This window comes from Enterobacter cloacae complex sp. P38RS, assembly GCF_014930775.1.
In the GTDB taxonomy this organism is placed as follows: Bacteria; Pseudomonadota; Gammaproteobacteria; order Enterobacterales; family Enterobacteriaceae; genus Enterobacter; species Enterobacter bugandensis.
The window spans coordinates 49825-165167 of the sequence record NZ_JADBRS010000009.1 but is presented as its reverse complement, the minus strand read 5'-3'; the positions used below and the strand labels follow the sequence as shown (position 1 = coordinate 165167).

Here is a 115343-nt window from a genome sequence, read left to right as displayed (position 1 = left end):
TGCAGGTCGCCACCAGTTTGCAGAACAGATCCAGCTGAAGTCGGAACCACGGAGCGGTGATTTCCGCGCTCATCTCCAGCGCGTCCCGCGCCACGTCAGGCAGGTGGTGGCCTTCGTCGAGCACCAGCAACAGGTTTTTCGGCTCCGGCAGCACCGCTTCGCTCTCCAGCGCCGCCATCACCAGCGCGTGGTTGGCGACAACCACCTCCGCCTCCTGGATCTCGCGCCGGGCGACGAAGAACGGGCATTCCCGGTAGTAGTGACAGTTGCGGTTCAGGCAGCTTGCTTTATCGGTACTGAGCCTGCGCCACAGGTCGTCGCTAATCGCCAGGCTGGTGTGATCCCGCAGGCCGTCCCACTTATAGCCGTCGAGCTCGGCTTTCAGCTTTGCGCACTGCTCCTGCTCGGCTTTGTTGTTTGGCGTCAGCTCGTCATCCAGAAAGGCGAGCAGGTCCTGCTGATTCGGTTCGCTGCTGGCCAGTGCCGCCAGGTTACGCGGGCAGACATACCGCCCGCGGCCAAAGGCGGCGGTAAACCGCAGGTCGGGGATAATTTTGCGCAGCAGCGGCAAATCTTTGCTGAAGATCTGATCCTGCAAGGCCACGTTCGCAGTGCTGACCACCAGCGTTTTGTCCTCTTCCCGCGCGATGGCGATGCCGGGAATGAGATACGACAGGGTTTTCCCAACGCCGGTCGGGGCTTCAATCGCCAGATGTCGCCCGTCGTCCCCGGCGAGCGTTTTTGCCACGTCGGCAATCATCTGCCGCTGCGGCGCTCGGGGGATAAAATCGGGGATCTGCTGCTGAAGCGCCTTATACCAGGCGCCTATTTGCGCTTTCAGCGCCGCGGTTAAAGCCATTGGAAAACCTGAAATACTGTATAAACAGCCACTATTGTGGCACTTTCTCTTCGCCGTCGCAAAAAGAAAAGCCCGGCTTTACGACCGGGCTTCCAGATTACTGCGGGTTAGCAGGCTTGCGCGGGCGGCGTCGGCGCTGCCCCTCGCCTGCCGGTTTCCCTTCGCCGCTGCGCCACGGGCTTTCACCGGCCGGCTTGCCGTCGTTATTACGACGAGGCGGTTTGCCGGATGACTTCGGCGCGCCACCTTCAGCACGACGCGGCTGCTGGCCGCGACCACCGCCGCCCTGACCGCGACCACCACCCTGACGACCGTTCTGAATCGGCTCGGCTTTGATGGACGGGTCCACTTCATAGCCCGGGGTTTCGATGCGCGGGATCTCTTTCTTCAGCAGGCGTTCGATGTCGCGCAGCAGCTTGTGCTCGTCCACGCAGACCAGAGAGAGCGCCTCACCTGTTGCTGTCGCACGGCCGGTACGACCGATACGGTGAACGTAATCTTCCGGCACGTTTGGCAGCTCGTAGTTCACCACGTGCGGCAGCTCTTCAATATCGAGGCCACGGGCAGCGATGTCGGTCGCCACCAGCACGCGGATGTCGCCGGACTTGAAGTCCGCCAGCGCGCGGGTACGCGCGCCCTGGCTCTTGTTACCGTGGATCGCCGCGCTGCGGATGCCGTCTTTATTCAGCTGTTCCGCCAGGTGGTTGGCACCGTGCTTGGTGCGGGTAAAGACCAGCACCTGCTGCCAGTTGCCCTGACCGATCATCTGGGAGAGCAGCTCCCGCTTGCGCTTTTTATCCACAAAGTGAACGTGCTGCGTCACCTGCTCGGAAGCGGTGTTGCGGCGCGCCACTTCCACTTCCAGCGGGTTATGCAGCAGCTTTTCCGCCAGCGCCTTGATCTCATCGGAGAAGGTCGCGGAGAAGAGCAGGTTCTGGCGACGCGGCGGCAGCTTCGCCAGCACCCGACGAATATCATGAATGAAGCCCATATCGAGCATGCGGTCGGCTTCGTCCAGCACCAGAATTTCAATGCTGTCGAGCTTCACCGCGTTCTGGTGTTCCAGATCCAGCAGACGGCCCGGCGTTGCCACCAGCACGTCCACGCCGCCGCGCAGCTTCATCATCTGCGGGTTAATGCTCACGCCACCGAAAACCACCAGCGAGCGAATGTTGAGATAGCGGCTGTACTCACGCACGTTCTCGCCAATCTGGGCTGCCAGCTCGCGGGTTGGGGTGAGGATCAGCGCGCGCACCGGACGACGGCCTTTGGCGTGCGGCTGGTTTTTTACCAGCAGCTCTAACAGCGGCAGGGTAAAGCCCGCGGTTTTACCGGTGCCGGTCTGGGCGCTGGCCATCAGGTCACGGCCCTGAAGCACGGCCGGAATAGCCTGCTGCTGGATAGGGGTTGGCTCAACGTAGCCCAGCTCTGCGATCGCGCGCAGAATTTCCGGGTTCAGGCCAAGGGAATCAAAAGACATAAAAACTCCGAACCGCCCCGACCATCACAGGTGTAGTTTTCAGGGAGATATCACGAATAGAAGGACAAAAACCACAATGTCGCGAAGGTGCGGAGTGTAGCAGCTTTTGTGACGTGGCGCATAAAATATCCCTGTCGTATCCCTCGACGATTTAGCGATTTAGGTATAATTTTAATCAATCGATTGATTAATTTTTAATGCCAACATGAATACGACACCGACGACAACCAAAGGTGAACAGGCCAAAAGCCAGCTTATCGCCGCCGCGCTGGCGCAGTTTGGCGAGTATGGCCTGCATGCCACCACGCGGGATATCGCCGCCCAGGCCGGGCAAAACATTGCGGCCATTACCTACTATTTTGGCTCAAAAGAGGATTTATACCTCGCCTGCGCCCAGTGGATTGCCGATTTTATCGGCAACAATTTTCGCCCACACGTTGAGGAGGCCTGCGCGCTGCTGAGCCAGCCGACGCCGGATCGTACCGCTATCAGGCAACTTATTCTCAATGCCTGCCACAATATGATCCGCCTGCTGACGCACGACGATACGCTCAACCTGAGCAAATTTATCTCCCGCGAGCAGCTCTCCCCCACTGCCGCTTATCAGCTGGTACACGATCAGGTGATTGCCCCGATGCACACCCATCTGACCCGGCTGATTGCCGCCTACACCGGGCGGGACGCCAGCGATACCGACACCATTTTGCATACCCACGCCCTGCTGGGCGAAATTCTCGCCTTCCGTCTGGGGCGTGAAACCATCCTGTTACGCACGGGCTGGGCACAATTCGATGAGGATAAAGCCGCGCAGATTAGCCAGGTCATCACCTGTCATCTCGATCTGATCCTGCAAGGCTTAACGCAAAGGAGCCTGAAGTGATGAAAAAACCTGTCACCATCGTTCTGGTGGTTGTTGTTTTGCTTGCCGCGGGAATCGGTGGCTGGCTGTGGTATCAGAGCCAGCAGGATCGGGGCCTGACGCTGTACGGTAACGTGGATATTCGCACGGTGAATATGAGCTTCCGCGTCGGCGGACGTCTCGCCTCGCTGAGCGTTGACGAAGGCGATGCCATCAAAGCCGGGCAGACGCTGGGCGTGCTGGACAAAGCCCCCTTTGAGAACGCGCTGATGCAGGCAAAAGCCGGCGTCTCCGTCGCCCAGGCGCAGTATGACCTGATGCTGGCGGGCTATCGCGATGAGGAGATTGCCCAGGCCGCTGCCGCCGTTAAGCAGGCCAAAGCCGCCTACGACTACGCGCAGAACTTCTATAACCGCCAGCAGGGGCTGTGGAAAAGCCGCACCATTTCCGCCAACGATCTGGAAAACGCGCGGTCATCCCGCGACCAGGCGCAGGCGACGCTGAAATCCGCGCAGGATAAATTAAGCCAGTACCGCTCCGGTAACCGCGAGCAGGACATCGCCCAGGCGAAGGCTAGCCTCGAGCAGGCGCAGGCGCAGCTGGCTCAGGCGGAGCTGGATCTGCACGACACTATCTTAACCGCCCCGTCTGACGGCACGCTGATGACCCGCGCGGTAGAGCCGGGCAGCATGCTCAGCGCGGGCAGCACCGTCTTGACGCTGTCCTTAACCCGTCCGGTATGGGTGCGGGCCTACATTGATGAGCCGAATCTCGGCCAGATGCAGCCGGGCCGCGAGCTGCTGCTCTATACCGACGGTCGCCCGGACAAGCCGTATCACGGCAAAGTGGGCTTTGTCTCCCCTACCGCCGAATTCACGCCGAAAACGGTAGAAACGCCGGATCTGCGTACCGACCTCGTGTACCGCCTGCGCATCATCGTCACCGACGCGGACGACGCGCTGCGTCAGGGCATGCCTGTTACCGTGACCTTAAACGACGGGGAACGACATGAATGATGCGGTTATCCAGCTCAATAATCTGGTCAAACGCTTCCCCGGAATGGATAAACCGGCGGTCGCGCCGCTGAACTGCACCATTCAGAAAGGCTACGTGACCGGACTGGTGGGCCCGGACGGCGCGGGCAAAACCACGCTGATGCGGATGCTGGCGGGGCTGCTGAAGCCGGATGAAGGCTCGGCCAGCGTGCTTGGCCTTGACCCGATAAAGGACGACGGCGCGCTCCACGCCATGCTCGGCTATATGCCGCAGAAGTTTGGCCTGTACGAAGATCTGACGGTGATGGAGAACCTCAATCTGTACGCTGACCTGCGCAGCGTCACCGGTGAAACCCGGCAGAAAACCTTCGCCCGACTGCTCGAATTTACCTCCCTCGGCCCGTTCACCGACCGGCTGGCGGGCAAGCTTTCCGGCGGGATGAAGCAGAAACTGGGGCTGGCCTGTACGCTGGTGGGCGAACCAAATGTGCTGTTGCTCGATGAACCCGGCGTCGGTGTAGACCCGATTTCCCGCCGCGAGCTGTGGCAGATGGTGCACGAGCTGGCGGGCGACGGAATGCTGATCCTCTGGAGCACCTCCTACCTCGACGAGGCCGAGCAGTGCCGGGACGTGCTGCTGATGAACGAAGGCGAACTGCTCTATCAGGGCGAACCGACCGAGCTGACGCACACCATGGCCGGGCGCAGTTTTCTGCTGCACAGCCCGCAGGAGTCCAACCGCAGGCTGCTGCAGCGGGTGCTGAAGCTGCCGCAGGTGAGTGACGGGATGATTCAGGGCCGCTCGGTACGCGTGATCCTCAAAAAAGAGGCCACCGTCGACGATATTCGCCGTGCGCCGGGCATGCCTGAGATTGAAATGGACGAGACCGCCCCGCGCTTTGAAGATGCGTTTATCGATCTTCTGGGCGGTGCAGGCACATCGGAATCGCCCCTTGGCGCAATCCTGCACACGGTGGAAGGCACGCCGGGCGAAACGGTTATTGAAGCGAAATCGCTCACCAAAAAATTCGGCGATTTCGCCGCCACCGACAACGTCAACTTTGCGGTGAAGCGCGGCGAGATATTTGGCCTGCTCGGGCCGAACGGCGCGGGAAAATCGACCACCTTTAAGATGATGTGCGGCCTGCTGGTCCCGACGTCCGGCAAGGCGCTGGTGCTGGACATGGATCTCAAGGTCAGTTCCGGCAAAGCGCGCCAGCATCTCGGCTATATGGCGCAGAAGTTCTCCCTGTACGGCAACCTGACGGTCGAGCAGAATCTGCGCTTTTTCTCCGGCGTGTACGGCCTGCGCGGGCGGGCGCAGAATGAAAAAATCCGCCGCATGAGCGACGCCTTCGGGTTAACGAATATTGCGTCCCACGCCACCGACGAGCTGCCGCTCGGCTTTAAGCAGCGGCTGGCGCTGGCCTGCTCGCTGATGCACGAGCCGGATATCCTGTTTCTTGATGAACCCACGTCAGGCGTGGATCCCCTCACCCGCCGCGAGTTCTGGCTGCATATCAACAGCATGGTGGAAAAAGGCGTGACCGTGATGGTCACCACCCACTTTATGGATGAGGCGGAATACTGTGACCGCATCGGGCTGGTCTATCGCGGCAAGCTGATTGCCCACGGCACGCCGGACGACCTGAAAGCGCAGGCCGCCGACGACGCACAGCCAGACCCGACCATGGAGCAGGCGTTTATCACCCTCATCCACGACTGGGATAAGGAGAATGCTCATGCGCAGTAACGTCCTTTCCTGGCGCCGGGTGCGCGCCCTGTGCATCAAAGAGACGCGGCAGATCGTGCGCGATCCCAGCAGTTGGCTGATTGCGGTGGTGATCCCCCTGCTGCTGCTGTTTATCTTTGGCTACGGCATTAACCTCGACTCCAGCAAGCTGCGGGTCGGGATTTTGCTGGAGCAGCAGAGCGAAGAGGCGCTGGACTTCACCCATGCCATGACCGGCTCACCCTACATTGACGCTACCGTCAGCGACAACCGGCAGGAACTGATCCAGAAAATGCAGGCCGGGAAAATTCGCGGCCTGATCGTCATCCCGGTGGATTTCGCTGCCAACATGGCGCGCCCGGGTGCCGATGCGCCGATTCAGGTGATTACCGACGGCAGCGAGCCGAACACCGCCAACTTCGTGCAGGGCTATGCGGAGGGGATCTGGCAGCTCTGGCAGATGCAGCGCGCCGAAGACCGGGGCGAGACGTTTGAACCGCTCATCGATGTGCAGACGCGCTACTGGTTTAACCCCGCCGCCATCAGCCAGCACTTTATTATTCCGGGGGCGGTGACCATCATTATGACGGTGATTGGCGCGATCCTCACCTCGCTGGTCATCGCCCGCGAGTGGGAGCGCGGCACTATGGAGGCGCTGCTCTCCACCGAGGTGACGCGGGTTGAGCTGCTGCTGTGCAAGCTCATCCCCTACTACTTCCTCGGCATGCTGGCGATGCTGCTCTGCATGCTGGTCGCGGTCTTTATTCTTGGCGTGCCGTATCGCGGCTCGCTGGTGGTGCTGTTCTTTATCACCAGCCTGTTTTTACTCAGCACGCTGGGGATGGGGCTGCTCATCTCCACCGTCACCCGCAACCAGTTTAACGCCGCGCAGGTGGCGCTCAACGCCGCCTTCCTGCCATCGATTATGCTCTCCGGTTTTATCTTCCAGATAGACAGCATGCCGGCGGTGATCCGCGCTGTGACCTACATCATTCCGGCGCGCTACTTCGTGAGCACGCTGCAGAGCCTGTTCCTGGCTGGGAATATTCCGGTGGTGCTGATTATCAATACCCTGTTTTTGCTGGCGTCGGCGGTGATGTTTATCGGGTTGACGTGGCTGAAAACCAAACGGCGACTGGATTAAGGAGCGCACATGTTTCACCGCTTATGGACATTGATCCGCAAAGAGCTGCAGTCCCTGCTGCGCGAGCCGCAAACCCGCGCCATTCTGGTGCTGCCGGTGCTGCTTCAGGTTTTATTGTTCCCGTTTGCCGCCACCCTTGAGGTAACTAACGCCACCATTGCCATTTATAATGAAGACAACGGCAAACACGCCGTCGAGCTGACGCAGCGTTTTGCCCGGGCGAAGGCCTTTACCCACATCCTGCTGCTGAAAAGCCCGCAGGAGATCCAGCCCACTATCGACACGCAAAAAGCGCTGCTGCTGGTGCGTTTCCCGGCGGATTTCTCTCGCAATCTGGATACCTTCCAGACCGCGCCGATGCAGCTGATCCTCGACGGGCGCAACTCCAACAGCGCCCAGATAGCGGCCAACTACCTGCAGCAGATAGTGAAGGAGTATCAGCAGGAGCTGATGGAGGGCAAACCGAAGCCCAATAACAGCGAACTGGTGGTGCGCAACTGGTACAACCCGAATCTGGACTACAAGTGGTTTGTGGTGCCGTCGCTGATCGCCATGATCACCACCATCGGGGTGATGATCGTGACCTCTCTGTCCGTGGCCCGCGAGCGCGAACAGGGCACGCTGGATCAGCTGCTGGTTTCCCCGCTCGCCACCTGGCAGATTTTCGTCGGCAAAGCGGTGCCGGCGCTGATCGTCGCCACCTTCCAGGCCACCATCGTGCTGGGAGTGGGAATTTGGGCCTACGAGATCCCGTTCGCCGGATCGCTGGCGCTGTTTTACTTCACGATGGTGATTTACGGGCTGTCGCTGGTGGGGTTTGGGCTGCTGATTTCAGCGCTCTGCTCCACGCAGCAGCAGGCGTTTATCGGGGTATTCGTCTTTATGATGCCGGCGATTCTGCTCTCCGGGTACGTGTCGCCCGTCGAGAACATGCCGGTGTGGCTGCAGGATTTAACGTGGATAAACCCGATTCGACACTTTACGGATATCACCAAGCAGATCTATCTGAAGGATGCGAGTCTGGACATTGTGTGGGGAAGTTTGTGGCCGCTACTGGTCATAGCGGCCACGACGGGGTCAGTGGCCTATGCGATGTTTAGACGCAACATTGCGTAGCTTTTTCTCTTTAGTGAGCAGCGACACTACCGCTGGCCCTGCAAGGATTGCCAGACCCGCGAGGGCCAGCAGCAGGTTGTTTTGCAGCACGCGTGAAAGCAGCCACAGCACGATCATCGCGGCACCAAAGTACCAGGTGGTGGTGAGCTCTTCGAGCACATCACCCACCTCGCGCCAGCGCGCGTCATGGTGGCGCTGTAAGAACAGCATCGACAGCACGGTGACGCCATAGAGGACGCATAGCCCTAAGCCAACACGCACCAGCGTGCCGCTCATTAAGCCCATCACCAGTACGGCCACGACCAGTAAATGCAACATTATCTGCCAGCAACTCAAACCCGTTGCGACACGAACACGTTGTTGCCACTTCATGGCTTCTCTCCTGAAGGATTTTTCTCTGCTTAATCAGACTACCGCACTTTACGGAAAATTCCGTAACGCCGCATCTTTTTGTGACGCCGACTACACTTTATTTTCATCGGGATAGTCACCCAGGAAGGTGTTTATGAGCAAAAAAACGCAGCATTTCTCGCTTAAGGTGCTGACGATAAACATTCATAAGGGCTTCACAGCATTTAACCGCCGCTTCATTTTACCGGAGCTGCGCGACGCGGTACGCACCGTCAGCGCGGACATTGTCTGCCTGCAGGAGGTGATGGGCGCGCACGAGGTACACCCCATGCATTTCGAAAACTGGCCCGATACGCCGCACTATGAATTCCTGGCCGACACCATGTGGAGCGATTACGCTTACGGCCGCAACGCGGTCTATCCGGAAGGCCATCACGGTAATGCGGTGCTGTCGCGTTTTCCTATAGAACATTATGAGAACCGGGACGTTTCCGTCGGGGAGAGCGAAAAGCGCGGGCTGCTTTACTGCCGCATCACGCCGCCAGAACTTGACGTTCCGGTTCACGTGGGCTGCGTTCACCTCGGACTGCGTGAAGCCCACCGCCAGGCGCAGCTGCAGATGCTGGCGGACTGGACCAATGCGCTGCCGGAAGGCGAACCCGTGGTGGTCGCCGGGGATTTTAACGACTGGCGGCAGCGCGCCAACCATCCGCTGAAGGTCAAAGCGGGACTGGAGGAAATTTTCACCAGGGCACATGGTCGTCCCGCACGGACGTTTCCGGTGCGCTTCCCCCTGCTGCGCCTGGACCGCATCTACGTGAAAAATGCGCATGCCAGCAGCCCGACGGCGCTGGCGTTACTGAACTGGCGACATCTTTCCGACCATGCCCCGCTGAGCGCGGAGATCCACTTATGAAATGCACCTGGCAGGAAGGTAACCGTATTACGCTGCTGGAAAACGGCGATAACTTCTATCCGGCGGTTTTTGAGGCGATTAGCCACGCACAGCAGAAAGTCTACCTTGAAACGTTTATCTGGTTTGAAGACGACGTTGGCAGGCAGCTGCACAGCGTACTGCTGCATGCCGCCCGGCGCGGGATAAAAATCGAGGTGCTGCTCGATGGATATGGCTCGCCGGATCTTAGCGATGAATTTGTTAACGAGCTCACCGCCGCCGGCGTGGTGTTCCGCTACTACGATCCCGGTCCGCGTCTGTTCGGCATGCGCACCAACCTGTTCCGCCGCATGCACCGCAAAATCGTCGTAGTGGACGAAACGGTGGCGTTCGTGGGCGGCATTAACTACTCCGCCGAGCATATGTCGGATTACGGCCCGGAGGCCAAGCAGGACTACGCGATCCGCATTGAGGGACCGGTGGTTCAGGACATCCAGCTGTTCGTGCTGGAAAACTTGCCCGGTAAAGAGGCCGCTCGCCGCTGGTGGCGACGCCGTCATCGCCCGGAAGAGAACCGCAAGCCCGGCGAAGCGCAGGCGCTGTTTGTCTGGCGGGACAACGAGGAGCATCGGGACGATATTGAACGTCATTACCTGAAGATGCTGGCCAATGCGAAGCGCGAAGTGATTATCGCCAACGCCTATTTCTTCCCCGGCTACCGTATTCTGCACGCCATGCGCAACGCGGCCCGACGCGGCGTGAGCGTTAAACTGATTGTGCAGGGCGAGCCGGATATGCCGATTGTGAAGGTGGGCGCGCGCCTGCTCTACCGCTACCTGGTGAAAAGCGGCGTGCAGATATATGAATACCGCCGCCGCCCGCTGCACGGCAAAGTGGCCGTCATGGATGACCACTGGGCAACCGTCGGCTCCAGTAACCTCGATCCGCTGAGCCTGTCGCTTAACCTGGAAGCGAACCTGATCATCCACGACCGTCAGTTTAACCAGACCCTGCGGGATAACCTTCAGGGACTTATCCATAAGGACTGCGTACGGGTGGATGAGTCCATGGTGCCGAAACGGAGCTGGTGGAACGTTGGCATCGGCGTGGTGGTGTTCCACTTCCTGCGCCACTTCCCGGCGATGGTCGGCTGGCTGCCGGCGCATACGCCAAAGCTGGCGCAGGTTGACCCGCCGGTACAGCCTGAAATGGAAACCCAGGACCGCGTTGAAGCGGAAGATGGAGGCAAACCCTGATGTCAAAATCTCATCCTCGCTGGCGGCTGGCGAAAAAAATCCTCACCTGGGTATTTTTTATTGCGGTCGCGGTACTGCTGGTGGTCTACGCGCAGAAAGTGGACTGGGAAGAGGTGTGGAAGGTTATCCGCAACTATAACCGGCTGGTGTTGCTCGGTGCCGTAGGGCTGGTTATCGTCAGCTACCTGATGTACGGCTGCTATGATCTGCTCGGTCGTGCCTACTGCGGCCACAAGCTGGCTAAACGTCAGGTGATGCTGGTGTCGTTTATCTGCTACGCCTTCAACCTGACGCTGAGCACCTGGGTGGGCGGCATCGGCATGCGCTATCGCCTGTACTCGCGTCTCGGATTGCCGGGTGGCACCATCACCCGCATTTTCTCGCTGAGTATCACCACCAACTGGCTGGGGTACATTCTGCTGGGCGGGGTGATTTTCACCATCGGCGTGGTGCAGCTGCCCGCGCACTGGTATATCGATGAAGCGACGCTGCGCATTCTCGGCATCGTGCTACTGCTGATCATCGCCGTGTATCTGTGGGCCTGCGCCTTTGCCAGACGCCGCCATATGACCATTAAAGGGCAGAAACTGGTACTGCCGTCGTGGAAGTTCGCGGTGCTGCAGATGGCGGTATCCAGCGCCAACTGGATGGCGATGGGGGCGATCATCTGGCTGTTGATTGGCGAGGACGTGAACTACTTCTTCGTGCTGGGCGTGCTGCTGGTGAGCAGTATCGCCGGGGTTATCGTGCATATTCCGGCGGGAATTGGTGTGCTGGAGGCGGTGTTTATCGCGCTGCTGGCCGGAGAACATGTTTCACAGGGGACGATTATTGCCGCCCTGCTCGCCTACCGCATGCTCTATTACTTCCTGCCGCTGGCGCTGGCAACGGTCTGTTATCTGGTGCTGGAGAGCCGGGCGAAAAAGTTACGGGCGAAAAATGAGAAGGCAATGGCGAAATAAAAGCAAAACGGCAACTTTGTTGCCGTTTTAAGCGTTTGTTCCCTCTCCCGTGGGAGAGGGTCAGGGTGAGGGCACCAGACCGCACCGCCACCCGGCAAAACAACCTCAGCGACGGTTGCCGAAAATCCGCAGCAGCATCAGGAACAGGTTGATGAAGTCCAGATACAGCGTCAGCGCGCCCAGAATCGAGTATTTGCGCAGGTTTGAACTGTCGCGCACGTCGATCTGCTCGCCGATGTTTTTCAGCTTCTGAGTGTCATAGGCCGTCAGCCCGACAAAGACTACTACACCGATATAGGTCACGGCCCACATCAGCGCGTCGCTCTTCAGCCACAGGTTCACCAGCGATGCCAGCACAATCCCGATCAGCCCCATAAACAGCATATTACCTAAGCCGCTAAGGTCACGTTTGGTGGTGTAACCGTAAAGGCTCATCACGCCGAACATCCCGCCGGTCACCACGAAGGTGCTGGCGATGGAGGAGTAGGTGTAGACGATGAAAATGCTGGAGAGCGTCAGCCCGGTCAGCGCCGAATAGAGCATAAACAGCGTGGTCGCCATTCCGGCACTGAGTTTCTGCACCAGGCCGGAAAGCACAAACACCAGCGCCAGCTGTGCGATAATCAGCCCAAAGAAGGTGATTTTGCTGGAGAAGATAAACATCATCAGCTCAGGCGTGTTCGCCGCATACCACGCGATAAACGCGGTAAGCAGCAGGCCGACCGTCATCCAGCCGTACACCTGCGCCATATACGTCTGCAGCCCGCTACGGGTCTGCTGTACTATTGAATCGGAACGCGGAAATCGGTCCATGATTCACTCCTGATTAAGGTTAAGAAGAGACACACACATTAAGAGTAACACATCCACGTAAACCGACTACCAACGGCTGGCGGCCTGTTTATCGCTGTCGCGAGATTCCACCCAGCGGTCGCCTTCCGGCGTGGCTTCGCGCTTCCAGAACGGCGCTTTGGTTTTGAGGTAATCCATAATGAACTCCCCTGCCGCAAAGGCGCTGCCGCGGTGCGCGCTGGTCACGCCGACAAAGACAATCTCTTCGCCGGGCCACATCTCGCCGATGCGGTGGATCACCGTGACCCGCCCGAGCGGCCAGCGGCCTCGCGCTTCATCCACAATTGCCGCCAGCGATTTTTCCGTCATGCCCGGATAGTGCTCCAGCGTCAGCGCTTTTACGCTGTCGCCGAGATTGTGGTTACGCACTTTACCGGTGAACGTAACGACCGCGCCGTCTTCATCGCGCTCCGCCAGCCAGTCATATTCTGTACCGACGTTAAAGCGCTCGGGACCGACCAGAATTCGGGTTTCAGCCATCTTAGCCCCCTGTGACCGGCGGGAAGAAGGCCACTTCATCCCCTTCAGTCAGCGGGTGGGTGAACTCCACCAGCGTCTGGTTAACGGCCGCCAGCAGCTTGCCTTCGTCGAGCGCCAGCGCCCAGCGGTCGCTTTGTGCCGCCAGGTGCGCGCGCAGGGCGGCGACGTTTTCAAAAGAGGCGTCCAGCGTCAGGCTGTCGGTATTGACCAGCTCACGCACCTGGGCGAAAAAGAGCACCTTAATCATGGCTGTCCACCTTAAAATCACCGGATTTGCCGCCGCTTTTCGCCAGCAGACGAACCGGGCCAATCACCATATCTTTCTGCACCGCTTTGCACATGTCGTAGATGGTCAGCGCGGCGACGGAGGCCGCCGTCAGGGCTTCCATCTCCACGCCGGTTTTGCCGGTTAAGCGGCAGAGGGACTCAATACGCACGCGGTTGTGCTCCGGCTGCGCCTGCAGGTTCACTTCCACCTTGCTTAGCATCAACGGATGGCAGAGCGGGATGAGGTCCCAGGTCCGTTTTGCAGCCTGAATACCGGCGATGCGGGCGGTGGCAAAGACGTCGCCCTTATGGTGACTGCCGTCGATAATCATCGCCAGCGTCTCCGGCAGCATGGTGACGAATGCCTCAGCACGCGCCTCGCGCACCGTTTCGGCCTTGGCGGAGACATCCACCATATGCGCTTCGCCAGCGGCGTTAATGTGGGTCAGTTGTGACATAGTTTACTTCTTCAAATGGGGATGAAAATTACACGGACGGGTACGGGCATCCAGCTGCGGGGCAATAATATTTTCCCATGCGGTGCGGCAGGCTTTGGTCGAGCCCGGCATGGCGAAAATCAGCGTGTTGTTTGCCACGCCGGCCACCGCGCGCGACTGCAGCGTGGAGGTGCCAATCTCTTCAAAGGAGAGCATGCGGAACACTTCGCCGAAGCCTTCTACCTCGCGGTCAAACAGCGGGATCAGCGCCTCGGGGGCCTGATCGCCCGCGGTAAAGCCGGTGCCGCCGGTGATCAGCACCACCTGCACCTCAGCACTGGCGATCCACTGAGAGACCTGCGCGCGAATGGCGTAGCGGTTCTCTTTCACAATCGCTTTATCGACGATGGTATGCCCCGCGTCATGGGCCGCCTCACGCAGCCAGTGGCCGGAGGTATCATCCTCTTCTCCACGGCGGTCAGAAACGGTAAGAATAGCAATGCGTGTCGGGATAAATTCTGCGCTGACCTGACTCATCTTCTGGTTCCTTCTAAAGACTGATTACCCGCCGATGTAGGACAGGTTCTGAGTAATGCCGGTATTGCCCTGATGCAGGAAGTGGGTCTGTTTTTTGTGCGTCAGCGCCTCGGAAATGCGTGCTTGAAGTGCGCCCTGCTGCGCATCGTCTTCCAGCAGATCGCGAAGATCCACGCCACCGTCGCCAAACAGGCAGAGATGGAGTTTGCCGACCGACGATACGCGCAGGCGGTTACAGCTGGCGCAGAAGTCTTTTTCATAGGGCATGATAAGCCCAATCTCGCCTTCGTAATCCGGGTGACAGAAGACCTGTGCCGGGCCGTCGCTGCGCTGGCGGATCTGGTGGATCCAGCCGCGTTTCAGCAACTCGTCGCGCAACACCATGCCGGAGATGTGATGGCGGCGGAATAGCTCGCTGCCCTCGCCCGTTTCCATCAGCTCGATAAAACGCAGTTGAATGGGACGGGATTTAATCCACGCCAGGAAGGTGTCCAGCTGATGGTGGTTTACGTCGCGCATCAGCACCGTGTTGACTTTGACCTTTTCGAACCCGGCGGTAAACGCCGCATCGATGCCGTCCATCACCTGGCGGAACTTGTCCTGACCGGTAATGGCGTGAAACTGCCGGGCATCAAGGCTGTCCACGCTGACGTTGATCGCGGTTAGGCCAGCGTCGCGCCAGTTGGCCACGTCACGCGCCATGCGATAACCGTTGGTGGTCACCGCGATCTGGCGGATGCGTTCGTTTTCGCGAACGGCGGCAATGATGTCGGGGAAATCGCGGCGCAGGGAGGGTTCGCCACCGGTCAGACGGACTTTTTCGGTACCGAGCTCAGAGAACGCACGCGTGACGCGGCGCACTTCATCCACGGAGAGAAAGCCATTATTGGTGACGCTGCCCGGCTTGTAGCCAGCGGGCAGGCAGTAGGTGCAACGGAAGTTGCACACATCGGTAATCGACAGACGCAAGTAGTAAAACTTACGCGCGAAAGCATCAGTAAGTTGTGAAGCCATGTACACCTTTCCAGATCGGGAGGCACAGTCATTTCTTTCTGTACCCTGGTGGCAAATCCGCCACGGCCAGGGCGCCATATCATTCGACACAGGCGCCAGGGCTAGAGTGTATGTTTTCAGTTTTGAAAACGTGGTTATGGCGATAGTAGCGTGGAAATCGACACTCCGCCATTGTCGCTTTTCGCTATATAATTACGTATATAGCGATTCAGTCCTGCATTTTCGCTACAGAATACCTAAAAACCGCATTTTCGCATTGATATACGTCATTTTGCATTGGGTGAGGCATCGTCTTTTGGGGGTAGTTAGGTTACTGTTACGCGATCGAACGTGATAAGGAATACGTATGCGCAATCGCACTTTTGCGGATCTTGACCGAGTGGTCGCTCTTGGCGGAGGCCACGGCCTGGGCCGCGTCATGTCCTCTTTGTCGTCACTGGGCTCACGGCTGACAGGGATAGTGACAACCACCGACAACGGCGGCTCAACCGGGCGGATCAGGCGGGCTGAAGGCGGCATTGCCTGGGGAGATATGCGCAACTGCCTGAACCAGTTAATTACCGAGCCGAGCGTCGCGTCGGCGATGTTTGAGTACCGTTTTGGCGGCAATGGCGAACTTTCCGGGCATAACCTCGGAAATCTGATGTTAAAGGCGCTGGATCACCTGAGCGTACGGCCTCTGGAAGCCATCAACTTAATCCGTAATCTGCTCAAGGTGGACGCATTCCTGATCCCCATGTCTGAACAACCGGTTGACTTGATGGCAATCGATGCCGAAGGGCATGAAGTTTACGGCGAGGTGAATATTGACCAGCTCCTCCTGCCGCCAACGGAGTTAATGACCTATCCGAGCGTACCCGCCACGCGGGAAGCGGTGGAGGCCATTGGTGAAGCGGATCTTATCCTGATCGGTCCAGGCAGTTTTTATACCAGCCTGATGCCCATTCTGCTGGTAAAAGAGCTGGCGCAGGCGCTGCGTCGCACTCCTGCCCCGATGGTCTATATCGGTAACCTGGGCCGTGAGCTGAGTCCGGCAGCGGCGAGCCTGTCGCTGGCGGACAAGCTGGACCTGATGGAGCAGTACGTCGGTAAGAAAATTATCGACGGTGTCGTGGTTGGGCCAAAAGTGGATGTGACAGGGATTGGCGATCGCGTGGTGGTGCAGGAGCCGCTGGAAGCCAGCGATATTAAATATCGTCACGACCGCCACCTGCTGCGCGAGGCGCTGGAGAAAGCGATTCAGGCGTTGGGTTAGGTTCGCTTTGTGCGGCCTGATGCCCTCACCCCAGCCCTCTCCCACGGGGAGAGGGGGATTACACGCCGCTTTACCTATGATGCCGCGATAAACAGATCCCGCAGCTGATGCAGCTGGTCGCGGATCTGTGCCGCCTCTTCGAACTCCAGGTTCTGGGCGTGCTGCATCATCTGCCCTTCCAGCTCGTGGATTTTCTGCTGCAGTGCCTTCGGCGTCAGTACGACGGTATCTTCTTCCACCACTGAACGCCCCTTGCCGCGGCCTTTCGCTTTGGTCTTCGCAATGTTCTGACCCAGTGCCAGAATATCCACCACCTTCTTGTTCAACCCCTGCGGCGTAATGCCGTGCTCTTCGTTGTAGCGCTGCTGCTTCTCGCGTCGGCGTTCCGTTTCGCCAATCGCTTTCGCCATCGACGGGGTGATTTTGTCGCCGTACAGAATCGCTTTCCCGTTGACGTTACGCGCGGCGCGGCCAATGGTCTGGATCAGGGAGCGTTCAGAGCGCAGGAAGCCCTCTTTATCGGCGTCCAGAATCGCCACCAGCGAAACTTCCGGCATATCCAGACCTTCTCGCAACAGGTTGATCCCCACCAGCACGTCAAACTCGCCCAGACGCAGATCGCGGATAATCTCCATGCGCTCCACGGTGTCGATATCCGAGTGCAGATAGCGCACCTTCTCACCGTGTTCTTCAAGATACTCGGTCAGGTCTTCCGCCATGCGCTTGGTGAGCGTCGTCACCAGCACGCGCTCGTTGATGGCGGAACGGGCGCGGATCTCAGAGAGCAGATCGTCCACCTGGGTCGCCACCGGGCGCACTTCGATAATCGGGTCCAGCAGCCCTGTCGGACGGACCACCTGATCGATCACCTCATCGCCGGATTTTTCCAGCTCGTAGTTGCCCGGCGTGGCCGACACGTAGATGGTCTGCGGCGCCAGCGCCTCAAACTCTTCAAACTTCATCGGACGGTTATCCAGCGCTGACGGCAGGCGGAAGCCGTACTCCACCAGCGTCTCTTTACGCGCGCGGTCACCGCGGTACATCCCGCCGATCTGCGGGATCGTGACGTGGGATTCGTCGATCACCAGCAGACCGTCGGCCGGAAGGTAGTCAAACAGCGTCGGCGGTGGCTCGCCCGGCCCGCGCCCGGAGAGGAAGCGTGAGTAGTTTTCGATACCCGAGCAGTAGCCCAGCTCGTTCATCATCTCCAGATCGAACTGGGTGCGCTGGCTCAGGCGCTGCTCTTCCAGCAGCTTATTGTTAGCCAGAAGCACCTTACGGCGCTCTGCAAGCTCCTCTTTGATCTCTTCCATCGCCTGCACGATACGCTCTCGTGGCGTCACGTAGTGCGTTTTAGGGTAGATGGTAAAACGCTGTATCACCGACTCAACGTGGCCGGTCAGCGGGTCGAACAGTGACAAACGCTCGACCTCTTCGTCAAACAGCTCGACGCGCAGCGCCATATCGTCCGATTCCGCCGGGAAGATGTCGATCACCTCACCACGTACGCGGAACGTCCCGCGCTGGAAGGCCTGGTCATTACGGGTGTACTGCAGTTCGGCCAGACGGCGCAAAATTGCGCGCTGATCGATGATCATCCCCTGCGTCAGGTGCAGCATCATCTTCAGATAGAGATCCGGATCGCCCAGGCCGTAAATCGCCGAAACAGACGCGACCACAACCACATCGCGACGCTCAAGCAGCGCCTTGGTCGCCGAAAGTCGCATCTGTTCGATGTGTTCGTTCACCGAAGCATCTTTCTCGATGAAGGTATCAGAGCTCGGCACATAGGCTTCCGGCTGGTAGTAATCGTAGTAGGAGACAAAATACTCCACCGCGTTTTCTGGGAAGAACTCTTTCATCTCGCCGTAAAGCTGTGCCGCGAGGGTTTTATTGGGTGCAAGCACCATCGTGGGGCGCTGCAGGTCAGCGATCACGTTGGCGACAGTAAACGTTTTGCCCGAGCCGGTTACCCCCAGCAGCGTCTGGTGCGCCAGCCCGTCTTCCAGCCCCTCTTTAAGACGACGGATCGCCTCAGGCTGATCGCCAGAGGGGCGGAAAGCAGAATTCAGTTTGAACGGTTTACTCATGGGCGACGACCTGATGACGTTATAAGCGGCAGGTGAGTAATTTTACTCGTTGTTGCCAGGAATGCCAGTAAAAAACACTGGATGAAAAACCAGTAGCGTGTCAGGATATTTAGCGTAGCGGCGGAGTCATTAGCGCGTTAGCGGACAAAATTTAGGCTCTGACGAGATAAAAAACCAGCCAGGTTGGGTTATCCCCAGAACTTTTTCTTTTTTAACATTTGTCAAGCCAGGTAATGATAGTTTTATGGCAACGAGTGACACTTTCATTACGGTAATTGCTTTTATCTAAGCAATTAAATTTTAAACGATATTTTCTAAAGCCGCGTTTCGCGTCAATTTGGGCGAAAGCCGCGTCTTCTCTCGCTTATCGCGTGTTTTCTAACTCTAATGCACATGGTTATCCACAGGAATAGTGGATAACTGCTTCCAGCCCGTGTAGACCGCCGCTCAGCAAATTCCCGGATTTTCCCACGAGGCGGCAACAAAAAATTTTTATAGCTCTTTTTTGACGATAAACAGTTGAGTCATTCATAACCAACAGATGCGATCCTGCTCACATTTCAGCCATTTTTCGTCCTGCACCACAACTCATCATTCCCGGCACCGTCGATGTGCAAGCCACGCGTTTTTACCCTGCTCTCCTGTGGCTTATTCCTAAAAAAGTCGTTTTTTTAATCGATTTCAGGTTTCTGGCAAGCGTTTTGCAGCTTCACGTCAGGCCTATCCCTACGCATTTTTAAGGAGAGAAAGATGTTGAGTCTGCGTGCAGTGAATCAGTTTTACGGAAGCCAACATACGCTATGGAACGTGGATTTGGATTTTCCGCAAGGGATGTGTACAGGCGTCATAGGCCTGCCGGGGATGGGCAAAACCACCCTGATGAACTGCATTACCGGAAACATCCCCGTCGAAAGCGGCACGATTATCTGGCATGAAGCGGGCGCACCGCCGCGTGATTTGCTCAGCCCGGCACCGAAACAACGTTCAGAGCCGGGAATAGGCTATGTGCCGCAGGACAGGCGTATTTTCTCTCAACTGACGATTGAGGAGAATCTGCATATTGCCATGCGGGCGATGGGGAAACCCGACCCGGCGGCGAAAAGCGACGTATACGATCTGTTCCCGGAACTCTACGCGCGACGTCAGACGCGGGGCAATGCCCTTTCGCCAGAGGATCAGTATCAGCTTGCCCTGGCGAATGCACTGGTCAACCGTCCGCGGATGCTGATTCTGGATGAGCCTACGCATGGGGCAGGACACGGATTTGCCCAGAAGCTGGCGCAGCTGCTGGTGCGCTTAAACCGGGAGTTAGGCATGACGGTGCTGTTGGCGGAGCAGCAGCTGTCGTTTATCCGCCGGGTGGCGGATCGGTTTTGCATGCTTTATCGCGGGCGTAACGTGGCTCAGGGCCACGTTAGCGAGCTGAACGATGAGCTTATCGCCCACTGGATGTCGCGGGAAGCAAGACGCTGAGGTCGAGATAACGCCCGGTTTCGGCCTGCTCAGCATCGCCAGCAATCCAGGGGATTTCCCCGAGGAACGGTGCCGGGAGCACGCGCTTGAGGGTCGCCAGATACTCCTCATGCCGCCTGCCCGGCGCAACCACGTCGTTGGCTATCCAGCCTGCCAGCGTCAGCCCTGCCTGCTGAACGGCCTGCGCCGTCAGCATGGCGTGATTGATGCAGCCCAGCTTCACGCCGACGACCAGAATGACCGGAAGCCGCTCGGCCTGCACCCAGTCAGCAAAGGTCTGCGTGTCCGAAAGTGGCGTAAACCAGCCTCCCGCGCCTTCCACCAGCACCCAGTCGGCCTGGCTTTCCAGCGTCCGTAATCCGGCAGACAGCACGGCGAAATCAATCGGACGGCCTTCGTCAGCGCTGATAATGTGCGGCGACGTCGGCTCGGCAAAGGTATAGGGATTCACCGCCGAATAGGCAAGCTCAAGGCTACTGTTACGCTGGAGCGCCAGCGCGTCGGTGTTGCGTAACCCTTCCGCCGTCATCTCGCTGCCGGAAGCCACGGGCTTATATCCGGCGGTGTTTTTTCCGAGCAGTCGTGCCGCCTGCAGCAGCGCAGCGCTGGCAACCGTTTTGCCCACTTCCGTATCCGTGCCGGTAACAAAATAACGTTCAGTCACGTTCGATAATCCCATGAAAAAGTTGATAAGAGAGCGGGAAAAGGCCCCGCTGCTGCGGCCAGGCCAGCTCCAGGCGTTGCAGCTGCCCCCGGGTCAGCGGTTTTTTCTCCCGCCCGGCGTGCAGGTGCGTGGCGCCGATACCCTTCAGAGAGCGCATGGCGCTGAACGCGTCGCTAAAATTAAGCGTGATGGTTTGCACCGTGCTGCGACAGCGCCAGCCTGCCAGCGCCTGCGTCACCTGCTCATACGATAAAAAGCGGTTCGCGTGCGGCTGCTCATCCACCGCTTTCCACGCCTGATTCAGCTCCGGCAGCGAACTTTCCAGCAAGGTGGTAAAGGCCACCTTTCCGCCCGGTCGTGCGACGCGATAAAGCTCGCGTAACGCCTGCGGCAGGCTGCTGCACCACTGCACCGCCAGATGGCTCCAGACCAGATCGAACTGCGCGTCCGCCAGCGGGATCGCCTCGATATCCGCCACTACATAGTGGTGCGCCGCCTGCTGCTGGCGCGCCTCGTCCAGCATGGCGGGCGACAGGTCGATGGCCGTCACCTCGCTCCCCGCCTCGCGCCAGTAGCGGCTGTTGCTGCCGGGACCACAGCCGGCGTCCAGCACCTGCGGGAAGCGGTTCTCGCCAAGCGCGGCCAGAAGCCCCTGCGCGCTCTGGCGCTGGAGTTCATCGTGCTGCGAATAGCTCCGCGCGGCCCGGCCAAATGCCGCCGCAACGGCCTGCTTATTCACCGGCATCATGAAGCGCCTCCAGCAGCGTCTGGATATCCTGCGCCTCATGCGCCGCCGTCAGGGTTAAGCGCAGACGCGCGGTGCCCGGCGGAACGGTTGGCGGACGAATGGCCGTTACCCACATCCCCCGCTCGCGCAGCGCCTGGGCCAGCGCCAGCGCGCGGCCGTTTTCGCCGACAATCACGGGCTGGATGGCGCTCTGCGAATCGGGACTCTGGAAGGGAAGCGCCGCCAGTCCCTGACGGAAGCAGGAGATGTGCTCTGCCAGTTGCTGACGGCGTTCATCCCCTTCTGCGCTACGGATCACCGCCAGCGACGCCGACAGCGCCACGGCCTGCGCCGGGGGCATGCTGGTGCTGTAGATGAGGTGACGGGCAAACTGCAGCAGATAGTCGGCGACAGATTCGCTGCACAGCACGGCGGCGCCGCTGACGCCAAAGCCTTTGCCGAAGGTAACCACCAGCAGTTCCGGCTTCACGTTTTGTTGATGGGCGCTGCCGCGTCCTTCATCGCCCATCACCCCAGTACCGTGAGCATCATCGATCAGCAGCCAGGCCTTTTGCCGCTTTGCGGCCTCGTGAAGCGCGGCAAGCGGCGCACTGTCGCCGTCCATGCTGAACACCCCTTCCGTGACTGCCAGCTGTTGCCCGTCGCAGGGTTTGTCCAGCAGCGAGGCGAGCTGTGACGCATCGTTATGGGCAAAACGCCGCAGCTGGGCGGGACTTAAGTTTGCCGCTTCCAGCAGGGAGGCGTGGCTTAAACGGTCGGCGACAATGCGGTCCTCTTTCCCCATCATGGCCGTGATGACCGCCTGATTGGCGGCAAAGCCGGAGATAAACAGCAGCGCGCGCGGATAGCCCAGCCAGTCGGCCAGCTCTTCCTCCAGCGCCTGATGCGCCGTGGTGTATCCGCTGACGTGCCCCGAGCCACCGCTGCCCACGCCAAACCGCTCCGCGCCCTGCTGCCAGGCGCGGACGATGGCCGGATGCTGGCTCAGCCCGAGATAGTCATTGCTGGAAAAATTACAAAACTGCCGTCCCTCGCGGGTCAGAAAACGGCCCGCGCCGTTTTCCACCACTCTGCGAACGCGAAACGCCTCTGCCGCCCGGCGTTCTTCCAGCGCGGCATTAATCCGTGCCTGCCAGGTCATACGGCTGCCGCGTTGTAGAACTGGTCGGTATCGGCGTTGAGAATCTGCTGCTCCAGCTGCTGCTGTTGCTCGTTATCGCCCGTCAGCACCTCGGTCTGGTGCGGGTTCAGCCCCAGCTTGCGGAACAGCTGGACGTCTTTGTCCTCTTCCGGGTTCGGCGTGGTCAGCAGCTTGCAGCCGTAGAAGATGGAGTTGGCGCCGGCCATAAAGCACATCGCCTGAGTCTGCTCGTTCATCTGCTCGCGGCCCGCAGAGAGGCGAACGTAAGACGTTGGCATCATGATGCGCGCCACCGCGATGGTGCGAATAAAATCAAACGCATCCACATCCTCGTTATCCGCCAGCGGCGTGCCCTTGACCTTCACCAGCATGTTGATGGGCACGCTTTCCGGCGGGGTGGGCAGGTTCGCCAGCTGCAGCAGCAGGCCCGCGCGGTCTTTCACCGTTTCGCCTAAGCCCACGATGCCGCCGGAGCAGACCTTGATCCCTGCACCACGCACTTTGTCCAGCGTGTCCAGGCGCTCCTGATAGGTGCGCGTGGTGATGATGTTGCCGTAAAACTCCGGCGAGGTATCAAGGTTGTGGTTGTAGTAGTCCAGCCCCGCGGCAGAGAGGCGCTGCGCCTGCTCCTCGTTCAGCGTACCGAGCGTCATACAGGCTTCGAGGCCCATCTCCTTCACGCCCTTCACCATCTGCTCCAGATAGGGCATATCGCGATCGTGCGGGTTCTTCCACGCCGCGCCCATGCAGAAGCGGGTTGAGCCCGCGTTTTTGGCCTTGCGCGCGGAGTCGAGCACCTGCTCCACTTCCATCAGACGCTCGGATTCGAGACCGGTTTTGTAGCGCGCGCTCTGCGGGCAATATTTGCAGTCTTCGGGGCAGGCGCCGGTCTTGATCGACAGTAGCGTGCTGACCTGAACATGACGCGGATCGAAGTGCTGACGATGCACCTGTTGCGCTTCAAACATCAGCTCAAGGAAAGGTTTGTTGAATAATTCAGTAACTTGCGACATCGTCCAGCGTGCGTGGTGAGCCATTGGGCTTCTCCAAAGGGTTTTGTTAATTTTCGGTTCGGTTTATACTCGTAAACCTAAAACTTTTCAAAATGGTTTACAAGTCGATTATGACCCAGGACGATCTCGCCTTCGACAAGCAGCATATCTGGCACCCTTACACCTCCACTACCCGCCCCCTTCCCGTCTATCCGGTGGCCTCTGCCCACGGCTGCGAGCTGCATCTCGCCAGCGGCGAGCGGCTGGTTGACGGAATGTCCTCCTGGTGGGCGGCCATTCACGGATACAACCATCCGCGCCTGAACGCGGCGATGAAGGCCCAGATTGACCAGATGTCGCACGTGATGTTTGGCGGGATCACCCATCAGCCCGCGGTGGATTTATGCCGTCGCCTGGTGGCGATGACGCCTGAATCGCTGGAGTGCGTTTTCCTGGCCGATTCCGGCTCGGTGGCGGTGGAAGTGGCGATGAAGATGGCGCTGCAGTACTGGCATGCGAAGGGCGAAACGCGCCAGCGGTTCCTCACCTTCCGCAACGGCTATCACGGGGATACCTTCGGGGCGATGTCGGTCTGCGATCCGGATAACTCCATGCACAGCCTGTGGAAGGGGTATCTGCCGGAAAACCTGTTTGCCCCTGCGCCGCAAAGCCGCTTCGACGGCGAATGGAACGAGATGGACATGGTGGGCTTCGCGCGGCTGATGGCGGCACATCGCCATGAAATCGCCGCCGTTATTCTCGAACCGATCGTGCAGGGCGCGGGCGGAATGCGGATGTACCATCCGGAATGGCTGAGGCGCATCCGCAAGATGTGCGACCGCGAGGGCATTCTGCTGATTGCCGACGAAATTGCCACCGGCTTTGGCCGCACCGGCAAGCTGTTTGCCTGCGAACACGCGGGTATCGCCCCGGATATTCTGTGCCTCGGCAAAGCGCTGACCGGCGGCACCATGACGCTCTCCGCCACCCTCACCACTCGTCAGGTTGCCGACACCATCAGCGACGGCGAGGCGGGCTGCTTTATGCACGGCCCGACGTTTATGGGCAACCCACTGGCCTGCGCCGTGGCAAGCGAAAGCCTCGCCATTCTGGAGAGCGGCGAGTGGCAGACGCAGGTCGCGGCGATTGAGGCACAGCTGAAAGGAGAGCTGAGCGCCGCCTCGGGGGCGAATTTTGTGGCGGACGTGCGCGTGCTGGGTGCCATCGGGGTGATTGAAACCACCCGCCCGGTGAACATGGCGGCGCTGCAGCGCTTCTTCGTTGAGCAGGGCGTCTGGGTGCGGCCTTTCGGCAAGCTTATCTACCTGATGCCGCCGTACAGCATTACGCCGGAGCAGCTGCGTAAATTAACCGACGCGGTCGTAACAGCCGTTAACATTCCCGCGCATTTCGCGATTTAATTCCATGCGTTACACTTCCTGAACGAGTGAATAACGAGGATAAACCGTATGAAAATCATCAGTAAAGATCTGCGCGACGGTGAAAAACTCCCGGAACGCCACGTTTTCAACGGCATGGGCTATCAGGGGGATAATATCTCCCCGCACCTGGCGTGGGACGACGTTCCTGCAGGAACCAAAAGCTTTGTCGTGACCTGCTACGACCCGGACGCGCCGACCGGCTCGGGCTGGTGGCACTGGGTTGTGGCGAACCTGCCCGCCGACACGCGCGTGCTGCCGCAGGGTTCCGGTTCAGACCTGGTTGCCCTGCCTGAAGGTGCCATTCAGACGCGCACTGACTTTGGTAAAGCGGGCTACGGCGGCGCGGCGCCGCCAAAAGGGGAAACCCACCGCTATATCTTCACGGTGCACGCGCTGGATGTGGAGAAGATTGAGGTCGATGAAGGCGCGAGCGGCGCGATGGTCGGGTTTAACGTGCATTTCCATTCCCTGGGGAGCGCGTCGATTACGGCGATGTATTCCTGAAAAAAGCCGGGTGGCGGCTACGCCTTACCCGGCCTGGATTTCGCATTCGTAGGCCCGGTAAGCGCAGCGCCACCGGGCAAAAAAATCACAGCACCGAAGGTAGCAGTCCTACAAGGCGTCCCTCTTCCAGAAGCTGCATCGCCTTATCAATATCCGGCGCAAAGAAGCGGTCATCATCGTAATGCGTGACGTGCTCGCGCAGCACATGGCGCGCCTGCTCCAGCAGCGGGCTGGATTTAAGCCCTTCGCGCAGATCGATACCCTGACACGCCGCCAGCCACTCCACCGCCAGCACGCCGCGGGTGTTGGAGGCCATCTCCCACAGACGACGCCCGGCCGCCGGGGCCATCGACACGTGATCTTCCTGGTTCGCCGAGGTTGGCAGGCTGTCCACGCTGTGCGGGTGCGACAGCGCTTTGTTCTCGCTTGCCAGCGCTGCGGCCGTCACCTGAGCGATCATAAAGCCTGAGTTAACCCCGCCGTTACGCACCAGAAACGGTGGCAGTTGGGACATGTGTTTATCCATCATCAGCGCGATACGGCGCTCGGACAACGCGCCGACTTCGGCAATCGCCAGCGCGATATTATCCGCCGCCATCGCCACCGGCTCGGCGTGGAAGTTGCCCCCGGAGACCACCTCGTTTTCCTCGGCGAATACCAGCGGGTTGTCGGAGACCGCATTGGCCTCCACCAGCAGCACCTCTGCCGCCTGGCGCAGCTGCGTCAGGCACGCCCCCATCACCTGCGGCTGACAGCGCAGGGAATACGGATCCTGCACTTTTTCACAGTTATGATGTGAATCCGCGATCTCGCTGGTGTCGGTAAGCACGTGACGGTACATCGCAGCGGCATCAATCTGCCCGCGCTGGCCGCGCACCTCGTGGATACGGGCATCGAACGGGCGACGCGAGCCAAGCACGGCTTCGGTGGTCAGCGCACCGCACACCACCGCCGAGGCAAAGAGATCTTCCGCTTCAAACAGGCCGCGCAGCGCAAAGGCCGTCGACGCCTGCGTGCCGTTGAGCAGCGCCAGCCCCTCTTTTGCCGCGAGGGTGATTGGCGTTAAGCCGGCTTTTGCCAGCGCTTCTTTCGCAGGGAGCCACTCGCCCTGCCAGCGCGCTTTGCCCTCACCCAGCAGCAGCAGCGACATGTGCGCCAGCGGGGCGAGATCGCCGGAGGCACCGACGGAACCTTTTGCCGGGATCCACGGATAGACTTCTGCATTCACCAGGGCCATCAGCGCCTGGATCACGCTCAGGCGAATGCCCGAGAAACCGCGCGCCAGGCTGTTGATTTTGAGCACCATCATCAGACGGACAATCTCATCATCCAGCGGCTGGCCGACGCCTGCCGCGTGCGACAGCACCAGCGAACGCTGTAAGTTTTCCAGATCGTGCGTGGCGATGCGGGTCTGCGCCAGCAGGCCAAAGCCGGTGTTAATCCCGTAGGCGGTGCGCCCTTCGGCAACAATCGCTTCTACGCAGGCGACGCTGTCGTTTATCGCGGCGTGGGCGCTTTCATCAAGTGAAAGGGTGACCGGCTGGCGCCAGACGTTACGCAGCTGTTTGAGCGTCAGCGAGCCGGGAGTGAGAGTTAACGCGTTCATGCATGCTTTCCTTGTGTGGCAGGGATCATCGGCAGGTTCAGTCCCTGCTCTTTGGCACAGTCAATGGCAATCTCGTAACCCGCATCCGCGTGACGCATCACGCCGGTTGCCGGGTCGTTGTGCAGCACACGGGCGATGCGCGCGGCCGCTTCATCGGTTCCATCACAGACGATGACCATCCCTGAGTGCTGGGAGAAGCCCATCCCGACGCCGCCGCCGTGGTGCAGCGAGACCCAGGTGGCGCCGCTGGCGGTATTCAGCAGGGCATTAAGCAATGGCCAGTCGGAGACCGCGTCAGATCCGTCGCGCATGGCTTCGGTTTCACGGTTTGGGCTGGCGACGGAGCCGGAGTCCAGATGGTCGCGGCCAATGACGATAGGCGCGGAGACTTCACCGCTGCGCACCATTTCGTTGAAGGCCAGACCCAGCTTTTGCCGCCACTCCAGCCCTACCCAGCAGATGCGCGCCGGCAAGCCCTGGAAGCTGATGCGTTCGCGAGCCATATCCAGCCAGTGGTGCAGGTGTTCGTCGTCTGCGACGATCTCCTTCACTTTAGCGTCAGTTTTGTAGATATCCTGCGGATCGCCGGACAAGGCCACCCAGCGGAACGGGCCGATGCCGCGGCAGAACAGCGGACGGATATAGGCAGGCACGAAGCCGGGGAAGTCGAAGGCGTTATTCACGCCCATCTCTTTCGCCATCTGGCGGATGTTGTTGCCGTAGTCAAAGGTTGGAATGCCCAACTGGCTGAAGGCCAGCATCGCGGAGACGTGTTCCGCCATCGAACGCTTAGCCGCCAGTACCGTGCCTTCAGGGTCGGTTTCCGCTTTTTGCTGGTAGTCTTCCCACGTCCAGCCTTTTGGCAGGTAACCGTGCAGCGGGTCATGGGCGCTGGTCTGGTCGGTAACGAGATCCGGACGCACGCCGCGGGCAACCAGCTCCGGCAGAATATCCGCCGCGTTGCCGCACAGGGCAATCGACACCGCTTTGCCTTCGGACGTGTATTTTTTGATGCGCGCCAGCGCGTCATCAAGATTCTCGGCCTGTTCGTCGACGTAGCGGGTACGCAGACGGAAATCAATGCGGCTCTGCTGGCATTCAATGTTCAGCGAGCACGCGCCGGCCAGCGTGGCGGCCAGCGGCTGCGCGCCACCCATCCCGCCCAGACCGGCGGTAAGCACCCAGCGGCCCTTCAGCGAGCCGTTATAGTGCTGGCGCCCCGCTTCCACGAAGGTTTCGTAGGTGCCCTGCACAATCCCCTGGCTGCCGATGTAGATCCAGCTCCCGGCGGTCATCTGGCCATACATCGCCAGCCCTTTCGCGTCCAGCTCGTTGAAGTGTTCCCAGGTGGCCCAGTGCGGCACGAGGTTAGAGTTGGCGATCAGCACGCGCGGCGCGTTCTTATGGGTTTTAAATACGCCAACCGGCTTGCCGGACTGCACCAGCAGGGTTTCGTCGTGTTCGAGTTCGGTCAGGGATTTTACAATTGCGTCATAGCATTCCCAGTTGCGTGCGGCGCGGCCTATGCCGCCGTAGACCACCAGTTCGTGGGGGTTTTCCGCCACCTCAGGATCAAGGTTGTTCATCAACATGCGCAGCGGGGCTTCGGTGAGCCAGCTTTTGGCAGTAAGCGTGGTGCCGCGCGCGGCGCGGACGTCCTGCTGGCGGTATTTACCTGACGACATTGTGTGCTCCTCATAAGGGACAGATGATGCATTTAGATATACTTGTATAGACAAGCACACACAAGGTCGGATTTAACAAAAAAGATACAATTTTGTTATATTGCGTTAGCGATCACGCTTATAAAACTTATGACATAAAGTGGCCCTGCAGCCGGTAACGGTTCCCCGGGAAAAGCAGTCGGGCATGCGACACGATATGCGATGATGACCAGGTACGACGGCGGATCAGCAGGCACGGATCGTGTTCTTTAATGCGCAACAGCTCGCACTCCTGCGGCGTCGCGCGTACGGCCTCCACAATGTGCTCCCCTTCCGTGAGCGGTGCAACGAGCGAGAGATACGCGTGCGGCGTGGTGTGGGTGTAATCCTGGTTCAGGTATTCCGGTATCCGCTCTGCGTTGACGCAGCGATCTTCAATCTGCACCGGAATGTCGTTTTCAAAATGCACCATCACAGAGTGGAAGATGCGGCTACCCTCTTTGACATTTAGCTCAACGGCCTGCTCGGCGCTGGCCTGAGTCTCTTCCAGCACCAGCACTTCGCAGCGGTGCTGATGATTACGCGAGGTTATCTCATCGGCAATGCTGCGGATTTCAAACAGGGCGGACTGCCCTTTCGGTTCCGCCACGAACGTCCCCACGCCCTGCAGGCGCACCAGAAGTCCTTCGTCGGTGAGCTCGCGCAGCGCCCGGTTGACGGTCATCCGGCTAAAACCGAACTGCGCCACCAGCTCGGCCTCCGACGGAATGCGATCGTGCGGGCGCCAGACGCCGGTAGCAATCTTTTCGCTGATCGCCTGTTTCACCTTTTCATAGAAAGGCGCGGGCGGGCTCGGTTGCGGCAGGGGTGAGCGTGAAAACATCGTGACTCCTTTAATAGTGTTATGCCCACCAGTGAGCAATTTGCCAGGCCAGACGGGCGGCGAGCTTTGCGCCCTGCCCGTCCCGATCGTACTGCGGGTTAAACTCTACCAGATCGGCGGCCTGCAGCTTACCGCTGCGGCAGATTTGTTCAATAACCGGCATAAGATCCATTGCCGGGACGCCTAACGCCGCAGGGGCGGAAACGGCAGGCATTTCGCCCGCAGGCAGGACGTCCAGATCGATCGTCAGATAGACACGATCTGCCTGCGCCAGCACCTTTTCCAGCGCCGATAATGCCTCGCGTCTGAAATGAAGATCCTCCACCAGCGTGACGTTCAGGCGTTCGGCCTCATCCCACAGTGCCTGGGTGTTCGCCGCGCGGCTGACGCCAAAGCAGGCGTAGCGAAACTCGCGCCCGTATTCATCGCAGTATTGAGCCAGCTGACGAAACGGCGTACCGGACGTCGCCCGGTCGGCCTTGCGCAGGTCGAGATGCGCATCCAGGTTTATCACCGCCACGCGCTCGCCGGGGAACGCATCCAGAACACCCCGTCCATGCGCCCAGGCGGTTTCATGCCCACCGCCAAACACCAGCGTGCGCATCCCGGACTGCTGGCAGGCCATCACGGCATCGCTTAACGCCCGCTGCGCGGGTTCAAGCTCATCGCTTTCAACGTACACCGAGCCCATATCCGCCAGCCGTTCGTGTCCCTGATGGCTTGCCATATTCGCCAGCGCTTTGCGCAGAATATCAGGGGCCTGCGCGGCGCCGGGCCTGCCCTGATTGCGTTTAACCCCTGCATCGCATTCAAAGCCTATCAGCGCGATGCCGGATGAAAGCGGCGTGAACTGCGCCTGCTGTTGTATCGTCTGGAAAATGCGCGTTGCATTGCTGGCTTCGGCGCTGTCGTCTCGCCCCTGCCAGACCGTTTCGGCGACGGGCCGCCATAACTTCATACTGCCTCCCCACGGAAAATACGTTGATACAGCGGATTGCGTCCCGGCTCGTAGACCATCTCTACAGGATGGTGAGCATCCCAGACGATAAAATCAGCGACAAACTCCGACTGCAACTGCCCGTGCGTTGCGCCGCGGCCCAGCGCCTGCGCCGCATGCCGCGTGACGCCAGCCCAGGCCTCTTCGGGCGTCAGGCCAAACTGGACGCAGGCCATATTCATCGCCAGGTGCAGGCTGGCAAACGGGCTGGTGCCGGGGTTATAGTCGGTGGCGACGGCCATCGGCACACCACGTTTTCTGAGCTGATCAACCGGCGGACGCTGGCGCTCCTGCAGAAAATAGAACGCGCCGGGGAGCAGTACCGCAACCGTACCGCTTTGCGCCATCGCCTGAACGCCCGCGTCGTCGAGATATTCGATATGATCGGCCGACAGTCCGTTATATTGGCTGACCAGCGCAGCTCCGCCCTGATTCGACAGCTGTTCAACATGCCCTTTCACCGGGATACCGAGCGCGGCAGCGGCCTGGAAGAGGCGCTCGGTTTGCGACGGGGTAAAGCCGACGTTTTCACAAAACACGTCTACTGCTTCAAACAACTCTTTTTGCCACAGCGTGGGCAGGATCTGCTCGCAAACCAGCGCGAGGTACGCATCCGGATCCTGTCGATATTCTGCCGGCACCGCATGGGCCGCCAGCAGCGTTGGGCTGATATCGATCGGATTATCGAGGCTCAGCTGGCGGGCAACCTGCAGCATCTTCTCTTCGGCCTCGGCGTTGAGTCCGTATCCCGATTTGATTTCAACGGTCGTTACACCTTCATTCATCAGACGCTGGAGCCGCTGCTGCGCAAGTTTCAGCAGGGTTTCCAGGGAACTGCTGCGCGTTGCCGTCACGGTGGCGTTAATCCCGCCCCCCTGAGCGCTGATGGTCTGGTAAGAGACGCCGTTCAGACGCTGTTCCCACTCCGCCGCGCGGTCGCCGCCAAATACCAGATGGGTATGGCAGTCAATCAGGCCAGGCGTGACCAGACGTCCCTCAAGATCGATGACGTGACGGTGTCCGGAAGGAAGGTCAGATTCAGGAAGCACGCCAAGGATAGTTTGGCCGCGCACGACCAGCGCGTGCTGCTCTTTCAGGCCATAAGGCGCGGATGTATCGGGAACCATTGTTGCCAGGCGCGCATTTCGCCATATAACATCGTCAGGTTGAAGCTGCATGGGCATTCCACTTGTCATGGGTTGTATAGACATTTATTTGCATCCATCGTCTGCTGTCAACCGCCTTAAGGGAAAATGTTATTTATTTGTGATGACTTTCCCGTCACCTCCGGGCAAAAAATGCAACTTTTACCCTTTTTATCTTCCCGTTTCGCTCAACTTAGTATAAAAAAGCAGGCTATTTCGTCTATCCCGTAAAGACTTGCATACCCAGGAGCTTCACCTTGAACATTTCCAGGATTTCCCGTCTGGCGTTAGCGCTCGCCTTTGGCGTGACATTATCCGCATGCAGTTCTACACCACCGGATCAGCGTCCTTCTGAGCAGGTAGCGCCCGGTACCGCCTCCCGCCCGATTTTGTCCGCGGATGAAGCGAAGAATTTCGACCGCGCCCATTACTTCTCGGCGATGGATCCTAACGCCGCGCCGTGGACACCGTCTTCTATTAACCTGCCTAAACAGCCTGACTTCGTTGTTGGCCCGGCTGGCGCGCAGGGCGTAACGCATACCTCTATCCAGGCAGCGGTTGACGCGGCAATCACTAAACACAGCGCGTCTCGCCAGTACATCGCGATCCTGCCGGGTGAATACGAAGGCACCGTGTATGTTCCGGCGGCTCCTGGCAGCATTACGATTTACGGTCTGGGTGAAAAAGCCATCGACGTAAAAATTGGCCTGGCGATTGATTCCGAAATCGACAGCACCGCCTGGCGTCACCTGGTGAACCCGGCAGGCAAATATATGCCGGGCAAACCGGCGTGGTATATGTTTGATAACTGCCAGAGCAAGCGTTCCGCCACCGTTGGCGTGATGTGCTCAGCGGTATTTTGGTCTCAAAACAACGGTCTGCAGCTGCAGAACCTGACCATTCAGAATACCCTGGGTGACAGCGTGGATGCCGGTAACCATCAGGCCGTGGCGCTGCGTAGCGACGGCGATAAGGTGCAGATTAACAACGTCAATATTCTGGGCCGTCAGAACACCTTCTTCGTGACCAACAGCGGCGTACAGAACACGCTGCAGAACAACCGTCTGACCCGTACGCTGGTGACCAACAGCTACGTTGAAGGTGACGTGGATCTGGTGTCCGGTCGCGGCGCGGTGGTGTTTGATAACACCGATTTCCGCGTGGTGAATTCCCGTACCCAGCAGGAAGGCTATGTGTTTGCTCCGGCAACCCAGTCTAACCTGTTTTACGGCTTCCTGGCCGTGAACAGCCGCTTTAACGCGGCCGGTGACGGCGTGGCGCAGCTGGGCCGCTCCCTGGACGTGGACTCTGCGACCAACGGCCAGGTCGTTATTCGCGACAGCGTGATCAACGAAGGCTTTAACGTGGCGAAGCCGTGGGCTGATGCGGCTGTCTCCAAACGTCCGTTCTCCGGCAACACCGGTGCGGTGGACGATAAAGGAAACGTGCAGCGCAACCTGAACGACGCGAACTTCAACCGCATGTGGGAATACAACAACCGCGGTCTGGGCAGCAACGTGGTTGCTGAGCCGAAGCAGTAACGAGATGAGAGTAAAAGGGGGAGTTTAATCCCCCTTTTTACTGCGACTGAATGCGTCAGGCTCCAAACTTAAGATACGCATCCAATAGTTGCATAATCGCAACCATGAGTTGCAGGAACAGAATTGCCCATTCCACACCGCTCATACGCCACTCCTTTGGTATAGAGCACTTCTCCTCTGGTTTACCTTTCCGCTGCCTGTCAACAGAGGTGTGTTGGTTATGTTTTGATGTGCTCCGCAGTTTAGGCACCGTCGGCACCACCCGACAGCCAGGACTTAAAAAGGATCCTGAATTGCGGAACTGCAACACATCGAACCAACGCACAGAATGATATCAAATCACCACTGTACATAAAAACAGTTAAAACCAATTTAGGAATTTCTAAAGCAAAAGCACTTAAGTGACTGATTATTATTTATATACTATTCACTGATCATTCCGTGTTTTCCTTTGTTCGTTGACGATGAATTTACATCGCCTTGAGTCGACATTATGATGGCCCTGTTGGTTACGTTTTGATGTGCTCACCCGGCTACCACCGGGCATAAAAAAACCTCGCATTCGCGAGGTTTTTTGTTTTAAGCCGCTTAGTGCGCGTTAACCACCACCCACATTGGCCCCTGGCCTACAGCGTAGCGTCCTTTCTCTTCCAGCAGGCCCTGCTCGCCTTTGATTTCATACAGCGCGATGTGATGGGATTTCTGCCCCGCCGCAATCAGGTATTTACCGCTGTGATCGATATTAAAGCCGCGCGGCTGGGTTTCCGTTGGCTGGAAGCCCTCAATAGCCAGCACGCTGCCATCTTCGGAGACGCTGAAGACGGTTATCAGGCTGGAGGTGCGGTCGCAGGCGTAGAGATGACGACCATCCGGTGTGATGTGAATATCTGCCGCCCAGCGAGTGTCAGAGAAGTCAGATGGCATCATATCCAGCGTCTGCACGCACTCAATCTGGCCGTTTGGATCTTTCAGCTCCCATACGTCCACCGAGCTGTTCAGTTCGTTAACGACGTAGGCATACTGCTGGTTCGGGTGGAATACCATATGGCGAGGACCTGCGCCCTCAACGGTGGTGACTTCAGCAGGATTCTGCGCCACCAGGTGACCATCGTCGCTCAGGGTGAACAGGCAGATTCGATCCTGCTTCAGCGCAGGCACCCACAGCGTGCGGTTGTCCGGGGAGATATTCGCCGAATGGCAGCCTTCCAGCCCTTCCACCACGTCGACAGTTTCTACCGGAATACCATCGTCAAGACGGGTCACGCTGACGCAACCGGCATTGTAAGAACCGCTAAAAATGAAGCGGCCTTTACGATCGGTCGAGATGTGGGTTGGGCTGCCCGGCAGTGGCGCTTCAGCGGTGTAGGTCAGCGCGCCGTCGTCAGGAGAGATGCGGTAGGCCAGCACGCGAAACTCCGGGCGCACACCCACGTATAAGAAACGTTTATCCGGGCTGACGACCATCGGTTGCACCTGGCCCGGCACGTCAACAACCTGAACCAGCGTGAGCGAACCTTCTGCATTCAAGCGCCAGACGTGGATCTGCTGACTTTCAGGACTGGCGGTATAAACGGTTTGTTTCATGAATACTCCTCTCCTCACTGCACGTGAAAGTGATTATTTTTAACGGTGAATGCTGAATTTTAGCCAGGAATTTTGCAGCGATTTACTCTCGGTGTAACATCCCCTGAGACCTAAAATTCAACATTAACCCGGAAGAACAAATGACCTCGCGTGTGATTGCACTGGATTTAGACGGAACATTACTTACCCCTCAGAAAACCCTGCTCCCCTCCTCCCTTGAAGCGCTTAAACGCGCGCAGGAAGTGGGATATCAACTCCTTATCGTAACGGGTCGACATCACGTTGCCATTCACCCTTTTTATCAGGCACTGGCGCTGGATACACCTGCAATTTGTTGTAATGGCACTTATTTGTATGATTATCAGGCAAAAAAGGTTTTAGCCTCCGACCCGCTGCCGGTTCCCCAGGCGCTGCAGCTGATCGATCTGCTGGATGAGCATAACGTTCACGGCCTGATGTATGTGGATAACGCGATGGTGTACGAGCGCCCAACCGGCCATGTGGTACGCACCAGTAACTGGGCGTTGTCCCTGCCAGAAGCGCAGCGTCCGGTCTTTACCCAGGTTTCCTCTCTGCGTCAGGCGGCCCAGGACGTTGAGGCTATCTGGAAGTTTGCCCTGACGGATGAAGACACCACCAAACTGAATACCTTCGCGAAACACGTCGAGGACACGCTGGGGCTGGAGTGCGAATGGTCCTGGCACGATCAGGTGGATATTGCCCGCAAGGGTAACAGCAAAGGCAAGCGCCTGAAGCAGTACGTGGAATCGCAGGGCTGGTCAATGCAGGACGCGATCGCCTTCGGCGATAACTACAACGACATCAGCATGCTGGAAGCCGTCGGTACGGGCGTGGCGATGGGCAATGCCGACGACGCGGTAAAAGCGCGCGCTAACGTGGTGATTGGCGACAACACCACCGACAGCATCGCGCAGTACATCTATACCCACCTGCTGTAATCAGGCGGTGATCGAAACGCTCTTGATTTGCGCGTAAAGCCACAGGCCGGGCTTGATTGCTAACTCATCCCTGGCCCACGGGCTGATGCGCGCCCAGAGCGTCCTGCTGCCCACGTCGAGCTTCACCTCTACCTGCCCGTTATCATCAAAACATTCCGCCACTTTGGCGCGCAGAATATTTCGAATACTGGTTTGCAGCGGCGGCTGCAGCACCAGCGAGACGTCCGACGCCTGGATGCGGATCCGCAGCGCGGACTGCAACGGTTTGTCGATCTTATTGACCCAAAGATGCTGGTCGCCCAGCGCCAGGGCGGTCATCGCGTAGTGCGGATGATGCTCCAGAACGCTCACCTTCAGGATGCTGCTCTGCTGTTCCCTGGGTAACCAGGGGTGCATCACGCTACTGCCCCACACCTCTTCCAGGTTGCCGAAGGCCTTCACGCTGCCCTCTTCCAGCACCAGCACTTTGTCGGCCAGATGGAGGATCTCATCCAGCGAATGACTGACGTAGAGCATCGGAATATTAATTTCGCGGGTCAGACGCTGCAGGTAAGGCAAAAGCTCGCGCTTGCGCGGTATATCCAGCGAGGCCAGCGGCTCGTCGAGCAGCAGCAGTTCGGGGGCGGTCAGCAACGCGCGGCCTATAGCCACACGCTGTTTCTCCCCACCGGAGAGCGAGGACGGCAGCCTGTCGAGCAGGGGTTCAATGCCTAAAAGCGTCACCAGCTTATCAAACTGCCCGGCCATGCTTTTCGCCATGCCGTAGCGCAGGTTGCCGCGCACGCTGTAGTGCGGGAATAAGCGCGCGTCCTGAAAAACATAGCCAATGCGGCGCTTATCCGGCGAAAGGTAAATCTTGTTCTCCACGTCATTCAGGACGCGGTTGTTCAGGACAATGCGCCCTGACTGCGGGCGCGTCAGGCCGCTGATGGCGTTAATCAGAGACGTTTTACCCGCGCCCGACACGCCGAAGACGGCGGTGATGCCGCTTGCAGGCAGCGTCTCGTTAAGCGTCAGAGTATGGTTTCCCAGCGTCTGGGTGAAATTCAGTTCCAGCATCGTTATTTCCCCATCCGTTCGCGGCTTAGCCGTGCCAGCCATTCAGAAACCAGCAGCGAAACCAGGGCTAATACGATAGAGATGATGCACAGCCGCGCTGCGGCACTCTCTCCCCCTGGCGTCTGAATCAGGGTATACATGGCCGATGGGATGGTCCGCGTCTCGCCGGGAATGTTCGACACAAAGGTGATGGTTGCACCAAACTCGCCCAGCGAGCGGGCGAACGCCAGCACCGTCCCAACAATGATGCCCGGCAGCGTAAGCGGAAGCGTGATGGTAAAAAAGACGCGCCAGCGCCCAGCACCAAGCGTGCGGGCTGCCTGTTCGAGCTTCATATCCACGCCTTCCAGCGCGAGGCGGATCGCTCTGACCATCAGCGGGAATGACATCACCGCCGCCGCCAGTACCGCACCGCGCCAGCTAAAGGCAAAGGTGATTCCGAACCAGTCGTAGAGCTTTTCGCCGATAAAACCGCGTCGCCCCATCGAAATCAGCAGCAGATAACCGACCACCACCGGCGGTAAAACCAGGGGAAGATGAAGGACGCTGTCGAGCAGCGCTTTGCCGGGGAACCGACAGCGAACCAGTAGCCAGGCAAAAAAGATCCCAAAGGGCAAACTCAGCGCAACCGCCAGGGAAGAGACTTTAAGGCTCAGCAGAACAGCCTGCCATTCAGGATCGGTCAGTATCATCAGTGAGTCGTAAATCCATAACGTTTAAAGATTGCGGACGCCTCCGGCCCCTTCAGATAATCGCGGAAGGCCGTTACGGTCGCATTTTTATGTCCATCAACAATCGCCACAGGATATTCCACTTTCTTGTGGGAGTCTTCCGGGAAGGTGCCAACCACTTTTACACCCTTGCTGGCAACGGCATCGGAACCATACACAATGCCCAGCGGAGCTTCGTTACGCTCCACCAGCGCCAGCGCGCCGCGCACATCTTCCGCCGGGGCCAGTTTTGGTGACAGGGTCTCCCACGCGCCCAGCTTTTGCAGCGCTTCTTTGGCGTAAATCCCGGCCGGAACGTGTTCCGGGTCACCCACCGCCAGACGGCCACCGTTCAGCAGGCGGGTCCAGTTTGTCTCTTTATTGATGGTGATTTCACCCTGCGCGCTGGCCTTCGGTGCAACCACAACCAGGCTATTGCCCAGCAGCGTTTCGCGGGTCGCCGCATCAATCGATTTCTTCTCCACCGCGTAGTCCATCCACTTCTGGTCAGCAGAGATAAACAGATCTGCCGGAGCGCCCGCTTCTATCTGCCGTGCCAGCGTAGAGGAAGAGGCAAAAGAGGAGACTACCTCGACGTTTTTCTCTTTTTTATACGCCGCCGCAATATCCTGCAGCGCGTTGGTCAACGACGCTGCCGCAAAGACCGTGATTTTACCTTCGTCCGCCAGCGCGTGTCCGGTAAGTGAAAGCGTCAACGTTGCCCCTGCGAAAAGGCGTACCCATGAACGTGCCATCTGTAACTCCTGTGAGTATCGTTATATACATATTAATATAACGGTATCGTCAGGGAGATCCCAGCGGTAATTCGTACCGCTCAAGGGGTAACACGGTGTGTTACGTTAAATAATATCGGCGAAAGTAAGAAAAGCTTGAGAGCAAAACGCCCGGGCAAGCCGGGCGTTTTGTGGGAAATTAATGCTGCTTTTTCGCACGGTCTCTGTGACCGATATTCGAAAAGATGTTGAACACTTCACCCAGGCCGTAGATGGCACCGAGGATGATGGCCATCACTACTGGTACCATGATCACGGCGAATACCAGACTTTTCAACAACTCTAACATGGTTTTCTCCAGATTTTGTGAATGGGCTATTCTACCCTGAAAAGTAAGAAAAACATCCCCTTTTGTGCGGTGCCCTTTGCGCCCTGCACCATTTGGGTCACAATATTCTTTTTGCCAGGACACTGTTATGCAGGCCGAAATTCTTCTTACTCTCCGACTTCAGCAAAAGCTTTTCGCCGATCCCCGACGTATTGCCCTGCTTAAACAGATAGAACAAACCGGCTCAATTAGCCAGGGCGCTAAGAACGCCGGGATCAGCTATAAAAGCGCCTGGGATGCCATCAATGACATGAACACCCTGAGCGAGCATCCGCTGGTGGACAGAGCCACAGGGGGCAAAGGCGGTGGAGGTGCTGTTGTCACACGCTACGGCCTGCGCCTGATTCAGCTCTACGATCTCCTGGGCCAGATTCAGCAAAAAGCGTTCGATGTATTGAGTGACGACGACAACGTTCCGCTGGACAGCTTGCTGGCAGCCATTTCCCGCTTCTCGTTGCAGACCAGCGCCCGCAACCAGTGGTTTGGTACGGTGACGGCGCGCGATAATCTCCAGGTACAGCAGCATGTTGAGATCTTGCTTGCCGATGGTGTCACCCGTCTGAAAGCGGCGATAACGGCCCAGAGCGCAGAGCGGCTTGACCTGGATGAAGGTAAAGAGGTGCTGGTGTTGCTGAAAGCACCTTGGGTCAATATCACACGCGACCCGGACAAGGCAAAGGCGGCTGATAACCAGCTGCGGGGCACCATCAGCCATATCGAACGCGGCAAGGAGCAGTGCGAAGTGCTGATGCCCCTGGCAGACGGACAAGCGCTTTGCGCCACGGTCCCGCTCAGCGAGGCGAACGATTTAGAAGAAGGTGCTGTCGTCACCGCATATTTCAACGCGGACCGGGTGATTATCGCCACATTGTGCTGAGCGCATTGACAATTGTGACGACAGTGCGTATCCCTGATATCTATTGCTGCAAAAAATGGGATACATCATGTCATCATTGCATATTTCGCAAGGTACGTTTCGTCTTAGCGATACCCGAACGCTGACGATTGCCGATCTGACAATACGCGCGGGTGAAAGCTGGGCGTTTGTCGGCACTAACGGCAGCGGTAAATCCGCGCTGGCCCGCGCGCTGGCCGGAGAGCTTACCCTTCTCAAAGGCGAATGCCGGAGCGATTTCACGCGCCTGACGCGCCTGTCCTTTGAACAGCTGCAGAAGCTGGTCAGCGACGAGTGGCAGCGCAACAATACCGATTTACTCAGTCCTGGCGAAGAAGATACCGGCCGCACGGCGGCGGAAATTATTCAGGATGAGGTGAAAGATCCCGCCCGCTGTCAGCATCTGGCGGAACAGTTTGGCATTTCCGCGCTGCTGAACCGGCGCTTTAAGTACCTCTCTACCGGCGAGACGCGGAAAACGTTGCTGTGCCAGGCGCTCATGAGCCAGCCGGAGCTGCTGATTCTGGATGAGCCCTTTGACGGGCTGGATGTCCACTCCCGCGCCCAGCTGGCTGCCCTGCTGGGCTCTCTGAATCAGGAAGGCTATACGATCGTACTGGTGCTTAACCGCTTTGATGAAATTCCTGACTTCGTGCAGAACGCGGGCGTGCTGGCAGACTGTAACCTGATCGAAACCGGAGAAAAATCCGCGCTGCTCCGACAGGCGCTGATTGCCCAGCTTGCGCACAGCGAAAAGCTGGCGGGCATTGCGCTGCCTGATCCCGACGCGCCGGCAGCACGCCACGGTCTCGATCCCCGGCAGCCGCTTATCGTCCTGCGCGATGGCGTAGTCTCCTATGACGAACGACCGATCCTGAATCACCTCAGTTGGACGGTTAATCCTGGCGAACACTGGCAGATTGTCGGTCCCAACGGCGCGGGGAAATCCACGCTACTGAGCTTGATAACCGGCGATCACCCGCAGGGCTACAGTAACGATCTGACGCTGTTTGGCCGCCGTCGCGGCAGCGGCGAAACCATCTGGGATATCAAAAAGCACATTGGCTACGTTAGCAGCAGCCTGCATCTGGATTACCGGGTCAGTACCACGGTACGCAACGTGATCCTTTCCGGCTATTTTGATTCCATCGGCATTTATCAGGCGGTGTCAGATAAACAGCACAAGCTGGCCCAGCGGTGGCTGGATATTCTGGGGATGGATAACCGGGTGGCTGACGCGCCGTTTCATAGCCTTTCATGGGGGCAGCAGCGCCTGGCACTGATCGTTCGCGCGCTGGTAAAACACCCTACGCTCCTGATCCTCGACGAGCCGCTGCAGGGGCTGGATCCGCTTAACCGACAGCTGGTCCGCCGCTTTGTGGACGTGCTGATTAGCGAAGGTGAAACGCAGCTGCTGTTCGTTTCACACCATGCCGAAGATGCCCCCTCCTGCATCACCCACCGCCTCGAGTTTGTCGCGGACGGCGAGGGTTATCGCTACCTTCTCAGCAACGTAGATTAACCGCGGAGGGCACCGCCCTCCTCTTTTCAGATAACTTGCATCAATACATCGCTATCTCTTTGATCTAGAATGCTCTACGTCATCGAAAAAGTGAGTGTGAAAACGAGTGTAAACGATTCCACTATTTTATCCCATGTCACACTTTTCGCGTCTCTGTTATGCTATGGTTATTACATACCATAGGCCCAATGGAGCGAATTATGCGAGTTCTGGTAACAGGTGGTAGCGGTTACATCGGAAGTCATACCTGTGTGCAGCTGCTGCAAAATGGTCACGATGTGATCATCCTCGACAACCTGTGCAATAGTAAGCGCAGCGTGCTGCCGGTGATTGAACGTCTTGGCGGTAAACAGCCGACTTTCGTGGAAGGCGACATCCGCAACGAAGCGCTGATGACCGAGATCCTTCACGACCACGCCATCGAAGCGGTGATCCACTTCGCGGGTCTGAAAGCGGTCGGTGAATCCGTTGCGAAACCGCTTGAGTATTACGACAACAACGTCAACGGTACCCTGCGTCTGATCTCCGCCATGCGCGCGGCAAACGTCAAAAACTTTATCTTTAGCTCCTCCGCCACCGTCTATGGCGATCAGCCAAAAATTCCTTACGTTGAAAGCTTCCCGACCGGTACGCCACAAAGCCCGTACGGCAAAAGCAAGCTGATGGTAGAGCAGATCCTGACCGACCTGCAAAAAGCCCAGCCGGAGTGGAGCATCGCATTGCTGCGCTACTTCAACCCGGTCGGCGCCCATCCGTCTGGCGATATGGGTGAAGATCCGCAGGGTATCCCGAACAACCTGATGCCGTACATCGCCCAAGTGGCGGTAGGCCGTCGCGAGTCGCTGGCCATTTTTGGCAATGACTACCCGACCGAAGACGGCACCGGCGTGCGTGACTATATCCACGTGATGGATTTAGCAGACGGCCACGTTGCAGCCATGCAGCAGCTGGCTGACAAACCGGGCGTGCATATTTATAACCTCGGTGCCGGGGTCGGCAGCAGCGTGCTGGACGTGGTTAACGCCTTCAGCAAAGCCTGCGGTAAGCCGGTGAACTACCACTTCGCTCCGCGTCGTGATGGCGACCTGCCTGCTTACTGGGCCGATGCCACCAAGGCCGATAAAGAACTTAACTGGCGTGTCACCCGCACGCTTGATGAAATGGCACAGGATACCTGGCACTGGCAGTCACGCCACCCGCAGGGTTATCCGGACTAAGGATCCGTCATGACTTCGTTTAATCCCGTCGATCATCCGCATCGTCGTTTTAACCCGCTAAGCGGGCAATGGATTTTGGTCTCTCCGCATCGCGCCAAGCGTCCCTGGCAGGGGGCGCAGGAGACGCCTGCAAAACAGACCCTGCCGCAGCACGACCCGGATTGCTTCCTCTGTCCGGGCAACACGCGCGTGACCGGGGATAAAAACCCGGACTACAAAGGCACCTTCGTGTTTACCAACGATTTTGCCGCCCTGATGACCGACACCCCGGATGCCCCCGCGAGCCACGACCCGCTGATGCGCTGCGAAAGCGCGCGCGGTACCAGCCGCGTGATCTGCTTCTCGCCCGATCACAGCAAAACGCTGCCGGAGCTGAGCGTGGACGCGCTGAAAGAGGTGGTCAGCACCTGGCAGGCGCAAACCGCTGAGCTGGGGCAGAGCTATCCGTGGGTGCAGGTGTTCGAAAACAAAGGCGCGGCGATGGGCTGCTCTAACCCGCATCCGCACGGCCAGATCTGGGCGAACAGCTTCCTGCCCAACGAAGCCGAGCGTGAAGACCGTCTGCAGAAGGACTATTTCGCAGAAAACGGCTCACCCATGCTGGTGGACTACACCCAGCGCGAGCTGGCCGACGGCAGCCGTACCGTAGTGGAAACCGAACACTGGCTGGCGGTCGTGCCTTACTGGGCCGCCTGGCCGTTTGAGACGCTGCTGCTGCCGAAAGCGCACGTTCAGCGCATTACCGATCTCAGCGACGCGCAGCGCGACGATCTGGCGCTGGCGCTGAAAAAGCTGACCAGCCGTTACGACAACCTGTTCCAGTGCTCCTTCCCGTACTCCATGGGCTGGCACGGCGCGCCGTTTAACGGCGAAGAGAATCAGCACTGGCAGCTGCACGCCCATTTCTATCCGCCGCTGCTGCGCTCTGCAACGGTGCGTAAATTTATGGTGGGCTATGAAATGCTGGCGGAAACCCAGCGTGACCTGACGGCGGAACAGGCGGCAGAGCGTCTGCGTGCCGTCAGCGACGTCCACTATCGCGAATCAGGAGTCTAAAAATGAGTCTGAAAGATAAAACACAATCCCTGTTTGCTGAGAAATTTGGCTACCCTGCCACCCACGTAATTCAGGCGCCTGGTCGCGTCAACCTGATCGGTGAACACACCGACTACAACGATGGCTTCGTGCTGCCGTGCGCCATCGATTACCAGACGGTTATCAGCTGTGCGAAGCGCGACGACCGTAAAGTCCGCGTCATTGCGGCGGATTACGGTAATGAGACGGACGACTTTTCCCTTGATGCCCCGATTGTGACGCACGACAGCCAGCAGTGGTCTAACTACGTGCGCGGCGTGGTGAAGCATCTGCAGAAGCGCAATAAGAACTTCGGCGGCGCCGATTTAGTCATCAGCGGCAACGTGCCGCAGGGCGCGGGCTTAAGCTCGTCGGCCTCGCTCGAAGTGGCCGTGGGAACCGTCTTCCAGCAGCTGTATCATCTGCCGCTGGACGGGGCGCAAATTGCCCTGAACGGTCAGGAAGCGGAAAACCAGTTCGTGGGCTGCAACTGCGGCATCATGGACCAGCTGATCTCCGCGCTGGGCAAAAAAGAGCATGCTTTACTGATCGACTGCCGCTCGCTTGGTACCAAAGCCGTTCCCCTGCCAAAAAGCGCGGCCGTCGTGATTATCAACAGTAACTTTAAACGCACGCTGGTGGGCAGCGAGTACAACACCCGCCGCGAACAGTGCGAAACCGGCGCGCGCTTCTTCCAGCAGCCTGCCCTGCGCGACGTGACGCTCGATGAATTTAACAAAGTGGCGCACGAGCTGGATCCTGTCGTCGCCAGACGCGTTCGTCACGTGCTGACCGAAAATGCCCGTACCGTTGAAGCCGCCTCCGCGCTGGCGAAAGGTGACCTGAAGCGCATGGGTGAGCTGATGGCGGAATCTCACGCCTCCATGCGCGATGATTTTGAAATCACCGTGCCGCAGATCGACACCCTGGTGGACATCGTCAAAGCGGTTATTGGCGATAAAGGCGGCGTGCGCATGACGGGCGGCGGCTTTGGCGGCTGCATCGTCGCGCTGGTGCCGGAAGAGCTGGTCCCTGCCGTCCAGGACGCCGTGGCGAAGCAGTACGAAGCGCAAACGGGCATCAAAGAAACGTTCTATGTATGTAAAGCATCACAAGGAGCCGGACAGTGCTAAACGAAACACCTACCCTCGCACCGGATGGTCTGCCGTATCGCCTGTTAACCCTGCGCAACAGCGCGGGGATGGTGGTTACGCTGATGGACTGGGGTGCGACCCTGCTTTCTGCCCGCGTACCGATGCCGGACGGCAGCGTGCGCGAAACCCTGCTGGGCTGCGCCTCACCCGAGCAGTACGTTCATCAGTCTGCCTATCTGGGCGCGTCCGTCGGGCGCTATGCCAACCGCATCGCGAAGAGCCGTTTTGAGCTCGACGGCGTGCAGTACTCCCTGCTGCCAAGCCAGGGCGAGAACCAGCTTCACGGCGGTCCGGACGGGTTTGATAAACGCCGCTGGAAAATTGTTCGTCAAAACGACGGCGAAGTGCTGTTCTCGCTGGATTCCCTTGATGGCGATCAGGGCTTCCCGGGGAACCTTACCGCGTCCGCGCGCTTTACGCTGACGGACGACAACCGTATCGCTATTGAATACCGTGCGACGGTCGACAAGCCGTGTCCGGTTAACCTGACTAACCATGCCTACTTCAATCTCGACGGCAACCAGTGCGACGTGCGTAACCACAAGCTGCAGATCCTGGCGGACGCGTATCTGCCGGTTGACGAGATGGGCATTCCGTATCAGGGCCTGAAAGAGGTGAGCGGGACCAGCTTTGATTTCCGCAGCGCGAAAGTTATCGCCCAGGATTTCCTGAGCGATGACGATCAGCGCAAGGTGAAAGGCTACGATCACGCGTTCCTGCTGCACGCCAAAGGTGATGTGAAGCAGCCTGCCGCACAGGTCTGGTCCAGCGATGAGAAACTGCAGATGACGGTGTATACCACCGCCCCAGCCCTGCAATTCTACTCGGGCAACTACCTCGGCGGCACGACGGCGCGCGAACACAATGAGTACAGCGACTGGCAAGGACTTGCGCTTGAGAGCGAGTTCCTGCCGGACAGCCCCAATCATCCTGAATGGCCGCAGCCGGACTGCGTGCTGCGCCCCGGTGAAGAGTACATTAGCGTGACGGAATACCATTTTATTCCGAAATGATTTCCAGCCCTCCCATCGGAGGGCTTTTTTCTGCGCGTCTTGCTGAAAATAGCGCCGATCGCTGACAAAATCCTAACCCTGGATTCACAAGCATCTTACACTCAGAGACTATTTTCGCTATGGTTAGGGTTAAGCGTTGCTGCTGGCACGGCCACAGCAATATAATGAGAATTGTTATCATTCTAAAAATGCTTGAGGAGTAAGAGATGGCTATTACTAAGCTGGTCCTGGTGCGTCACGGCGAAAGCCAGTGGAACAACGAAAACCGCTTTACCGGTTGGTACGACGTTGATCTGTCCGAGAAAGGCGTAAGCGAAGCAAAAGCAGCAGGTAAACTGCTGAAGGAAGAAGGCTTCAGCTTTGATTTTGCTTACACCTCTGTGCTGAAACGTGCCATCCACACCCTGTGGAACGTGCTGGACGAACTGGATCAGGCCTGGCTGCCGGTTGAGAAATCCTGGAAACTGAACGAGCGTCACTACGGTGCGCTGCAGGGTCTGAACAAAGCGGAAACCGCTGAGAAATACGGCGACGAGCAGGTTAAACAGTGGCGTCGCGGCTTCGCGGTCACCCCACCAGAGCTGACCAAAGATGACGAGCGCTATCCGGGCCACGACCCGCGCTACGCGAAACTGACCGATGCTGAGCTGCCAACTACCGAGAGCCTGGCGCTGACCATCGACCGCGTTGTGCCTTACTGGAACGAAACCATTCTGCCACGCCTGAAAAGCGGTGAGCGCGTGATCATCGCTGCTCACGGTAACTCCCTGCGCGCGCTGGTGAAATACCTGGACAACATGGGCGAAGACGAGATCCTCGAACTGAACATCCCAACTGGCGTACCGCTGGTATATGAGTTCGACGAAAACTTTAAGCCAATCAAACATTACTACCTGGGTAACGCGGACGAGATCGCAGCGAAAGCAGCGGCTGTCGCGAACCAGGGTAAAGCGAAGTAATTTTCGCCAGACGTAAAAAAAGCGCGGAGCCTTCCGCGCTTTTTTATTTGTGCATGAGGACTCAGCCGCGGCGCGCTTTTACCGCATTCGCCAGCTGACGCAGGATGGCATCGGTATCGTCCCAGCCAATGCAGGCATCGGTGACGCTTTTGCCATACACCAGCGGCTCGCTGCCTTCCAGGTTCTGGTTACCTTCTACCAGATGGCTTTCGATCATCACCCCAATTACCGCCTTCTCACCGTTAGCGATCTGCTGACAGACGTCTGCCCCCACTTCCATCTGCTTTTTGAACTGCTTGCTGGAGTTGGCGTGGCTGAAGTCGATCATCACCTGCGGTGGCAGCCCGGCTTTTTCCAGCCCGGCCTTCACCTCTGCCACGTGATTTGCACTGTAGTTTGGCTCTTTACCGCCGCGCAGAATGATATGGCAATCACCGTTACCGCTGGTGTTGACGATGGCGGAGTGACCCCATTTGGTCACGGACAGGAAGCAGTGCGGCGCACCCGCGGCGTTGATGGCATCGATAGCCACTTTGATGGTGCCATCAGTACCGTTTTTGAAGCCCACCGGACATGAGAGACCGGAAGCCAGCTCGCGGTGAACCTGAGATTCAGTGGTACGGGCACCAATGGCGCCCCAGCTCATCAGGTCTGCCAGGTATTGTGGCGTAATCATATCCAGGAACTCGCCGGCAGCAGGCAGGCCGCTGTCGTTGATCTCCAGCAGCAGCTTGCGCGCAATGCGCAGGCCGTCGTTGATCTGGAAGCTGTTATCCATGTGCGGATCGTTAATCAGCCCTTTCCAGCCCACGGTCGTGCGCGGTTTTTCAAAATAGACGCGCATGACGATTTCCAGCTCATCCTTTAACTCTTCACGCAGGGTGAGCAGACGCGCCGCATACTCTTTCGCAGCGGCAGGATCGTGAATGGAGCACGGGCCAATCACCACCAGAAGACGATCGTCATTACCTTTCAGGATCTTGTGGATCGCTTTACGAGCATGAGAAACCGTATTTGCGGCATTTTCAGTGGCGGGGAATTTCTCAAGGAGTGCTACAGGAGGTAATAACTCATTGATCTCTTTGATGCGTAAATCGTCGTTCTGATAATTCATCTTCTTTCCAGCTCTGCCATATCTTTAGTAATGAAAGCAATCCTTTCAATCTATCTTGTCGACCAGGAAGTGTAAACACGGTTTTACACTTCACGCAGATAATTCCTGGAATTTGCCTAAAAATCGCCACAAAATAGCGAAAAATGAGATCTAACCTAAGCTTTTTAACTGTAACAACCATTTTTAAACGCTTAAACGCGATTCCCTACTGACGTAAGTCCGTAAGGCGGAATCTTTCGCCTCTAAAAAGATGCACTGTTGGAGAATGTTATCCAGCGTAACGACAAGAACAGGAGCACCATCATGAAAATGACAAAACTGACTACCCTCTTCCTGACTGCCACACTCACCCTTGCCAGCGGCAGCGTCCTGGCCGCAGAAACGGGGGCTTCAGACAGCAACGGTGATGCCAATGCGGCAGCAGCGGCAGGCCAGGTTGCGCCTGATGCGAAACAGAATATCGCCCCGAATAATGTCGATAACAGCCAGATCAATACCGGCAATACCAACACCGGCGGCACTATGCTGCATCCGAACGGTAGTGCTTCCGACACCATGAATCATGACAACATGAGCTCGGATGAGGTTCATAAGAACTCGATGTGCAAGGACGGCAAATGTCCCGATCCGAACGACAAAGTGGGTAACGACGCCAATACCAAAACTGATGGCACAACCCAGTAATTCTTGATGCTTCAAATGCGAAAGGAGAGCCCAGGCTCTCCTTTCTTTTTGGAGTAACGTGTTAAAAACGCTACACTAAAATAATAACGAATCAGGAAAGCAGACATGGCGCACACCCACTCACCCCCATCTTCTCCCGGCAACGACAATGCAAAACGACTTATGCTGGCCTTTGGCGTTACGGCCACGTTTATGGTTATCGAGGTCATTGGCGGCCTGGTTTCCGGCTCGCTGGCGCTGCTGGCTGATGCCGGACATATGCTGACCGATGCCGCAGCGCTGCTTTTCGCCCTGCTGGCGGTGCAGTTTGCTCGCCGCCCGCCCAACGCGCGTCATACCTTCGGCTGGCTGAGGCTGACCACCCTTGCCGCGTTTGTTAACGCCATCGCGCTGGTGGTTATTACTGTTCTAATCGTCTGGGAGGCCGTACAGCGTTTCAGGCACCCGCAGCCCATCGCCGGGACGACAATGATGGTGATTGCCGTGGCGGGGTTGCTGGCAAATATTCTGGCGTTCTGGATTTTGCATCGCGGCAGCGGGGAAAAGAACCTCAACGTTCGCGCTGCGGCTCTGCATGTGCTGGGGGATTTGCTCGGCTCAGTCGGGGCGATTGTCGCCGCGCTGGTGATCCTCTATACCGGCTGGACGCCTGTCGACCCCATTCTCTCCGTGCTGGTATCGTGTCTGGTCTTGCGCAGCGCCTGGCGGCTACTGAAGGAGAGCGTCAATGAACTGCTGGAAGGAGCGCCGGCATCAGTGGACATTGACGAGCTGAAACGAAACCTGCGCCGTACTGTCCCGGAAGTGCGTAACGTTCATCACGTGCACGTCTGGCTGGTAGGCGAGAAGCCTGTCATGACGCTGCACGTCCAGGTCATCCCGCCCCACGACCACGACGCGCTGCTTGAACGCATCCAGCACTTTCTTGAACATCACTATGAGATAGGTCACGCCACCATCCAGATGGAGTATCAGCCCTGTAGCGGGCCGGACTGCCACCTTAACGAGGCGCAGCCCGACCATTCACATCATCACCACTAGCTTGAAAGCGCGTGTGAGCCACGCTCACGCGCGCTCTTGATCCACATCCGGCTGCCGTTCAGGGCAATGAAGGTCAGCAGCAGATACTCCAGCGACATGGCATAGACGCCCTGAAGGGCAAAAATCACCACGCTGATGACGTTGATGATGACCCACAGCAGCCAGTTCTCAACGTATTTACGGGTCATCAGGACCATCGCCGCGATCGACAGCACCATCATGCAGGAATCCCAGAACGGGAAGGCATCCGGCTGAAGCTCCGGCATCGTCACGTTGAGGCCAATCGCGGACATGACCGAAACGGCAACGCGGGTCAGGAACGCAAACACCGGGTTGATGTAGACGGTCATCAAACCAATGGCGAAGATGCAGGCGACAAACCAGGCGATGGCTTTCGGTAAGGGCAGCCAGCGGATCTGCAGTTCAGCCTCCTGCTGGCTGTTCTGCCGGGACCAGGCGTACCAGCCGTAAATATTGGCGGCGAAGAAAAACAGCTGTAAAAGCAGGCTGGCGTACAGCTGGATCTGGAAGAAGATAATCGCAAACAGCGTGACGTTAATCAGCCCGAACGCGTAGTTGCTGATCTTCTCCAGGCTTGCCAGCCAGATACACAGCAACCCCGCCAGCGTGCCTACGGCTTCAATCCATGACAGGTCATAGCCACCTGCACCAATCGGTATATGAACCAGAATGTTTTGCGTGCTAAAAAAATCCATCTTTTCCCCAGGGCGTTTTTGAATTAAGTACGTAGTGTAGCCGCAAAATCCAGCATGCGGTTAAGCGGAATTAACGCACCTTCACGCAGAGCGGCGTCCACATGAATTTCATGCGCTGCACCGCCTGTCTCGAGCCCTTCGGCAATGGCCTTCAGGCCGTTCATCGCCATCCACGGGCAATGCGCGCAGCTGCGGCACGTCGCGCCCTCACCTGCCGTTGGGGCTTCCAGCAGCTCTTTCTCCGGTACGGCCTGCTGCATCTTATAGAAGATACCGCGATCGGTCGCGACGATGAGCTGCTTGTGCGGCAGCATCCTGGCCGCGTTGATAAGCTGGCTGGTTGAGCCAACCGCATCGGCCATATCAACAATCGACTGCGGTGATTCAGGGTGCACAAGAATGGCCGCGTCAGGATAAAGCGCCTTCATACGGGACAGCGCCTGGGTCTTGAATTCGTCGTGCACAATGCAGGCGCCCTGCCAGCAGAGAACGTCAGCGCCGGTCTGCTTCTGAACGTAATTGCCAAGATGGCGGTCCGGGGCCCAGATAATTTTCTCACCCAGGCTGTCCAGATGCTCAATCAGCTCAACGGCGATGCTCGACGTGACCACCCAGTCTGCGCGCGCTTTTACCGCCGCAGAGGTGTTGGCGTAAACAACCACGGTCCGGTCAGGATGGGCGTCGCAGAAGGCGGTGAATTCGTCAATCGGGCAGCCGAGATCGAGCGAACACTCCGCATTGAGCGTCGGCATCAGAATGGTTTTTTCCGGACTGAGGATCTTTGCCGTTTCGCCCATAAAGCGCACGCCTGCAACCAGCAGCGTGGAAGCGGGATGTTTTGCACCGAAGCGGGCCATCTCCAGTGAATCAGAAATACAGCCCCCGGTCTCTTCCGCCAGCTGCTGGATTTCCGGATCGGTGTAGTAATGGGCCACCATCACCGCATCGCGCTCTTTGAGAAGCCGTTTGATCTTCTCGCGGTAGAATTGTTTTTCATCCTGGCTTAATGGCACAGGCTTTGGCGGAAACGGATAGATTGCGGCTTCAGGATCGAACATCACGCTCATTATGGCTTCTCGTTTTACTGGCTTAACAATATTGCCTTTCTTTTGCCTGACAAAGCAAAACGCAGGGCAATTGTGTTTTATATACTAAACAAGATAGCGAATCTGGAGTGAAAAGTCACCGGGAATAGATGGGCGGAGCATTTGTTGTACGGCAGATAGCAAAAAGGCGCCTTTAGGGCGCCTTTCTACACTGGTGGGTCGTGCAGGATGACTCGCTTCGCTCGCCCTTCGGGCCGTCGCCGTAAACGGCTCCGGTGCCTCACTACGTTCGGCTCGAACCTGCTGCAGGTTCGAATCATCCAGATCGCAGATAGCAAAAAAGCGCCTTTAGGGCGCTTTTTTACATTGGTGGGTCGTGCAGGATTCGAACCTGCGACCAATTGATTAAAAGTCAACTGCTCTACCAACTGAGCTAACGACCCGAGTGGTGGGTGATGACGGGCTCGAACCGCCGACCCCCTCCGTGTAAAGGAGATGCTCTACCAACTGAGCTAATCACCCACTCTGTACTGCCGGAACTGCGTTAAGTGGTGGGTCGTGCAGGATGACTCGGCTTCGCCTCGCCCTACGGGCCGTTGCTGACGCAACGTTATCCTTCACGTTTTACTACTAATTCCACCTGACTTAGTGGTGGGTCGTGCAGGATTCGAACCTGCGACCAATTGATTAAAAGTCAACTGCTCTACCAACTGAGCTAACGACCCACTTTTATGCTGCTTTCACGTTGTTTGATATCCCGTGGCAACGGCGGCATATATTACTGATTTAAGAATTCAGCGCAACAAAAATTTCGATGAAGATCACTTAACTGCTTAGTAATCATGCTGCACGACCAGAAATAACGCGATTTCTGGTCATGCGATAATCATCCCATCGAATTCAGGCGTTTTTGCGCCTGCTTAGCACCTTCGGTGCCCGGGAATTTTGCGACCACCTGCTGATAAACCGCTTTGGCTTTCGCCGTGTCGCCTTTGTCCTGCATGATCACGCCAACCTTAAACATCGCATCTGGCGCTTTCGGCGATTTCGGGTAATTTTTTACCACGGAGGCAAAATAAAACGCCGCATCGTCCTTTTTACCCTTGTTGTAATTCAACTGACCGAGCCAGTAATTCGCATTTGGCTGATAGGTTGAGTCAGGGTATTTCTTGATAAAGTTCTGAAACGCAGCGAGCGCGTCATCCTGACGAGATTTATCCTGCACCAGGGCAATGGCCGCATTGTAATCCGTATTCGCGTCACCGCTCTGTACAGGCGCTCCTGTTGAGGCTGAAGCATCAGCAGACGGCGCAGGCGCTGAGGTTGCCGCGCCGCTTTGATCGCCCGCTGCGGGTTGTGCTGCTGCACCGCCACTGCTGAGGCTATCTATCTGCAATAAAATTTGCTTCTGACGTTCCACAACCTGGTTAAGCTGATACTGACTTTCCTGAATCTGACCGCGGAGAGAGTCAATATCGTTTTGGTTATCGGAAAGTTGCTGCTGGAGTTGGGTTAAAAGCTGACTGTGAGCGTTAGAAATACGCTCGAGCTGAGTGACCCGGTCTTCTACCGAGCCTGAGCCGACACTACTGATTGGTGCCTGAGCAAAAGCGGCCCAGGGGGCCGCTATTCCAACCAGTAACGACAGACTCAACAGATGATGTCTGAAGTTACTGCTCATGCAATTCTCTTAGTAAACCAGTACGGCACGACGGTTTTTGGAGTAAGCCGCTTCGTCGTGACCCAGTACTGCAGGTTTTTCTTTACCGTAAGAAACGATGGAGATCTGGTCAGCAGAAACGCCTTTACCCTGCAGGTACATCTTAACGGCGTTAGCACGACGTTCACCCAGGGAGATGTTGTACTCTGGAGTACCACGTTCGTCCGCGTGACCTTCTACGGTGACTTTGTAAGATGGGTTGCTACGCAGGAAGTTAGCGTGAGCATCCAGCATCGCAGCGAAGTCAGAACGGATGTCGTATTTATCCAGATCGAAGTAAACGATGTTGTTCTGCTGCAGCTGCTGCATCTGAAGACGCGCTTGCTCTTCAGAAGACATGTTGCCATTGCCGTTCGCGTCCATACCGGTACCGGCACCCATCATGCCTTCGCCGCTCTGGTCATTGCTGGCGTTCTTGTTAGAAGAACACGCTGCGATTGCCATTACAGGCAGAGCGATCATCAGCCCCTTCAGCACTTTGTTCAGTTGCATTTCTATGATTCCTTTAGTAATCAATTAATTATTATTTACAGATACGGCGACCAGGCAGGTGATTTTACCTGTCCATCAGTGGCCGGAATACGCGCTTTGAAACGCCCATCTGTAGAAACCAGATTCAGCACAGATCCCATCCCCTGAGAAGAGCTGTAGATTACCATAGTGCCGTTAGGTGCCAGACTTGGCGTTTCATCCAGGAACGTTGACGACAGAACTTGAACGCCACCCGCTACCAGATCTTGTTTGGCAATGTGCTGCTGCCCACCGTTGGAGCTGACCATTACCATGAATTTACCGTCGCTGCTCACGTCTGCGTTCTGGTTCTGAGAGCCTTCCCAGGTGATACGCTGCGGAGCACCGCCGTTGATGTTCACTTTATAGATTTGTGGACGGCCAGCCTGGTCAGAGGTAAACGCCAGGTTTTGGCTGTCCGGGAACCATGATGGTTCAGTATTGTTGCTGCGACCGTCGGTCACCTGACGGATCTGGCCGGAGCCAATGTCCATCACGTACAGGTTCAGGCTACCGGTTTTAGACAGCGCAAACGCCAGTTTAGACCCATCTGGAGAGAAGGAAGGCGCACCGTTGTGACGTGGGAACGACGCTACCTGACGCACCGCACCGTTAGCCAGCGTCTGGATAACCAGCGCAGAACGACCACTTTCGAAGGTCACATAGGCCAGCTTAGAACCGTCCGGAGACCAGGCTGGAGACATTAGCGGCTGTGCAGAGCGTTTCACCAGGAACTGGTTGTAACCGTCGTAGTCAGAGACGCGCAGCTCGTACGGGAACTGACCGCCGTTGGTCTGTACCACATATGCGATACGGGTACGGAACGCACCTTTAATACCGGTCAGCTTTTCGAATACCGCGTCGCTGGCCGCGTGTGCCGCGTAGCGCAGGTACTGTTTAGTGACCTTGTAAGAGTTCTGTGCCAGAACGGTACCCGGTGCACCGCCGGTATCCACCAGCTGCCAGGCCACGTTGTAAGAACCGTCCGGGTTAGGCGTAACCTGCCCCACCACAACGGCATCAATACCCAGCGCAGACCATGCAGCAGGCTGGACTTCCTGCGCACTGCCCGGCTGCTGCGGCAGACGAGAACGATCTAACGGGTTGAATTTACCGCTGTTACGCAGGTCAGCCGCCACGATGCCACCGGCATCTTCAGGTGCAGCGCCAGGACCGGCCCACTGGAACGGAACAACACCGATTGGGCGTGCCGAGTCCACCCCCTGGGTGATCTCGATACGTACTTCTGCGTGCAGGACTGCTGCCCACAGCATTAAAAAACTAAATGCTACACGTAATGCCTGCTTCATCATATCTCCCTTATCCGGGTAACCTTACCCACGATAATTTAGCAGAATGTTAACAAACTCAAATAGACAAAACTACCAGAACCCTGTGACTAAACCTGGTCTATTTTTCCCCGTTTGCACGGGGAAAATGTAACTTAAGGTTTGAAGTCCAGCGGCGCATTTTTGAAGACTTCGTAGACTGCCTGAGAAGGCGGTTTAGGCATCTTCGCCTGACGCGCTGCAGCCAGAGCCGCAGTACATAAAGCCGGGTCGCCACCTTCAGACTTAATATCAAGCAGCATGCCGTCCGGAGCCAGTTTTATACGCAGCGTACACGTTTTACCGGCATAGGAAGACGCATCGTAGAACCGGCTTTCAATCGCCGATTTAATCTGCGCGGCATAGCCGTTGATTTCAGCCCCTGTCGCACCGTTACTCTTAGTGTTACCACTTCCGGTCGGCGCTGCGTTGTTTCCTTTCGCGCCACCGCCCGTTTTCGGTGCATTCTTACCGGAGCTTAAATCCCCCAGCAGATCGTCAACCCCTGCAGCGGCCGCGGCTTTCTCAGCGGCAGCAGCCTTTTTAGCAGCCGCTTTTTCAGCAGCTGCTTTCTTATCGGCAGCGGCCTTCTCAGCTGCAGCTTTTTTATCAGCAGCGGCTTTTTCAGCGGCGGCAGCTTTTTCGGCAGCAGCCTTCTCAGCCGCAGCGGCTTTCTTCGCAGCCTCGGCAGCCGCTTTCTTCTCTGCGTCCTGAGCGGCTTTCTTCGCGGCTTCGGCTTCAGCTTTCTTCTGTGCGTCAGCAGCGGCTTTCTTCGCGGCTTCCGCTTCGGCTTTCTTCTGGGCATCCGCAGCGGCTTTCTTCGCGGCTTCGGCCTCAGCTTTCTTCTGGGCATCGGCAGCCGCTTTCTTCGCCGCTTCTGCCGCTAATTTTGCCTGGGCATCAGCCTGCGCTTTGGCATCCGCTGCGGCTTTTGCTGCCGCCTCTTCCGCCTGCTTTTGCTGTTCCTGCGCTTTCTTCGCGGCCTCTTCGGCTTGCTTCTGCTGTTCCGCCTGCGCTTTCGCGGCTTCCTGCGCCTGCAAACGTTCTTTCTCAAGCTGCTTCAAACGCTCCTGCTCGGCGGCCTGCTTTTCACGCAGCTCTTCCGCCTGCTGTTGCGCCTGTTTTTCACGCTGCTCTTCAGCCCGTTTGGCACTCGCCTTCTGCTGTTGTTCGCGATTATAGTTTTGCACTACCGCACCGGGATCCACCATTACGGCGTCAATGGAAGACCCTCCACCGCCGCCTGCTGATGCATCAATATGCTCGTCGAACGAACTCCAGATCAGCGCTGCAAAAAGAATAACGTGCAGCACTGCGGAGACGATTATCGCTCGCTTAAGCTTGTCGTTCTGTTCGGTTGCCTTTGACACTATCGGTTCCCAAAAACTACGCGGATGATCAAATAGGTTGAGTCATTAAGCCAACTGACTTAACACCCGCACTATGTAGCAAGTTCAGCGCTTTAATAATTTCATCGTAGGGTACGTCTTTCGCGCCACCGATTAAGAAGACCGTTTTCGGATTTGACTCCAGGCGACGCTGCGCTTCGGCAATAACCTGCTCAGGTGGCAGCTGATCCATACGATCTTTTTCTACCACCACGCTGTACTGCCCTACGCCGGAAACCTCAATGATAACCGGAGGATCGTCATTGGTGCTCACCGCCTGTGATTCTGTCGCATCCGGTAGATCGACTTCCACACTCTGGGTAATGATGGGCGCTGTTGCCATGAAGATCAGCAGCAGTACCAGCAGAACGTCCAGCAGTGGCACGATATTGATTTCGGACTTGAGCTCGCGACGACCTCGTCCACGCGATCTGGCCATGGTTTACCCCTTGTTGCTCTCGGTGCTGGTAAACGCCTGACGGTGCAGAATCGCAGTGAACTCTTCCATAAAGTTGTCGTAGTTCAGTTCCAGTTTGTTCACGCGCTGGTTCAGACGGTTGTAAGCCATTACCGCCGGAATTGCCGCAAACAGACCGATAGCGGTCGCAATCAGTGCTTCAGCGATACCCGGTGCAACCATCTGCAACGTCGCCTGCTTCACCGCGCCAAGCGCGATAAAGGCGTGCATGATCCCCCACACGGTACCAAACAGACCGATATACGGGCTGATAGAACCCACGGTGCCGAGGAAAGGAATGTGCGTTTCAAGATTTTCCAGCTCGCGGTTCATGGAGATACGCATCGCACGCGATGCCCCTTCCACGACGGCTTCCGGCGCATGATTGTTTGCCCGATGCAGACGAGCGAACTCTTTGAATCCGCTATAGAAAATTTGTTCGGAGCCGGTCAGGTTTTCACGGCGTCCCTGACTCTCCTGATACAGGCGAGAAAGTTCAATACCCGACCAGAACTTATCTTCAAATGCTTCCGCTTCACGGCCAGCAGCATTGAGGATACGCGTTCTCTGGATAATGATGGCCCAGGATGCGATTGAAAAACCAATCAAAATCAACATGATAAGTTTAACCAGAAGGCTTGCCTTCAGGAACAAATCAAGGATATTCATGTCAGTCACTGCTTAAACTCCGCGACAATAGACTTAGGAAGCGCACGAGGCTTCATTATGGTTGGATCAACACAAACAATCAGTACTTCAGCTGAGTTCAGTACGGTGTTCTCTGCGTTGACTATCCGCTGCGTGAAAACCAGTGAGGTCCCGCGCATTGATGTAATTTCAGTTTGGACTTCGAGCATATCGTCGAGTCTGGCAGGCGCAAAATACTCAAGCGTCATCTTGCGTACCACGAAGGCAACTCGCTCAGCCAACAGCACCTGTTGACTAAAGTGATGATGGCGCAGCATCTCTGTGCGTGCCCGTTCATAAAAAGCAACGTAGCTGGCGTGGTAAACCACACCACCGGCATCGGTATCTTCGTAATAGACACGAACCGGCCATCGAAACAGCGTTGTATTCACTTTACATCCCAGTAATGCAACAAAAGTTAGAGCTTTTAAACTTCGCTACTATACGCGCGGGAAAGATGGTTTGGAATGGGGGAAAGTAAACGGAGAGTAAATTTTTATGGGCTCGGGTAAGCCCATAACGTTAACGGACATTTCTTATTCAGAAGAAGAAGAAAATCAAACCGGCGAGAAGCACCAGATCGGCAATCAGCGGGCAAAAAATTCCCTGCCAGTGAACGGCTTTCGGACGAAAGCCCACGCCGTGGATCACCCCGGCACACACTGCCCACATGATGAGGAAGCCGTGCCAGATCTCAAGCTCGCTGGTCTTTGCCGCAAAGCGCGACGGGTCCCAGAAGATACAGCCTGCCAGCAGTAATGCCATCACTAAAGAAAGCGCCCGTAACGGGCGCTTATCCATTACCGCGTAAAGCTTCGCGATAATATTCATCAGTGTTTTTCTTCACCCGCTTTGGTCGCTTCGACGTGCTCAAGCGCTAGGGCAGTGATGACACCAAAAGCACAGGCAAGAAGCGTCCCTAAAATCCATGCGAAATACCACATATTCAGCTCCTTACTTAGTACATAGAGTGGGTGTTGCTTTCGATATGTTCTTTGGTGATACGACCGAACATTTTCCAGTAACACCAGATGGTGTATGCCAGAACAATCGGAACGAACACGCAAGCAACGTAAGTCATTAAGTTCAGCGTCATATGGCTGGAGGTTGCATCCCACATGGTCAGGCTAGCATTCAGCATGGTGCTGGATGGCATGACGAATGGGAACATGGCAATACCCGCCGTCAGGATGATGCACGCCAGCGTCAGTGAAGAGAACACGAACGCCAGAGCACCTTTCTCCAGACGAGACGTCAGCACGGTCAGCAGCGGCAGCAGCACGCCCAGAGCCGGGATCGCCCACAGCGCAGGGGTATTGTTGAAGTTCACCAGCCATGCACCAGCCTGACGCGCCACTTCTTTGGTCAGCGGGTTAGACGGTGCCGAGTGGTTAATCGCAGACGTCACCACGTAGCCATCAATACCGTACACCACCCACACGCCTGCCAGAGCGAAGCAAACCAGGGTCACCAGTGCCGCCACCTGAGCAGTAGCACGGGAACGCAGGTGCAGTTCACCCACAGTACGCATCTGCAGGTAAGTTGCGCCCTGAGTGATGATCATCGCCACGCTCACCACACCGGCCAGCAGGCCAAACGGATTCAGCAGCTGGAAGAAGTTACCGGTGTAGTAAAGACGCATGTATTCATCGAGGTGGAACGGTACGCCCTGCAGCAGGTTACCGAATGCCACGCCAATCACCAGCGGTGGAACGAAGCTACCAATGAAGATGCCCCAGTCCCACATGTTGCGCCAGCGGGTATCTTCAATCTTGGAACGGTAGTCGAAACCGACCGGACGGAAGAATAAAGAGGCCAGCACCAGAATCATCGCCACATAGAAGCCGGAGAACGCAGCCGCGTAGACCATCGGCCAGGCAGCGAACAGCGCGCCGCCTGCGGTGATCAGCCACACCTGGTTACCGTCCCAGTGAGGGGCGATGGAGTTAATCATGATTCGACGCTCGGTGTCATTACGACCGAGGAAACGGGTGAGCATCCCCACCCCCATGTCGAAACCATCCGTGACGGCGAAACCGATCAGCAGAACGCCAACCAGCAGCCACCAGATAAAACGCAATACTTCATAATCGATCATTTGATGACTCCTGTCTTAGCGTGCCGGCTGAGTAGTCACAGTGGACTGCTCGTAGTGATAGCGACCGGTTTTCAGGCTGCTTGGGCCAAGGCGCGCGAACTTGAACATCAGGAACAGTTCAGCCACCAGGAACAGGGTGTACAGACCACAGATCAGCAGCATGGAGAAGATCAGGTCGCCTGCCGTCAGGGAAGAGTTCGCTACCGCCGTTGGCAGTACCTCACCAATCGCCCATGGCTGACGGCCATACTCCGCTACAAACCAGCCGGATTCAATCGCGATCCACGGCAGTGGAATACCGTACAGCGCGGTGCGCAGCAGCCATTTTTTCTCGCCGATGCGGTTACGAATCACGGACCAGAAGGACGCCGCAATGATCAGTAGCATGATGATGCCGCAGCCCACCATGATACGGAATGCGAAGTACAGTGGCGCAACGCGTGGAATCGAGTCTTTGGTCGCCATCTGAATCTGTGCTTCCGTCGCATCAGAAACGTTCGGGGTATAACGTTTCAGCAACAAACCGTAGCCCAGGTCTTTCTTCACGTCGTTAAATTGATCGCGAACGGCCTGATCGGTAGAGCCGGCACGCAGCTGTTCCAGCAGCGAGTAAGCCTTCATACCGTTACGGATACGCTCTTCGTGCTGAACCATCAGCTCCTTCAGACCCGTTACCTGCTTATCGACAGAACGGGTTGCGATGATACCCAGCGCGTAAGGAATTTGGATGGCGAAGCGGTTTTCCTGCGCGTCCTGATCGGGAATACCGAACAGCGTAAAGGCAGCAGGTGCCGGCTGGGTTTCCCATTCGGCTTCGATAGCGGCCAGTTTGGTTTTCTGCACGTCACCCATTTCGTAACCGGATTCATCACCCAGAACGATAACGGAGAGGATTGCAGCCATACCGAAGCTTGCAGCGATAGCAAAGGAGCGCTTGGCAAACGCGAAGTCACGACCGCGCAGCATATAGTAGGAGCTGATACCCAACACGAACATCGCGCCGCACACGTAGCCAGATGCCACGGTGTGAACAAATTTAACCTGAGCAACCGGGTTCAGGACCAGCTCGGCAAAGCTGACCATCTCCATACGCATGGTTTCGAAGTTGAAGTCAGACGCGATCGGGTTCTGCATCCAGCCGTTCGCCACCAGGATCCACAGCGCGGACAGGTTCGAACCTAATGCCACCAGCCAGGTTACGGCCATGTGCTGGACTTTACCCAGACGGTCCCAACCGAAGAAGAACAGACCTACAAAGGTGGATTCGAGGAAGAAGGCCATCAGGCCTTCAATGGCCAGCGGCGCACCGAAGATATCCCCTACATAGTGGGAATAGTAAGACCAGTTAGTCCCGAACTGGAACTCCATGGTCAAACCGGTTGCCACGCCCAGCGCGAAGTTGATACCGAACAACTTGCCCCAGAACTTGGTCATATCTTTATAAATCTGTTTGCCGGAGAGGACGTAAACCGTTTCCATAATTGCCAGCAGGAACGCCATACCGAGCGTCAGCGGCACAAACAGGAAGTGGTACATCGCGGTCAAGGCAAACTGTAAGCGCGACAGTTCGACTACGTCTAACATTATGACTCCTTGCTCATCGCATGAAGACTCCGAGAGTGAACCCCGTCAGAAAGAGATTCACACGCATGCCCCAATACAAATTATTCGCATCCTGGTCGTCGTTATTACCCTGGAGAAGGATAAAAACGATGACGACAGGTTACAAATAGGTTAATAAAAAACTCAAATTGATCCCGCAAATATAATACGCTGCAAAACCCTTACAATAAACAGGTTTTTATTGAATCACATTTACGTTTTTCGACGGCGATCAATTTATAGCAAAATTACCACTTTTCGGCCATTTTGATCGGGGACAATTTAGCGCTTTTCGGCATCTTTTTCCAAGCATTAAACTTTGATTTAAATCAAAAACCAGTCTTGATGTTAATCATGTTTAGCTGCGGTGAGAATGGTAAAAACCATGTTAATGATATGTGCATGCAAAGATGCGATTGGTTATCGAAGACCAAAAAAAATATAAACAGAAGTGATTTTAATTAACGCGAGAGAAAAATGCCCTGTCGAAGCGGGACAAACAATAAGCGTAGCTGGGCCAGTTTATTTTTCCATTCTGTTTTTGCAACCCTTAGAAATTACATTTAATTTACTTTTATTATCCTGGAAGTTAACACCGAAGCGTGACTATTTAATGAAAAAAGGCCGCAAACTCTGCGGCCTTTTGATCGTGTCAGCGGTTTTCAGGCAAGAAGAATGCTGAAGGTTCGTGACTGTCCCGGTCTGAACGCCCCGACGATGCCCTCTTCTTCACGATTGTCTATTATCCGTTCATTCATGTCCGTTTCGCAGCACCGTTTCACGGTCGGACCCACGGATAACGTCGCGTCACATGCGCTGGACTCGGAAGGGTTGAACAGACGAAGAATGAGCTCGTCTCGATCTTCAGCCTTTTTGAGCGTACTGAGTACGCATCCCGTGGGCGAAAGCGCCAGCAGGCTGTAACTTTCCGGCGTGGTAAACGACGAGCGATTGAGCTTCATCGCGTCCCAGGGAATTTTGTTATAGCACTGCACCGGCGTTAACCACGATTTAGCCTGCTGCGCGACGCCCGCGTTTTCCGGCGTTCCACTGAAGCTGAAGAGGCTAAAGCGACAGCTTAACGAACCGCGCACCTGGGAGTCAGGAACAGGCATTTTGATTCCTGAAGGCCTACCGGGGCGCAACAGCAAATCTTCTTTGCCGAGTAACCCCACGCCGCGCAGCAGGGTCAGGGCAAAGGCTTTTTTATCCTCACCTACTACTTCAAACTCGCGTAGTCCTTCGGTGAACAGCGCAAGCCCGTTTCGTTTTTCCTGCAGGACGGCATAGTTGAGTAAATTCCAGACGGGAACGGGCGCTTCTTTCCACCCCTCCTCCTGCCAGTTTTCCATCGCCGCGTCCTGCACCGGACGAGTGAGGGTGCCAAACTGGGTATCCGCTAACACGTCCTCTGTCATAAACGGCGTAGGGATCAGCACGCGGACGCGGTGGTCGTCAGCCTGATTATCCAGACGCACCGCCACATCAATACGTCTGCTGTGGTGGCTAAGCGTGATTTCAACCTCAGCGCCGAGAGACCCGCTTCGCTGACGCGCCGCGCGTTCGGCCAGATTAGCCGGTACCGCGATCTGATGGCGAATCACCGCCCTGCTCTGCCAGCCTTCGTGTATAACCTCGACCTGATGCTCGCCCTGCGCTGAAGTGAGTCTCCACTCTTCCCGCGAAGGCGAGTAGTCGTACTCATCGCCATCATCCGAACTCTCTTCGATTTCCAGCACCCGGTCATAAATCAGCCCGGTTTCTTTGTCGCGCAGGCGCAGCGTACCGTCGTTATTTAAATCAATCTGCCAGAAGGCGTTTTCGAGCAAGGATTCGGTGTTTATCACCGGAGAGACCACCTTCCCGGCCACGTTTGGCTCGATAAACAGCGTACGGTAGCCCATCGACGGCAGTATCTGGCTGAGCTGAATATCAAACTCCATAAACGGCTCATAATTACCGTAATGGACAATCTGCCGGTCAATGAGACCAGGGTCCAGCTCGCGCGCGCTGCGAATGAAATACGGGATCTCGTTGCCTTTATCATCCAACAGACGGAACTGGCTGGCGCGCAGTCGAATCGTGGTGTTCATCACCTCTTCACGCGGCCAGGGCATCAGGTTGAACATCACCAGTTTGTCGGCGTCGCTTTGCGGCATGTTGTCGACAATCTTGCGCATATAGAAACGCACCAGGTTATCTGCCATGTCTTCAGCCAGTTCAAAACGAGAGACAATCTCACGATGCACCTTGTCGCTGCAGCAGCAGCCGATGCTGTCGTGAGCGTGGTTTTTAAGGATCTCTTTCCACATCTTCTCCAGCAGGCCGTGGTGATAATCGAAGCCCAGCGTCCATGCAAGCGTTGCCAGCGGTTCGAGGATGTTGACAAGTTTGTTCTCAATACGCGCATGGGCAATTTTGATATCCATGCGCGTGGAGCCGATTGTCCGGTGCACGCGCATGTATTTCCCGTCGATAAACTCCCCTTTCAGGGTCGCCAGTTCATCGCGGCGTGCCTCAATGTGGTCAAACACCTCTTCAAAGCGGCTCATTACAAATTGACGCTGCGGATAGATTTCACGCAGCTTATCCATCACGGAGAAAATGTTCTGCTGCAGCGGCATCTGATCGTGACCGTTGGGCAGCAAAATCTCTTTGGTGACGGAGGCCTTTTCCAGAACGTCGAAATAGCTGTCGAGCCGTTTTCGCAGCCCGGCTTCGTCCTCCGGTAAGTACTTACCAATCGCGTAGCCCAGCGGCAGCACCTGCGCCGTGACTTCACTGCCGTCCTGGCTCTGCCAGAGAAATTCGGTTTTATCGGTCCCGTGTCGTTCCGAGCAGCCGCGCCAGAACATCGTCCGGGTAATGCCAAATCCGTTATAGATATGCGGAAGCTGGCCGGACATACCAAACGAATCCGGCAGATAGCCGATCTTCATCGGCTCGCCGAACGCCATACAGTCCCGGATGCCGTACATCAGGTTGCGGACAATCGACTCGCCGCTGACAATCGTGGTATCGGTCTGGGTATACCAGGGGCCGATAATCAGTTTTCCGCGCTCCACAAGCGCCTTTACCCGCGCGCGGTTTTCGGGCACGACGGCAAAATAATCTTCCAGCACCGCCGTCTGGCCATCAAGGACGTAATATTTATACTCGTCGTCCTGCTCCAGACGGGTCAGGATCTCTTCCATATTATTGACCAGAAGAATGCGCGACTCTTCAGTGGTGAAGTACCACTCACGGTCCCAGTGCATATGCGGCGTGATATGAACGCGAGATACAGCTTTCATCTTCGTTTCCTGTTTTGTGAGTTTTTACGGTATGGCGTCTTCTGTGAGGTACTTGCCCTTTTTTACCGCCTGACGTCGCCAGAGCAGCAGAACAAACGTGGAGACAGCGGTCCCCGCCAGCGCCGCGCCAAACCAGCCCGCCGCCGCAACCACACCGCCCAACCCGGCATCGTGAAGTAAAAAGAGAGAGAAAATCCCGGCCCCCGGGGTAGACAAACCGATCCCCATCGCACCGACAGCCGCGCCTGTTACCATGGAGCCGAGCACAAATGAGCCAATGACGCGAAGCGGATCTTCAATCGCCATCGGGATCGCCCCTTCGGTAATGCCCGCCAGGCCGAGCAGCCACGTTGATTTACCGGTTTCAATTTCAAACGGTTTAAACAGCTTCGGCGCCAGCATCGTCGACGCCGTGACGGTGAAGGCTGAGACCATTTTGACGGAGGCAAAGATTGCGTAAGGACCATAAACGCCGTTCGCCATCGCCCCCAGGCAAAACGCGTAAGAGGCTTTGTTGACCGGGCCACCCAAATCGAATGAGCACATAAACCCGAGGATTGCCCCCAGAAGCAGCGCATTCGCGCCGGAGAGACCGTTAAGCCAGACGGTGAGCGTGTTATTGAGCCAGGCCACCGGTTCGCCAATCACAAACAGCATCAGGCTGCCCGCGCCGAGCACGCCAATCACCGGATAGAGATAAAAGGTCAGAAAGCCGTTGTAGCGGCTACTGAGCCGGATGTGGTTTTTCACCCAGCGCATCAGATAGCCCGCGATCAGCCCACCGACAATAGCGCCAAGAAAACCGGAGCCGATCATATTGGCAGCAAGACCGGCCGCAAAGCCCGGCGTCAGCGCAGGTTTATCCGCCAGCGAATACGCGGTATAGGCCGCCAGAACAGGTACCATCAGAATGCCGAGCATGCCACCGCCAAGCTTGCGGTACATCCACAGCCACGAGTTTTCCTGGTCAAACAGGTGCTGCAGACCCAGGATTTGCGCCAGCAGTACCGACACGGCCAGCACCGTACCGCCAGCGACGATCAGCGGCACCGCAAAAGAGATACCGCTGAGAAGTGCCTGCTTGAGTTCAGTTTTAACGCTCTTTTTCGTTTCGGTATCGACATGCGCAGGACGCGCATCGGATGCAGGCTGCAGCGCCAGCGCGCGCTCAATCAGCGCTTCAGCATGGCGCAGAGGCTCCGCGACGGGCACGGAGATGGCGGGGATCCCCTGAAAACGCTCGCTCTCTTTGATCGCCACTTCTGCGGCAAAAATGCACGCTTTGGCCTCATGAAGCTGCTGCACGGTGATGCGCCCCTCAATGCCGTTTGCCCCTTGCTTTTCGACCACCACGTTGACGCCAAGCTTGCGTCCCGCTTTTTCCAGGTACTCTGCGGCCATATAGGTATGCGCGATCCCGGCCGGACAGGCGGTCACGCAGACGATTGTCGGGGCATTCAGCGCGACGCCTGCCTCTTCCATGTCAGGAGCAGCTTCAAGCGCAGCAAGCACGTCTTCCGCCGTGGTAGCAGCCATCACGCGCGCCCTGAGATCGTCATCCGCCAGGCGAGACGTCAGCTCCGTCAGCACCTGAATATGGGTTGAACCAGCTTCTGCTGGCGGAATGGCGAGCAGAAAAACCAGCTCAACCTCTTCCGGCCCGTCCACGCCTTCCCATGCAAGCGGTTCTCGCAGAGTTGCCACGGCAAAAGCCGCCTCCTTCACGACGGCTGATTTACCGTGAGGAACGGCCAGTCCTTCACCCAGCGCGGTCGGCCCAAGCGATTCCCGATGAAACACCTCCTCCAGAAACGCATCGGCATCAGCGATTTTGCCCAGCGCCACCAGCCGCGCCGTAAGCTGACGGATTGCCTCATCCCGGCGGGTAAACTGCGCCTGAACGCAAACAGCACGCGGATCGGTCAGAGTCGTCAGGTTCATAAAGATCCTCACCTATACAGAGTTATGGTCTGGGGAGGATTCTGGCAGACCTGATAATACATTTATGTGATCACTTTCACTAAAAGCCAAATTTGTATTTTAATTGTATTATTTACAAATCATCAGTTGAATGCATAATTCCCTGAAAAGGTATTAAGCAGGCGCGATAAAATGGGCAACAAACCGATGTATCGGCACATAGCCGATGCGTTCCGCGAGAAAATCAACGCCGGGGAATTAAAACCCGGAGACGCGCTGCCGACGGAGTCCAGTCTTCAGGAGGCGTTTCGCGTCAGCCGCGTCACCGTGCGGCAGGCCCTGAAACTGCTCGCCGACGAGCAGATCATCGAAAGTATTCAGGGCAGCGGCTCTTATGTAAAAAAAGAGGAGCGCGTCAATTACGATATTTATCAGCTCACCGGCTTTTACGAAAAGCTGGCGGATCGTCATGTCGATACGCACAGTGATGTCAAAATCTTTGAAGTGGTGAAAGCCGATGCGCGGCTGGCGGCAACATTAGCGGTTGGCGTGGAAGATAAGGTCTGGCACGTTAAGCGCGTGCGTTTCATCAAGCAGAAGCCGGTGAACCTGGAGGAGACATGGATGCCGCTGGCCATGTTTCCCGACCTCACCTGGGAAGTGATGGAGAATTCGAAATATCACTACGTTGAGCAGATCAAAAAGCTGGTTATCGATCGCAGCGAGCAGGAGCTGATGCCGATCATGCCGTCAGAGGAGGCGATCGCCGCGCTGTCGCTCGATCCGGCAAAGCCGATCCTGGAAAAAGTCTCCCGCGGGTTCCTGAAGGACGGACGGGTGTTTGAATACAGCCGCAACGTGTTCAATACCGACGACTACAAGTTCACTCTCGTCGCCAGACGCAGGCAATAAAAAAGGCCGCTTTACAGCGGCCAACCATGTCGAAACGGACATTTTTATACTTCATCGCTCCCCGTTCGGGGAGCAGAGAGGACTTACTTAATGATGGATTTCAGTGCTTCGCCGATATCCGCCAGGCTGCGAACGGTCTTCACGCCTGCGGCTTCCAGCGCGGCAAACTTCTCATCAGCCGTACCTTTACCACCGGCGATGATCGCGCCCGCGTGGCCCATACGCTTGCCTTTCGGCGCGGTCACGCCCGCGATGTAGCCCACGACTGGCTTGGTCACGTGTTCTTTGATATAAGCAGCCGCTTCTTCTTCCGCGCTACCGCCGATCTCACCGATCATCACGATCGCTTCGGTCTGCGGATCTTCCTGGAACAGCTTCAGGATGTCGATGAAGTTAGATCCCGGGATTGGGTCACCGCCGATGCCCACGCAGGTGGACTGGCCGAAGCCGTAGTCGGTGGTCTGCTTAACCGCTTCATAGGTCAGGGTACCGGAACGGGAAACGATGCCCACTTTGCCCGGCTTGTGAATGTGGCCAGGCATGATGCCGATTTTGCATTCGCCCGGAGTGATCACGCCTGGGCAGTTCGGGCCGATCATGCGCACGCCTGCTTCGTCCAGCTTCACCTTCACGGTCAGCATATCCAGGGTCGGGATGCCTTCGGTGATGGTGATGATCAGCTTGATGCCTGCGTCGATCGCTTCCAGAATGGAGTCTTTGCAGAACGGTGCCGGAACGTAGATCACGGTCGCGGTTGCGCCCGTCGCTTCTACCGCTTCACGCACGGTGTTGAACACCGGCAGGCCCAGGTGCGTGGTGCCGCCTTTACCTGGCGTTACGCCGCCAACCATCTGTGTGCCGTAGGCAATCGCCTGTTCGGAGTGGAAAGTCCCCTGGCTACCGGTGAAGCCCTGGCAGATAACCTTGGTATCTTTATTAATTAAAACTGACATTATTTCCCCTCCACTGCGGCAACAACCTGCTGAGCTGCATCCGTCAGACTTTTCGCTGCAATAATATTCAGGCCGCTGTCAGCCAGTTTTTTCGCGCCGAGTTCAGCGTTGTTACCTTCCAGACGCACAACCACCGGAACGTTAACACCCACTTCTTCTACCGCACCGATGATGCCGTCTGCAATCAGGTCGCAACGGACGATGCCGCCGAAGATGTTAACCAGTACCGCTTTAACGTTGTCGTCAGAGAGGATGATTTTGAACGCTTCGGTTACGCGCTCTTTGGTTGCGCCACCGCCCACGTCAAGGAAGTTCGCCGGCTCACCGCCGTGCAGCTTAACGATGTCCATGGTGCCCATCGCCAGGCCCGCACCGTTAACCATGCAGCCGATGTTGCCATCCAGCGCCACGTAGTTCAGCTCCCACTGAGCAGCCTGTGCTTCACGCGGATCTTCCTGAGACTGGTCGCGCATTTCACGCAGATCCGGCTGGCGGAACAGCGCGTTGCCGTCAGCGCCCAGCTTGCCGTCGAGGCAGATCAGGTCGCCCTGGGTGGTGATCACCAGCGGGTTGATCTCGATCAGCGCCAGATCGCGCTCAAGGAAGATAGTCGCCAGGCCCATGAAGATCTTGGTGAACTGCTGAACCAGCTTGCCTTCCAGACCCAGCTTGAACGCCAGCTCGCGACCCTGATAAGGCATTGGGCCCGCCAGCGGATCGATAGCCACTTTGTGGATCAGGTGTGGGGTCTCTTCCGCCACTTTTTCAATTTCCACGCCGCCTTCGGTAGACGCCATGAACACCACGCGACGGGAGCTACGGTCAACCACCGCGCCCAGATACAGCTCTTTCGCGATGTCGGTCGCCGCTTCGACCAGGATCTGGTTAACCGGCTGGCCGTTCGCATCTGTCTGGTAGGTCACCAGACGCTTGCCGAGCCAATGTTCAGCAAACGCACGAATCTCTTCTTTGCTCTTAACAACCTTCACACCGCCCGCTTTACCACGGCCACCAGCGTGAACCTGACATTTAACTACCCACGGGCCGGAACCGATTTTAGATGCGGCTTCTTCTGCTTCACGCGGGGTAGTACAGGCATAACCCACCGGAGCCGGTAAGCCATACCGGGCAAACAGCTGTTTGGCCTGATATTCATGTAAGTTCATGTGTTCTATCCATCCTTCAGGGTAATCGTTATCTTCAAACCTGTAGACCGGCACAGCGTGTGCCGGTCCACGGGGCAGGTGATGCTAAATCGTTACTAGACGTCCAGCAGCAGACGCGTTGGATCTTCCAGCAGCTCTTTAATAGCTACCAGGAAGCCCACGGACTCGCGGCCGTCGATCAGGCGGTGGTCGTAAGAGAGCGCCAGGTACATCATCGGCAGGATCTCAACTTTACCGTCTACCGCCATCGGGCGATCTTTAATGGCATGCATACCCAGGATCGCGCTCTGCGGCGGGTTAATGATCGGGGTAGACATCAGCGAGCCGAATACGCCGCCGTTGGTAATGGTGAAGTTACCGCCGGTCAGATCGTCTACGGTCAGCTTGCCGTCGCGGCCTTTCACGGCCAGCTCTTTGATTTTCTTCTCGATGTCAGCCATACCCAGGGTATCCACATCACGCAGAACCGGGGTCACCAGGCCGCGTGGGGTAGAAACCGCCATGCTGACGTCGAAGTAGTTGTGGTAAACCACGTCATCGCCATCGATAGACGCGTTCACTTCCGGGTAGCGTTTCAGCGCTTCAACCACCGCCTTCACGTAGAAGGACATAAAGCCCAGACGGATACCGTGACGTTTTTCAAACGCGTCACCGTACTGCTTACGCAGATCCATGATTGGCTTCATGTTCACTTCGTTGAAGGTGGTCAGCATCGCGGTGGAGTTTTTCGCTTCCAGCAGACGCTCGGCGACGCGCTTGCGCAGGCGGGTCATCGGTACGCGTTTTTCGCTGCGGGCACCCAGCGCAGGCTGTGCTGCCGGAGCTGCCGCAGGGGCTTTCGCTTCCGCCTGAGCAGGCGCTTTCGCCAGGTGCTTGTCGATGTCTTCGCGGGTCAGACGACCGCCCACACCAGTGCCTTTGATGGCTGCCGGGTCAAGGCTGTGTTCAGCCAGCAGGCGACGGATCGCCGGGCTGAGGGCGTCGTTAGACTGTTCTTCCAGAGAAGCCTGCTGGCGCTGAGCCGGCGTAGAGGCTTTCTCTTCAGACTTCGCGCTGGACTCTTTGCCCGCGCTGTTGCCTTCACGCAGGCGCCCCAGGATCTGACGAGAGGTGACGGTGGTGCCTTCATCTTCCAGCACCGCGTCCAGAACGCCATCCGCCGAAGCCGGTACTTCCAGTACCACTTTGTCAGTTTCGATTTCTACCAGCACTTCATCGCGCTTAACGGCATCGCCTGGTTTTTTGTGCCAGGTAGCGACGGTCGCATCTGCTACGGATTCAGGCAGGTCGGGAACAAGAATATCTACGCTACTCATTATGTATCCTTTAATTAATCGACGTTCAGCGCGTCATTGACCAGATCTTGTTGCTGCTTCTGGTGAACGGACATATACCCTACCGCCGGAGAGGCGGAGGCCGGGCGACCTGCATAGCGCAGGGCTGACCCAAATGGAATCACTTCACGGAAATGATGCTGGCTGCAGTACCATGCGCCCTGGTTGAGCGGCTCTTCCTGGCACCAGACAAAATCATGTACGTGAGCGTACTGTTTCAGCACTTCCTGCATCGCCTGATGCGGGAACGGATAAAGCTGTTCGATACGCACGATGGCGACATCTTTCTGATCGTTCTTGCGGCGCTGTTCCAGCAGGTCGTAATAAACCTTACCAGAACACATCACCACACGCTTCACGGCCTGCGGATCCAGCTCGTCAATTTCACCGATGGCCGGCAGGAAGGTACCGTTCGCCAACTCTTCCAGGCTGGAGACCGCCAGCGGATGACGCAGCAGGGATTTCGGCGACATCACCACCAGCGGACGGCGCATACCGCGCAGCGCCTGACGACGCAGCATGTGGTACACCTGAGCCGGGGTGGACGGCACGCAGACCTGCATGTTCTGCTCGGCGCAGAGCTGCAGATAACGTTCCAGACGCGCGGAGGAGTGCTCCGGACCCTGGCCTTCATAACCGTGCGGCAGGAGCATCACCAGGCCACACATGCGGCCCCACTTCTGCTCGCCGGAGGAGATGAACTGGTCGATAACGACCTGCGCACCGTTGGCGAAGTCGCCGAACTGCGCTTCCCAGATGGTCAGGGTGCGCGGTTCCGCAGTGGCGTAGCCGTATTCGAATGCCAGGACCGCTTCTTCAGACAGCACGGAGTCCCAGACCTTGAACTGGCCCTGACCGTTATGCACGTGCTGCAGCGGAGTGTAGGTTGAACCGTTAGACTGGTTGTGAACCACTGCGTGACGGTGGAAGAAGGTCCCACGGCCCGCATCTTCACCGGACAGACGAACAGGAATGCCTTCGTCAACCAGCGTTGCGTAGGCCAGCGTTTCCGCCCCGCCCCAGTCGAACAGCTTCTCGCCTGCCGCCATGGACTGACGGTCGGCGTAGATTTTCGCCACGCGAGACTGCATCTCGATAGCATCCGGCACGGTGCTGATGCGTTTAGCCAGCTCCTGCAGGCGCTTCATCTCAACCTTGTTCGGGTAGCTCTCATCCCACTCGTGGTTGAGGTACGGCGACCAGGTAAAGGAGTGCATGTTCATCGGACGCAGCTCTTTCACCACGCATTCACCCGCGTCCAGCGCGTCGCGGTAGAGGTTGACCATTTCGGTCGCATCTTCCAGCGTCGCCACCTTGTCGCTTTCCAGCTTGTCAGCATAGATTTTGCGCGGGGTCGGGTGTTTTTTGATTTTCTGGTACATCAGCGGCTGGGTTGCACTTGGCTCATCCGCTTCGTTGTGGCCGTGACGGCGGTAGCAGAAGAGGTCAATGAACACATCGCGTTTGAAGGTATTACGGAAGTCCAGCGCCAGACGGGTCACGAAAGCCACGGCTTCCGGGTCATCCGCGTTAACGTGGAAGATCGGCGCCTGGACCATCTTACCGATGTCGGTGCAATATGGAGTAGAACGGGCATCCAGCGGGTTAGAGGTGGTGAAGCCCACCTGGTTGTTGATCACGATGCGAACGGTACCGCCCACTTCATAACCACGCGCTTTCGACATGTTCAGGGTTTCCTGAACCACGCCCTGCCCTGTGACCGCCGCGTCACCGTGGATGGTGATTGGCAGCACTTTATTGCTGCTCGGCTCGTCCAGACGATCCAGACGCGCGCGCACGGAACCGATAACCACCGGGCTGACGATTTCCAGGTGTGACGGGTTAAACGCCAGCGCCAGGTGAACCAGACCGCCTTCGGTTTCGATATCCGACGAGAAGCCCATGTGGTACTTCACGTCGCCGGTGCCGAGGTGTTCTTTATGTTTGCCCGCGAATTCGTCGAACAGGTCCTGCGGTTTTTTACCCAGCACGTTGACCAGCACGTTCAGACGACCACGGTGCGCCATGCCGAGCACCACTTCACGGGTGCCGCTCTTGCCTGCGTGGCGAATCAGCTCTTTCAGCATCGGCACCAGCGCGTCGCCGCCTTCCAGCGAGAAGCGTTTTGCGCCCGGGAACTTCGCGCCCAGATAGCGCTCAAGCCCTTCCGCTGCGGTCAGTTCGCTGAGGAAGCGTTTCTTCTCGTCGGCCGAGAAGGTCGCGTGGCCCGCTACGGATTCGATGCGCTGCTGGATCCAGCGTTTCTCTTCGGTAGAGGTAATGTGCATATATTCCGCGCCGATGGAGCCGCAGTAGGTTTGCTTGAGCGCGTCAATCAGATCGCCCAGCTTCATCGTGTCTTTGCCGATGGCAAAGGAACCTACGTTAAAGCTTTCCTGGAAATCGGCCTCGGTCAGATCGTGATACGCCGGATCGAGATCGGCCACACGTTCCTGCTGCCACAGTCCCAGCGGATCGAGATTCGCATGCTGGTGACCGCGGAAGCGATAAGCGTTGATAAGCTGCAGGACTTTAACCTGCTTCGCATTGGTGTCAGGGTCGGAAATCGCAGAAGAGTAACGTGAGGCATCCTTCGCCAGACGACGGAAATAATCACGTGTTTTGGAATGGAATTGATCCGGTTTGACCCCTGTACCAGGCAACTGCTGGAACATGGAACGCCAGTTTGCGTCCACTGAGTCAGGATCGGTTAAGAAGTCTTCATAGAGCTGTTCTATCCAGCTCTGGTTGGCACCAGAGAGGTAAGAAGAGTCCAGCCAGGCTTTCATTGCGCCGTTCTGCATCGTGATCCCTTAAGCATTTTTATGCTTACTTTCGCCGTAGAAACTACCACGCACACCGCGTGTACGTGCCGGGGTTCACCTGCGAGCTCTTTTCATTTGGCCCGCGAAGGAACCTTTAGAAACTGTCTAGACTTCAGGGCAGTTTTTAAAGGTTTCTGCAATTTATTCCCTCTCCCTTTGGGAGAGGGTTAGGGTGAGGGGAACAGCGCTCCCCTCTCACTACTTACGCACTACGCTGCAGCAGCATCGACTTAATATGGCCGATGGCGCGCGTCGGGTTCAGCCCCTTCGGACACACACTGACGCAGTTCATGATGCTATGGCAGCGGAATACGCTGAAAGCGTCACTTAATCCTTCCAGACGGCTGTCGGTTTCGGTGTCGCGGCTGTCGATCAGGAAGCGATAGGCAGCCAGCAGACCCGCAGGGCCGATAAACTTGTCCGGGTTCCACCAGAACGACGGGCAGGACGTTGAACAGCATGCGCAGAGAATACACTCGTACAGACCATCGAGTTTTTCACGCTGCTCAGGAGACTGTAAGTGCTCACGAGCGGGTGGATTTTGCCCATTATTCAATAAGTAAGGCTTAATCTTCTCATATTGTGCATAGAATTGCCCCATGTCTACCACCAAATCACGCACGACCGGCAGGCCTGGCAGAGGACGGATAACAATTTTCTGACCAGGACGCTGCAGCGCTGAAATTGGCGTGATGCAGGCCAGGCCGTTTTTGCCGTTCATGTTCACACCGTCAGAGCCACATACCCCTTCACGGCAGGAGCGGCGGAACGACAGCGTAGGATCTTTCTCTTTCAACTGGATTAAGGCATCCAGCAGCATCATGTCACGACCTTCTTCCGCTTCGAGGGTATAGTCCTGCATGCGCGGAGCGTCATCAACATCCGGGTTATAACGATAAACTGAGAATTCGAGTTTCATTATCCTGTCTCCGCATTAGTAAGTACGAATCTTCGGCGGGAACGCCGGACGCAGTTTCGGTTCCATGTTGACGTTACGACGCGTCATGGTTTCCGACTCTGGCAGATACAGGGAATGGCACAGCCAGTTTTCATCGTCACGATCCGGGAAGTCGAAGCGACTATGGGCGCCACGGCTTTCGGTACGGAAGTTTGCCGACATGGCGGTTGCGAATGCGGTTTCCATCAGGTTATCCAGCTCCAGGCACTCAACGCGCTGGGTGTTGAACTCGCTGGAGGTGTCGTCCAGACGGGCATTTTTCAGACGCTCGCGGATCGCCTTCAGCTGCTCAAGGCCTTTGGCCATCGCATCGCCTTCGCGGAATACCGAGAAGTTGTGCTGCATGCACTCCTGCAGCGCTTTACGGATTTCCACCGGATCTTCGCCGTTACGGTTACCGTTCCAGCGGTTGAGGCGTTCAAGAGAGGCGTCGATTTCGTCGTCGGTTGCATCACGCAGCGCGCCCTGCTCGGCAATGGACTCCTGCAGATGCAGACCCACCGCACGACCAAATACCACCAGGTCCAGCAGCGAGTTACCGCCCAGACGGTTGGCGCCGTGTACGGATACGCAGGCGATTTCGCCTACCGCGAACAGGCCAGGAATGACCACGTCTTCGCCCTGCTCGTTCACGGTCAGCGCCTGACCGGTCACTTTGGTCGGAATACCGCCCATCATGTAGTGGCAGGTTGGGATAACCGGAATCGGCTCTTTCACCGGATCGACGTGCGCGAATGTGCGGGACAGCTCCAGGATGCCCGGCAGACGGGATTCCAGCACCTCTTTGCCCAGATGGTCGAGCTTCAGCTTCGCGTGTGGACCCCATGGGCCATCGCAGCCGCGGCCTTCACGGATTTCGATCATGATGGAACGCGCCACCACGTCACGACCCGCCAGGTCTTTCGCATTCGGGGCATAACGCTCCATGAAGCGCTCGCCGTGTTTGTTCAGCAGGTAGCCACCTTCACCGCGGCAGCCTTCGGTGACCAGCACGCCCGCACCGGCGATACCGGTTGGGTGGAACTGCCACATCTCCATGTCCTGCACCGGTACGCCGGCGCGAATAGCCATACCGACGCCGTCACCGGTGTTGATGTGGGCGTTAGTGGTGGACTGATAAATACGGCCTGCACCGCCGGTCGCCAGCACGGTCGCGCGGGCTTTGAAGTAAACCACTTCACCGGTTTCGATGCACAGCGCGGTACAGCCAACAATTGCGCCATCGGCGTTTTTCACCAGATCCAGCGCATACCACTCGGAGAAGATGGTGGTGTGGTTTTTCAGGTTCTGCTGATACAGTGTATGCAGCAGTGCGTGACCGGTACGGTCAGCCGCCGCCGCGGTGCGTGCCGCCTGCTCGCCGCCGAAGTTTTTCGACTGGCCGCCAAACGGACGCTGATAGATGGTGCCATTTTCCAGACGGGAGAACGGCAGACCCATGTGATCCAGCTCCAGAATCGCTTCCGGGCCGGTTTTACACATATATTCGATGGCATCCTGGTCGCCGATGTAATCGGAACCTTTTACCGTGTCGTACATGTGCCATTCCCAGTTATCTTCATGGGAGTTACCCAGCGCAACGGTAATACCGCCCTGCGCGGACACAGTGTGGGAACGGGTCGGGAACACTTTAGAGAGCAGCGCACAGGTCTGGCCGCTCTGGGAAATTTGCAGTGCGGCGCGCATACCTGCGCCACCCGCACCAATCACAACAGCATCAAATTCTCTGACTGGCAGTTTCATTACACACCCCACACCACAACAAATCCATAAATGACGTAAACCAGCAGCGCAACAACAATAATCAGTTGCAGCGGAAGGCGAATCGCCAGCGGTTTAACGTAATCGGTCAACACCTGCCACATGCCGATCCAGGCATGAATAAGGATGGAGAACAGGGCCAGCAGGGTGAACACTTTGGTGAAGGCCGATCCGAAGAAACCACTCCAGATTTCCCACGTCAGCGTGCCGCTGGTCGCGAAGAAACCGATCATATAGATGATGTAAAGGGTGAGAACGATGGCGGTAGCACGGACCAGAATGAAGTCATGTACGCCGTTGCGTCCTAATGCGGAGGCGTTGCTTACCATACGAGAACTCCTGCGAGAAGTGAAAGCACGACAGTGATCACAAATGAAATGTTCGCGGTACGTTTCCCGGCCTCGAACGTCTCTTCCAGATAGCCAAAGTCCATCAGCATGTGGCGTACGCCGCCAACAACGTGATAGGCCAGCGCGGTGAGAATGCCCCACATGATAAATTTCACGAAGAAGCTATTCATGATGGCCGAGGCCTGGAGGAATCCTTCAGGGGAAGAGAGGCTGGTGCCCAGTAACCACAGCAAAATACCGACCGCCACAAACGTAATCACACCAGAAACACGGTGCAGAATGGACGCTATTGCTGTTACGGGGAACCGGATCGTTTTGAGATCCAGATTGACAGGTCTTTGTTTTTTCACATTTCTTATCATGAATAACGCCCACATGCTGTTCTTATTGTTTCCTTCCTCCGGACTGCGATGCGGGTCAAGCAGCGTTCCTTTTCTATAACTGCGCGTCATGCAAAACATTGCTTCCAAATGCTAAAACGACACGTTACAACGCTGGGTGGCTCGGGATTGCAGGGTGTTCCGGAGACCTGGCGGCAGTATAGGCCGTTCACAAAATCATTACAATTAACCTACATACAGTTTGTTGGGTTTTCTCTGGAACAGTGATCAGGGTCACGATAACAACATCTTTTTAATTTTTAATCATCTGATTTGACAAATGTTAAACAATATTGTTACAAACGTCATCAGAAAAGGCATATAATGCGCAAAAGTTATGAGGTCTCTCTTTCACCTGACAAATAGTTATGTAACAGTGTGATGGTATTGACCGAAGTTATCAGGACAGTTATTAGTGATATACAGGTTTGAATAATTCGGACTGCAAAAACGCTGATTTGCTGTTGTTTCACTGATATTTCATTCGTTTACCTGCAAGGCGCCATAGCTCTGTACCCTGGTTACTCCTCGTGAGCTGAGCGGTAAGCCAAATAACAATCTGGTAACGGTGATTAACAGCTGAAGGCAAATCCGGTAAAAGCAGTCTTAAGCATAAGGCGCTAAGGAGACCGTAAATGGCTGATACAAAGGCAAAACTCACCCTAAATGGTGATGATGCTATTGAACTGGATGTGCTAAAAGGCACGCTCGGTCAGGATGTTATTGATATCCGTACGCTGGGTTCCAAAGGAGTATTTACCTTTGACCCTGGATTTACCTCTACCGCATCTTGCGAATCCAAAATCACCTACATTGACGGTGACGAAGGTATCCTGCTCCATCGCGGCTTCCCCATCGATCAGTTAGCCACCGAATCCAACTATCTGGAAGTGTGCTACATCCTGCTGAACGGCGAAAAGCCGACGCAGGCGCAGTACGATGAATTCAAAACCACCGTAACTCGTCACACCATGATCCATGAGCAGATTACCCGTCTGTTCCATGCGTTCCGTCGTGACTCTCACCCAATGGCGGTGATGTGCGGGATTACCGGTGCGCTGGCGGCGTTCTACCACGACTCACTTGACGTGAATAACCCGCGTCACCGTGATATCGCGGCGTTCCGCCTGCTGTCCAAAATGCCGACCATGGCGGCGATGTGCTACAAATACTCCATCGGCCAGCCGTTTGTGTACCCACGTAATGACCTCTCCTACGCCGGCAACTTCCTGCGCATGATGTTCTCCACGCCGTGCGAAGAGTATGAAGTAAATCCGGTGCTGGAACGCGCGATGGACCGTATTCTGATCCTGCACGCTGACCACGAGCAGAACGCCTCTACCTCTACCGTCCGTACCGCAGGCTCTTCAGGCGCGAACCCGTTCGCCTGTATCGCTGCGGGCATCGCCTCCCTGTGGGGACCGGCACACGGCGGCGCGAACGAAGCGGCGCTGAAGATGCTGGAAGAGATCAGCACCGTTGAGCACATTCCAGAGTTCGTGCGTCGCGCGAAAGACAAGAATGACTCCTTCCGCCTGATGGGCTTCGGTCACCGTGTTTACAAAAACTACGACCCGCGCGCAACCGTTATGCGTGAGACCTGCCATGAAGTGCTGAAAGAGCTGGGCACCAAAGACGATCTGCTGGAAGTGGCGATGGAGCTGGAACACATCGCGCTGAACGACCCGTACTTCATCGAGAAGAAACTCTACCCGAACGTCGATTTCTACTCTGGCATTATTCTGAAAGCGATGGGCATTCCGTCTTCCATGTTCACCGTGATCTTCGCCATGGCGCGTACCGTGGGCTGGATTGCGCACTGGAACGAAATGCACAGCGAAGGCATGAAAATCGCCCGTCCTCGTCAGCTGTACACCGGCTACGAGCAGCGTGATTTTAAGTCTGACCTGAAGCGCTAAAAGACGTTGGGTGCGGCCTGATGCCCTCACCCCGGCCCTCTCCCACATGGAGAGGGAGAAAACCTTAAAAACGGTAACCCTTGGGTTACCGTTTTACTTTTATTTCTGGCAGTGCGGGCACCAGTAAAAAGGTCTGGAAGAGAGCATAATCCTGTCGATAATCCCGCCGCACCGCTCGCACTTTTTTCCCGCCCGATGAAACACTTTGAACCGGAACAGCGCCCCGTGATGCTTGTTCTCATTCACCAGGCCGCGCGTGTTGTACGACAGCCGTGGAATGTCCAGCAGCGCGTGAGACAGCGCGTCCAGCTGTTCCTCGCTAAGCTGAGAGGCCTTGCGCTGAGGCGCCAGCCCCACTTGCCAAAGGATTTCCACCCGCAGATAGTTGCCTAATCCCGCCAGAAAAGCCTGATCGAGCAACAATCCGGAAAACTGGCGGTTGCGGAATTTGGGCGATAACAGTCGGGCCTTCACGTCGCTCGCCGTCAGGCGCATGTCCAGCACGTCCGGCCCGACGCGCTGTAAGAACGGATGCGTCAGCAGCTGCTCCGGCGTTAACATTTCGATATCAGAGGCGCTATAGAGCAGGATCGCCTTATCCGCCGTTTGTAACCGGACGCGCAGCACGCGCGTCGTTTGCGGCTGCTCGTCCGCATCGACGACGCGCCACACACCGTAGAGCTGGTTATGGCTATATAACGTCAGGTTATGGGAAAAATGCGTGAGCAACGCTTTGCCGCGCGTTTCAATATGGGTCACCGTCTGTCCCACCAGCTCTGTTTCAAACGGCTTAAGTTGAGGAAAGGCAAACCAGACATAGGTCAGCGGTTTGCCCTTTATCGCCTCCTCCAGGCTATCCGCCGCGCGGCGGATCTCCGGACCTTCAGGCATGTCATTGTCCTTTTATAATCAATCTGCGCTGACGAGAATGCCCTCTTCAGAGAACGCCGCCCGCAGGCGTCGCGCAAACTGGAGCGCATGCTCCCCGTCGCCGTGTAAACACACCGTATCGGCCTGAACATTTGCGGATGTTCCATCCACGGCGGTCACCCGCCCGAAGCGCACCATCTCCAGCGTCTGCTCCAGCGCTTTATTTTCGTCAGTAATCAGCGCACCGGCCTGCGTGCGCGGCACCAGGCTGCCGTCCGGCATGTATCCCCGATCGGCAAAGACTTCCTGCCGCGTCGTCAGCCCCAGCCGTTCTCCGGCACGAATAAGCTCGCTACCCGCCAGGCCAACCAGAATCAGCTGCGGATTGCAGTCCCGCACCGCGCGGGCAATCGCCTCCGCCAGCGCCGGGTCTTTCGCTGCCTGGTTATAGAGCATGCCGTGCGGTTTGACGTGACGCAGCACGCCATGCTCAGCGCGCGCTATCGCCTCCAGCGCGCCGATTTGGTAGAGCACCTGAGCGTAGACCGTCTCAGGGGGCAGATCCATCGCCGTACGGCCAAAGTTCTCCCGGTCCGGGAAGCTCGGGTGAGCGCCAATCGCCACGCCGTTTTTAATGGCATTACGCACGCTCTCCAGCATGGTTTGCGCATCGCCCGCGTGAAAACCGCAGGCGATATTGACCGAGGAGACCAGGGTCATCAGTTCCGCATCGGCGCTGCTGCCTTCCCCCAGATCGGCGTTTAAATCAATCTTTACCATCAAGCCTCCACGCCAGCTGTTCGAGATAGCGCTGCCGATCCTGCCGGGCCTTTAGCGCCTCCTCCAGCGTACACTGCACAAAATGAATCGGCTGACCGAGAGGGATTTGAGCCAGATGGTAGCGATCCGCTTCAATAATGCAGGCAATACGCGGATAGCCGCCGGTAGTTTGCGCGTCGTTCATCAGTACGATGGGCTGCCCGTTGCCCGGCACCTGAATCACCCCTGGCAGCAGCCCGTGGGAAAGCAGCTCCCGGTCAGTCGTGCGGGTCAGCGGCTGCCCCTGAAGCCGGTAACCCATACGGTTACTCTGCGGGCTGATTTTCCACGGCGAACGCCAGAAAGACTCTTTTGAGGCTTCATCAAACTCCTGATATTCCGGTCCCGGCAAGGCGCGGATCACGTTCCCCCACAGCAGCTGCTTCACGCCCTGCGTGGTGGTGAAATGGCGCGCTGATGGCTTAATCGCAATACGATCGCCGTCGCGCAGCAGCCGTCCCTCATGGCCGCCCATTCCCGCTTTCTGGTCGGTGCTGGACGACCCCAACACCTCCGGCACGTCGATGCCCCCCGCCACGGCAAGATAGCTGCGCACGCCGTGCAGAGGACGCTTAAGCGTCAGACGCTGCCCGGCTTTCGCCCGCAATCGCCAGCCGGTCCACACCGCTTTGCCGTCCAGCGTCGCGTCACAGCCCGCGCCGGTTAAGGCGAACCAGGTCTCCTCACCAAATTCAATAACGCACTGACCCAGCGTAATTTCTAACGCCGCCGTGCTGCCCGCGTTGCCTACCAGCAGGTTGGCAATCTCCAGCGAAGGACGATCGAGCGCACCGCAGTAGCTCACGCCGGACTGGCGCATGCCAAAGCGTCCGGCATCCTGAACGGAGGTATAAAGCCCCGCGCGAATAAGCGTTAACATACCCCCTCCTTCTGCGGGATAAAGCGCAGAGTATCACCCGGACGCAGGAGGATCGGTGCCTCCTGCCCCGGTTTAAATAGTGGCATAGAGGTGTGCCCGATAAGCTGCCAGCCGCCCGGTGAAGTAAGCGGATAAACTCCGGTTTGTTCACCGCCAATTGCCACCGTTCCTGCGGGAACGCTCAGGCGCGGCTCAGCCCGACGCGGGGTATGCAGCCGGGGAGATAATCCGCCCAGATACGGAAAGCCCGGCTGAAAACCCAGAAACCAGACGACGTAATCCACCGAGCTGTGCAACTCCACAACCTGCTTTACTGTTAATCCACAGTGTTCGGCCACCACGCCAAGGTCAGGGCCACCTTTGCCGCCATAGACAACCGGGATCTCAATCGTCCACGATTCTGGCTCCAGCGCCTCGCTCTCTTCCCACCAGCGCTGCAGACGCTCAATGGCATCCAGCGCCCCGGAGTGCGGATCGCGTAGCACCACGGTGATATTATTCATACCCGGAATAGCTTCAACCACGCCGGGTAGCTCGGGCAGTCGCTGAGCCAGGCGCCAGATACGCTTTTGCGTGGCAAGCGTCACGGGAGGCTCAAGCTCCAGAACTACCGCGGTTTCACCCAGAAGATAACAACGCGCTCGCTGCACTTAACTACCTCTCATCAGGCCGGATTAGGGATATCAATAAAGGTCACATCCAGATCGGTATTTTCCGTCAGCCACTCGCTGAGGGCGCGAATACCGCCGCGCTCGGTAGCGTGGTGGCCTGCCGCGTAAAAATGCAGCCCCTGCTCGCGGGCAGAGTGAACCGTCTGTTCGGAGACTTCGCCGGTAATAAACGCATCAACACCAAAGCGCGCGGCGCTGTCGATAAAGCCCTGGCCGCCGCCGGTACACCACGCCACGCGCTTCACGGTATCCGGCCCGGTATCTCCGCACCACAGCGGACGACGCCCCAGCCGCGCTTCGATCCACGATGCCAGCTCCAGCCCCGGTACCGGCATCGACAGTTCGCCCCACGGCACCAGCGGCTCGATTTCACCCATCACGGTAATCCCTAACAGCTGTGCCAGCTGGACGTTATTTCCCAGTTCAGGATGCGCATCCAGCGGCAGATGGTAACCGTACAGGTTGATATCATTCGACAGCAGCGTTTTGAGGCGGTTGCGCTTCATGCCGCGGATAATCGGCGATTCGTTTTTCCAGAAGTAACCGTGATGGACAATCACCGCGTCGGCTTCCTGACGCACCGCCTCATCCAGCAGCGCCTGGCTTGCCGTCACGCCGGTGATGATTTTCTGCACCGTTTCGCGCCCTTCGACCTGCAGGCCATTCGGGCCATAGTCGCTAAAGGAGGCGGTATTAAGTTTTTCGTTAATCAGGCGTTCCAGTTCACTGTTTTTCATCATCATTCTCTCAAACTTTTCGTGCGGCTTCGTACGCCGCCAGCGTGGCGACGCGCGCCTGTTTATGGTCGACAATCGGGCGGGGATAATCGAGCTTTACGCCCTGTTTATCCGCCCATGCCCACGGGTCATGGATCGCTTTTTCAGGAACGTTCCTGAGCGCGGGCAACCAGCGGCGAATAAAGTCGCCGTTGGCATCAAATTTTTGCCCCTGAGTGGTCGGATTAAAAATCCTGAAATAGGGAGCCGCATCGGTGCCGGTAGAGGCCGCCCACTGCCAGCCACCGTTATTCGCAGCCAGATCGCCATCGATCAGCTGAGAAATAAAATAGCGCTCTCCGATTCGCCAGTCGATAAGCAGATCTTTCACCAGGAAGCTCGCGGTAATCATTCGCAGACGATTGTGCATCCACCCGGTTTCATTTAGCTGGCGCATAGCGGCGTCCACTATCGGATAGCCCGTCTCCCCTTTTTGCCAGGCCTGTAAAAGTGCCTCATCGTGCTGCCATTTTACGCTGTCGGTCCACGGAATGAACGGACGATGCTTACAGAGATTGGGGTGGTACGTCATCAGATGGCGGTAGAATTCACGCCAGATAAGTTCGTTCAGCCACACCGAGCCCGCACCACCGTCCAGCGCCTGCGGCTGTTCGGCCAGAAGACGATGCAAACACTGGCGAGGAGAGAGCACGCCCAGCGCCAGGCAGGCCGATAACCGGCTTGTCCCTTCAATTGCCGGGAAATCCCTGCGCGCGTCGTATTCTCCCGCGCCCTGCTTGCAAAACTGGCGCAGCTTCGCAATAGCGGCCTTCTCACTGGCAGGGAACAGAAGTTCATCAAATGCCCGTTGGGGATAGTTGAACGTTAATTCGGGGAGATCGGTTATAGCCTCTCCTCTGGCGGCGGGCGCGGGTACGCACTCCGGCAGCGCCTCTTTCAGGCGCTTAACAAAAGCATTTTTAAACGGCGTAAACACTTTATACATTTCGTGACCGCCGGTCATAACGCTGCCCGGTGCCAGCATCACGCTGTCATCAAATCCCTCACATACCACCTCTCCCAGCATTTTCTCCAGCTGGCGGTCCCGCTGCTGTTCGTTCAGTTCGTACTGGTAGTTATAAAAAAGATGCGTGACGCCGTTCTGCTGGCATATCTCCTGCAGCATTTGAAGCTGCGCGGTAAAATCGCTGACCTCTTTGTAGATCAGCGGAATGCCTTTCTCGGCAAGCGCGTGCTGCAGTTCGTTCAGGTGTGATTTGAGGTAAGCCGCCTGCCGTGGAGCCATATCATGCTGCTGCCACTGCTCAGGCGTGGCGATAAATAGCGCCAGTACACTGGCGTCATCAGAGCGGCAGGCTGCCGCGAGAGCGATGTTGTCATGTACGCGCAAATCCGCGCGAAACCAAACCAGATGGGTGGGCATAAAACTCCAGGCTATTGTCCATTATGTCCATAAGGGCATGCCGTACAAGGAAAAAGCATGCATAGAACTACTTTGCCATGAAGTGTAGACGGGATGAAATAAAAAAGGCCGCCCGGGGCGGCCTTAACGCTACTTGTCCTGCGCTATCGTGGTTAAAGCAACAAACGCATTAGGTTCATCACTCTTTACAACGAGTACGCTGGCGACAATGAACGCGATGCATATATAGCGTTTCACTATGCGGTCCCTGCTGCTAACCGCTCCACCGTTCACCACCGGTGATAAATCGGTGGACACAAGCTCTGTGTGGAGCCTGACTTACGGTTGTTGTAACACCTCTCCCGGGACCGGTGCCCATTTGCGAGATGGCGGAAAGGGACGCAGCATGGTAAACATCACGTGAGCAAAACGTAACCCATTGAACCTGATATTAAGAATATATTTAGGATTGAGGCAGTTGCTTATTCAACCAGCAGACGTATGCTTATAAGCCTCTGTGTGAGAGCTTGAAAAACCACCCAACGGACCGCGAATCCCGAGGGACAAAAAAACCGCCATATTGCTATTGGCGGTTTTTTTATTGCTACGCGTCAGCGTTGTATCAATAGAAATCGCAGGTCGCTTTCTCTGCCTGATCCATCCACACCGGCTTCTCGCTGGTTTTCGCCCAGACGCGGTGCAGATAGCTATAAAAACGCGCGCGATCTTTCCAGAACAACATCACCGGCAGGGCCAGCACGCCAGCCACTACGGCGAAAGTGCGACGCATGAACACGATATGAGCCGGATACTCTTTATAAAGATCCATATTTTTCTCCCCTGTAGTTGGCCGGAAACCTTCTCCGGAAAATGTGAAATCTGTGACCTGGCTAAAATAATATCGCTTTGTTTGTAATTTTACTACTCATCCGACCACTTATTTTTATCCATTTAGTGAATATTTACATTCACGCCGTAATTAAGTTACAAAAAAGTTAAAGATTTACTTATCAATAGTTAAATTGTGGGCTTTGCCATTTTTATACTTTTTTTACACCCACCCTTCTGATTTTTGCGAAATCTTTGCGCCATAAATCCTACCGTTAGCACAACAACAAAAGTCACCCGGAGGTGGATTGTGAGTGCAGGTCTTATTGCCGGCATCGTGCTGGTGTTCCTGTTATTGGGTTATCTGGTCTATGCCCTGATTAACGCGGAGGCATTCTGATGGCTGCTCAGGCGTTTTTGCTTATTGCCAGCTTCTTAGTGGTATTGTTCGTTTTGGCAAGACCACTGGGCTCGGGACTGGCGCGATTGATCAACAACGTCCCCCTGCCCGGCACGGGAAGCGTTGAAAAAGGGATCTGGCGCGTACTGGGGATAGTCGATCGGGAGATGAACTGGCGTGAATATCTGATCGCCATTCTGCTGCTGAATATCGTTGGGCTCATTGCGCTTTTTGCCATGCTGATGCTGCAGGGCATCCTGCCGCTGAATCCGCAACGGTTACCGGGCCTGTCCTGGCATCTTGCGCTGAACACGGCGGTCAGTTTTGTTACCAACACCAACTGGCAGTCCTATGCCGGTGAAACCACGCTCAGCTATTTCAGCCAGATGGCTGGATTAACCGTGCAGAACTTCCTCTCTGCAGCCAGCGGTATCGCGGTAATTTTCGCGCTGACGCGCGCGTTTGCACGTCAGAAAATCGGTACCCTGGGTAACGCCTGGGTGGATCTGACGCGCATTACGCTGTGGATCCTGCTGCCGATTGCGCTGCTTATCGCGCTGTTCTTTATTCAGCAGGGCACCCTGCAAAACCTGCTGCCTTACGCCCCGTATACTTCGCTTGAAGGAGCAAAACAGATCCTGCCGATGGGACCAGTGGCGTCGCAGGAAGCTATCAAGATGCTCGGCACCAACGGCGGCGGATTCTTCAACGCCAACTCGTCGCATCCGTTTGAAAACCCTACCGCCCTGACCAATTTTGTACAGATGCTGGCGATCTTCCTGATCCCCGCCGCGCTCTGTTTCGCCTTTGGTGATGTGGTCAACGATCGCCGTCAGGGCCGCACACTGCTCTGGACCATGTCGCTGATCTTCGTGGTCTGCGTGGCGCTGGTGATGTGGGCTGAATGGAGCGGCAACCCCCATTTCATGCAGCTTGGGGCGAACAGCACTATTAATATGGAAGGCAAAGAAAGCCGCTTCGGCATTCTTGCCAGCAGCCTTTATGCTGTCGTCACCACAGCAGCCTCGTGCGGGGCGGTGAACGCCATGCATGACTCTTTCACCGCGCTGGGCGGCATGATCCCGATGTGGCTGATGCAGATCGGCGAGGTGGTGTTTGGCGGCGTGGGCTCCGGTCTTTACGGCATGCTCCTGTTCGTGCTGCTGGCGGTGTTTATTGCCGGTCTGATGATTGGCCGCACCCCGGAATATCTCGGTAAAAAAATCGACGTTAGCGAGATGAAACTAACCGCGCTGGCGATTCTGGTCACCCCGGCGCTTGTGCTGCTCGGCACCGCGCTGGCGCTGATGACCGAAGCAGGACGCAGCGGCATCTTTAACCCGGGCATTCACGGCTTTAGCGAAGTGCTGTATGCCGTCTCCTCGGCCGCCAACAACAACGGTAGCGCCTTTGCAGGCTTAAGCGCCAACTCTCCGTTCTGGAACTGTCTGCTGGCGTTCTGCATGTTCGTGGGCCGCTTCGGGATCATTGTGCCGGTAATGGCGATTGCCGGATCGCTGGTGAATAAAAAAATCCAACCGACCACCACCGGGACGTTACCGACCCACGGCGCGCTGTTTATCGGCCTGCTGACGGGCACCGTGTTGCTGGTCGGCGCCCTGACCTTTATCCCCGCCCTCGCGTTAGGCCCGGTCGCGGAAACTCTCTCTTTACGCTGATTTTGCGGAGTATTTGTCATGAGTCGTAAACAACTGGCCCTGCTCGAACCGACGTTAGTTCGTCAGGCGCTTATGGATGCGGTCAAAAAGCTGAGCCCGCGCGTGCAATGGCACAACCCGGTGATGTTTATCGTCTGGGCCGGCAGCGTCCTGACCACCGCACTGGCGATTGCCATGGGGACGGGTCACATGCCGGGAAACGCGATGTTCACTGGGGCCATCAGCCTGTGGCTGTGGTTTACCGTGCTATTCGCCAACTTTGCCGAAGCGCTGGCGGAAGGCCGGAGTAAAGCGCAGGCCAACAGCCTGAAAGGGGTGAAAAAAACGGCGTTTGCGCGGAAATTACGTGAACCGAAATACGGCGCGCAGATGGACCACGTTCCGGCGGATGAACTACGTAAAGGTGATGTGGTGCTGGTGGAAGCTGGCGACATCATCCCGTGCGACGGAGAAGTCATTGAAGGTGGCGCATCGGTAGATGAAAGCGCCATTACCGGGGAATCCGCACCTGTGATCCGTGAATCCGGCGGTGATTTTGCCTCCGTAACGGGTGGGACGCGCATTCTTTCCGACTGGCTGGTGATCCAGTGCAGCGTCAACCCGGGCGAAACCTTCCTCGACCGGATGATCGCCATGGTGGAAGGCGCTCAACGCCGTAAAACACCGAACGAAATTGCCCTGACCATCCTGCTGATAGCCTTGACCATCGTCTTCCTGCTGGCAACCGCGACGCTGTGGCCATTTTCCGCCTATGGCGGCACTCCGGTCACCATCACCGTACTGGTGGCGCTGCTGGTCTGCCTGATCCCTACCACCATCGGCGGCCTGCTGTCGGCCATCGGCGTGGCCGGCATGAGCCGTATGCTCGGTGCTAACGTCATCGCCACCAGCGGACGTGCGGTTGAAGCCGCCGGTGACGTGGATGTCTTGCTGCTGGATAAAACCGGGACCATTACCCTCGGTAACCGCCAGGCGTCCGAATTCTTACCCGCCCCGGGCGTGGATGAAAAAACGCTGGCGGATGCGGCACAACTCTCCTCGCTTGCCGATGAAACCCCGGAAGGCCGAAGCATTGTTGTTCTCGCCAAGCAGCGCTTTAACCTGCGCCAGCGCGACGTTCAGAGCCTGCATGCCACCTTCGTGCCGTTTACGGCGCAAACCCGAATGAGCGGGATTAACATTCAGGATCGCATGATCCGTAAAGGCTCTGTTGACGCCATCCGTCGCCACATTGAGGCCAACAATGGCCACTTCCCGCCTGAAGTGGACAACCTGGTCGAAAGCGTAGCCCGTCAGGGGGCCACGCCGCTGGTGGTGGCAGAAGGCGCGAACGTGCTGGGGGTAATTGCCCTGAAGGATATCGTCAAAGGCGGTATTAAAGAGCGCTTTGCCCAGCTGCGTAAAATGGGCATTAAAACGGTGATGATCACCGGGGATAACCGTCTTACCGCCGCGGCGATTGCCGCCGAAGCGGGCGTGGATGATTTCCTTTCCGAAGCCACGCCGGAAGCGAAACTGGCGTTGATTCGTCAGTATCAGGCGGAAGGTCGTCTGGTGGCGATGACGGGTGACGGTACCAACGATGCTCCTGCCCTCGCGCAGGCCGACGTGGCGGTGGCGATGAACTCCGGTACCCAGGCGGCAAAAGAGGCGGGCAACATGGTCGACCTCGACTCTAACCCGACCAAGCTGATTGAGGTGGTGCACATCGGCAAGCAGATGCTGATGACGCGCGGTTCGCTGACCACCTTCAGTATCGCCAACGACGTGGCGAAGTATTTTGCCATTATCCCGGCAGCCTTTGCGGCCACCTATCCGCAGCTCAATGCGCTGAACGTGATGCACCTGCACTCTCCGGCATCAGCCATTCTGAGCGCGGTGATTTTCAACGCCCTGATCATTGTCTTTCTTATTCCGCTGGCGCTAAAGGGCGTGAGCTATAAGCCGCTGACCGCCGCCGCCATGCTGCGCCGCAACCTGTGGATATACGGCCTGGGCGGGCTGGTGGTGCCTTTCATCGGTATCAAGGCTATCGACCTGCTGTTGACCCTGTTCGGGCTGGTTTAAAAGGTGAATCAAATGACGATGTTACGCCCCGCTATACTTTTGTTTATTCTGCTGTCTCTCATTACCGGCGGGCTGTACCCGCTGGTAACCACCGCGCTGGGCCAGTGGTGGTTTAAGGATCAGGCCAACGGCTCGCTGATTATACAAAACGGCGAAAACCGCGGTTCACGCCTGATTGGTCAGAACTTTACGGATGCTCGCTACTTCCAGGGACGCCCTTCCGCCACTGCCGAAAGCCCGTATAATCCGATGGCATCCGGCGGCAGTAACCTGGCGGGCAGCAACCCGGAGCTGGACAAAGCCGTCGCTGAACGCGTGGCAACCCTGCGTGCCGCCAATCCTCAGGCCAGCCGCGAGGTGCCCGTAGAGCTGGTGACCGCCTCGGCCAGCGGGCTGGACTACAGCCTGACGCCGGCAGCGGTGGCCTGGCAGATCCCGCGCGTCGCCGCCGCCCGTCAGTTGACCGTCGAACAGGTGAGCAAGCTGGTGGCAGAGCACACGCAAAAGCCGCTGGTCAGCTTCATCGGCATGCCCGTGGTAAATATTGTTGAGCTGAATCTGGCGCTGGACGCGCTAAGGAAAAACTAAATGACCGACGAGCCCATGCGCCCGGATCCGGACAGGCTGCTTGAACAGACGGCTGAAGCCCATCGCGGCAAACTGAAAATTTTCTTTGGCGCCTGCGCGGGCGTCGGGAAAACCTTCGCCATGCTGACGGAAGCCCAGCGGCTTCGGGCGCAGGGGCTCGATATTCTGATCGGCGTGGTCGAAACCCACGGACGCAAAGAGACGGCGTCGCTGCTGAAGGGGCTGGCTACCCAGCCGCCCCGCCGCATCAGCCATCGTGGTCGTTTAGTTACGGAGTTTGATATTGATGCCGCCCTCGCCCGCCGTCCCGCCCTTATCCTGATGGACGAACTGGCGCACAGCAATGCGCCAGGCTCACGCCATCCCAAACGCTGGCAGGATGTTGAAGAGCTGCTCGAGGCCGGCATTGATGTGTTCACAACGGTTAACGTTCAGCATCTTGAAAGCCTGAACGACGTAGTCAGCGGCGTGACCGGCATTCAGGTGCGCGAGACGGTGCCCGACCCGTTCTTTGATTCTGCCGATGAGGTGGTGCTGGTTGACCTGCCTCCTGACGATTTGCGCCAGCGCCTGCACGAAGGCAAGGTTTATATTGCCGGCCAGGCCGAGCGCGCCATCGAACATTTCTTCCGCAAAGGTAACCTGATTGCCCTGCGCGAGCTGGCCCTGCGGCGTACTGCCGATCGCGTTGACGATCAGATGCGCGCCTGGCGTGACCTGCAGGGACAGGAGCGAGTCTGGCATACGCGGGATGCCATTCTGCTGTGCGTGGGCCACGGCAGCGGCAATGAAAAGCTGGTCCGCACCGCCGCGCGCCTGGCGGCCAAATTTGGCAGCGTCTGGCATGCAGTGTATGTCGAAACGCCGCAGCTGCACACTCTGCCCGAAAACCAGCGCCGCGCGATCCTGAGCTCGCTGCGCCTGGCGCAGGAACTGGGTGCCGAAACCGCTACCCTTTCCGATCCGCAGGAAGATAAAGCCATTCTGCGCTACGCGCGGGAGCATAACCTGGGGAAAATTGTCATTGGCCGCCGCCAGCATCGCCGCTGGTTTAGCCGCGAATCCTTTGCCGACAAACTGGCCCGCCGCGCGCCGGATCTGGACCTGGTGATCGTGGCGCTGGATGATAAACCTGCTCCCCTCCCCAGCCGCGCGCCGGACAGCCGGGCCTTCAGCGATAAATGGCGCATTCAGCTCCGCGGCTGCCTTGTCGCCGTCGTGCTCTGCGCCCTGATCACTATAATCGCCAGCAAATGGCTGATTGCCTTCGACGCGGCCAACCTGGTGATGATCTACCTGCTGGGCGTGGTAGTGGTGGCGCTCTTTTACGGACGCTGGCCGTCGGTACTGGCGACGGTTATTAACGTCATCAGCTTCGATCTGTTCTTTATTGCCCCCCGCGGGACGCTCGCCGTCTCGGACGTACAGTACATCCTCACCTTCGCCGTGATGCTCACCGTCGGGCTGGTGATCGGGAACTTAACGGCGGGCGTGCGCTACCAGGCGCGTATCGCCCGCTATCGCGAACAGCGCACGCGGCATCTTTATGAGATGTCGAAATCGCTGGCGGTAGGCCGCACGCCGCTGGATATTGTGCAGACCAGCGAACAGTTTATTCGCTCGACCTTTCATGCCAGCAACCTGATTTTACTCCCGGACGATCACGGCAAGCTGCGCCCGCTGACGTCGGCCTCGGGCATGACGCCCTGGGACGAAGCCATCGCCCGCTGGAGCTTTGATAAAGGGCTACCGGCGGGTGCAGGAACCGACACCCTGCCCGGCGTGCCCTATCAAATTCTGCCCCTGCGCAGCGCCGATAAAAACCTGGGGCTGGTTATCGTGGAGCCCTCTAATCTGCGCCAGCTGATGATCCCCGAACAGCAGCGACTGCTGGAGACCTTTACGCTGCTGGTTGCCAGCGCGCTGGAACGGCTGGCCCTCACCGCCAGCGAAGAGCAGGCCCGGCTGGCAAGCGAGCGCGAAAGCATTCGTAACTCGCTGCTGGCGGCGCTATCACACGACCTGCGCACACCTCTTACCGTCCTGTTTGGCCAGTCGGAAATCCTGACGCTGGACCTGGCAGCGGAAGGTTCAAAACACGCCATGCAGGCCAGCGAAATCCGTCAGCACGTGCTCAATACCACGCGTTTGGTGAATAACCTGCTCGATATGGCGCGGATCCAGTCAGGCGGTTTTAACCTCAAAAAAGAGTGGCTCACGCTTGAAGAGGTGGTGGGCAGCGCGCTGAAAATGCTCGAACCCGGCCTCGGTGGGCGGCATATTGCGCTGAACATGCCCGAGCCCCTGACGTTAATTCACGTCGACGGTCCGCTTTTTGAACGAGTGTTAATTAACCTGCTGGAAAACGCCGGCAAATATGCGGGTGCCAGCGCCCGGATTGGGGTGGATGCGACGGTGGTCGACGACACGCTTCGTCTTGACGTCTGGGATACCGGGCCGGGCATTCCTGCCGGACAGGAGATGGCTATTTTCGAAAAATTCGCACGCGGCAATAAAGAGTCTGCCATCCCGGGCGTGGGGCTGGGGCTGGCGATTTGTCAGGCAATAATTGATGTTCATGGCGGAACCATTTTCGCGGAGAATCGTCCGGAAGGCGGCGCGCGTTTTTGTGTTACACTTCCTCTGGAAACCCCGCCGGAACTGAATGAATTACCAGAGGATTTGTGATCAACGTTCTGATTGTTGAAGATGAGATCGCCATTAGCCGGTTTCTGCGCGCAGCGCTGGAAGGTGATGGTCTGCGCGTTCATGATGCGGGTACGCTTCAGCGGGGGCTAATTGAAGCCGCGACCCGCAAGCCGGACCTGGTAATCCTCGATCTTGGCCTGCCGGACGGTGACGGCATCGATTTTATCCGCGAGGTACGTCAGTGGAGCCAGATGCCGATTCTGGTGCTCTCCGCCCGTACTGAAGAGACGGATAAAATCGCCGCGCTGGATGCCGGGGCGGACGACTATCTGATAAAACCTTTTGGTATCGGCGAGCTACAGGCTCGCCTGCGCGTGGCCCTGCGTCGCCACAGCGCAACCACGCCTGCTGACCCAACCTATACGTTTGGGGATATCCGGGTTGATCTGGCCGCGCGGCGTATTGTGCGCGGTGAAGAAGAAATCCATCTCACGCCAATCGAGTTTCGCCTGCTCGCCGTGCTGCTTAATAATCACGGTAAAGTACTCACCCAGCGCCAGCTGTTAAGTCAGGTGTGGGGACCCAACGCGGTGGAGCATAGTCACTATTTACGCATATATATGGGACATCTTCGCCAGAAACTTGAAGTTGACCCCGCGCGCCCCCGTCATTTATTAACTGAAACCGGTATCGGTTATCGGTTTATGCTTTGAATAACTATTCAATTTATTTTTAAATAAAAACGAAACCTCTCAGAAAATATTTCACAAATATCCCAACCGTTATTTTTTTGATTATCTACGCTCACATCAAACATTCACAACACAATCTATTAACGAGACACTAACAATTCAGAATTTTGATCTGCATTATTCATCAAAAACGACTAATTATTTCTGAAATGATCGGTTAATGGTGATCTGCTTCACGGTTAATCGCCTTTGCCTGGATAAAATGACCATGCTTTCAATTACTGAAAGGAAAATGAAACATGGAAAACAACAATCGCTTAATGCCCCATATAAGGCGGACAACGCATATTATGATGTTTGCCCACCGAAACTGCTTTGACTTTCATCTCTTTAATGCCCGGTAGTCCTTCGACTTCTGGCGCACTCGCTTACAGGTTATCCTGAAAAACCTTAACTTACAGGCAATTGCCTGTGAGCTCGTGCGCTCATTCATCTTGATTCAGACTCATCCGCACCGGGCGGACTGAATTTCAATCATCAAAAAAGCAATTCACTGATTTTAATCAGCGGCTACCCATTGCTTTTTTTCCGGAAAATTATCGATTTCTTTCTTGCAAGAAATCGAGGGACGCTTATTACCTAAAATAAAGAGAGAAAGATGAAAAATTTAAAAATCGCAGCCAGCCGTGCATGTCCGGACTGCTTTACTACCCAGCGTGAAGTGGTGGATGTCCGCGCTTCTGATTATATTGATGTTGCCGCCATTGTTCTGGCGGTCACGGATATTGCCAGCGGTATCCTGGAAGAAATAGAAGCTACCGGTTTTGGCATTCCCGTATTTGTGGCGACGCACAAAGAAGAGATCATCCCGGCAGATTATTTATCGCGCATTCACGGCGTATTTGAGCATTCAGACACCAGCAAAGACTTTTATGGACGCCAGCTGGAAGCGGCCGCGCAGAAGTATGAAACCCAGCTGCGCCCGCCGTTTTTCCGGGCCCTTGTCGACTACGTGAAGCAGGGCAACAGCGCGTTTGACTGCCCGGGGCATCAGGGCGGGCAGTTTTTCCGCCGTCATCCTGCCGGCAATCAGTTTGTCGATTTCTTTGGCGAGACGTTATTCCGCTCCGATCTGTGCAACGCCGACGTGGCGATGGGGGATCTGCTGATCCACGAAGGCGCACCGTGCATTGCCCAGCAGCATGCGGCAAAAGTCTTTAACGCCGATAAGACCTACTTCGTGCTGAATGGCACCTCGTCGTCCAACAAAGTGGTGTTGAACGCCCTGCTCACTCCGGGTGACCTGGTGCTGTTCGACCGTAACAACCACAAATCTAACCATCACGGTGCCCTCCTCCAGGCTGGCGCAACGCCGGTCTATCTGGAAACCGCGCGCAACCCGTACGGCTTTATCGGCGGCATTGACGCGCACTGCTTTGAGGAGAGCTACCTGCGTGAACGGGTGGCAGAGGTGGCGCCTGGCCGTGCACGCGATGCGCGTCCGTTCCGCCTGGCGGTGATCCAGCTGGGCACCTACGATGGCACCATCTACAACGCCCGTCAGGTGGTGGATAAGATTGGGCACCTGTGCGACTACATCCTGTTTGACTCGGCTTGGGTGGGTTACGAGCAGTTTATTCCGATGATGGCCGACTGCTCTCCGCTGCTGCTGGAGCTGAACGAAAACGATCCGGGGATTCTGGTCACCCAGTCCGTGCATAAACAGCAGGCTGGCTTCTCGCAGACCTCGCAAATTCATAAGAAGGACAGCCACATCAAAGGCCAGCCGCGCTATGTCCCGCATAAGCGGCTGAACAATGCCTTTATGATGCACGCCTCCACCAGTCCGTTTTATCCGCTGTTTGCCGCGCTGGACATTAACGCCCGCATGCATGAGGGGCAAAGCGGCCGCAACATGTGGATGGACTGCGTGGTGACGGGCATTGAGGCGCGCAAGCTGATCCTGGAGAACTGCCGATTTATTCGTCCATTTGTGCCCGAGACGGTGGATGGCCGCGCGTGGGAAAGCTGGGACACGGCAGAGATTGCAACCGATCTGCGCTTCTTCCATTTCGTACCGGGTGAACGCTGGCACGCCTTTGAAGGTTATGCTGAGCACCAGTATTTTATCGACCCGTGCAAGCTGCTGCTGACCACGCCGGGCATTAACGCCCGCACCGGGGAGTATGACGACTTCGGCGTGCCCGCCACCATTCTCGCCAACTTCCTGCGTGAAAACGGCATCGTGCCGGAAAAATGCGATCTCAACTCGATCCTGTTCCTGCTCACCCCTGCGGAGGACATGGGCAAGCTGCAGCAGCTGGTCGCCCAGCTGGTGCGCTTCGAAAAACTGCTTGAGAGCGATGTGCCGCTGAAAGACGTCCTGCCCTCCCTCTACAAACAGCATCCGGAACGTTACGCGGGTTACACCCTGCGCCAGATCTGCCAGGAAATGCACGATCTGTACGCCCGCCATAACGTGAAGCAGCTGCAAAAAGAGATGTTCCGCAAGTCTCACTTCCCGCGGGTGATGATGAACCCGCAGGACGCGAACTACGCCTACCTGCGCGGAGAAGTGGAGCTGGTCTCCCTGCGCGACGCGGAAGGCCGCATCGCCGCCGAAGGCGCTCTCCCTTACCCACCGGGGGTACTGTGCGTGGTTCCAGGGGAAGTCTGGGGCGGTTCCGTGCTGCGCTACTTTGCCGCGCTGGAAGAAGGCATCAACCTGCTGCCGGGCTTCGCACCGGAGCTGCAGGGCGTGTACGTCGAGGAGTGTGAAGGTCGCAAACAGGTTCGCTGCTACGTCATCAAACAATCCGCTGCTCAGCCATCGCTGCTGAAAGGAGAAAAATTATGAGCAAGTCCAATAAGATGGGCGTGGTGCAGCTGACTATCCTCACCATGGTTAACATGATGGGCTCCGGGATTATCATGCTGCCCACCAAGCTTGCCGAGGTGGGGACCATCTCTATCATCTCCTGGCTGGTGACGGCTGTCGGATCGATGGCGCTGGCGTGGGCGTTTGCCAAGTGCGGGATGTTCAGCCGCAAGTCAGGCGGCATGGGCGGCTATGCCGAGTACGCCTTCGGCAAGTCCGGAAACTTTATGGCGAACTATACCTATGGGGTGTCGCTGCTGATCGCCAACGTGGCGATTGCCATCTCCGCCGTGGGCTACGGTACGGAGCTGTTTGGCGCGACGCTCAGCCCGGTGCAAATTGGGCTGGCGACCATCGGCGTGCTGTGGATCTGTACCGTCGCCAACTTTGGCGGCGCGCGCATCACCGGACAGCTCAGCAGCATCACCGTCTGGGGCGTGATCATCCCGGTGGTCGGCCTGTGCATCATCGGCTGGTTCTGGTTTAGCCCGACGCTGTACGCCAACTCCTGGAACCCGCACCATGTGCCGTTCTTCACCGCCGTGGGCTCGTCTATCGCCATGACGCTCTGGGCTTTCCTGGGCCTGGAATCCGCCTGCGCAAATGCGGAAGTGGTGGAAAATCCGGAGAAGAACGTGCCGATTGCGGTTCTCGGCGGGACGCTGGGCGCGGCGGTGATCTATATCGTTTCAACCAACGTGATAGCGGGGATCGTGCCAAACATGGATCTGGCTAACTCCACGGCACCGTTCGGACTGGCCTTTGCGCAGATGTTCACCCCGGAGGTCGGGAAAGTGATCATGGGGTTGATGGTGATGTCCTGCTGCGGATCGCTGCTTGGCTGGCAGTTCACCATTGCACAGGTTTTTAAATCGTCGGCAGATGAAGGCTATTTCCCGAAAATCTTCTCCCGCGTGACCAAAGCCGATGCGCCGGTGCAGGGGATGCTGGCAATTGTCATCTTCCAGAGCGGATTATCGCTAATGACCATCAGCCCGTCGCTGAACAGCCAGTTCAACGTGCTGGTCAACTTGGCGGTGGTGACGAACATCATCCCGTATATTCTGTCGATGGCGGCGCTGGCGATCATTCAGAAGGTGGCGAAGGTGGATCCGCACAAAGCGCGAGTAGCGAATATCGTGGCGCTGGTTGGGGCGATATACAGCTTCTATGCGCTCTACTCGTCTGGCCAGGAGGCGATGCTGTACGGGGCGATAGTGACCTTTATGGGCTGGACGCTGTACGGTCTGGTGTCGCCGAGATTTGAATTGAAGAACAAACACAGTTAGGTAAAAGCAAAACGGCAACCCTGAGGTTGCCGTTTTTAGTGTTTTCTCCCTCTCCCCGTGGGAGAGGGCCGGGGTGAGGGCATCAGCCCGCACCAGAACACGACTTATGCGTTTTTCAGCACTTCGCTGACAATCTCTACCGCTTCTTTCTCAATCTGCTGGCGATGCTCAGCGCCGAGGAAGCTTTCGCAATAGATCTTGTACGCATCTTCCGTACCGGACGGACGCGCGGCGAACCAGCCATTTTCGGTCATCACTTTCAGGCCGCCGATAGACGCACCGTTACCCGGTGCCGCCGTCAGACGCGCGGTGATCGGATCGCCTGCCAGAGTGCTTGCGCTCACCATCTCCGGAGAGAGTTTGGACAAAGCCGCTTTTTGCGCAGAGGTCGCGCCAGCCTGAATACGGTTATAGCTTGGTGCACCAAAGCGTGCAGCCAGCTCGTTGTAATGTTCCTGCGGGTTTTTACCGGTAACCGCGGTGATTTCCGCCGCCAGCAGGCACATGATGATGCCGTCTTTATCGGTTGACCACGGGGTGCCATCGAAACGCAGGAAGGACGCGCCTGCGCTCTCTTCGCCGCCGAAGCCAAAGCTGCCGTCGTGCAGACCGTCAACGAACCACTTGAAGCCTACCGGCACTTCCACCAGCTTGCGGCCCAGCGCGTCCACCACGCGGTCGATCATCGCAGAAGAGACCAGCGTTTTACCGACAGCCACCTCTTTGCCCCACTGCGGACGGTGCTGGAACAGGTAGTTGATCGCAACAGCCAGATAGTGGTTCGGGTTCATCAGCCCGGCAGGGGTGACGATGCCGTGACGGTCATAGTCCGGGTCGTTAGCAAACGCCAGGTCGAATTTATCGCGCAGCGCCAGCAGGCCCGCCATCGCGCATTCGGAGGAGCAGTCCATACGGATCGCGCCGTCTTTGTCCAGGTGCATAAAGCGGAAGGTCTGATCGACGTGATCGTTCACGATGGTCAGATCCAGCTTGTAGTGCTCGGCGATGCGCTTCCAGTACTCAATACCGGAGCCGCCCAGCGGATCCACGCCCAGCTTCAGGCCAGCTTTCTGAATCGCCGCCATATCGACGATATCCGCCAGCCCTTCCACAAACGGCTGAACCAGATCCTGCTCTTTCACGTGGCCGGAGGCCATCGCCTCATCAAGAGAAATACGTTTAACGCCTTTCAGACCGTCGGCCAGCAGCGCGTTTGCACGATCTTCCACCACTTTGGTGACGTTAGTGTCAGCCGGGCCGCCGTTAGGCGGGTTGTATTTGATACCACCGTCTTCCGGCGGGTTGTGGGATGGCGTGATGACGATACCGTCAGCCTGCGCGCCACCTTTTTTATTGTGCACAAGGATCGCGTTTGATACCGCCGGTGTTGGAGTAAACCCATTGTTCTCCTGAACAATCACGTCCACACCGTTCGCCGCCAGCACTTCCAGCACGGAAATAAACGCCGGTTCAGACAGCGCATGGGTATCTTTGCCCACGTAGCACGGACCGGTAACGCCGTTTTTAGCGCGCTCTTCCGCAATGGCCTGAGCAATGGCCAGAATGTGCGGTTCGTTAAAGCTGTGGCGCGCCGCGCTGCCGCGGTGACCAGATGTACCAAACTTCACTGCGTGTTCTGCGTTGCCCACGACCGGTTTCAGCACGTAATACTGCGCGGTCAGCTGAGCGACGTTAATCAAATCGCTTTGTTGTGCAGGTTGGCCTGCACGGCTGTGATTTGCCATTACCGGGTCCTTATGATGCAAGGGTTAAATTGTACCGCAAACCTTTTCAATCAATTCCGCCGGGAACTGCATGGACTGCATGATGTGTTCAATCATGCTGCACTTGCGGCCCGTATTGGTATTGGTGATCACCCAGTACGGAGTGCCAGGGACATGTTTAGGTTTGGTTTGATTGCCATTTTGCAGCAGCGTCTGCTCGTCGCCCGCGAAATAGACGCGGGTACGGCCGTGCAGCGACTCGGTCGCTTCAGCAAACGCTTTGTTATCCAGGGAGTAAAGTGTAGACAGCACCAGCATAAAACGGTTAACCGCCTTTTTCTGCTCCGCATATTCATCGGAGAGCAGCAGTTCGCGCATCGCGCGCACTTTATCTTTTACCGGCGTCACGGCAGGTTTTGCTTGTGCAGCAACGCTCGGCTGAGACACGACATCTTTGGTAACTGGGGTGGCAGGCTGTGAAGCGGCGGAAATTTTAAGCATGCGCCGTAAAATGTCGGACGCGCTCTCCCCGATATGCCGCGTCTGGCTGGCAATATACTGATAGAGTTCGTCATCAACTTCGATTGTTTTCATCTTAATCCAGTGCGATATCTTATCTGAATACAAGTCATTGGGATTATAAGGTCAAATCCCAACAGCGGATAGCGTCAAACCAGGTTGGCGGCAAAAGTCAGATTAAACTGGAACCTTGCAGCCGGGCGGCAGAATGGTCAACATGATACCCTAACCTGACATACGTAAAAAAAGAACTTTGCCATGAAATTGAATACCCGAGCGCAAACTGCACAATCGCCGAACAATAATTCCCCCATCGTGCTGGTTCATGGACTTTTTGGCAGCCTGGATAACCTGGGCGTGCTGGCCCGCGATTTGGTTACCGATCACGATATTTTACAGGTCGATATGCGCAACCACGGGCTTTCCGGCCGCTCAGACGAGATGACCTATGCGGCAATGGCGCAGGATCTGCTGGATACGCTAGACGCGCACAACCTGCAGAAGGTGACCCTCATCGGGCATTCAATGGGCGGTAAAGCGGTTATGGCGCTCACCGCGCTGGCGCCAGAGCGAATTTCCGGGCTTGTCGTGATTGACGTTGCGCCTGTGGATTACGACGTTCGCCGTCACGATGAGATTTTCGCGGCGATCAATGCTGTAACCGAAGCTGGCGTTTCCACTCGTCAGCAGGCGGCAGCGGTTATGCGTGAGCATCTTGATGAAGAAGGCGTGGTGCAGTTCCTTTTGAAGTCGTTTGTTGACGGGCAGTGGCGTTTTAACGTGCCGGTGCTGTGGGACCAGTACAACAACATCGTGGGCTGGGAAACCGTTCCCTCCTGGCCACACCCTGCCCTCTTTATTCGCGGCGGTAACTCTCCTTATATTACCGACGCGTACCGCGACACGCTGCTGGCACAATTCCCGCAGGCGCGCGCCCACGTCATTGCCGGTGCCGGACACTGGGTGCATGCGGAAAAACCGGATGCTGTACTGCGCGCCATTCGCCGCTATCTCGCTGATACTGCAAATTGATTAAAAAGAGAGCGACTGGAAGATGACGGGCTTCCAGTCGTTGGCGTGCCGTTTTTGGTGATGTATGATGGCGCGCTTATCGCCCGGGCTTTAGCAGGGCGGCGTGTTTCCCCCGAAGTCTCATAATCATGGCCAAAGAACAAACGGACCGTACGACACTAGATCTGTTCGCGAATGAGCGTCGACCGGGACGACCGAAAACGAATCCGCTTTCGCGCGATGAACAGCTGCGTATCAATAAACGCAATCAGCTTAAACGCGATAAAAATCGTGGGCTTAAGCGTGTCGAACTGAAGCTCAACGCCGACGCGGTCGATGCGCTTAACGAGCTGGCAGAGGCGCGTAATATCAGCCGCAGCGAGCTTATTGAAGAGATGCTCATCGCCCAACTTGAGACGCTGCGCAGCCAGGCATAAGTCTGAAAAACCCCTTTATCGCCCTTTTCATGTAGCACAGAGTGCAGTCCTGCGCGATAGCGGTTTCCGCAGGGTTGCCAGTTCTGCTATTATTGCCCTTATCCGTGGCCGAATTGCGCCACCATACCATTAAGTTTCAAGAGGTTATTTTACTCATGGCAATCATCGGCATTTTCTTCGGCAGTGATACCGGCAATACCGAAAATATCGCAAAAAACATTCAGAAACAGCTCGGTAAAGACGTTGCTGATGTGCATGACATCGCCAAGAGCAGCAAAGAAGATCTCGAGGGCTATGACATTCTGCTGCTGGGTATTCCAACCTGGTACTATGGTGAAGCCCAGTGCGACTGGGACGATTTCTTCCCGACGCTGGAAGAGGTGGACTTCAACGGCAAGCTGGTTGCCCTGTTCGGTTGTGGCGATCAGGAAGATTACGCCGAGTACTTCTGTGATGCGCTGGGGACGATTCGCGACATCATTGAGCCTAATGGCGCGGTTATTGTTGGCCACTGGCCGACTGCCGGTTACCACTTCGAAGCCTCTAAAGGCCTGGCCGATGACGATCATTTTGTCGGACTTGCCATTGACGAAGACCGTCAGCCAGAACTGACCGCAGAGCGTGTAGAGAAGTGGGTTAAACAGATCCGCGAAGAACTGCATCTGGACGATATTCTCAACGCCTGATTTTTTACGGCGCAACGCGGGTTGCGCCCCTTTTCCAGGTAAAACCGATTAAATTAATTGCTACAAACTTTTAACTTTTTCGCCCAGACCTGTACAATGTCTCCCTGGCAAAATGTGGTTTCCATTGAGCAAGTTTGTAGGTGATACCACGTTTTTATAAGCATACTTTGCCTGAGACTTGCAGTTTTCATTTAGGCATGGCAGTTCTATAATGAGACGCATTATCCCAGGTGCATTTTCTGTCACTTCCCAGAGAAGTGAATCGTTTAGCAACAGGACAGATTCCGCATGACTGACAACAATACCGCATTAAAGAAGGCTGGCCTGAAAGTAACGCTTCCTCGGTTAAAAATCCTGGAAGTGCTTCAGGGTCCAGACAATCACCATGTCAGTGCGGAAGACCTTTATAAACGTCTTATCGACATGGGTGAAGAGATTGGGCTGGCCACCGTATATCGCGTGCTGAACCAGTTTGATGACGCGGGCATTGTTACCCGTCATAATTTCGAAGGCGGTAAATCTGTATTCGAACTGACCCAGCAGCATCACCACGATCACCTGATCTGCCTCGATTGCGGCAAGGTCATTGAATTTAGCGATGATTCCATCGAAGCGCGTCAGCGTGAAATCGCAGCTCGTCATGGCATTCGCCTGACCAACCACAGCCTGTACCTTTACGGTCACTGCGCTGAAGGGGATTGCCGCGAGAATGAACACGCTCACGACACAAAATAAGTTAGCGTTCATACTCTGAGCCAGCCGTAAGGTTGGCTTTTTTTTGCCTGAAAAAAGCCCGGTCAGCAAAGTGCCACCGGGCGTAGAGCAACTTATTTGTTGTTATTGCGTATCTCGTTCCAGATTTTATCGCAACGCTTCGCCACTTCCTGATCGTTACCGGTTTTACGTGCCTGGATGCAGGCCTGATAATCCATCACGCGAACATTCTCCTGCGTCGCGAACGCCTCATGCGCTTTCTCTTTCTTTAACACATTTAGCACACTCTGGCAGGCTTCAATTTTCTCAGGCGATCCTTCCGCGGTATTAATACAGGCGCTATACGCCTCCTTCAGACGGGCGTCCTCTTTCGGCGCCTGAGTCTGAACACACGCCACCAGCCCTGATGCCATCAGCGCGACGATTACGATTTTTTTCATCATATGCAGTCTCCAAACCGGCGGGAATCAGCCCGCCGGTGTGCTCATCAGAAGATGGTGAATGGGGCAATAACCATGAATTTGACGTCACGTTCATCCTGGAAGATGTTGCCGTAACCGCCCGCATAGCTTGGGATATCGGAGTGGTTGTCATACTGCGTGAAGTGCAGCTTGAACATCGTGCCTTTCGCGCGGCCCTCCTGCAGGGTGTAGATAGCATCCAGGCTGTAGGAGGACTCTTTCAGGCGATAGTTTGGATCGTAGTACGCATCCGGCGTCGCCATGTCTGCTGGTTTTGCATCCCAGGCGTAAGCGTAAGAAGCGCCCACCGCCCAGCCCGGCAGGTTCCAGTTTTTCAGGTCATACATGGCGCCGAAGAAGACCGCTTTCTCGCCGTCGGCGTTAAAGTCTGAGCGGTTATCCCACCAGATATCCAGACGACCGTTGGATGAGGCATAGGTCGGCGTCATACGCTGCAGGAAGTAGCCCTGCTGCCCTTCCGCCTTCACCCATGTCCCTTCCAGGCGCAAATCAACCTGGCCGACCTTGTAGCCGAAGGTTAACGCCTGCAGCCACGCGGTACCGTTATAAATGTCATTTACGCTGCCATCGCTGACCTTATCGCGCGTACCGTAGAACTGGTAGCTGGTGCTCAGCGGACTACCGGCGATATCAAATTTGTAGCTGGCTTTAGCAAAATACTGATCGATATAGCCTTCCGCCTGACCAAATGCGGCTTCCAGAACCAGATCGTTTTTGAAATCGTACTTCGCGCCCAGCGAGTGGAGGTAATCGACTTTGGTTTTCTTATCGTTCTGGTAGAACTTGTCCATCTCAATGTGCCACGGCGCTTTGTACTCGTTGGTCCACATATAGGAGAAGCTCAACGCACCTGCATCACCGTAGTCAAAGTTAGCCCCGGCTTCTGCCCCCTGATAGGTACCAGGCATAAAGCTCCAGTGCGGCGCTAACAGCGTCTGGCCGGTTGGCTGAATATAGCCCCCACGCGCCCATACCGGGCCGTATTTGAATTTCGCTGCGGCCTTATAAAGGCTGATGCCGCTTTTATCCCCTGACCAGTCTTCGTCATAGGCTTTATTGCTGGAGGAGAAGGCAATTTCGTTCGGGTGGCCGCTGTCGCCATTTTCAGCCATTTCAATCGCCGTAAACGCGGCAATATCCAGACCGAACATATCGGCGGCGTAGCCTGACTGGAAGTCCAGGTTGGCGTTCCAGGTGGAGTGAGAGAGGTTGGTTTTGTATTTATCTTCTGTGACATCTTTACGGTCACGTTCACGCTGCCAGTAATAAATACCGCCAGTGAGGGTAGAATCTTCGATGAAACCTGCTGCTTTTGCCTCTGATGTCACCACCAGGCCCGACATTGCTGTCACACCGGCAATAGCCAGCGCCAGCGCACTACGTTTGCCACTGAACGTACGCATAGATTATTCCTCTTTGACGAATTAAAACGCCTTAAACGGCGAAAATATAAAAGACCAAAAGGCCAGGGGTAGTTATAAATACCCTCGAATTAACTACCGTCTTTAGGTTATTTTTCGCGACGCGAATTATCAATGCTTTTCAGTGGGCAAAAGTCAGGATTATGACGAAGTGCACATAATTGGTAGTGAATTGTAACATTTGGCCGGATGCGAGGTGTGGCGGGGGTAGAGCAGGTAATTTCGGCGTATCAGATCGTAATAAAACCCGTATTTGTCTTAATTCTCTTTTTTATGAAACAGACAAACTTTTTTTAGAAAAATAAGTAGCACCGCATTGACCAAAAATTTTAGCTGGCCTAATTACGGGCCTACTTTAACGATATGATCATTAAATAAAAAAACGCCGCTATAAGCGGCGTTTGTTTCTCATTGACCATTGCAACGTTATTATTCGCCGATCCTGGTCCAGGTATCACGCAGACCTACGGTACGGTTAAATACCGGTTTTTCTGCCGTGCTGTAACGGCTGTCCAGGCAGAAGTAACCTTCACGTTCGAACTGGAACGCTTTGCCCGCTTCAGCGGCTTTCAGCGATGGCTCCGCATAACCTTGCTTGATCACCAGAGATTCCGGGTTGATGGTCGCCAGGAAGTCTTCAGCCGCACCCGGGTTAGGTACGCTAAACAGACGATCGTACAGACGAATTTCTACCGGCAGCGCGTGGGAAGCGCTCACCCAGTGGATCACGCCTTTCACCTTGCGGCCGTCTGCCGGATCTTTGCTCAGCGTCTCAGCATCGTACGAACAGAAGATGGTGGTAATGTTACCTTCAGCATCTTTCTCTACGCGCTCGGCTTTGATGACGTAGGCGTTACGCAGACGAACTTCTTTACCCAACACCAGACGCTTGTACTGCTTATTGGCTTCTTCACGGAAGTCAGCACGGTCGATCCAGATCTCACCGCTGAACGGCACGTCGCGGCTTCCCATTTCCGGTTTATTCGGATGGTTAGGCATAGAGACCAGCTCGCTTCCACCCTGCGGGTAATTTTCAATCACCAGTTTCACCGGATCGATAACAGCCATCGCACGCGGGGCGTTTTCGTTAAGATCTTCACGAATGCAGGATTCCAGAGACGCCATTTCGATGGTGTTGTCCTGCTTGGTCACGCCGATACGTTTGCAGAACTCACGAATAGAAGCGGCAGTGTAACCACGACGACGCAGGCCGGAGATGGTCGGCATGCGCGGGTCGTCCCAGCCTTCAACGTGCTTGTCGGTCACCAGCAGGTTCAGCTTACGCTTGGACATCACGGTGTATTCCAGATTCAGACGAGAGAACTCGTACTGACGCGGATGCACAGGAATGGTGATGTTATCCAGCACCCAGTCGTACAGACGACGGTTATCCTGGAACTCCAGCGTACACAGCGAGTGGGTGATGCCTTCCAGCGCATCGCTGATGCAGTGGGTGAAGTCGTACATCGGGTAGATGCACCACTTGTTTCCGGTCTGGTGGTGTTCTGCGAACTTAATGCGGTACAGCACCGGATCGCGCATCACGATAAACGGCGACGCCATATCGATTTTGGCACGCAGGCACGCTTTACCTTCTTCGAAGCCACCGGCACGCATTTTTTCAAACAGCGCCAGGTTCTCTTCCACGCTGCGATCGCGGAACGGGCTGTTTTTGCCTGGTGCAGTCAGCGTACCGCGATACTCGCGGATTTCGTCCGCAGACAGCTCGTCAACGTATGCCAGACCTTTGTTGATCAGCTCCACCGCGTAGGCATACAGCTGATCAAAATAGTCAGAGGAGTAGCAGATATCGCCAGACCAGTTGAAGCCCAGCCATTGCACGTCGTTTTTAATGGACTCAACGTATTCGATGTCTTCTTTTACTGGGTTGGTGTCATCGAAACGCAGGTTGCACTGCCCCTGGTAGTCTTGCGCAATGCCAAAGTTCAGGCAGATCGATTTCGCGTGACCAATGTGCAGGTAGCCGTTCGGCTCCGGCGGGAAACGCGTATGTACCGTGGTGTGCTTACCACTGGCCAGATCTTCATCGATGATCTGACGAATAAAGTTACTCGGGCGGGCTTCTGCCTCACTCATCGTGGATTCCTCAAAGCGTAAACAACGTATAACGGCGTATGATCTTATAAGCCGGACGTAGTGACAACCCTTAGTTACGGAAAATACGTATCAGATGAAAATAATGGGGGCGTTTGCTGCAAAAAAAAGCGGCGGAGGATATCCCCCGCCGCTTAAGGCATGACTCTACTCAGGAGCGATTACTTGCCTTTAATCTCATACAGCGGTGTCTGACCCGCAACCACCTGACCTTTAGCCTGGAGTACCAGACCGCTAAAGTCGTCGATGTTGCTGCACACGACCGGACTAATCATCGAGCGCGCGTTGGCGTTCAGGAAGTCCAGATCCATTTCCAGAATCGGCTGACCTGCCACCACTTCGGCCCCCTCTTCCACCAGGCGAGTAAAGCCCTGACCGTTCAGCGCTACGGTATCGATCCCCATATGGACAACGATCTCCGCGCCTTTTTCGGTTTCGAGGCAGAACGCATGGTTGGTGTTGAAGATTTTCACGATGGTGCCTGCCGCCGGAGACACAACGGTTTTGTCCGTTGGTTTCACCGCCACGCCGTCACCGACCGCTTTGCTGGCGAACGCTTCGTCAGGCACCTGCTCAAGGTCAACCACGTCACCGGTTACCGGAGAGACCAGCGCGGCCACCGTCACGGCGTTAGGCACGGCCTGCGGCTTCGCTACCGGGGCAGCCGTCGACGCAGGCGCGCTGTCGGCTGATGCTGCCGCGACCGGGCCACGGGCAACCACTTTCTTCATTTCGTCGCCAATGGATTCCGCTTTGGCGCCTACGATAACCTGGATAGTTTGTTTGTTCAGTTTAACCACGCCCGATGCACCAAGGCGTTTACACATTGCGTCGCTTACGCGCGCCGAGTCACCCACCGTCAGACGCAGACGGGTGATACAGGCATCAATCGCTTTCAGGTTGTCAGTCCCACCGACGGCAGCGATATAGCTGGTGGCCAGCTGAGTCAGACCCTCTTCGGTATTGCTGTTGGCTTCGTTGGTGACCACTTCGTCTTTGGTATCTTCGCGGCCTGGTGTTTTGAGGTTAAACATACGAATAACCGCAGTGAACAGCACGAAGTAGATGACGAAGAAGACCAGACCCATTACTACCAGCATCCAGACGTTTTTGCTTGCCGCCGGCAGGTTGTACATCAACACGTAGTCGATCGCGCCTGCAGAGAAGGAGAAGCCAGCATGGATGCCCAGCAGGGTCGCCACAAACAGGCTGATACCGGTCAGGACCGCATGCATGAGGTACAGCACCGGCGCCAGGAACATGAACAGGAATTCCAGCGGCTCGGTTACACCGGTCAGGAACGCGGTAATCGCAACGGACAGCAGCATGCCGCCAACCATTGGGCGACGCGCTTTTGGCGCAGCCAGGTACATTGCCAGTGCAGCGCCCGGCAGACCAAACATCATGATTGGGAAGAAGCCAGACATGAACATACCCGCGGTGCCGTCACCCGCATAGAAGCGGTTGATGTCGCCGTGGAATACGGTGCCCGCAGCATTGGTGAACTCACCAATCTGGAACCAGGCGATGGTGTTCAGCACCTGATGCAGACCGGTTGGGATCAGCAGACGGTTGATAAAGCCAAAGATACCTGAGCCCACAGCACCCGCTGAAACAATCCACTCGCCGCCCGCATGGATAGCATGCTGCACCGGCGGCCAGACGTAGCCAAAGATAGCTGCCAGGATCAGACAGAAAAAGCCCGTCGCAATTGGCACAAAACGTTTACCGCCGAAGAAGCTCAGGAAGTCAGGCAGTTTGATACCCGCCCAGCGGTTGTACACGGCACCACCGACCAGACCGGTAATGATACCCGCCAGTACACCCATGTTGATTTCCGGGTTGATGGTTACCATCGCTTTCGTGAGGATGAAGTAACCTACCGCCCCTGCCAGTGCCGCAGCACCGGCGCTGTCTTTTGACCAGCTTGACGCCACGCCGATGGCGAAAATCAGCGCAAGGTTGTCAAAAATGGCGCCGCCTGCCTGGGCAATAAACGGCACGTTAAGAAGATCGGGTTGCCCGAATCGCAGCAGCAACGCTGCAACCGGTAGCACGGCGATAGGGAGCTGCAAAGCCCTACCGAGGCGCTGGAAAAAACCTAAAATATTCATCCTATTCCCCCTACGAGACCCATTATTAAGACTCGCGCATAAACTATGTTTTTATTGTGTCACGAACGATAGATACAGTTGATGATTCACTGGCAGTCTGAGTGTGTGAAAAATTAATTCGTATCGCAAATTAAACACCTATTTTTTGTGATTATTGTCACCAAATATCGTATTCCCTCCTCCCTTTCACTGGCTAACAGCCAAAACTTATTTTATCATTCAAAAAATCAAGACGGATTGATCCGGCCTGAAAGGTTCCAGGTTACGCTTAAGCATCAGGTTCCGATACCCATCCGCCCACTCTTCTACTTAAACTTTGAGGTGAACAATGAGACTGATTCCCCTGGCAACTGCTGAACAAGTCGGTAAATGGGCCGCTCGCCATATCGTTAACCGTATTAATGCCTTCAAGCCTACTGCCGATCGTCCCTTCGTTCTTGGCCTTCCAACGGGTGGTACTCCACTGACTGCGTACAAAGCGCTGGTTGAAATGCATAAAGCGGGCCAGGTTAGCTTTAAACACGTTGTGACCTTCAACATGGACGAATATGTCGGCCTGCCAAAGGAGCATCCTGAAAGCTACCATAGCTTCATGCACCGCAATTTCTTTGATCACGTTGATATCCCAGCTGAAAATATTAACCTGCTGAATGGAAATGCGCCTGATATTGACGCAGAATGCCGTCAGTACGAAGAAAAAATCCGTTCTTACGGTAAAATCCACCTGTTCATGGGTGGCGTGGGCAACGATGGTCATATCGCGTTCAACGAACCAGCTTCTTCTCTGGCTTCCCGTACCCGTATTAAAACGCTGACCCATGACACCCGCGTGGCAAACTCCCGCTTCTTTGACGGTGATGTGAACCAGGTTCCAAAATACGCCCTGACCGTTGGCGTAGGCACCCTGCTGGATGCCGAAGAGGTGATGATTCTGGTACTGGGCGGCGTGAAAGCGCAGGCGCTCCAGGCAGCCGTTGAAGGCAACGTTAACCACATGTGGACCATCAGCTGCCTGCAGCTGCATCCAAAATCAGTCATCGTCTGCGACGAACCGTCCACGATGGAGCTGAAGGTGAAAACGCTGAAATACTTCAACGAGTTAGAAGCTGAGAACATCAAAGGTCTGTAATTGAATAACCGCCTCTTCTGTCAGAGGCGGTCGCTTTTTTTAACCGGGGGTCGATATGTACGCTTTAACCCACGGTCGGATTTATACCGGCCATGAAATTCTGGATGACCATGCGATTGTTATCGCCAATGGCCTGATTGAACGTGTTTGCCCGCTGGCGGAACTGCCGCCGGAGATAGAACAGCGCTCACTCAATGGAGCAGTAATCTCCCCCGGTTTCATCGACGTACAGCTTAACGGCTGCGGCGGTGTGCAGTTCAATGACACCGCCGAGGCGGTGACGGTTGAAACGCTGGAAATCATGCAGAAAGCTAACGAGAAATCAGGCTGCACCAGCTATCTGCCGACGCTCATCACCAGCAGTGATGACCTGATGAAACAGGGTATCCGCGTGACGCGCGAATACCTGGCCAAACACCCGAATCAGGCGCTGGGTCTGCATCTGGAAGGGCCATGGCTGAACATAGTGAAAAAAGGCACGCATAACCCGGATTACGTGCGCAAGCCGGATGCTGAACTGGTCGACTACATGTGTGCCAATGCTGATGTGATCGCTAAAGTGACGCTGGCGCCAGAAATGACCGGTACTGAGGTCATCAGCAAACTGGCTGCCGCCGGGATTGTGGTTTCAGCAGGTCACTCAAACGCCACGCTGAAAGAAGCCAAAGCGGGCTTCCGTGCCGGCATTACCTTTGCGACCCACCTTTACAACGCCATGCCGTATATTACCGGCCGTGAACCGGGTCTGGTCGGGGCGATTCTCGACGAACCAGACGTCTACTGCGGCATTATCGCTGATGGCATGCACGTTGATTACACCAACATTCGCAACGCCAAACGGCTGAAAGGTGACAAGCTCTGCCTGGTCACCGATGCCACCGCGCCAGCAGGTGCAAATATTGAGCAGTTCATTTTTGCTGGTAAAACAATATACTACCGCAATGGACTGTGTGTGGATGAAAACGGTACGCTGAGTGGCTCCTCTTTGACCATGATTGAAGGGGTGCGTAACCTGGTGGAGCATTGTGGGATTGCGCTTGATGAAGTCCTGCGTATGGCTACCCTTTATCCGGCTCGCGCCATCGGCGTGGATAAACAGCTCGGCGGAATTGCACCAGGTATGGTTGCAAACCTGACGGCATTCACACACGATTATAAAATTATTAAGACCATCGTTAATGGTAACGAGGTCGTCACTGAGTAAGTAAAAGTATGACACCAGGCGGACAAGCTCAAATCGGTAATGTCGATCTCGTTAAACAACTTAACAGTGCGGCGGTTTATCGCCTGATTGACCAACATGGTCCAATCTCGCGGATCCAGATAGCCGAACAAAGCCAGCTTGCTCCCGCCAGCGTGACAAAAATTACCCGCCAGCTCATTGAGCGCGGTTTGATTAAAGAAGTCGATCAGCAGGCCTCCACCGGGGGCCGCCGCGCCATCTCCATCATTACCGAAACCCGTAACTTTCAGGCCATTGGCGTCCGGCTTGGTCGTCATGACACCACGCTCACGCTGTACGATCTGAGCAGCAAAGCCATTGCGGAAGAGCACTACCCGCTGCCCGAGCGCACTCAGGAGACGCTGGAACACGCGCTGCTGAATACTATCGCGCACTTTATTGAAAGCTGTCAGCGCAAGATCCGCGAACTGATCGCCATCTCCGTCATTCTGCCGGGCCTGGTCGACCCGGAAAGCGGTGTGATCCGATACATGCCGCATATTCAGGTTGAAAACTGGGCGCTGGTCGACGCGCTGGAAAAACGCTTTAAGGTGACCTGCTTTGTCGGCCATGATATTCGATCTTTAGCGCTGGCTGAGCACTACTTTGGTGCGAGTCAGGACTGTGAAGACTCTATTCTGGTGCGCGTACACCGCGGTACGGGCGCAGGCATTATCTCCAATGGCCGTATTTTTATTGGTCGTAACGGTAACGTTGGCGAGATCGGCCACATCCAGGTTGAACCGCTCGGCGAACGCTGCCACTGCGGCAACTTCGGCTGCCTTGAAACCATCGCCGCCAACACGGCCATCGAGCAGCGCGTTCGCCACCTGCTTGAGCAGGGCTATCAAAGCCGCGTCACGCTGGACGATTGCAAGATAGGCACCATCTGCAAAGCCGCCAATAAAGGCGACGCGCTGGCCTGTGAGGTGATCGAGCAGGTAGGTCGCCATCTGGGGAAAACCATCGCCATCGCCATTAACCTGTTTAACCCGCAGAAAGTGGTGATCGCCGGAGAGATTGTTGAAGCGGAAAAGGTGCTGCTGCCCGCCATCGAAGGCTGTATCAACACCCAGGCGCTGAAAGCATTCCGACAGAACCTCCCGGTGGTTCGTTCGAAGCTTGACCATCGCTCGGCGATTGGCGCGTTTGCGCTGGTCAAGCGCGCCATGCTCAACGGGATCCTGCTCCAGCATTTGCTGGAATCCTGATCGGACCTTATAGTAACGCCTTCTTTTTTTGATGTCGGAATGTCCATGACCATTAAGAATGTAATTTGTGATATCGACGGCGTGCTGATGCACGACAACGTTGCCGTGCCGGGTGCTGCGGAGTTTCTTCACCGCATCATCGACAAAGGAATGCCACTGGTTCTACTCACGAACTACCCTTCCCAAACCGGTCAGGATCTGGCGAACCGCTTTGCCACCGCAGGCGTCGACGTGCCGGACAGCGTGTTTTATACCTCCGCAATGGCAACGGCGGATTTCCTGAAGCGTCAGGAAGGAAAAAAAGCCTACGTGGTCGGTGAAGGCGCGCTGATCCTCGAGCTGTATAAAGCAGGCTTTACCATTACCGATGTGAACCCGGACTTTGTGATCGTGGGTGAAACGCGTTCCTTTAACTGGGAGATGATGCATAAAGCAGCCTACTTTGTCGCCAACGGTGCACGCTTTATCGCCACCAACCCGGATACGCACGGCCGTGGTTTCTATCCGGCCTGCGGCGCGCTGTGCGCCGGAATCGAGAAAATCTCAGGTCGCCAGCCGTTCGTGGTCGGTAAACCGAGCCCGTGGATCATCCGTGCCGCGCTCAACAAGATGCAGGCCCATTCTGAAGAAACGGTGATTGTCGGCGATAACCTGCGCACCGATATCCTGGCCGGTTTCCAGGCGGGTCTGGAGACGATTCTGGTCCTCTCAGGCGTCTCTCAGCTTGATGACATTGACTCGATGCCGTTCCGGCCGAGCTGGATCTATCCCTCCGTCGACGAAATCGACATTATCTGACACCAAACCACGCCTCAGGGCGTGGTTTTTTATTTTCTCGCCTGCAAAACATGGTCACATCTAACGAAAAAGCGCTTTCATTGCATAATCATCAATAAATAGGTTTAAGGCATACGCATTTTTCACTATTCCGCAATCACCATTGCACTATTTCCGTTTTCACCCGTAAAACGCTTGCGCGCCCTGCCCCTTTGCGGCATTTTCATAAGCAAGCAACATCACAATGCAACAGGGTTAACGGAGAAGGTTATGTGTTCAATTTTTGGCGTACTGGATATTAAAACTGACGCGGGCGAACTGCGTAAAAAAGCACTCGAATTGTCCCGCCTGATGCGCCATCGCGGCCCGGACTGGTCAGGCGTTTACGCCAGCGACAAAGCGATTCTGGCTCACGAACGTCTGTCTATTGTTGACGTCAACGCCGGTGCACAGCCGCTGTATAACGAGAAAAAAACGCACGCGCTGGCTGTCAACGGTGAAATTTATAACCATCAGGCGCTGCGCGCCGAGTACGGCGACCGCTACGCCTTCCAGACCGGCTCTGACTGTGAAGTGATCCTGGCGCTGTATCAGGAGAAAGGCCCGGAGTTCCTCGACGAGCTGCAAGGCATGTTTGCCTTCGCGCTGTACGACAGCGAAAAAGACGCTTACCTGATTGGCCGTGACCATATCGGTATTATCCCGCTGTACATGGGGCACGATGAACACGGCAACTTCTATGTCGCGTCCGAAATGAAAGCCCTGGTGCCGGTCTGCCGCACCATCAAAGAGTTCCCGGCGGGCAGCTATCTGTGGAGTAAAGACGGTGAAATCCGTTCGTACTACCAGCGCGACTGGTTTGACTATGACGCGGTGAAAGACAACGTGACGGATAAAGCCGAGCTGCGTCAGGCGCTGGAAGATTCCGTGAAAAGCCACCTGATGTCAGACGTGCCTTACGGCGTACTGCTCTCCGGCGGTCTGGACTCCTCCGTGATCTCCGCGATCACCAAGAAATTCGCGGCTCGTCGCGTGGAAGATCAGGAGCGCTCCGAGGCCTGGTGGCCGCAGCTGCACTCCTTTGCCGTGGGCCTGGAAGGGGCACCGGATCTGAAAGCCGCGCAGGAAGTGGCAAACCACCTCGGCACCGTGCACCATGAAATTCACTTCACCGTGCAGGAAGGTCTGGATGCGATCCGCGATGTGATCTATCACATTGAAACCTATGACGTGACCACCATTCGCGCCTCCACGCCGATGTACCTGATGTCGCGTAAGATCAAGGCGATGGGCATCAAGATGGTGCTCTCCGGTGAAGGTTCTGACGAAGTGTTTGGCGGCTACCTGTACTTCCATAAAGCGCCAAACGCCAAAGAGCTGCATGAAGAGACCGTGCGTAAGCTGCAGGCGCTGCATATGTTCGACTGTGCGCGTGCCAACAAAGCGATGTCGGCCTGGGGCGTGGAAGCGCGCGTGCCGTTCCTGGATAAGAAATTCCTCGACGTGGCGATGCGCATCAACCCGCAGGATAAAATGTGCGGCAACGGCAAAATGGAAAAACATATCCTGCGTGAATGTTTTGAATCTTACCTGCCGGCGAGCGTGGCATGGCGTCAGAAAGAGCAGTTCTCTGATGGCGTTGGCTACAGCTGGATCGACACCCTGAAAGAGGTGGCGGCGAAGCAGATTTCTGACCAGCAGCTGGAAACCGCAAGCTTCCGCTTCCCGTACAACACGCCGGGCTCGAAAGAAGCGTACCTCTATCGTGAGATCTTTGAAGAGCTGTTCCCGGTGCCGAGCGCTGCCGAGTGTGTTCCTGGCGGTCCGTCAGTGGCCTGTTCATCCGCCAAAGCCATTGAATGGGATGAATCTTTCAAGGCGATGAACGATCCATCGGGGCGTGCGGTAGGCGTTCACCAGTCCGCCTACAAATAATCACAACCATTTCAAACAGGCCCCTCAGGGGCCTGTTTTTTTTGCCTCACATTTCACCACCAAAAACCGATTAATAACCAATAATTGCCGAATATTCGGTCACGCTGTTCGCAACCTAACCAAACAGTCACATTCCGGCTATTTTCGTTGAAAAAGGTGTTGACGCTGCAAGGGTCTATACGCATAATGCGCCCCGCAACGCCGATAAGGTAACGCGAAAAAAAGATGGCTACGTAGCTCAGTTGGTTAGAGCACATCACTCATAATGATGGGGTCACAGGTTCGAATCCCGTCGTAGCCACCATCTTTTTGCGGGAGTGGCGAAATTGGTAGACGCACCAGATTTAGGTTCTGGCGCCGCAAGGTGTGCGAGTTCAAGTCTCGCCTCCCGCACCATTCCCGGGTTAGCGTTGCACGGATGGGGTATCGCCAAGCGGTAAGGCACCGGTTTTTGATACCGGCATTCCCTGGTTCGAATCCAGGTACCCCAGCCATCGAAGACTGCAGTACTGGCTACGTAGCTCAGTTGGTTAGAGCACATCACTCATAATGATGGGGTCACAGGTTCGAATCCCGTCGTAGCCAC

105 protein-coding genes, 7 tRNA genes, 1 other RNA gene and 1 riboswitch (1 of these 114 running past the window's edge) are annotated in these 115343 nt (G+C 56.5%); of the genes, 47 read left to right on the top strand and 66 right to left on the bottom strand.

Annotated features, from left to right (window positions below):
• Positions 1-859, bottom strand: partial view of an ATP-dependent DNA helicase DinG gene (dinG, locus tag IM303_RS14015; protein WP_193360026.1) — the 5' portion only. Its footprint begins 1319 nt before the window's first position; the window shows 859 of its 2178 coding nt (coding positions 1-859); it begins with the start codon at positions 857-859; the stop codon falls past the left edge of the window.
• 97 nt (positions 860-956) lie between these two features.
• Complete coding sequence (gene rhlE, locus IM303_RS14010) at positions 957-2339, bottom strand: ATP-dependent RNA helicase RhlE (protein WP_193360025.1); 1383 nt, start codon at positions 2337-2339, stop codon at positions 957-959.
• A gap of 205 nt (positions 2340-2544) precedes the next feature.
• Between rhlE and cecR the strand changes: the two genes are divergently transcribed.
• Genes cecR through IM303_RS13985 form a run of 5 tightly spaced genes read left to right on the top strand, consistent with a single transcriptional unit; the run spans position 2545 to position 8185 of the window.
• Positions 2545-3219 (top strand): transcriptional regulator CecR, encoded by a 675-nt coding sequence (cecR, locus tag IM303_RS14005; RefSeq protein ID WP_045630915.1) that lies wholly within the window; start codon positions 2545-2547, stop codon positions 3217-3219.
• Positions 3219-4214 carry a secretion protein HlyD gene (hlyD, locus tag IM303_RS14000; protein ID WP_047368141.1) on the top strand — a complete coding sequence of 332 codons (996 nt, stop codon included), beginning with the start codon at positions 3219-3221 and terminating at the stop codon, positions 4212-4214. The genes cecR and hlyD overlap by 1 nt, the downstream gene beginning before the upstream one ends.
• Entirely contained in the window at positions 4207-5946 is a 1740-nt protein-coding gene (locus tag IM303_RS13995) for an ATP-binding cassette domain-containing protein (protein ID WP_192986191.1), read from the top strand. The genes hlyD and IM303_RS13995 overlap by 8 nt, the downstream gene beginning before the upstream one ends.
• On the top strand, positions 5936-7069 hold the full coding sequence (locus IM303_RS13990; RefSeq protein WP_192986193.1) for an ABC transporter permease: 1134 nt from the start codon (positions 5936-5938) through the stop codon (positions 7067-7069). Before IM303_RS13995 ends, IM303_RS13990 begins: the two co-directional genes overlap by 11 nt.
• 9 nt (positions 7070-7078) lie before the next feature.
• The gene (locus IM303_RS13985; RefSeq protein WP_041910726.1) at positions 7079-8185 is read left to right on the top strand and encodes an ABC transporter permease; all 1107 of its coding nucleotides are present in this window, start codon (positions 7079-7081) and stop codon (positions 8183-8185) included.
• Here IM303_RS13985 and IM303_RS13980 read toward each other — a convergent pair.
• Complete coding sequence (locus IM303_RS13980; RefSeq protein WP_028012428.1) at positions 8147-8557, bottom strand: YbhQ family protein; 411 nt, start codon at positions 8555-8557, stop codon at positions 8147-8149. The two genes, IM303_RS13985 and IM303_RS13980, sit on opposite strands and share 39 nt — an antisense overlap.
• A gap of 133 nt (positions 8558-8690) precedes the next feature.
• Here IM303_RS13980 and IM303_RS13975 point away from each other — a divergent pair, with 133 nt between their 5' ends.
• Genes IM303_RS13975 through IM303_RS13965 form a run of 3 tightly spaced genes read left to right on the top strand, consistent with a single transcriptional unit; the run spans position 8691 to position 11649 of the window.
• Positions 8691-9452: an endonuclease/exonuclease/phosphatase family protein gene (locus IM303_RS13975; protein WP_041910727.1), complete on the top strand. Its 762-nt coding sequence runs from the start codon at positions 8691-8693 to the stop codon at positions 9450-9452.
• Complete coding sequence (clsB, locus tag IM303_RS13970; RefSeq protein ID WP_048999200.1) at positions 9449-10687, top strand: cardiolipin synthase ClsB; 1239 nt, start codon at positions 9449-9451, stop codon at positions 10685-10687. Before IM303_RS13975 ends, clsB begins: the two co-directional genes overlap by 4 nt.
• Positions 10687-11649, top strand: a complete 963-nt coding sequence (locus tag IM303_RS13965; RefSeq protein WP_048959982.1) for a YbhN family protein — start codon at positions 10687-10689, stop codon at positions 11647-11649. Before clsB ends, IM303_RS13965 begins: the two co-directional genes overlap by 1 nt.
• A 105-nt stretch (positions 11650-11754) precedes the next feature.
• On the opposite strand, the gene IM303_RS13960 is transcribed toward IM303_RS13965, so the two are convergent.
• From IM303_RS13960 to moaA, 6 genes are all read right to left on the bottom strand, one after another.
• Positions 11755-12462, bottom strand: a complete 708-nt coding sequence (locus tag IM303_RS13960; RefSeq protein WP_010428846.1) for a Bax inhibitor-1/YccA family protein — start codon at positions 12460-12462, stop codon at positions 11755-11757.
• 66 nt (positions 12463-12528) lie between these two features.
• The gene (gene moaE / locus IM303_RS13955) at positions 12529-12981 is read right to left on the bottom strand and encodes a molybdopterin synthase catalytic subunit MoaE (RefSeq protein WP_028012424.1); all 453 of its coding nucleotides are present in this window, start codon (positions 12979-12981) and stop codon (positions 12529-12531) included.
• Between the two features lies 1 nt (position 12982).
• Positions 12983-13228, bottom strand: coding sequence for a molybdopterin synthase sulfur carrier subunit (gene moaD, locus IM303_RS13950; protein ID WP_045259953.1), 246 nt, complete (start codon positions 13226-13228; stop codon positions 12983-12985).
• Positions 13221-13706 carry a cyclic pyranopterin monophosphate synthase MoaC gene (moaC, locus tag IM303_RS13945; protein ID WP_008501142.1) on the bottom strand — a complete coding sequence of 162 codons (486 nt, stop codon included), beginning with the start codon at positions 13704-13706 and terminating at the stop codon, positions 13221-13223. Before moaC ends, moaD begins: the two co-directional genes overlap by 8 nt.
• Positions 13707-13709: 3 nt before the next feature.
• Entirely contained in the window at positions 13710-14222 is a 513-nt protein-coding gene (gene moaB / locus IM303_RS13940) for a molybdenum cofactor biosynthesis protein B (RefSeq protein ID WP_028012422.1), read from the bottom strand.
• A 24-nt stretch (positions 14223-14246) separates the two neighbouring features.
• Entirely contained in the window at positions 14247-15236 is a 990-nt protein-coding gene (gene moaA, locus IM303_RS13935) for a GTP 3',8-cyclase MoaA (protein WP_193360024.1), read from the bottom strand.
• Positions 15224-15357, bottom strand: a riboswitch (molybdenum cofactor riboswitch). It overlaps the preceding gene by 13 nt.
• Before the next feature lie 225 nt (positions 15358-15582).
• Here moaA and yvcK point away from each other — a divergent pair.
• Positions 15583-16491, top strand: coding sequence for a uridine diphosphate-N-acetylglucosamine-binding protein YvcK (gene yvcK, locus IM303_RS13930; protein ID WP_028012420.1), 909 nt, complete (start codon positions 15583-15585; stop codon positions 16489-16491).
• Positions 16492-16565: 74 nt separating this feature from the next.
• Here yvcK and uvrB read toward each other — a convergent pair whose 3' ends face one another.
• Entirely contained in the window at positions 16566-18581 is a 2016-nt protein-coding gene (gene uvrB / locus IM303_RS13925) for an excinuclease ABC subunit UvrB (RefSeq protein ID WP_193360023.1), read from the bottom strand.
• A 750-nt stretch (positions 18582-19331) separates the two neighbouring features.
• Between uvrB and IM303_RS13920 the strand changes: the two genes are divergently transcribed.
• Positions 19332-20054, top strand: coding sequence for an ABC transporter ATP-binding protein (locus tag IM303_RS13920; protein ID WP_048998776.1), 723 nt, complete (start codon positions 19332-19334; stop codon positions 20052-20054).
• Here IM303_RS13920 and bioD read toward each other — a convergent pair.
• Genes bioD through bioB form a run of 4 tightly spaced genes read right to left on the bottom strand, consistent with a single transcriptional unit; the run spans position 20017 to position 23644 of the window.
• Entirely contained in the window at positions 20017-20718 is a 702-nt protein-coding gene (gene bioD / locus IM303_RS13915) for a dethiobiotin synthase (RefSeq protein ID WP_045259950.1), read from the bottom strand. The two genes, IM303_RS13920 and bioD, sit on opposite strands and share 38 nt — an antisense overlap.
• Positions 20711-21466 carry a malonyl-ACP O-methyltransferase BioC gene (bioC, locus tag IM303_RS13910; protein WP_045259949.1) on the bottom strand — a complete coding sequence of 252 codons (756 nt, stop codon included), beginning with the start codon at positions 21464-21466 and terminating at the stop codon, positions 20711-20713. The genes bioD and bioC overlap by 8 nt, the downstream gene beginning before the upstream one ends.
• A complete protein-coding gene (gene bioF, locus IM303_RS13905; protein WP_193360022.1) occupies positions 21450-22607 on the bottom strand; it encodes an 8-amino-7-oxononanoate synthase in 1158 nt (385 codons plus the stop codon). Before bioF ends, bioC begins: the two co-directional genes overlap by 17 nt.
• A complete protein-coding gene (gene bioB / locus IM303_RS13900; protein WP_193360021.1) occupies positions 22604-23644 on the bottom strand; it encodes a biotin synthase BioB in 1041 nt (346 codons plus the stop codon). The genes bioF and bioB overlap by 4 nt, the downstream gene beginning before the upstream one ends.
• A gap of 68 nt (positions 23645-23712) precedes the next feature.
• On the opposite strand from bioB, the gene bioA reads away from it, so the two are divergent.
• Together bioA and IM303_RS13890 are read left to right on the top strand one after the other, a co-directional pair.
• Complete coding sequence (bioA, locus tag IM303_RS13895) at positions 23713-25020, top strand: adenosylmethionine--8-amino-7-oxononanoate transaminase (protein ID WP_088204423.1); 1308 nt, start codon at positions 23713-23715, stop codon at positions 25018-25020.
• Positions 25021-25068: 48 nt separating this feature from the next.
• Positions 25069-25545 carry a kinase inhibitor gene (locus IM303_RS13890; RefSeq protein ID WP_028012412.1) on the top strand — a complete coding sequence of 159 codons (477 nt, stop codon included), beginning with the start codon at positions 25069-25071 and terminating at the stop codon, positions 25543-25545.
• Positions 25546-25630: 85 nt separating this feature from the next.
• Here IM303_RS13890 and hutH read toward each other — a convergent pair whose 3' ends face one another.
• The 5 genes from hutH to hutI form a co-directional block, all read right to left on the bottom strand.
• The gene (gene hutH, locus IM303_RS13885; RefSeq protein ID WP_193360020.1) at positions 25631-27151 is read right to left on the bottom strand and encodes a histidine ammonia-lyase; all 1521 of its coding nucleotides are present in this window, start codon (positions 27149-27151) and stop codon (positions 25631-25633) included.
• Entirely contained in the window at positions 27148-28836 is a 1689-nt protein-coding gene (hutU, locus tag IM303_RS13880) for a urocanate hydratase (RefSeq protein WP_028012410.1), read from the bottom strand. Before hutU ends, hutH begins: the two co-directional genes overlap by 4 nt.
• Positions 28837-28963: 127 nt before the next feature.
• Entirely contained in the window at positions 28964-29698 is a 735-nt protein-coding gene (locus tag IM303_RS13875; protein WP_047367758.1) for a histidine utilization repressor, read from the bottom strand.
• Between the two features lie 19 nt (positions 29699-29717).
• Positions 29718-30656 carry a formimidoylglutamase gene (hutG, locus tag IM303_RS13870; RefSeq protein WP_069732608.1) on the bottom strand — a complete coding sequence of 313 codons (939 nt, stop codon included), beginning with the start codon at positions 30654-30656 and terminating at the stop codon, positions 29718-29720.
• On the bottom strand, positions 30653-31873 hold the full coding sequence (hutI, locus tag IM303_RS13865) for an imidazolonepropionase (RefSeq protein WP_226840260.1): 1221 nt from the start codon (positions 31871-31873) through the stop codon (positions 30653-30655). Before hutI ends, hutG begins: the two co-directional genes overlap by 4 nt.
• A gap of 224 nt (positions 31874-32097) precedes the next feature.
• On the opposite strand from hutI, the gene IM303_RS13860 reads away from it, so the two are divergent.
• Positions 32098-33381, top strand: coding sequence for a putative acyl-CoA thioester hydrolase (locus IM303_RS13860; RefSeq protein ID WP_192971390.1), 1284 nt, complete (start codon positions 32098-32100; stop codon positions 33379-33381).
• A 55-nt stretch (positions 33382-33436) separates the two neighbouring features.
• Here the strand turns inward: IM303_RS13860 and tisB are convergent, their stop codons facing one another.
• Both tisB and pgl read right to left on the bottom strand, forming a co-directional pair.
• Positions 33437-33526 carry a type I toxin-antitoxin system toxin TisB gene (gene tisB, locus IM303_RS13855; RefSeq protein ID WP_023332440.1) on the bottom strand — a complete coding sequence of 30 codons (90 nt, stop codon included), beginning with the start codon at positions 33524-33526 and terminating at the stop codon, positions 33437-33439.
• Between the two features lie 443 nt (positions 33527-33969).
• Positions 33970-34965 carry a 6-phosphogluconolactonase gene (gene pgl / locus IM303_RS13850; protein WP_041910746.1) on the bottom strand — a complete coding sequence of 332 codons (996 nt, stop codon included), beginning with the start codon at positions 34963-34965 and terminating at the stop codon, positions 33970-33972.
• Positions 34966-35105: 140 nt separating this feature from the next.
• Between pgl and IM303_RS13845 the strand changes: the two genes are divergently transcribed.
• Positions 35106-35924, top strand: coding sequence for a pyridoxal phosphatase (locus IM303_RS13845; RefSeq protein ID WP_049001166.1), 819 nt, complete (start codon positions 35106-35108; stop codon positions 35922-35924).
• Here IM303_RS13845 and modC read toward each other — a convergent pair whose 3' ends face one another.
• The 4 genes from modC to IM303_RS13825 all read right to left on the bottom strand — a co-directional run bounded on the left by modC (position 35925) and on the right by IM303_RS13825 (position 38776).
• Complete coding sequence (modC, locus tag IM303_RS13840) at positions 35925-36983, bottom strand: molybdenum ABC transporter ATP-binding protein ModC (RefSeq protein ID WP_028012403.1); 1059 nt, start codon at positions 36981-36983, stop codon at positions 35925-35927.
• Positions 36984-36985: 2 nt separating this feature from the next.
• On the bottom strand, positions 36986-37675 hold the full coding sequence (gene modB, locus IM303_RS13835; protein ID WP_041910749.1) for a molybdate ABC transporter permease subunit: 690 nt from the start codon (positions 37673-37675) through the stop codon (positions 36986-36988).
• Positions 37675-38448, bottom strand: coding sequence for a molybdate ABC transporter substrate-binding protein (gene modA / locus IM303_RS13830; RefSeq protein WP_041910750.1), 774 nt, complete (start codon positions 38446-38448; stop codon positions 37675-37677). Before modA ends, modB begins: the two co-directional genes overlap by 1 nt.
• A gap of 178 nt (positions 38449-38626) precedes the next feature.
• Positions 38627-38776, bottom strand: a complete 150-nt coding sequence (locus IM303_RS13825; RefSeq protein ID WP_041910751.1) for an AcrZ family multidrug efflux pump-associated protein — start codon at positions 38774-38776, stop codon at positions 38627-38629.
• A 127-nt stretch (positions 38777-38903) separates the two neighbouring features.
• Here IM303_RS13825 and modE point away from each other — a divergent pair, with 127 nt between their 5' ends.
• From modE to gpmA, 7 genes are all read left to right on the top strand, one after another.
• Positions 38904-39692, top strand: a complete 789-nt coding sequence (modE, locus tag IM303_RS13820; RefSeq protein ID WP_047367754.1) for a molybdenum-dependent transcriptional regulator — start codon at positions 38904-38906, stop codon at positions 39690-39692.
• A 67-nt stretch (positions 39693-39759) separates the two neighbouring features.
• Positions 39760-41232: a molybdate ABC transporter ATP-binding protein ModF gene (gene modF, locus IM303_RS13815; protein ID WP_049001170.1), complete on the top strand. Its 1473-nt coding sequence runs from the start codon at positions 39760-39762 to the stop codon at positions 41230-41232.
• 200 nt (positions 41233-41432) lie between these two features.
• Positions 41433-42449, top strand: a complete 1017-nt coding sequence (galE, locus tag IM303_RS13810) for a UDP-glucose 4-epimerase GalE (protein WP_041910754.1) — start codon at positions 41433-41435, stop codon at positions 42447-42449.
• Between the two features lie 9 nt (positions 42450-42458).
• Positions 42459-43505 carry a galactose-1-phosphate uridylyltransferase gene (galT, locus tag IM303_RS13805; protein ID WP_048957134.1) on the top strand — a complete coding sequence of 349 codons (1047 nt, stop codon included), beginning with the start codon at positions 42459-42461 and terminating at the stop codon, positions 43503-43505.
• Between the two features lie 2 nt (positions 43506-43507).
• A complete protein-coding gene (gene galK, locus IM303_RS13800; protein WP_049001172.1) occupies positions 43508-44656 on the top strand; it encodes a galactokinase in 1149 nt (382 codons plus the stop codon).
• Positions 44650-45690, top strand: a complete 1041-nt coding sequence (gene galM, locus IM303_RS13795; protein WP_049001174.1) for a galactose-1-epimerase — start codon at positions 44650-44652, stop codon at positions 45688-45690. Before galK ends, galM begins: the two co-directional genes overlap by 7 nt.
• A gap of 206 nt (positions 45691-45896) precedes the next feature.
• On the top strand, positions 45897-46649 hold the full coding sequence (gene gpmA / locus IM303_RS13790; RefSeq protein ID WP_008501111.1) for a 2,3-diphosphoglycerate-dependent phosphoglycerate mutase: 753 nt from the start codon (positions 45897-45899) through the stop codon (positions 46647-46649).
• A 61-nt stretch (positions 46650-46710) separates the two neighbouring features.
• On the opposite strand, the gene aroG is transcribed toward gpmA, so the two are convergent.
• The gene (gene aroG / locus IM303_RS13785) at positions 46711-47763 is read right to left on the bottom strand and encodes a 3-deoxy-7-phosphoheptulonate synthase AroG (protein WP_049001177.1); all 1053 of its coding nucleotides are present in this window, start codon (positions 47761-47763) and stop codon (positions 46711-46713) included.
• A gap of 303 nt (positions 47764-48066) precedes the next feature.
• Here aroG and IM303_RS13780 point away from each other — a divergent pair, with 303 nt between their 5' ends.
• Positions 48067-48447: a protein YbgS gene (locus IM303_RS13780; protein ID WP_045259933.1), complete on the top strand. Its 381-nt coding sequence runs from the start codon at positions 48067-48069 to the stop codon at positions 48445-48447.
• 105 nt (positions 48448-48552) lie between these two features.
• Positions 48553-49488 (top strand): CDF family zinc transporter ZitB, encoded by a 936-nt coding sequence (zitB, locus tag IM303_RS13775; protein ID WP_049001179.1) that lies wholly within the window; start codon positions 48553-48555, stop codon positions 49486-49488.
• On the opposite strand, the gene pnuC is transcribed toward zitB, so the two are convergent.
• The 19 genes from pnuC to mngA form a co-directional block, all read right to left on the bottom strand.
• Positions 49485-50204, bottom strand: coding sequence for a nicotinamide riboside transporter PnuC (pnuC, locus tag IM303_RS13770; RefSeq protein ID WP_049001180.1), 720 nt, complete (start codon positions 50202-50204; stop codon positions 49485-49487). The two genes, zitB and pnuC, sit on opposite strands and share 4 nt — an antisense overlap.
• A gap of 23 nt (positions 50205-50227) precedes the next feature.
• On the bottom strand, positions 50228-51271 hold the full coding sequence (gene nadA / locus IM303_RS13765; protein WP_049001182.1) for a quinolinate synthase NadA: 1044 nt from the start codon (positions 51269-51271) through the stop codon (positions 50228-50230).
• A 191-nt stretch (positions 51272-51462) separates the two neighbouring features.
• Positions 51463-51591, bottom strand: a non-coding RNA gene (locus IM303_RS13760) — RtT sRNA.
• A 26-nt stretch (positions 51592-51617) separates the two neighbouring features.
• A tRNA-Lys gene (locus tag IM303_RS13755) sits at positions 51618-51693 on the bottom strand.
• Positions 51694-51696: 3 nt separating this feature from the next.
• Positions 51697-51772, bottom strand: a tRNA-Val gene (locus tag IM303_RS13750).
• A 127-nt stretch (positions 51773-51899) separates the two neighbouring features.
• Positions 51900-51975, bottom strand: a tRNA-Lys gene (locus IM303_RS13745).
• Between the two features lie 161 nt (positions 51976-52136).
• Positions 52137-52931 (bottom strand): cell division protein CpoB, encoded by a 795-nt coding sequence (gene cpoB, locus IM303_RS13740; protein ID WP_028012389.1) that lies wholly within the window; start codon positions 52929-52931, stop codon positions 52137-52139.
• 9 nt (positions 52932-52940) lie between these two features.
• The gene (gene pal, locus IM303_RS13735) at positions 52941-53462 is read right to left on the bottom strand and encodes a peptidoglycan-associated lipoprotein Pal (protein WP_003858578.1); all 522 of its coding nucleotides are present in this window, start codon (positions 53460-53462) and stop codon (positions 52941-52943) included.
• A 35-nt stretch (positions 53463-53497) separates the two neighbouring features.
• Positions 53498-54790 carry a Tol-Pal system beta propeller repeat protein TolB gene (gene tolB, locus IM303_RS13730; protein WP_048999144.1) on the bottom strand — a complete coding sequence of 431 codons (1293 nt, stop codon included), beginning with the start codon at positions 54788-54790 and terminating at the stop codon, positions 53498-53500.
• Between the two features lie 134 nt (positions 54791-54924).
• A complete protein-coding gene (gene tolA, locus IM303_RS13725) occupies positions 54925-56178 on the bottom strand; it encodes a cell envelope integrity protein TolA (protein WP_028012388.1) in 1254 nt (417 codons plus the stop codon).
• Between the two features lie 28 nt (positions 56179-56206).
• Positions 56207-56635, bottom strand: a complete 429-nt coding sequence (gene tolR / locus IM303_RS13720; RefSeq protein WP_003858589.1) for a colicin uptake protein TolR — start codon at positions 56633-56635, stop codon at positions 56207-56209.
• A gap of 3 nt (positions 56636-56638) precedes the next feature.
• On the bottom strand, positions 56639-57331 hold the full coding sequence (tolQ, locus tag IM303_RS13715) for a Tol-Pal system protein TolQ (RefSeq protein ID WP_008501101.1): 693 nt from the start codon (positions 57329-57331) through the stop codon (positions 56639-56641).
• Positions 57328-57732: a tol-pal system-associated acyl-CoA thioesterase gene (gene ybgC / locus IM303_RS13710; RefSeq protein WP_003858593.1), complete on the bottom strand. Its 405-nt coding sequence runs from the start codon at positions 57730-57732 to the stop codon at positions 57328-57330. The genes tolQ and ybgC overlap by 4 nt, the downstream gene beginning before the upstream one ends.
• 148 nt (positions 57733-57880) lie before the next feature.
• Positions 57881-58171, bottom strand: coding sequence for a cyd operon protein YbgE (ybgE, locus tag IM303_RS13705; RefSeq protein WP_008501100.1), 291 nt, complete (start codon positions 58169-58171; stop codon positions 57881-57883).
• Positions 58171-58284, bottom strand: coding sequence for a cytochrome bd-I oxidase subunit CydX (cydX, locus tag IM303_RS13700; RefSeq protein ID WP_003858598.1), 114 nt, complete (start codon positions 58282-58284; stop codon positions 58171-58173). The genes ybgE and cydX overlap by 1 nt, the downstream gene beginning before the upstream one ends.
• Before the next feature lie 14 nt (positions 58285-58298).
• Positions 58299-59438 carry a cytochrome d ubiquinol oxidase subunit II gene (gene cydB, locus IM303_RS13695; RefSeq protein ID WP_028012386.1) on the bottom strand — a complete coding sequence of 380 codons (1140 nt, stop codon included), beginning with the start codon at positions 59436-59438 and terminating at the stop codon, positions 58299-58301.
• 15 nt (positions 59439-59453) lie between these two features.
• Complete coding sequence (gene cydA, locus IM303_RS13690) at positions 59454-61022, bottom strand: cytochrome ubiquinol oxidase subunit I (protein WP_028012385.1); 1569 nt, start codon at positions 61020-61022, stop codon at positions 59454-59456.
• 680 nt (positions 61023-61702) lie between these two features.
• Positions 61703-64333 carry a mannosylglycerate hydrolase gene (gene mngB, locus IM303_RS13685; RefSeq protein ID WP_192971396.1) on the bottom strand — a complete coding sequence of 877 codons (2631 nt, stop codon included), beginning with the start codon at positions 64331-64333 and terminating at the stop codon, positions 61703-61705.
• A gap of 24 nt (positions 64334-64357) precedes the next feature.
• On the bottom strand, positions 64358-66274 hold the full coding sequence (gene mngA / locus IM303_RS13680) for a PTS 2-O-a-mannosyl-D-glycerate transporter subunit IIABC (RefSeq protein ID WP_192971397.1): 1917 nt from the start codon (positions 66272-66274) through the stop codon (positions 64358-64360).
• 171 nt (positions 66275-66445) lie between these two features.
• On the opposite strand from mngA, the gene IM303_RS13675 reads away from it, so the two are divergent.
• Positions 66446-67165, top strand: a complete 720-nt coding sequence (locus tag IM303_RS13675) for a GntR family transcriptional regulator (protein WP_192971398.1) — start codon at positions 66446-66448, stop codon at positions 67163-67165.
• An 83-nt stretch (positions 67166-67248) separates the two neighbouring features.
• Here the strand turns inward: IM303_RS13675 and sucD are convergent, their stop codons facing one another.
• The 8 genes from sucD to sdhC all read right to left on the bottom strand — a co-directional run bounded on the left by sucD (position 67249) and on the right by sdhC (position 76889).
• Positions 67249-68118, bottom strand: coding sequence for a succinate--CoA ligase subunit alpha (gene sucD, locus IM303_RS13670; RefSeq protein WP_008501094.1), 870 nt, complete (start codon positions 68116-68118; stop codon positions 67249-67251).
• The gene (sucC, locus tag IM303_RS13665; protein ID WP_006809579.1) at positions 68118-69284 is read right to left on the bottom strand and encodes an ADP-forming succinate--CoA ligase subunit beta; all 1167 of its coding nucleotides are present in this window, start codon (positions 69282-69284) and stop codon (positions 68118-68120) included. The genes sucD and sucC overlap by 1 nt, the downstream gene beginning before the upstream one ends.
• A 95-nt stretch (positions 69285-69379) precedes the next feature.
• Positions 69380-70600, bottom strand: a complete 1221-nt coding sequence (gene odhB / locus IM303_RS13660) for a 2-oxoglutarate dehydrogenase complex dihydrolipoyllysine-residue succinyltransferase (protein WP_080327873.1) — start codon at positions 70598-70600, stop codon at positions 69380-69382.
• A gap of 14 nt (positions 70601-70614) precedes the next feature.
• The gene (gene sucA, locus IM303_RS13655) at positions 70615-73422 is read right to left on the bottom strand and encodes a 2-oxoglutarate dehydrogenase E1 component (RefSeq protein WP_045261080.1); all 2808 of its coding nucleotides are present in this window, start codon (positions 73420-73422) and stop codon (positions 70615-70617) included.
• Between the two features lie 223 nt (positions 73423-73645).
• Positions 73646-74362, bottom strand: coding sequence for a succinate dehydrogenase iron-sulfur subunit SdhB (gene sdhB, locus IM303_RS13650; protein ID WP_008501090.1), 717 nt, complete (start codon positions 74360-74362; stop codon positions 73646-73648).
• Positions 74363-74377: 15 nt separating this feature from the next.
• Positions 74378-76144 carry a succinate dehydrogenase flavoprotein subunit gene (gene sdhA, locus IM303_RS13645; protein ID WP_041910764.1) on the bottom strand — a complete coding sequence of 589 codons (1767 nt, stop codon included), beginning with the start codon at positions 76142-76144 and terminating at the stop codon, positions 74378-74380.
• On the bottom strand, positions 76144-76491 hold the full coding sequence (gene sdhD, locus IM303_RS13640; RefSeq protein WP_003858621.1) for a succinate dehydrogenase membrane anchor subunit: 348 nt from the start codon (positions 76489-76491) through the stop codon (positions 76144-76146). The genes sdhA and sdhD overlap by 1 nt, the downstream gene beginning before the upstream one ends.
• Positions 76485-76889 carry a succinate dehydrogenase cytochrome b556 subunit gene (gene sdhC / locus IM303_RS13635; protein ID WP_026080740.1) on the bottom strand — a complete coding sequence of 135 codons (405 nt, stop codon included), beginning with the start codon at positions 76887-76889 and terminating at the stop codon, positions 76485-76487. Before sdhC ends, sdhD begins: the two co-directional genes overlap by 7 nt.
• Positions 76890-77527: 638 nt before the next feature.
• Here sdhC and IM303_RS13630 point away from each other — a divergent pair.
• Positions 77528-78811, top strand: a complete 1284-nt coding sequence (locus tag IM303_RS13630) for a citrate synthase (RefSeq protein ID WP_028012378.1) — start codon at positions 77528-77530, stop codon at positions 78809-78811.
• Positions 78812-78910: 99 nt separating this feature from the next.
• Here the strand turns inward: IM303_RS13630 and nei are convergent, their stop codons facing one another.
• The 7 genes from nei to IM303_RS13595 all read right to left on the bottom strand — a co-directional run bounded on the left by nei (position 78911) and on the right by IM303_RS13595 (position 85019).
• Positions 78911-79702: an endonuclease VIII gene (nei, locus tag IM303_RS13625; protein ID WP_048999154.1), complete on the bottom strand. Its 792-nt coding sequence runs from the start codon at positions 79700-79702 to the stop codon at positions 78911-78913.
• 18 nt (positions 79703-79720) lie between these two features.
• On the bottom strand, positions 79721-80461 hold the full coding sequence (gene pxpA, locus IM303_RS13620; protein WP_192971399.1) for a 5-oxoprolinase subunit PxpA: 741 nt from the start codon (positions 80459-80461) through the stop codon (positions 79721-79723).
• Positions 80448-81380 (bottom strand): 5-oxoprolinase subunit PxpC, encoded by a 933-nt coding sequence (pxpC, locus tag IM303_RS13615; RefSeq protein ID WP_048999788.1) that lies wholly within the window; start codon positions 81378-81380, stop codon positions 80448-80450. Before pxpC ends, pxpA begins: the two co-directional genes overlap by 14 nt.
• Positions 81374-82030: a 5-oxoprolinase subunit PxpB gene (pxpB, locus tag IM303_RS13610; RefSeq protein ID WP_193360019.1), complete on the bottom strand. Its 657-nt coding sequence runs from the start codon at positions 82028-82030 to the stop codon at positions 81374-81376. The genes pxpC and pxpB overlap by 7 nt, the downstream gene beginning before the upstream one ends.
• Positions 82031-82044: 14 nt before the next feature.
• Positions 82045-82788 (bottom strand): type 2 GTP cyclohydrolase I, encoded by a 744-nt coding sequence (locus IM303_RS13605; RefSeq protein ID WP_028012373.1) that lies wholly within the window; start codon positions 82786-82788, stop codon positions 82045-82047.
• Positions 82789-82798: 10 nt separating this feature from the next.
• Complete coding sequence (gene phrB / locus IM303_RS13600) at positions 82799-84211, bottom strand: deoxyribodipyrimidine photo-lyase (protein ID WP_192986216.1); 1413 nt, start codon at positions 84209-84211, stop codon at positions 82799-82801.
• 601 nt (positions 84212-84812) lie between these two features.
• The gene (locus tag IM303_RS13595; RefSeq protein ID WP_014069366.1) at positions 84813-85019 is read right to left on the bottom strand and encodes a YbfA family protein; all 207 of its coding nucleotides are present in this window, start codon (positions 85017-85019) and stop codon (positions 84813-84815) included.
• Positions 85020-85328: 309 nt separating this feature from the next.
• Here IM303_RS13595 and kdpF point away from each other — a divergent pair, with 309 nt between their 5' ends.
• The 9 genes from kdpF (at position 85329) to potE (ending at position 97260) form a co-directional block, all read left to right on the top strand.
• Positions 85329-85418, top strand: a complete 90-nt coding sequence (gene kdpF, locus IM303_RS13590; protein WP_014069365.1) for a K(+)-transporting ATPase subunit F — start codon at positions 85329-85331, stop codon at positions 85416-85418.
• Entirely contained in the window at positions 85418-87097 is a 1680-nt protein-coding gene (kdpA, locus tag IM303_RS13585) for a potassium-transporting ATPase subunit KdpA (RefSeq protein ID WP_048999779.1), read from the top strand. The genes kdpF and kdpA overlap by 1 nt, the downstream gene beginning before the upstream one ends.
• A gap of 18 nt (positions 87098-87115) precedes the next feature.
• Complete coding sequence (gene kdpB, locus IM303_RS13580) at positions 87116-89164, top strand: potassium-transporting ATPase subunit KdpB (protein WP_028012370.1); 2049 nt, start codon at positions 87116-87118, stop codon at positions 89162-89164.
• Positions 89165-89176: 12 nt separating this feature from the next.
• The gene (gene kdpC / locus IM303_RS13575) at positions 89177-89752 is read left to right on the top strand and encodes a potassium-transporting ATPase subunit KdpC (RefSeq protein ID WP_045261086.1); all 576 of its coding nucleotides are present in this window, start codon (positions 89177-89179) and stop codon (positions 89750-89752) included.
• Entirely contained in the window at positions 89753-92440 is a 2688-nt protein-coding gene (gene kdpD, locus IM303_RS13570) for a two-component system sensor histidine kinase KdpD (protein WP_048999778.1), read from the top strand.
• A complete protein-coding gene (gene kdpE, locus IM303_RS13565) occupies positions 92437-93114 on the top strand; it encodes a two-component system response regulator KdpE (RefSeq protein WP_008501074.1) in 678 nt (225 codons plus the stop codon). The genes kdpD and kdpE overlap by 4 nt, the downstream gene beginning before the upstream one ends.
• A 278-nt stretch (positions 93115-93392) precedes the next feature.
• The gene (gene speFL / locus IM303_RS13560; protein ID WP_003858645.1) at positions 93393-93497 is read left to right on the top strand and encodes a leader peptide SpeFL; all 105 of its coding nucleotides are present in this window, start codon (positions 93393-93395) and stop codon (positions 93495-93497) included.
• Positions 93498-93751: 254 nt separating this feature from the next.
• Positions 93752-95950, top strand: a complete 2199-nt coding sequence (speF, locus tag IM303_RS13555; protein WP_048999776.1) for an ornithine decarboxylase SpeF — start codon at positions 93752-93754, stop codon at positions 95948-95950.
• On the top strand, positions 95947-97260 hold the full coding sequence (gene potE / locus IM303_RS13550; protein WP_045630860.1) for a putrescine-ornithine antiporter: 1314 nt from the start codon (positions 95947-95949) through the stop codon (positions 97258-97260). Before speF ends, potE begins: the two co-directional genes overlap by 4 nt.
• Before the next feature lie 104 nt (positions 97261-97364).
• Here the strand turns inward: potE and pgm are convergent, their stop codons facing one another.
• Together pgm and seqA are read right to left on the bottom strand one after the other, a co-directional pair.
• Positions 97365-99005: a phosphoglucomutase (alpha-D-glucose-1,6-bisphosphate-dependent) gene (gene pgm, locus IM303_RS13545; protein WP_028012364.1), complete on the bottom strand. Its 1641-nt coding sequence runs from the start codon at positions 99003-99005 to the stop codon at positions 97365-97367.
• 24 nt (positions 99006-99029) lie between these two features.
• Entirely contained in the window at positions 99030-99578 is a 549-nt protein-coding gene (gene seqA, locus IM303_RS13540; RefSeq protein WP_028012363.1) for a replication initiation negative regulator SeqA, read from the bottom strand.
• 183 nt (positions 99579-99761) lie between these two features.
• Here seqA and ybfF point away from each other — a divergent pair, with 183 nt between their 5' ends.
• The 4 genes from ybfF to fur all read left to right on the top strand — a co-directional run bounded on the left by ybfF (position 99762) and on the right by fur (position 102372).
• On the top strand, positions 99762-100535 hold the full coding sequence (gene ybfF / locus IM303_RS13535) for an esterase (RefSeq protein WP_045261091.1): 774 nt from the start codon (positions 99762-99764) through the stop codon (positions 100533-100535).
• A gap of 128 nt (positions 100536-100663) precedes the next feature.
• Positions 100664-100951 (top strand): LexA regulated protein, encoded by a 288-nt coding sequence (ybfE, locus tag IM303_RS13530; protein ID WP_014883017.1) that lies wholly within the window; start codon positions 100664-100666, stop codon positions 100949-100951.
• Positions 100952-101106: 155 nt separating this feature from the next.
• Complete coding sequence (fldA, locus tag IM303_RS13525) at positions 101107-101637, top strand: flavodoxin FldA (protein ID WP_008501067.1); 531 nt, start codon at positions 101107-101109, stop codon at positions 101635-101637.
• 288 nt (positions 101638-101925) lie between these two features.
• A complete protein-coding gene (fur, locus tag IM303_RS13520) occupies positions 101926-102372 on the top strand; it encodes a ferric iron uptake transcriptional regulator (protein WP_028012361.1) in 447 nt (148 codons plus the stop codon).
• Positions 102373-102464: 92 nt separating this feature from the next.
• Here the strand turns inward: fur and chiQ are convergent, their stop codons facing one another.
• The 4 genes from chiQ to nagE all read right to left on the bottom strand — a co-directional run bounded on the left by chiQ (position 102465) and on the right by nagE (position 108483).
• Positions 102465-102791, bottom strand: coding sequence for a ChiQ/YbfN family lipoprotein (gene chiQ / locus IM303_RS13515; RefSeq protein ID WP_028012360.1), 327 nt, complete (start codon positions 102789-102791; stop codon positions 102465-102467).
• A 47-nt stretch (positions 102792-102838) separates the two neighbouring features.
• A complete protein-coding gene (gene chiP, locus IM303_RS13510) occupies positions 102839-104236 on the bottom strand; it encodes a chitoporin (protein WP_193360018.1) in 1398 nt (465 codons plus the stop codon).
• A 447-nt stretch (positions 104237-104683) separates the two neighbouring features.
• On the bottom strand, positions 104684-106351 hold the full coding sequence (gene glnS / locus IM303_RS13505) for a glutamine--tRNA ligase (protein WP_193360017.1): 1668 nt from the start codon (positions 106349-106351) through the stop codon (positions 104684-104686).
• Positions 106352-106530: 179 nt separating this feature from the next.
• Positions 106531-108483: a PTS N-acetyl glucosamine transporter subunit IIABC gene (gene nagE / locus IM303_RS13500; RefSeq protein WP_028012357.1), complete on the bottom strand. Its 1953-nt coding sequence runs from the start codon at positions 108481-108483 to the stop codon at positions 106531-106533.
• Between the two features lie 328 nt (positions 108484-108811).
• Here nagE and nagB point away from each other — a divergent pair, with 328 nt between their 5' ends.
• The 9 genes from nagB to IM303_RS13455 all read left to right on the top strand — a co-directional run bounded on the left by nagB (position 108812) and on the right by IM303_RS13455 (position 115342).
• On the top strand, positions 108812-109612 hold the full coding sequence (gene nagB, locus IM303_RS13495; RefSeq protein ID WP_028012356.1) for a glucosamine-6-phosphate deaminase: 801 nt from the start codon (positions 108812-108814) through the stop codon (positions 109610-109612).
• Positions 109613-109667: 55 nt separating this feature from the next.
• Entirely contained in the window at positions 109668-110816 is a 1149-nt protein-coding gene (gene nagA, locus IM303_RS13490; protein ID WP_193360016.1) for an N-acetylglucosamine-6-phosphate deacetylase, read from the top strand.
• A gap of 8 nt (positions 110817-110824) precedes the next feature.
• Positions 110825-112045 carry an N-acetylglucosamine repressor gene (locus IM303_RS13485; RefSeq protein WP_028012354.1) on the top strand — a complete coding sequence of 407 codons (1221 nt, stop codon included), beginning with the start codon at positions 110825-110827 and terminating at the stop codon, positions 112043-112045.
• 45 nt (positions 112046-112090) lie between these two features.
• The gene (gene nagD, locus IM303_RS13480) at positions 112091-112843 is read left to right on the top strand and encodes a ribonucleotide monophosphatase NagD (RefSeq protein WP_193360015.1); all 753 of its coding nucleotides are present in this window, start codon (positions 112091-112093) and stop codon (positions 112841-112843) included.
• Positions 112844-113092: 249 nt separating this feature from the next.
• Positions 113093-114757, top strand: a complete 1665-nt coding sequence (asnB, locus tag IM303_RS13475; RefSeq protein WP_045261094.1) for an asparagine synthase B — start codon at positions 113093-113095, stop codon at positions 114755-114757.
• Between the two features lie 227 nt (positions 114758-114984).
• A tRNA-Met gene (locus IM303_RS13470) sits at positions 114985-115061 on the top strand.
• A 7-nt stretch (positions 115062-115068) separates the two neighbouring features.
• Positions 115069-115153: transfer RNA gene (locus IM303_RS13465), tRNA-Leu, on the top strand.
• Positions 115154-115176: 23 nt separating this feature from the next.
• Positions 115177-115251 (top strand) — tRNA-Gln (locus IM303_RS13460).
• Positions 115252-115268: 17 nt separating this feature from the next.
• Positions 115269-115342, top strand: a tRNA-Met gene (locus IM303_RS13455).
• The last annotated feature ends 1 nt before the right edge of the window (position 115343 follow it).

Excerpts from the sequence above, each read along its gene's own strand:
- rhlE (WP_193360025.1), bottom strand. The coding sequence starts at position 2,339 with ATGTCTTTTGATTCCCTTGGCCTGAACCCGGAAATTCTGCGCGCGATC.
- cecR (WP_045630915.1), top strand. The coding sequence starts at position 2,545 with ATGAATACGACACCGACGACAACCAAAGGTGAACAGGCCAAAAGCCAG.
- hlyD (WP_047368141.1), top strand. The coding sequence starts at position 3,219 with ATGAAAAAACCTGTCACCATCGTTCTGGTGGTTGTTGTTTTGCTTGCC.
- IM303_RS13995 (WP_192986191.1), top strand. The coding sequence starts at position 4,207 with ATGAATGATGCGGTTATCCAGCTCAATAATCTGGTCAAACGCTTCCCC.
- IM303_RS13990 (WP_192986193.1), top strand. The coding sequence starts at position 5,936 with ATGCGCAGTAACGTCCTTTCCTGGCGCCGGGTGCGCGCCCTGTGCATC.
- IM303_RS13985 (WP_041910726.1), top strand. The coding sequence starts at position 7,079 with ATGTTTCACCGCTTATGGACATTGATCCGCAAAGAGCTGCAGTCCCTG.
- IM303_RS13980 (WP_028012428.1), bottom strand. The coding sequence starts at position 8,557 with ATGAAGTGGCAACAACGTGTTCGTGTCGCAACGGGTTTGAGTTGCTGG.
- IM303_RS13975 (WP_041910727.1), top strand. The coding sequence starts at position 8,691 with ATGAGCAAAAAAACGCAGCATTTCTCGCTTAAGGTGCTGACGATAAAC.
- clsB (WP_048999200.1), top strand. The coding sequence starts at position 9,449 with ATGAAATGCACCTGGCAGGAAGGTAACCGTATTACGCTGCTGGAAAAC.
- IM303_RS13965 (WP_048959982.1), top strand. The coding sequence starts at position 10,687 with ATGTCAAAATCTCATCCTCGCTGGCGGCTGGCGAAAAAAATCCTCACC.
- IM303_RS13960 (WP_010428846.1), bottom strand. The coding sequence starts at position 12,462 with ATGGACCGATTTCCGCGTTCCGATTCAATAGTACAGCAGACCCGTAGC.
- moaE (WP_028012424.1), bottom strand. The coding sequence starts at position 12,981 with ATGGCTGAAACCCGAATTCTGGTCGGTCCCGAGCGCTTTAACGTCGGT.
- moaD (WP_045259953.1), bottom strand. The coding sequence starts at position 13,228 with ATGATTAAGGTGCTCTTTTTCGCCCAGGTGCGTGAGCTGGTCAATACC.
- moaC (WP_008501142.1), bottom strand. The coding sequence starts at position 13,706 with ATGTCACAACTGACCCACATTAACGCCGCTGGCGAAGCGCATATGGTG.
- moaB (WP_028012422.1), bottom strand. The coding sequence starts at position 14,222 with ATGAGTCAGGTCAGCGCAGAATTTATCCCGACACGCATTGCTATTCTT.
- moaA (WP_193360024.1), bottom strand. The coding sequence starts at position 15,236 with ATGGCTTCACAACTTACTGATGCTTTCGCGCGTAAGTTTTACTACTTG.
- yvcK (WP_028012420.1), top strand. The coding sequence starts at position 15,583 with ATGCGCAATCGCACTTTTGCGGATCTTGACCGAGTGGTCGCTCTTGGC.
- uvrB (WP_193360023.1), bottom strand. The coding sequence starts at position 18,581 with ATGAGTAAACCGTTCAAACTGAATTCTGCTTTCCGCCCCTCTGGCGAT.
- IM303_RS13920 (WP_048998776.1), top strand. The coding sequence starts at position 19,332 with ATGTTGAGTCTGCGTGCAGTGAATCAGTTTTACGGAAGCCAACATACG.
- bioC (WP_045259949.1), bottom strand. The coding sequence starts at position 21,466 with ATGATGCCGGTGAATAAGCAGGCCGTTGCGGCGGCATTTGGCCGGGCC.
- bioF (WP_193360022.1), bottom strand. The coding sequence starts at position 22,607 with ATGACCTGGCAGGCACGGATTAATGCCGCGCTGGAAGAACGCCGGGCG.
- bioB (WP_193360021.1), bottom strand. The coding sequence starts at position 23,644 with ATGGCTCACCACGCACGCTGGACGATGTCGCAAGTTACTGAATTATTC.
- bioA (WP_088204423.1), top strand. The coding sequence starts at position 23,713 with ATGGTTTACAAGTCGATTATGACCCAGGACGATCTCGCCTTCGACAAG.
- IM303_RS13890 (WP_028012412.1), top strand. The coding sequence starts at position 25,069 with ATGAAAATCATCAGTAAAGATCTGCGCGACGGTGAAAAACTCCCGGAA.
- hutH (WP_193360020.1), bottom strand. The coding sequence starts at position 27,151 with ATGAACGCGTTAACTCTCACTCCCGGCTCGCTGACGCTCAAACAGCTG.
- hutU (WP_028012410.1), bottom strand. The coding sequence starts at position 28,836 with ATGTCGTCAGGTAAATACCGCCAGCAGGACGTCCGCGCCGCGCGCGGC.
- IM303_RS13875 (WP_047367758.1), bottom strand. The coding sequence starts at position 29,698 with ATGTTTTCACGCTCACCCCTGCCGCAACCGAGCCCGCCCGCGCCTTTC.
- hutG (WP_069732608.1), bottom strand. The coding sequence starts at position 30,656 with ATGAAGTTATGGCGGCCCGTCGCCGAAACGGTCTGGCAGGGGCGAGAC.
- hutI (WP_226840260.1), bottom strand. The coding sequence starts at position 31,873 with ATGCAGCTTCAACCTGACGATGTTATATGGCGAAATGCGCGCCTGGCA.
- tisB (WP_023332440.1), bottom strand. The coding sequence starts at position 33,526 with ATGAGCGGTGTGGAATGGGCAATTCTGTTCCTGCAACTCATGGTTGCG.
- pgl (WP_041910746.1), bottom strand. The coding sequence starts at position 34,965 with ATGAAACAAACCGTTTATACCGCCAGTCCTGAAAGTCAGCAGATCCAC.
- IM303_RS13845 (WP_049001166.1), top strand. The coding sequence starts at position 35,106 with ATGACCTCGCGTGTGATTGCACTGGATTTAGACGGAACATTACTTACC.
- modC (WP_028012403.1), bottom strand. The coding sequence starts at position 36,983 with ATGCTGGAACTGAATTTCACCCAGACGCTGGGAAACCATACTCTGACG.
- modB (WP_041910749.1), bottom strand. The coding sequence starts at position 37,675 with ATGATACTGACCGATCCTGAATGGCAGGCTGTTCTGCTGAGCCTTAAA.
- modA (WP_041910750.1), bottom strand. The coding sequence starts at position 38,448 with ATGGCACGTTCATGGGTACGCCTTTTCGCAGGGGCAACGTTGACGCTT.
- IM303_RS13825 (WP_041910751.1), bottom strand. The coding sequence starts at position 38,776 with ATGTTAGAGTTGTTGAAAAGTCTGGTATTCGCCGTGATCATGGTACCA.
- modE (WP_047367754.1), top strand. The coding sequence starts at position 38,904 with ATGCAGGCCGAAATTCTTCTTACTCTCCGACTTCAGCAAAAGCTTTTC.
- modF (WP_049001170.1), top strand. The coding sequence starts at position 39,760 with ATGTCATCATTGCATATTTCGCAAGGTACGTTTCGTCTTAGCGATACC.
- galE (WP_041910754.1), top strand. The coding sequence starts at position 41,433 with ATGCGAGTTCTGGTAACAGGTGGTAGCGGTTACATCGGAAGTCATACC.
- galT (WP_048957134.1), top strand. The coding sequence starts at position 42,459 with ATGACTTCGTTTAATCCCGTCGATCATCCGCATCGTCGTTTTAACCCG.
- galK (WP_049001172.1), top strand. The coding sequence starts at position 43,508 with ATGAGTCTGAAAGATAAAACACAATCCCTGTTTGCTGAGAAATTTGGC.
- gpmA (WP_008501111.1), top strand. The coding sequence starts at position 45,897 with ATGGCTATTACTAAGCTGGTCCTGGTGCGTCACGGCGAAAGCCAGTGG.
- aroG (WP_049001177.1), bottom strand. The coding sequence starts at position 47,763 with ATGAATTATCAGAACGACGATTTACGCATCAAAGAGATCAATGAGTTA.
- IM303_RS13780 (WP_045259933.1), top strand. The coding sequence starts at position 48,067 with ATGAAAATGACAAAACTGACTACCCTCTTCCTGACTGCCACACTCACC.
- zitB (WP_049001179.1), top strand. The coding sequence starts at position 48,553 with ATGGCGCACACCCACTCACCCCCATCTTCTCCCGGCAACGACAATGCA.
- pnuC (WP_049001180.1), bottom strand. The coding sequence starts at position 50,204 with ATGGATTTTTTTAGCACGCAAAACATTCTGGTTCATATACCGATTGGT.
- nadA (WP_049001182.1), bottom strand. The coding sequence starts at position 51,271 with ATGAGCGTGATGTTCGATCCTGAAGCCGCAATCTATCCGTTTCCGCCA.
- cpoB (WP_028012389.1), bottom strand. The coding sequence starts at position 52,931 with ATGAGCAGTAACTTCAGACATCATCTGTTGAGTCTGTCGTTACTGGTT.
- pal (WP_003858578.1), bottom strand. The coding sequence starts at position 53,462 with ATGCAACTGAACAAAGTGCTGAAGGGGCTGATGATCGCTCTGCCTGTA.
- tolB (WP_048999144.1), bottom strand. The coding sequence starts at position 54,790 with ATGAAGCAGGCATTACGTGTAGCATTTAGTTTTTTAATGCTGTGGGCA.
- tolR (WP_003858589.1), bottom strand. The coding sequence starts at position 56,635 with ATGGCCAGATCGCGTGGACGAGGTCGTCGCGAGCTCAAGTCCGAAATC.
- ybgE (WP_008501100.1), bottom strand. The coding sequence starts at position 58,171 with ATGAATATTATCGCGAAGCTTTACGCGGTAATGGATAAGCGCCCGTTA.
- cydX (WP_003858598.1), bottom strand. The coding sequence starts at position 58,284 with ATGTGGTATTTCGCATGGATTTTAGGGACGCTTCTTGCCTGTGCTTTT.
- cydB (WP_028012386.1), bottom strand. The coding sequence starts at position 59,438 with ATGATCGATTATGAAGTATTGCGTTTTATCTGGTGGCTGCTGGTTGGC.
- cydA (WP_028012385.1), bottom strand. The coding sequence starts at position 61,022 with ATGTTAGACGTAGTCGAACTGTCGCGCTTACAGTTTGCCTTGACCGCG.
- mngB (WP_192971396.1), bottom strand. The coding sequence starts at position 64,333 with ATGAAAGCTGTATCTCGCGTTCATATCACGCCGCATATGCACTGGGAC.
- mngA (WP_192971397.1), bottom strand. The coding sequence starts at position 66,274 with ATGAACCTGACGACTCTGACCGATCCGCGTGCTGTTTGCGTTCAGGCG.
- IM303_RS13675 (WP_192971398.1), top strand. The coding sequence starts at position 66,446 with ATGGGCAACAAACCGATGTATCGGCACATAGCCGATGCGTTCCGCGAG.
- sucD (WP_008501094.1), bottom strand. The coding sequence starts at position 68,118 with ATGTCAGTTTTAATTAATAAAGATACCAAGGTTATCTGCCAGGGCTTC.
- sucC (WP_006809579.1), bottom strand. The coding sequence starts at position 69,284 with ATGAACTTACATGAATATCAGGCCAAACAGCTGTTTGCCCGGTATGGC.
- odhB (WP_080327873.1), bottom strand. The coding sequence starts at position 70,600 with ATGAGTAGCGTAGATATTCTTGTTCCCGACCTGCCTGAATCCGTAGCA.
- sucA (WP_045261080.1), bottom strand. The coding sequence starts at position 73,422 with ATGCAGAACGGCGCAATGAAAGCCTGGCTGGACTCTTCTTACCTCTCT.
- sdhB (WP_008501090.1), bottom strand. The coding sequence starts at position 74,362 with ATGAAACTCGAATTCTCAGTTTATCGTTATAACCCGGATGTTGATGAC.
- sdhA (WP_041910764.1), bottom strand. The coding sequence starts at position 76,144 with ATGAAACTGCCAGTCAGAGAATTTGATGCTGTTGTGATTGGTGCGGGT.
- sdhD (WP_003858621.1), bottom strand. The coding sequence starts at position 76,491 with ATGGTAAGCAACGCCTCCGCATTAGGACGCAACGGCGTACATGACTTC.
- sdhC (WP_026080740.1), bottom strand. The coding sequence starts at position 76,889 with ATGTGGGCGTTATTCATGATAAGAAATGTGAAAAAACAAAGACCTGTC.
- IM303_RS13630 (WP_028012378.1), top strand. The coding sequence starts at position 77,528 with ATGGCTGATACAAAGGCAAAACTCACCCTAAATGGTGATGATGCTATT.
- nei (WP_048999154.1), bottom strand. The coding sequence starts at position 79,702 with ATGCCTGAAGGTCCGGAGATCCGCCGCGCGGCGGATAGCCTGGAGGAG.
- pxpA (WP_192971399.1), bottom strand. The coding sequence starts at position 80,461 with ATGGTAAAGATTGATTTAAACGCCGATCTGGGGGAAGGCAGCAGCGCC.
- pxpC (WP_048999788.1), bottom strand. The coding sequence starts at position 81,380 with ATGTTAACGCTTATTCGCGCGGGGCTTTATACCTCCGTTCAGGATGCC.
- IM303_RS13605 (WP_028012373.1), bottom strand. The coding sequence starts at position 82,788 with ATGAAAAACAGTGAACTGGAACGCCTGATTAACGAAAAACTTAATACC.
- phrB (WP_192986216.1), bottom strand. The coding sequence starts at position 84,211 with ATGCCCACCCATCTGGTTTGGTTTCGCGCGGATTTGCGCGTACATGAC.
- IM303_RS13595 (WP_014069366.1), bottom strand. The coding sequence starts at position 85,019 with ATGGATCTTTATAAAGAGTATCCGGCTCATATCGTGTTCATGCGTCGC.
- kdpA (WP_048999779.1), top strand. The coding sequence starts at position 85,418 with ATGGCTGCTCAGGCGTTTTTGCTTATTGCCAGCTTCTTAGTGGTATTG.
- kdpB (WP_028012370.1), top strand. The coding sequence starts at position 87,116 with ATGAGTCGTAAACAACTGGCCCTGCTCGAACCGACGTTAGTTCGTCAG.
- kdpC (WP_045261086.1), top strand. The coding sequence starts at position 89,177 with ATGACGATGTTACGCCCCGCTATACTTTTGTTTATTCTGCTGTCTCTC.
- kdpD (WP_048999778.1), top strand. The coding sequence starts at position 89,753 with ATGACCGACGAGCCCATGCGCCCGGATCCGGACAGGCTGCTTGAACAG.
- speFL (WP_003858645.1), top strand. The coding sequence starts at position 93,393 with ATGGAAAACAACAATCGCTTAATGCCCCATATAAGGCGGACAACGCAT.
- speF (WP_048999776.1), top strand. The coding sequence starts at position 93,752 with ATGAAAAATTTAAAAATCGCAGCCAGCCGTGCATGTCCGGACTGCTTT.
- potE (WP_045630860.1), top strand. The coding sequence starts at position 95,947 with ATGAGCAAGTCCAATAAGATGGGCGTGGTGCAGCTGACTATCCTCACC.
- pgm (WP_028012364.1), bottom strand. The coding sequence starts at position 99,005 with ATGGCAAATCACAGCCGTGCAGGCCAACCTGCACAACAAAGCGATTTG.
- seqA (WP_028012363.1), bottom strand. The coding sequence starts at position 99,578 with ATGAAAACAATCGAAGTTGATGACGAACTCTATCAGTATATTGCCAGC.
- ybfF (WP_045261091.1), top strand. The coding sequence starts at position 99,762 with ATGAAATTGAATACCCGAGCGCAAACTGCACAATCGCCGAACAATAAT.
- ybfE (WP_014883017.1), top strand. The coding sequence starts at position 100,664 with ATGGCCAAAGAACAAACGGACCGTACGACACTAGATCTGTTCGCGAAT.
- fldA (WP_008501067.1), top strand. The coding sequence starts at position 101,107 with ATGGCAATCATCGGCATTTTCTTCGGCAGTGATACCGGCAATACCGAA.
- fur (WP_028012361.1), top strand. The coding sequence starts at position 101,926 with ATGACTGACAACAATACCGCATTAAAGAAGGCTGGCCTGAAAGTAACG.
- chiQ (WP_028012360.1), bottom strand. The coding sequence starts at position 102,791 with ATGAAAAAAATCGTAATCGTCGCGCTGATGGCATCAGGGCTGGTGGCG.
- chiP (WP_193360018.1), bottom strand. The coding sequence starts at position 104,236 with ATGCGTACGTTCAGTGGCAAACGTAGTGCGCTGGCGCTGGCTATTGCC.
- glnS (WP_193360017.1), bottom strand. The coding sequence starts at position 106,351 with ATGAGTGAGGCAGAAGCCCGCCCGAGTAACTTTATTCGTCAGATCATC.
- nagE (WP_028012357.1), bottom strand. The coding sequence starts at position 108,483 with ATGAATATTTTAGGTTTTTTCCAGCGCCTCGGTAGGGCTTTGCAGCTC.
- nagB (WP_028012356.1), top strand. The coding sequence starts at position 108,812 with ATGAGACTGATTCCCCTGGCAACTGCTGAACAAGTCGGTAAATGGGCC.
- nagA (WP_193360016.1), top strand. The coding sequence starts at position 109,668 with ATGTACGCTTTAACCCACGGTCGGATTTATACCGGCCATGAAATTCTG.
- IM303_RS13485 (WP_028012354.1), top strand. The coding sequence starts at position 110,825 with ATGACACCAGGCGGACAAGCTCAAATCGGTAATGTCGATCTCGTTAAA.
- nagD (WP_193360015.1), top strand. The coding sequence starts at position 112,091 with ATGACCATTAAGAATGTAATTTGTGATATCGACGGCGTGCTGATGCAC.
- asnB (WP_045261094.1), top strand. The coding sequence starts at position 113,093 with ATGTGTTCAATTTTTGGCGTACTGGATATTAAAACTGACGCGGGCGAA.